The sequence below is a fragment of the Streptomyces sp. NPDC029466 genome (assembly GCF_055574515.1).
The window spans coordinates 130,341-227,745 of record NZ_JBVHZH010000001.1 but is presented as its reverse complement, the minus strand read 5'-3'; the positions used below and the strand labels follow the sequence as shown (position 1 = coordinate 227,745).

The window sequence follows — 97,405 nt, the reverse complement described above, 5'->3', positions numbered from 1 at the left end:
ACCCTACCATACATCCTCCCCCCTTCCCCCCCCCCCCCCCCCCCACCCCCCCACCCCCCCCCCCCCCCCCCCCCCCCCCCCCCCCCCCCCCCCCCCCCCCAGGGCCCGCTGAGCGTGCCTCAGACCGAACGGAAGGCCAGCACCACGTTGTGGCCGCCGAAGCCGAACGAGTCGTTCAGCGCCACGATCCGGCCCTCGGTCGGCAGCTGCCGGGGCTCGCCACGGACGATGTCCGCGTCGGCCTCCGGGTCGAGCTGGTCGATGTTGATCGTCGGCGGGGCGACACGGTTCTTGAGCGCGAGGACGGTGGCCACCGTTTCGATGCCGCCCGCGCCACCCAGGAGGTGACCGGTCATCGACTTCGTGCTGGTGATGGCCATGTGGTCGACGTCGTCACCGAACGCCTTGCGCAGCGCCCGGAGCTCACCGACGTCACCGGCCGGCGTCGAGGTGGCGTGCGCGTTGACGTGCACGATCTCGGCGGGCTGGAGGTCGGTGTTGTCGAGGAGGTTCTGCAGCGCCGCCGCGATGCCGTTGCCGGACGGCTCGGGCTGCGTGATGTGGTGCGCGTCGGCCGAGATGCCCTGGCCGACGGCCTCCGCGTAGATCTTGGCGCCGCGGGCCTTGGCGTGCTCCTCGGACTCCAGGACGATCACGCCCGCGCCCTCGCCGAGCACGAAGCCGTTGCGGTCGACGTCCCAGGGGCGGGAGGCGCCCTGCGGGTCGTCGTTGTTCTTGGACATCGCCATCATGTTGCCGAACGCGACGATCGGCAGCGGGTGGATGGCGGCCTCCGTGCCACCCGCGACGACGACGTCGGCACGGCCGGAGCGGATCATCTCGATCGCGTAGCCGATGGCCTCGGCACCCGACGCGCACGCCGAGACCGGCGTGTGCACCCCGGCCCGGGCGTTGAACTCGATGCCGACGTTCGCGGACGGCGAGTTCGGCATCAGCATCGGCACGGTGTGCGGGGAGACGCGGCGTACGCCCTTCTCCTTGAGCACGTCGTACTGGTCGAGCAGGGTCGTCACACCGCCGATACCGGAGGCGATGACGGCGCCCAGACGGTCGGGGTTGACCGCGGTGTCCTCGCCCGCCTTGGCGGTGAAGCCCGCGTCCTTCCAGGCCTCCTGGGCCGCGACGAGCGCGAACTGCGCCGAGCGGTCCAGCTTGCGGGCCTGCGGACGCGGAATGATCTCGGTGGGCTCCACGGCGATCTGCCCGGCGATACGCACCGGCAGATCGGCGGCCCAGTCCTGTTCGAGGGTGCTGACACCGGAGCGTCCGGCGAGCAGGGCCTCCCAGGTCGAAGCGGTGTCGCCACCCAGCGGTGTGGTTGCGCCGATACCGGTGACGACCACGGTGCGATTGGTCGCATTCACGGGAATTCTTACTCCACGGGTAGAGGGGTTGGAATCGACGGCGCCACCGCGGGGTGGCGACATGCGCAGAGCTGGATCAGCTCTGGTGCTTGAGGATGTACTCGGTCGCGTCGCCGACCGTCTTGAGGTTCTTGACGTCGTCGTCCGGGATCTTCACGTCGAAGCGCTCTTCGGCGGCGACGACGACCTCGACCATGGACAGCGAGTCAACGTCCAGGTCGTCGGTGAAGGACTTGTCCACCTGGACGTCCTCGGTGGGGATCCCGGCGATCTCGTTCACGATCTCGGCGAGACCGGCGACGATCTCTTCCTGAGTGGCGGCCATGATGGCGCTCCTTCGGTCATTTTAAGGGGAAACTGCGTTACTTGCGGTGAAGATCCTTGCGACGGCCGGGACGTCCGGGGACGTACGGTGCTGCGCAGATCTTGCCTAGGGGAGGGTAACCACCGTCGCGGCGTAGACGAGACCCGCCCCGAAGCCGATGACCAGCGCGGTGTCGCCGCTCTTGGCCTGTCCGGTCGCCAACAGCCGCTCCATGGCGAGCGGAATGGAGGCGGCCGAGGTGTTGCCGGTGGTCTCCACGTCGCGGGCGACCGTGACGCTCTCCGGCAGCTTCAGAGTCTTCACCATCGAGTCGATGATCCGCATGTTGGCCTGGTGCGGAATGAAGACGTCCAGGTCGTCCGGGCTGACTCCGGCCGCGTCCAGCGCCTGCTGGGCGACCTTCGCCATCTCGAACACCGCCCACCGGAAGACCGCCTGGCCCTCCTGGGTGATGGCGGGGTAGCGGACCTCCTCCGGAGCGGGGCGGCCCTCGGGCGCGTCTCCTCCGGGGACCGGGGTGGGGCGGTAGACGTCCCAGCCGAGGGTCTGCTTGATGGTCTCGGACTTGTCGCCCTCCGAGCCCCAGACCGTCGGGCCGATCGCGGGCACGTCGGCCGGGCCGACGATCACCGCACCGGCCCCGTCACCGAAGAGGAAGGCCGTCGCGCGGTCCTCCAGGTCGGTCAGGTCCGAGAGCCGCTCCACGCCGAGGACCAGCACATACTCCGCCGAGCCCTCGGTCACCAGGCCCTTGGCCAGAGTGAGTCCGTAGCCGAAGCCCGCACAGCCCGCCGAGATGTCGAACGCGGCCGGCTTGCCGGCACCGATACGGTGCGCGATCTCGGTCGCGATCGCCGGGGTCTGCTTGAAGTGCGACACCGTGGAGACGATCACGGCGCCGATCTGCTCGGGCGTGATCCCGGCGTCGGCGATGGCCTTGCCGGACGCCTCGACCGACATGGTCGCCACGGTCTCCTCGGGGCCCGCCCAGTGGCGGGTCGCGATACCGGACCGCGAGCGGATCCACTCGTCGGACGAGTCGATGTGCTTGAGGATCTCCTCGTTCGGCACGACACGCGTCGGGCGGTAGCCGCCGACGCCCATGATCCGCGCGTACGGTGCGCCCTTCGAGGGCTTGATCTTCGAGGTCATGCGCTGCGGACTCCTATTCGGCCGGGGCGGATTGCTCGGCGAGCAGCGTGCGGGCCGCGTCGAGGTCGTCGGGCGTCTTGAGGGCGAGGGTCCGCACGCCGGGCAGGGCGCGCTTGGCCAGGCCGGTGAGCGTGCCGCCGGGAGCCGCCTCGATGAGCGTGGTGACCCCGAGCTCCTTGAAGGTCTCCATGCACAGGTCCCAGCGCACGGGGTTGGCCACCTGGCCCACCAGCCGCCGCACCAGGTCCTGGCCGGAGGAGACCAGCGCGCCGTCCTTGTTGGAGACGTAGCGGGTGCGCGGATCGGCGACCGACAGCTGGGTGGTCGCGGATTCCAGGGCCGAGACGGCGGGTGCCATGTGGTGAGTATGGAACGCGCCGGCCACCTTCAGCGGTACGACCCGGCGAGTGCCTTCCGGCTTGTTCTCGACCAGTGCGGCGATCTGCTCGGCGGTGCCCGCGGCAACGATCTGGCCGGCGCCGTTCACATTCGCCGGAGTCAGGCCCAGCTGCTCCAGATGCGGGATGACCACTGCCTCGTCGCCGCCCAGCAGCGCGGCCATACCGGTCTCGGTGACGGCGGCGGCCTCGGCCATCGCCTGGCCGCGCCGGCGCACCAGCTGCATCGCGGCCTCGTCGGACAGCGTGCCGGCCAGTGCGGCGGCGGCCAGCTCACCGACGCTGTGGCCGGCCACCGCGCCGGTCTGCGTGGCGACGTCGTCGGTCGTGGCGAACAGCTGACGGGCGGAGAGCAGGGCGGAGGCCACCAGCAGCGGCTGCGCCACCGCGGTGTCACGGATCTCCTCCTCGTCCGCCTTCGTGCCGTAGTGGACCAGGTCCAGATCAATGGCGGCCGACCAGGCGCGGAGCCGGTCCTCGACACCGGGGAGGTCGAGCCAGGGAGTCAGGAAGCCGGGCGTCTGAGCGCCTTGGCCGGGAGCGACGAGTACGAGCACCCTCACACTCTCTCTTGTGGGTGGTTCCGCCCGCCCGTGGGGACAAGGACGAAGAACCATCGGGGGAATTGTTGGTGTCCGACAAAAGTCTAGGGTTGGGCCTCACCGTCAGCCAGACGCCCCAGAATCAACGCGATACGGAGGGTGAACGCCGAGCGCACATCAGAGGGTGACCAGCCGGTGACGTCGGTCACACGTCGCAGCCGATAGCGCACGGTGTTGGGGTGCACGAAGAGCATCCTGGCGGCCCCCTCCAGACTGCTCGCCTGCTCCAGGTAGACGCTCAGCGTTTCGAGCAGCGCCGACCCGGCTTCCTCCAGCGGTCTGTAGATCTCCTCCACCAACTGCTCGCGCGCGACCGGGTCGGAGGCCATCGCGCGCTCCGGCAGCAGATCGTCCGCGAGCACCGGCCGCGGGGCGTCCGGCCAGGCGGCACAGGCCCGCAGTCCGGCGGCGGCGGCCTGCGCCGAGCGGGTCGCGGCCAGCAGATCGGAGACGACCGGGCCGGCCACCACGGGTCCGGCGGCATACGGGCCGATCAGGGCCTTCGCGGCCTTCAGCGGATTGTCCGAGCCGCCCGCGATCACCACCAGACGGGAGCCCAGTACACCGGTCAGGACCTGGAGCTTGGCGTGCCGGGCGGCCCGCCGGATCGCCTCCACGGTCAGCTCGCTGTCCCCGTCCGGCGCGGTGCCCAGCACCACACACACATGCTCGGGGGAGTTCCAGCCCAGCGCCGCCGCACGGGAGACCGCGCCCTCGTCGGCCTCCCCCGACAGCACCGCGTTGACCACGAGGGACTCCAGCCGGGCGTCCCAGGCGCCGCGGGCCTCGGCCGCCTGGGCGTAGACCTGGGCGGTGGCGAAGGCGATCTCCCGGGCGTAGACCAGCAGCGCCTCGCGCAGCACGGACTCATCGCCCGGGGCCGCGACCTCGTCGATCGCGGACTCCATGACCTCGATGGTCGTACGGACCATCTCCACGGTCTGCCGCAGCGTGATCGCCCGGGTCAGCTCGCGCGGCGCCGTCCCGAAGACATCGGTGCTGATCGCCTGGGGGGTCTCCGGATGCCGGAACCATTCGGTGAAAGCGGCGATACCGGCCTGCGCCACCAGGCCGATCCAGGAACGATTCTCCGGGGGCATCGCGCGGTACCACGGCAGTGTGGCGTCCATGCGGGCGATGGCGGCGGCCGCCAGCTTGCCGGACGAATTCTCCAGGCGCCGGAGGGTCGCGGAGTGCGGGTGCGCGTCGCGCGATGCGGGTTCAGACACGGGACAAGCCTGCACTATCGGGGCGGGGAGGTGAGGGGGCGGGGCTACCGTGGGCCCATGATTCAGGTGCTGAGAGGCCATGAACGGTATCCGGGCGGGGACGCGGAGGCCGGGATCGTGTCGCGGCACGCGTTCTCCTTCGGGCCCCATTTCGACCCGGAGAATCTGCGTTTCGGCGCGCTGGTCGCCTGCAACGAGGAGCGGCTGGCGGCGGGCGCCGGATTCGACGAGCACCCGCACCGCGACACGGAGATCGTGACCTGGGTGGTCGAAGGGGAGCTGACCCACCGCGATTCGGCGGGCCACGAGACCACCGTACGTCCCGGCGATCTCCAGCGGCTCAGCTCGGCGGGCGGCGTCCGGCACGTGGAGCGCAACGACGGCGCCGGGCCGCTGTGCTTCGTCCAGATGTGGCTGACCCCGCAGGAGGCCGGCGGGGAGCCGTCGTACGAGGTGGTGCGCGGGATCGCCGACGGCACCCCGTACGCGGTGCCGCGGGCCGGTGCCCTGCTGCATGTGCGCCGCCTCGCCGACGGTGAGCGCACCGCGGTGCCGGATGCCGCACGCGCCTATGTGCATGTGGTCCGCGGCGCCGTACGGCTGGGCGACGCGTGCCTGGAGCCCGGCGACGCGGCGCGGATCACCGACGGGGAGGGCCTGGAGCTGCGGGGGCTGGCGGCGGCGGAGTGCCTGGTCTGGGAGATGGGGCCGGAGCCGGCGTACGGGTGAGCCGGCGCGGTACCGGGCGACCGGTACCGCGGGGCACGTCCGGCCGGGTCAGGCGGTCTCGGCCAGCTCGGCGAGCACCGCGTCCGTCAGCGGCGGCCAGGCCTCGATCGCCCACGGCCCGAAGGCCCGGTCGGCCAGCGCCACACAGGCCGCGCCGGCGTCCGGGTCCACCCACAGGAACGTCCCGGACTGTCCGAAGTGCCCGAACGTACGGGGCGAGGACGACGCACCCGTCCAGTGCGGTGACTTGCCGTCACGGATCTCGAAGCCCAGCCCCCAGTCGTTGGGCTTCTGGTGCCCGTAGCCCGGCAGCACACCCGCCAGACCGGGGAAGGCGACCTGCGTCGCGGCCGCCAGCGTCTGCGGCGCGAGCAGCCGGGGCGCCTGGAGCTCGGCCGCGAACCGGATCAGGTCGGCGACCGTGGAGACGCCGTCCTTGGCGGGCGAGCCGGGCAGCTCCGTCGCGGTCATCCCGAGCGGTGCGAGCACCGCCTCGTGCAGATACTGCGCGAAGGGGATGTCGGTGGCCTTGGCTATGTGATCGCCCAGCGCCTCGAAACCGGCGTTGGAGTAGATCCGGCGGGTGCCGGGAGCGGCCATCGTGCGCTGCTCGTCGAAGGCCAGCCCCGAGGTGTGGGCGAGCAGATGACGGACCGTGGATCCCTCGGGCCCGGCCGGTTCGTCCAGCTCGACGGCGCCCTCCTCGACGGCCAGCAGCGCGGCGTACGCGGCCAGCGGCTTGGTCACGGACGCCAGCGGGAATCGCTGCTCCAGGGGGCCGTACGATCCGGCCACCGACCCATCGGCTCGTACGACGGCGGCCGCAGCGGTGGGCACCGGCCAGTTCTCGATCATCCGCAGGCTCTGCATGCCCACGAGCCTAACGTTCCCAAAATCCGGTCAAGTCTGCCCGTGATCGTCGCTTGCCTGGAGTGCACTCGAAGTCTCTAGCGTTGGAGCCGTCGAGAGGCATCCGGCGAAATCGCCGGGCGACGTCCGACGTAGGGGAGACGGGGCATGACGGTAACGCAGAGCGAACCGGTGACGAGCGGCGCGACCGCGACCAGGGAACTGCCGGCGGCGGTGCGCGACTGCCGCGCCGCGCCGCCGCACCCCCGGCCCGCCGGCCGTGACCAGTACACGATCAGCGAAGTGGCGGAGCACACCGGCCTCAGCGCCCACACCCTGCGCTGGTACGAGCGCATCGGCCTGATGCCGCACGTGGACCGCACCCACACCGGGCAGCGGCGCTTCACCAACCGCGATCTGGACTGGCTGAGCCTGGTGGCCAAGCTGCGGCTGACCGGTATGCCGGTCGCCGACATGGTCCGCTACGCCGAGATGGTGCGGGCCGGCGCGTGCACCTTCGCCGAGCGGCAGCAGCTGCTGACCGCGCACCGCGAGGACGTACGGCAGCGCGTCGCCGAGCTCCAGAGCACGCTGGACGTACTCGACTACAAGATCGAAATCTATGCCGACGCCCAGCGGGCGTCCGAGAGGTTCTGAGGCTCCATGGGGAACGAGAAGATCGAGACGGTCGAGCTGGGCACGGGCGGACCGCGGGTCGGCGTGCAGGGCCTCGGCTGTATGGGCATGAGCTTCGCCTACGGCCCCACGGACGCCGACGAGGCGCGGGCCACGCTGGAGCGCGCACGGGAGCTGGGCGTGACGCTCTTCGACACCGCCGATATGTACGGCATGGGGGAGAACGAGAAGTTCATCGCCCCGTTCATCCGGGCCCACCGCGACGAGGTCGTGCTGGCCACCAAGTTCGCGATATCCCTCGACCCGGACGACCCGGCCAAGCGCGTCATCCGCAATGACCGGGCCTACCTCCGCCAGGCCGTCGAGGGCAGCCTCCGGCGCCTGGGCGTGGACGAGATCGACCTGTACTACATGCACCGGCGCGACGTGAACGTCCCGATCGAGGAGTCGGTCGGTGCCATGGCCGAGCTCGTCGCCGAGGGCAAGGTGAAGTACCTCGGGCTGAGCGAGGTGACCGGCAGCGAACTGCGCGCGGCGCACGCCGTGCACCCGATCACGGCGCTCCAGTCCGAGTGGTCGCTGTTCAGCCGGGACATCGAGGACCGTGTGGTGCAGGCGGCGATCGAGCTCGGGGTGGGTCTCGTGCCGTACTCCCCGCTCGGCCGGGGCTTTCTGACCGGTGCGTTCGTGCACGCCGACAAGGAGCTGACCGCGGATGACTTCCGGCGTCAGCAGCCCCGCTTCACCGGCGACAACGCGGCCGCCAACGCCGCTCTGCTGGAACCGGTCCGCGCCGTCGCCGAGGCCCATGGCGCCACGCCCGGCCAGATCGCGCTGGCCTGGCTCCAGCAGCAGGCCACGGCCCGCGGCCTGGCCGTCGTCCCGATCCCCGGCACCCGTAAGCGCACCCGGGTCGAGGAGAACACCGCGGCGACCCGGATCCGGCTGACCGAGCAGGACCTGGCGCGGCTGGAGCCGATCGCCGGGCAGGTCGCGGGGCCGCGGTACGCGGACATGACGTTCACTTCGGCGGGACGGGAGTAGGGGCAGGAGCAGGCGGGACGGGGCGGGGCCGGGGCGCCCCGCCCTTCGGCGTGCGGCGCGGCCCCGCCGCTGACGGGCCCTACGCCAGGCCCAGCGCGAACGCCCCGAATCCGGCGGCCAGGAGGGCGGCGGCGGCCCGGCGGGCCCGGGTGACACCGGTCCAGGGCGCCTCGAAGCGGCGGGTGGTGCGGCCGATGAGCAGCAGCGCGGCGGCGAACACCGGCAGCCAGGCGAGCCGGGCCAGGAGCCAGCCGAGGCTGTCGGGTGACGCCGTCAGCCCAGGGAGCTGCCCCAGGAAGGACGCCGGTACGGCCAGCGAGAGCATCGCCGTCTGGTGCCAGCACAGGATCGTCAGCGCGGAGAGGTTGACGAGCGCCACCGGGGCCCACAGGGCAGGCCGGCGCAGCAGCCGGGCGAGCCGGTCCCGGAGCAGCACCGCCGCGCCGGACTGGGCCGCGGCCAGCGCCAGGACCAGCAGCGACGGCGGGTGGGAGTTCGTCCGGTGCTGCCCGGGGACGCCAACCATGCTCGCCGGGTAGTGGAAAAACAGCAGCAGCGCGGCGAACACCGCGGCGCCGCCGAGCAGCAGCGACCAGGCGGCGCGGCGGCCCAGGCGGCGCTCGCCCCAGGAGACGCCGAGCTGATAGGCGAACATCCAGCCGGGCAGGAGGTTGAGCAGACTCAGCCACGGCGGCACGGCCTCGGCGTACGGCCCGTAGCGCAGGAAGTCCACGACGGCCACCGAGGCCGCCAGGGGGGCCGCGGCCCAGGCACCCATCCACCGGGCGGCGCGCACACAGCACGGCGTCAGCGCGGTGATCACCGCGTACACGCCGACGAACCACAGCGGCTGGATCACCAGCGTCGCCCCGGTCCGCAGGGTCGCCTCCGGCACGCCCAGGCCGTACAGGAGGGGCAGCAGCATCGCCCATACGGCCGTCACCCCGAGCACCGGCCGGCCCAGCCGCACCAGCCGGCCGCCCAGCCAGCACCGGGTGGACTCACCCCGCCCGGTGGCCCGCCGCAAGGACAGCACCGACGCATGCCCGCCGACCAGGAAGAAGATGCCGAGCATCTGGAGGACCCAACTGGCCGGCGCGAGTTGGCCGACGGCGGTCAGCAGGCTGGCGTTGTGCAGCGCGCCCCCGCCGTCCAGGGTGAAGCCGCCGATCAGCCAGTGGCCGACGGGGACGGCGAGCAGCGCCAGCGCCCGCAGACCGTCGAGCGCCCGGTCGCGGTCCGCGGGCGTGCGGTCCGCCACGGCCACCGCGGACGCGCCCCCGAAGAGCGGGCGTCTGCGGCGCCGGGCAATGGTGCGCAGCCAGGACATGGTGGGTCTCCCTCTCCCGTGGACGGTCCGGAGGGAAACGTAGGAAGAGGGGAGCTGACGCGGCGTCACACCGCGGAGCCGACTCCCGGGGGCTACGGGGGTAGGGGGCGCCGGCTGCGCTCGTCCTCAGGGAGGAGAGACGCGCGGGCGGGGGAGCGCTACCGCTCCCCGGGCGAAACCAGCCCCGACTCATACGCGAAGATCACGGCCTGTGCGCGGTCCCGGAGATCCAACTTGGCGAGCACCCGGCTGACATGGGTCTTCACGGTCTGCTCGGCGACGATCAGCGCATCGGCGATCTCCAGGTTCGACAGCCCGCGGGCGATCAGCTCCAGGACCTCCGTCTCGCGCGGTGTGAGCCCGTTCAGCCGCAGCGCGGGCCGGCCCTTGCGGGCCACCGGCCCCGAGCGGGCGAAATCGGCGATCAGCCGCCGGGTCACGGACGGCGCGAGCAGCGCCTCACCGGCCGCCACCACCCGGACCGCGGAGATCAGATCGGCCGGCGGCGCGTCCTTGAGGAGAAAGCCGGATGCCCCCGCGCGCAGCGCCTCGTAGACATAGTCGTCGACATCGAACGTGGTCAGCATCAGCACCTTCGGACGGTGGGTGACACCGGCGGGCGGCGCGAGCAGCTGACGGGCCGCCTCCAGCCCGTCCATCTCCGGCATCCGCACATCCATCAGCACCACATCGGGGTGCGTCCGGCGGCTCAGGGCCACGCCCTGCACCCCGTCCGGGGCATCGCCCACCACATCGATATCGCTCTGCGCGGCGAGCAGCGCGGCGAAACCCGCGCGCACCATGGCCTGGTCGTCGACGATGATCACGCGCGTGGTCATACCGAGTGGGCATCCTTTGTCGTGGAGAGCGGAGACGCCGCGGCGGGCGGCGGGGCGAGGGGGAGCCGGGCGGCGACCCGGAAGCCGCCGTCGGGCAGCGGCCCGGTGTCGAGCGAACCGTCCACCAGCCGGACCCGCTCACGCATACCGATGAGGCCATGGCCGGTACCGGTGGTCTCCAGGGGCGTGGAGGGGGCGGACGGCGCGGAGTTGACGATCAGCACGGTCAGCCGCGCGCCGTCCGCGGCCACGGTCACCGACACCCGGGTCGGCGCGCCCGGGGCATGCCGCACCACATTGGCCAGCGCCTCCTGAATGATGCGGTACGCCGACAGATCCACCGCCGGTTCGAGCGCCACCGGCTCCTCCGGCAGCGCCAACTCGACCGGCACGCCCGCCCGTACGGTCCCCTCGACCAGCTTCGGCAGCATGCCGATCCCGGGCTGCGGGGTCTTCTCCGGGCCGGCCTGCTGCTCCGTCTCCTCGCTGCGCAGCACACCCAGCAGCCGGCGCATCTCCGCCAGCGACTCCCGGGCGGTCGCCGCGATCGCCCCGAACTCCTCCTCGGCCTCCCCGGGCATCCCGCTGATGCGGTACGGGGCGCTGGCCGCCTGGACGGTGATCACCGACATGTGGTGGGCGACGACATCGTGCAGTTCACGGGCGATCCGGGCGCGCTCCTCCAGCAGCGTCCGACGGGCCCGCTCGGCCTCGCTGATGGTCTCCTGCTCGATCAACTTGCGCTGGGCATCGCCGCGTTCGCGCAGTGTGGCGCCCATCATCAGCACCACACCGGTGAGGACGAACATCAGCACCCAGGTGTTGTTGCTGCCGTCGGGGGTGAACACCTGGGAGAGCAGGCCCGCCACACCGGTCGTCAGCCAGACGGCGGTCAGGGTGCGCCGGCGCTCGCGCAGGGACAGCGCCAGCATCAGGGCGAGATAGCCGACGATCTCCATGGGCGGCCAGGGCCAGGCGCGGCCCGCGACACCGTCGGCGCCGGTGAGCGCCAGGGCCCCGGTGACATCCGCCGCGAAGATCACCCACCAGGCCTGGAGCGGCCGGGTCACCGCGAGCAGCAGCGGCACGGTCTGCGCGGTGGCGAGCGCGCCGACCAGCCCGCCGTCCAGGCCGTAGTCGTGGCTGAGGACGTTGATGCTGGTCGGCAGCAGGGACACCGCGAACCCGAACGCGACTACATAGGGCAGACGGCGCAGCCAGGGGCTCCGGACGCTGCCCAGCAGCGGGGTGCCGGGCTCGGTCGGGGTGCCGAGCTCCACGGCCAGGACACGCAGCGCCTGCCGTGCGGCGCGCAGCGCCCGTTGCCGGGCCGGCTCACGCCCGGGGCGCGGAGCCGGCCCACGGTCGGGGGTGGAAGCTCGTACAGTCATCGCGCCCTCCATCTAAGCGGAGCGCGACGGCCACGGCGTCATACCAGGGGCCGGACTTCCGCCCCGTACCACGGTATGAGCCCCTGCCTGGTCAACGGCCCGCGCTCCCACGCTGATCCGGACGAGGAGCGCCCTAGAGCTCCGCCAGCAGTTCGGCCTTCTTCGTGCTGAACTCGTCGTCGGTCAGCAGACCGGCGCCGTGCAGTTCGCCGAGGTGCCGTATCCGGTCCGCGATGTCCGCGGGGTCGCGGCGCGTCTCCCCGGTCCGGTGGCGTACCGGCACGCCGTCCGGGGTCTCCTGGACCGGCTCGGCGGCGCGGACGGCCTGGAGGACCGAGGCCGCGAACGGCAGCGACTCGTGTACCGGGCCGTACCCCAGCCCGAACACCACAGCGGCCGGATCCTGGTCCGCCTCGCCCGTCCCCGGCTCGCGGGCCCCGCGCTCCAGCAGCCGCAGATAACCGTTGAGGATCTCCGGCGACCGCCATTCGACCCCGGCCAACTCGCCCACGGGGAAGGTCTGGTCGCCGCACTTCCACTTCGCCGAGGACGCGCCCGTCCAGAACCACCGGAAGGCGACCGCGCGCCCGTCGAAGGACGCCTTGCCGTCATACGCCTTGAAGTTCAGCGGGGGCTCCGGCGCGGCCACCAGATGGCGGTCGGCGGGCTCCTTCGCATCGGGGCCGAGCACCGTACGCAGCTCGTCGGCGTAGTAGTCGGCCAGCGTCTCGCGGTCGGCGGGCAGCACCAGCCGATAGGGGTCGGCGTCCTCCTTGAGCTGCCCGTTCGCCGCTTCCATCAGCGGATCGGCGCCGTGCCGGGGCATGGCGTGCAGCACCACCGTGCCACGTCTGCCCTCGGTCACCTCCACGGAACTCAGCGCCTCGTACGGAATACGTCGCTCACCGAGCGCCTGGAACAGCTTCGGCCTGCGGATCCCCCGTTCGAAGCGGATGAGTACGGAGTCCGTGTCGAACTCCCAGACGGCATGAAAACCGGCCAGCACATCACCCATGCGGCTCATCGTATGCGGGCGGTTACCCACTCGTCCCCCTTCCTGACGCGTCGGGGGGCGCCGGCGAAGCGGCACGTATCACTCCGGTCACCCGCGCCGTCATACGCCTCGTGGACGTCGCGGCCGTCCGGCACGGTTCCCGCGGGCACGGCCCGTCCCCGGGCGCCGGGCCGTGCCCGCGGTCGCCGGCCGGTTCCTTGCGGCCCTAGGGCCTGTCTTCAAAGTCCCGTCGTTCGCCCGTAGGGCGGGCCTCGCGGTGTCTGGTGCGTGCGATCGCAAGGCGGAGGGTCGCCCCGGTACTGGGTGTACCGGGGCGATCCCGACAACGCGGCGAGCGTGCGTGCCAGGCGCCGCGAGGCAGGCGGGACTTTGAAGACAGGCCCTAGACCAGCTCGGTGCGGCACTGCGGGTCGTCGGACGCACAGTCGACGGTGTTCGTCGCGCCGACCCCGACCAGCGCGAAGTTGCGCAGGCTGCGGGTGCCCGGTGCGAAGTACCCGGCGTGCCCGACGGCACCGTCGGCCGACAGGATCCGGGAGCCGAAGGACGGGTCGACCGGGTCGGCGCCGTGGCCGAGCCCGCCGACCTCCAGGTTCGGGATGTCCTGGATCCAGTCGTCGGAGTCCCGCATCGCCCAGACCCGGGCCTGGGTGCCCAGCCTGGCGCGGTTGTCGGCCCGCATACCGGGGCTGCCGGCCACCGCGATGTCCCCGACGTTGGACGGCAGGTCCCGGGCCGCGACCCCGCACACCACGGAGCCGTAGCTGTGGCAGAAGAGCGAGACGGCGTCGGAGGAGGGCAGCGAGTTCACCAGGGCGCGCAGCCGGATCGCCGCGTCCGCGGCGAGCTTCCCGGTGGCGGCCTCGACACCGACACCGGACGGCGAGGTGAAGTCGGCCCAGGCGATCACGGCCGTACGGGCGCTCGGCCGGGCCTCCCGCTCGGCACCGTAGAGGGCGCGCCCCATACCGACCGGGGCGGTGGTCGCCCGCGCGGTGCGCTCGAAGGTCGACAGATTGGTGTCCACGCCGGGCACCACGACGGACACCCGGTGGGCCGCCGGGAGATTGCCGAAGACCTCGGCGGCCCGGCCGCCGCCGGCCGGATCGAAGGCCAGGATCTGCCGGCCCGGGCTCATCATCGAGTCGAGGCGGTGCATCAGCCGGCCCGCCTCCTGGCGGCCGACGGGGGTGAGCCGCTGGTCGTTCATCCGGCGCTTCTCGACGCGCCGGGCGTCGTCGATCGCCATCCGGTTGGCGCGGTAGCGCAGCTTCACGGGGGCGCCGCCCATATTGCCCACGACCAGCGGATAACGGTCGGCGAGCTGCTGCTTCTCGGCCCGGCTGAGGGTGGCGAAGAAGGCCCGGAGCGCGGCCGGCGGACCCTGGGGGTCGGGCAGCGGGCGTCCGAGGAAGGTGGCGTGCTGCCAGGAGTTCCTGGCGGTGGCCAGCGGGTTGGCGTCCTCGTTGTTGCCTCTGACCGCCGTCCAGCCCGTTATGGCGAGCATGACGAAGACCACCGCCAGAGCGAGGGCGGCACGCCAGGCCGTGGACTGAAGGAAACCGGAGGAGGGGCCGAGACCCGAGAAGGAATTCACCGCGAGCCACCCTAGGAGACGTGAGAGGGCGCTCGCTGTGACCGTGAGTGATATCACGTTTCGCGGTGGGTATTTCGACCAAAACGGACACGATCCATCGATTTCCGGTGCTCAGGCGTGCAGGGGTGATCTCAGGAGGGGCTCACCATGATCGCTTAGCGAAGGGGGATCGTCACGGAGAGTGATGGAAATCGCCATCGGCGGAGCCGCCGGTTCCGCCCGGCCCGGCGCGTCCGCCGGGCCCGTCGCCGGTGTGCTCAGCGCGCCCGCCAGTCGTCCTCCATGGCCGGCCCGATGTGGTCCAGATACGACGTGGTCAGCTCACGGATCGACGCCACGCTGCACTCCTGGCCCTCGCCCCACACCTGACCCGCCACCCGCATCACCCCGCCGAACGCGGCGACCAGCACCCGCGGCCGGGGATCGGTGTCCACATCCAGCCCCTCGCGCCGGGCGATCAGCCGCGCTATCTGCTCCTCCATTTCGGAGGAGCGCCGCAGGTGCGCGGCAATCAAGGCGGGCGTCGACTCGATCATCCGGAACGAGCGCATGTACAGCTCCACCGGGATCACCGACTCGATGGCGCCGCCGATGTCGTCCCAGGCCACCATCACGGACTTGCGCAGGGCGGTCAGCGGCGCCTCCGTCGCGGGCCGTTCGGCCAGTACTTCGAGGAAGCGCGCCTCGACCATCTCCTGGACGGCGAAGGCGACGTCCTCCTTGTTCGCGAAGTAGCGGAAGTACGTCCGCTGGGAGACATCCACCGCCTCCGCGATCTCGTCGATCGTCGTCGTCTCGTATCCCTGCTCCGTGAACAGTTCGAGCGCCGCGCGGATCAGCGCGTCGCGGGTGCGCTGCTTTTTACGTTCCCGCAGGCCCGCGGGCGCCGTATGCGGCGTCGGGGTCGCCATCCTGAGCCGCCTTTCCGTGGTGTTCTCGCTGCTCAGGTTACCTGTGAGCGAGATGACAGTTACCGACTCATGAAATGCTTTGTCAATTGTCAGTGGCTGACATTAGCCTCGTCCCATGAGTTCTCAGACCCCGGTGGCCGAAGCGGCGCCGGACCTCTCCGTACCGGATCCCCCCAAGGGGCTGCGCGGTCATCCGTGGCTGACCCTCTTCTCCGTGGCCATCGGCGTCATGATGGTCGCCCTGGACGGCACGATCGTCGCGATCGCCAACCCGGCCATCAAGCAGGACCTCGGCGCCTCGCTCGCCGACGTGCAGTGGATCACCAACGGCTACATGCTCGCGCTGGCCATCGCGCTGATCACCGCGGGCAAGCTGGGCGACCGCTTCGGGCACCGCCAGACCTTCCTCATCGGCATCCTCGGCTTCGCCGCCGCCTCCGCCGCCATCGGGTTCTCCGAGGAGGTCGCGCTGGTCATCACCTTCCGGGTGCTCCAGGGCCTGTTCGGCGCGCTGCTGATGCCCGCCGCGCTGGGGCTGCTGCGCGCCACCTTCCCGGCCGAGAAGCTCAACATGGCGATCGGCATCTGGGGCATGGTCATCGGCGCCTCCACCGCCGGCGGCCCGATAGTCGGCGGACTGCTGGTCGAGCACGTCAACTGGCAGTCCGTGTTCTTCATCAACGTCCCGGTCGGTGTGCTGGCACTCGTCCTGGGCCTGGTGATCCTCAAGGACCACCGCGCGGAGAACGCCCCCCGCTCGTTCGACATCCCGGGCATCGTGCTGCTCTCCGGCGCGATGTTCTGCCTCATCTGGCCGCTGATCAAGGCCGGGGAGTGGCACTGGGACAGCATGAAGACCTGGGGCTTCCTGATCGCCTCCGTGGTCCTCTTCGCCCTGTTCGCCCTCCTGGAGACCAAGGTCCGCGAACCGCTCATCCCGCTGCGGATGTTCCGCTCCCTGCCGCTGACCGCCGGCACCGTCCTGATGGTGCTGATGGCCTTCGCCTTCATGGGCGGCCTGTTCTTCGTGACGTTCTACCTCCAGAACGTGCACGGCATGACGCCCGTCGACAGCGGTCTGCACCTGCTGCCGCTCACCGGCATGATGATCGTCGGCTCGCCGCTGGCCGGCGCCCTGATCACCAAGTTCGGCCCGCGCATCCCGCTGGTCGGCGGCATGGTCCTCACCGCAGTCGCCATGTACGGCATGTCCGGCCTCGACACCGGCACGGGCACCGGCCTGATGTCCCTCTGGTTCGCGCTGCTCGGCCTGGGTCTTGCGCCCGTCATGGTCGGCGCCACCGAGGTCATCGTCGGCAACGCCCCGCTGGAGCTCTCCGGCGTCGCCGGCGGTCTCCAGCAGGCCGCCATGCAGGTCGGCGGCAGCCTCGGTACGGCCGTGCTCGGCGCGGTGATGGCTTCCCGCGTCGACAGCGACCTCCCGGGCAACTGGCGGTCGGCCGGCCTCCCGCCGGTTCCGCCCGCGCAGTCGTCCCAGCTCTCCGACGCCGTCTCGGCCGGTATCGCACCGATCCCGAAGGGCACCCCGCCGGAGTTCGCCCAGAAGATCACCTCCGTCGCCCACGACACCTTCGTGTCCGGCATGGGCCAGGCCTTCACGGTCGCCTGCGGTGTGGCGGTGGTCGCGGCGGTCGTCGCCTTCTTCACCAAGCGCGGCGCGAACGCCGAGGCGGGCGCCGGCGTCGGCCACATCTGACCGGCGCCCCCGGTGGTACGGCGCCCCGCCCCGCGGAGCGACGTACCACCGGCCCGTACGCAGCGCCCGAATCCACCGCCCTTCCCGGCCCGCGAGTCTTTCCGGCTCCGCGCGCCTTCCCGGCTCCGCGCCACCGCGTCGATGCCCCCGCCCGTCAACCAGCTGCCCCGGACCTCCGCCGGACCCCATCCGCCGCATCCCAGGCGGCAGTTGGCCTCCAGCGGCACGCCGAATCCCTCATCCGGATGAGCCGGTCCGGGAACCCCGCCGCTCCACTACGGCGCGCGGCGTACCACCCGCGGCCACCACACCCCGGCAGACACCGGGAGGAACGGTTCCGCGGCCCTCCCTCGCCGCCCCGCCGCACGTCAACCTCGCGCCCCGGCCACCGCGCGCAGGCGAGCTGGGCTGTCCACATACCTGATCCGGGTGGTAGCGCCGCCACGGGCTTGGCAGCCGCGCCCCGCCCTCGCGAAGCTCGATGACGAACCCGCCGCGGGCAACCGGCCCGCCGCGGGGCCTCAGCGTCGTACTCCACGGGGGAGATTTCATGCGCCTGCAAACGTTCCGGACCACCGCGCTGCTCACCGGCCTGCTCGCCGCACTGACCGCGGCACTCGCCGCACCGCCGGCCCTCGGCACCGCCCACGCGGCCGGCGGCCGTCGCACCGCCGCCTCCGGCGCCTGCGACGCGGGTCAGCTCTGCCTCTGGCCGAAGGCCGGCTTCCAGGGCGGCCGGCGGACCTACGAGCTGTCCGGCACCGATATCGAGCGCTGCGTCCCCCTGCCCAAGGGGAGCAGCGCCGCCGCCCTCGCCAACCGCACCGGCCGGCCGGTCACCACCTACCAGAGCGGGGAATGCGCCGAGACCGCCGAGTTCGACACCTATCCGGGCGGCGGTAGCTGGGTGCCCCGATCCCCGTACCGGGTAAGGGCGTTCAAGGTATGGGAGCGCTGAACCGGCGGCCCGTGGGCCCGCCGCCGCCCGCCCGTACACCCCGCCGCACAGCACCGCGCCCCCCGACCGGCGAAGGGCGCTGGTCGGGGGGCGCGGCGGAAGCGGTGCGGCGGCAGGCCGCGGAGAGGTCAGGCGTCGCCGCCGGCCTCACCCGCGTCGGCGGCCGCGACGTCCAGGAGCTGGTAGCGGTCGATCGCCTGCTTCAGCAGCGACCGGTCGACCTTGCCCTCCTTGGCGAGCTCGGTGAGCACGCTCAGGACGATGGACTGCGCGTCGATGTGGAAGAAGCGGCGGGCCGCACCACGGGTGTCCGCGAAGCCGAAGCCGTCGGCACCCAGCGACTGGTACGTGCCGGGAACCCAGCGCGCGATCTGGTCCGGAACCGCACGCATCCAGTCCGAGACCGCGATCTTCGGGCCCTCGGCGCCCTTGAGCTTCTGCGTCACGTACGGGACGCGCTGCTCCTCCTCCGGGTGCAGAAGGTTGTGCTCCTCGATCTCCACCGCGTCGCGGCGCAGCTCGTTCCAGGACGTCGCCGACCAGACATCGGCCTTGACGTTCCACTCGTCCGCGAGGATCTGCTGCGCCTCGACCGCCCACGGCACCGCCACACCCGAGGCGAGGATCTGGGCGCTGTGCTCGCCCTTCTCGCCGGGCTTGACGCGGTGCAGACCCTTGAGGATGCCCTCGGCGTCGACATCGGCCGGCTCCGCGGGGTGCAGGATCGGCTCGTTGTAGACGGTCAGGTAGTAGAAGATGTCCTCGGAGTTCTCGCCGTACATCCGGCGCAGACCGTCCTTGACGATGTGCGCGATCTCGTAACCGTAGGCCGGGTCGTAGGCGACACAGGCCGGGTTGGTCGAGGCCAGCAGCTGGGAGTGGCCGTCCGCGTGCTGGAGACCCTCACCGGTCAGCGTCGTACGGCCGGCGGTGGCGCCGAGCACGAAGCCGCGGGCGAGCTGGTCGGCCATCTGCCAGAACTGGTCACCGGTGCGCTGGAACCCGAACATCGAGTAGAAGACATAGACCGGGATCAGCGGCTCGCCGTGCGTCGCATAGGCGGAACCCGCCGCGATCAGCGACGCCGTGCAGCCCGCCTCGGTGATGCCGTCGTGCAGCATCTGGCCGGTCGGCGACTCCTTGTAGGCGAGGAGCAGTTCGCGGTCGACCGACTCGTACTGCTGGCCCAGCGGGTTGTAGATCTTGGCCGACGGGAAGAACGCGTCCATACCGAAGGTCCGGTACTCGTCCGGCGCGATCGGCACGAAGCGCTTGCCGATCTCCTTGTCCCGCATCAGGTCCTTCAGGACCCGGACGAACGCCATGGTCGTGGCGATCTTCTGCTGCCCCGAGCCCTTCTTGGCGCCCGCGTAGGCCTTGTCGTCCGGCAGCTTCAGCGGCTCGGCGCGCACGACACGGGTGGGCACATAGCCGCCCAGGCCCTTGCGGCGGTCGTGCATGTACTGGATCTCTTCGGAGTCGCGGCCCGGGTGGTAGTACGGCGGCAGGCCGTCCTCCAGGTCCTTGTCCGGGATCGGCAGGTGCAGCCGGTCACGGAAGCCCTTGAGGTCCTCGACCGTCAGCTTCTTCATCTGGTGGGTCGCGTTGCGGCCCTCGAAGTTCGGGCCGAGCGTCCAGCCCTTGACGGTCTGCGCGAGGATCACCGTCGGCTGGCCCTTGTGGGCCTTGGCCGCCGCGTACGCCGCGTAGATCTTCTTGTGGTCGTGACCGCCACGGCCCAGGTGCAGGATCTGGTCGTCGGTCATGTTCTCGACCATCGCGCGCAGCCGGTGGTCGTCACCGAAGAAGTGCTCGCGGATGTACGCACCGGTCTCCGTGGCGTACGTCTGGAACTGGCCGTCGGGGGTGGTGTTGAGCTTGTTGACCAGGATGCCGTCGCGGTCCTGCGCGAGCAGCGGGTCCCAGCTGCGGTCCCACACCAGCTTGATGACGTTCCAGCCGGCGCCGCGGAACTGCGACTCCAGCTCCTGCATGATCTTGCCGTTGCCGCGGACCGGGCCGTCGAGGCGCTGGAGGTTGCAGTTGACGACGAAGGTCAGGTTGTCCAGGCCCTCGCGGGCGGCGATGGACAGCTGGCCGAGCGACTCGGGCTCGTCCATCTCGCCGTCGCCGAGGTACGCCCAGACGTGCGACTTGGAGGTGTCGGCGATACCGCGCGCCTCCATGTAGCGGTTCATCCGCGCCTGGTAGATCGCGCCGAGCGGGCCGAGGCCCATGGAGACGGTCGGGAACTCCCAGAAGTCCGGCATCAGCCGCGGGTGCGGGTAGCTGGACAGCCCGTCGGGAGCCTTGGACTTCTCCTGCCGGAAGGCGTCGAGCTGGCCCTCGGACAGCCGGTCCAGGAGATACGCGCGGGCGTAGACACCGGGCGAGGCATGACCCTGGAAGAAGATCTGGTCGCCGCCGTCACCCTGGTCCTTGCCCCGGAAGAAGTGGTTGAAGCCCACGTCGTAGAGGGAGGCGGAGGAGGCGAAGGTGGCGATGTGGCCGCCGACGCCGATGCCCGGACGCTGAGCGCGCGAGACCATCACGGCGGCGTTCCACCGGGTCGCGTTCAGGACCTTGCGCTCGATCTCCTCGTTGCCCGGGAAGAACGGCTCGTCCTTGGTCGCGATGGTGTTGACGTAGTCCGTGCTGCGCATCTCGGGCACGGCCACACGCTTCTCGCGGGCGCGCTCGATCAGGCGGAGCATGAGGTAGCGGGCACGTTCCCGGCCTCGCTCGTCGACGGCCGCGTCGAGCGAGTCGAGCCATTCCTGGGTTTCTTCGGGATCGAAGTCCGGGACCTGGCTGGGAAGGCCGCCAATGATGATCGGGTTTCGATCGGATCCGGAAGCCACGCTGTTCCTTCGTGTTCGGTTCGTGTCGTGCCCGGCAAGATTTTGATGCTGCGCACGGACGAATGCTGTCTCTGCCTTGGTGTCGCGCCGTCTTCCATCGTGTACCGAGCCACACGGATACGTCACCTCTACTGATGGGTAACCCATCCGTAGAGAGATGGCGCTGAAAAGGCCGATTTCTTTGGTCGGCCAAATCGCAACCATACGCCCATGTCGAAAGTGCTTCGCGTACGGACGTGCGGACCCCGAAATCAGGTCCGCGAGCTGCGGCCGCCCCCCGAAGGGACCAGTCCCGCGCCAGTACCCGATAAACCCTGGAGAACGCTGTGGCGTGAATCACTTCGGCCTGTCCTACTGGGGTCGTGGTTGCGGCGAGACGCGTCCAAACGTCACCGTTTCGGCGGTCTGGACCGCCGGGTACTTGCGCGATCCGCCCGGCCCGTGTGGACTACGCCCAATGCTCCGCGCACGCGCGGGGTCCCCGAGCATTTCCGAAACATGACAGGAGGCAATCCGTGAGCGCGACCGCGGACCACGCGGAGGAGCGGACCAACCCTGCCGCCAGGCTGGGGTTCGAGCCCGGACAGGTGGTCCAGGAGATCGGTTACGACGACGACGTCGATCAGGATCTCCGCGAAGGCATTGAGACCGTGATCGGCCAGGATCTCGTCGACGAGGACTACGACGATGTCTGCGACGTCGTCGTGCTGTGGTTCCGCGACGAGGACGGCGACCTCACGGACGCGCTGGTGGACGCCATCGGCCTGATCGACGAGGGCGGGCAGATCTGGCTGCTGACCCCGAAGACCGGCCGTGAGGGCTACGTCGAGCCGAGCGACATCAATGAGGCCGCGCAGACCGCGGGTCTGTCCCAGACCAAGAGCATCAACGCGGCCAAGGACTGGACCGGCAGCCGCCTGGTCACACCCAAGTCCGGCAAGCGCTGAGCCGCACCGACTCGACGTTCGCCACCGAGCCCCCTCCGCCCTGTTCCGGAGGGGGCTCGGCCCTGTTCAGGCGGGGTTCCCCGGGCGTGCACCGCTGCGCGTAGGGTTGGTCGCGTCCTGTAGAGAGTGAGCGGAAGGGAAGCACCCCATGGCGATCGAGGTCGGCACGAAGGCTCCGGATTTCGAGCTGAAGAACCAGCACGGCGAGCTCGTCAAGCTCTCCGACTTCCGAGGCGAGAAGGCCGTCGTCCTCCTCTTCTACCCCTTCGCCTTCACCGGTGTGTGCACCGGCGAGCTCTGCGCGCTGCGTGATGAGCTGCCGGCGTTCGTCAACGACGAGGTCCAGCTGCTGGCCGTCTCCAACGACTCCCCGTTCTCGCTGCGCGTCTTCGCCGAGCAGGAGGGCCTGGAGTACCCGCTGCTGTCCGACTTCTGGCCGCACGGTGAGGCCTCGCGGGCGTACGGCGTCTTCGACGAGGAGAAGGGCTGCGCGGTGCGCGGCACCTTCATCATCGACAAGGAGGGCGTGGTGCGCTGGACGGTCGTCAACGGCCTGCCCGACGCCCGCGACCTGAACGACTACGTCAAGGCGCTCGGCAACCTCTGAGCCGGCGCCCGCCCCGGCCACCGCTGCGCCCGCCGGGCCGACATCCGCATGATCCAGGTGCGATAGCTGCAATCGGTGGGAACCGGTCACTAGGATCAATTCGTTGATCCGATGCCATGCACGATGGGGGCGCAGGTACCCCTCGAATCTATGGGAGGACTCGTGGGAGTCAGCCTCAGCAAGGGCGGCAACGTCTCGCTGACGAAGGAAGCCCCCAATCTGACCGCCGTCGTCGTCGGTCTGGGCTGGGACGCGCGTACCACCACCGGTACGGACTTCGACCTGGACGCCAGCGCCATGCTGACGAACGACCAGGGCAAGGTGGCCAACGACCAGAATTTCGTGTTCTTCAACAACCTGAAGAGCCCGGACGGTTCGGTCGAGCACACCGGTGACAACATCACCGGTGAGGGTGAGGGCGACGACGAGCAGATCAAGGTGAATCTGGCCGCGGTGCCGGCCGATGTCGCCAAGATCGTCTTCCCGGTGTCGATCTACGACGCCGAGACCCGCCAGCAGAGCTTCGGCCAGGTCCGTAACGCCTTCATCCGCGTCGTCAACCAGGCCGACAACAATGAGCTGGCGCGCTATGACCTGAGCGAGGACGCCTCGACCGAGACCGCCATGGTCTTCGGCGAGCTGTACCGCAACGGTGCCGAGTGGAAGTTCCGGGCCATCGGCCAGGGCTACGCCTCGGGCCTGCGCGGCATCGCCCAGGACTTCGGCGTCAACGTCTGACCGGCCGGACCCGAGGTCCGCTCGCCGACGTCCGGCCGGGCAGCGCTGCCATAGCGGCTGCCCGAGCCAGGAACCACCGCGTCCGGCGCCGTACGTCCCTGTCCGGGGAGTGCGGCGCCGGACGCGCTTGAACGAGGGTTGCGGGCCGCGCGCCGAGCGGGCCCGCACCGACACCGGGGAGGAAGCGAACGATGAGCGTCACGCTTGCCAAGGGGGGCAATGTCTCCCTGTCCAAGGCCGCACCGAATCTCACGCAGATCATGGTGGGCCTCGGCTGGGACGCGCGGTCCACGACCGGAGCGCCGTTCGACCTGGACGCCAGCGCGCTGCTGTGCGGGTCGGGCCGGGTGCTGGGGGACGAGTACTTCGTCTTCTACAACAACCTCAAGAGTCCCGAGGGCTCCGTCGAGCACACCGGGGACAACCTCACCGGCGAAGGTGAGGGCGACGACGAGTCGATCCTGGTGGATCTTTCCCAGGTGCCCGAGCAGGTGGACAAGATCGTCTTTCCGGTCTCCATTCATGAGGCCGATCAGCGCGGCCAGAGCTTCGGCCAGGTCAGCAATGCCTTTATCCGTGTCGTCAACCAGGCCGACGGCAGCGAACTCGCCCGTTACGACCTCAGCGAGGACGCCTCCGGCGAAACCGCGATGATCTTCGGCGAGGTGTATCGCTACAACGGCGAATGGAAGTTCCGGGCGGTGGGGCAGGGGTACGCGTCGGGCCTTCGGGGCATCGCTCTAGACTTCGGGGTCAACGTTTCGTAAAGCGCCGCGCGCTGCGCGCGGGGGACCCCACACAGCGAGGGATTGGGTAGGCAGTGCTCCTGAAAACCTTTGGCTGGTCGTTCGCCATCACGGCGCTCGGCCTCGCCTTGGCGGGCGTGCTCTGGGGGTGGCAGGGGCTGGCGATTGTCGGGATCCTGTCCGTCCTGGAGGTTTCCGTCTCGTTCGACAACGCCGTCATCAACGCGGGCATCCTGCGCAAGATGAACGCCTTCTGGCAGAAGATCTTCCTTACGGTCGGCATCCTCATCGCCGTGTTCGCCATGCGGCTGGTGTTCCCGGTCGCCATTGTCGCGATCACCGCGAAGCTGGGACCGATCGAGGCGGTCAACCTCGCCATCAATGACAAGGCGCAATACCAGGAACTGGTCACCAGCGCCCATCCGGCCATCGCGGCCTTCGGCGGTATCTTCCTGCTGATGATCTTCCTCGACTTCATATTCGAGGAGCGCGATTACAAGTGGCTGTCCTGGATCGAAAAGCCGATGGCCAAGATCGGCAAGCTGGACACCCTGTCCGTCATCATCGCGCTGGTCGCCCTGCTGGTGGCCGCGATGACCGTGGCCACCGACGTCGCGCACGGCGGCGGTGACAAGAGCGCCACGGTGCTGCTGTCCGGCGTCGCGGGCCTCATCACGTACCTCATCGTCGGCGGTGTCTCCGGCTACTTCGAAGCCAAGCTGGAGGACGAGGACGAGGACGAGGAGGCCGACGAGGCCGCGGCGGCTCCCGCCACGAAGGGCAACGGCTCGGCCGTCGGCCTGGCCGGCAAGGCCGCGTTCTTCATGTTCCTCTACCTCGAGGTCATCGACGCGTCCTTCTCCTTCGACGGCGTCATCGGGGCCTTCGCGATCACCAACGACATCTTCATGATGGCGCTGGGCCTGGGCATCGGCGCGATGTACATCCGGTCGCTGACGGTCTTCCTGGTCCGTAAGGGAAGCCTGGACGACTACGTCTACCTGGAGCACGGCGCCCACTACGCGATCGGCGCGCTGGCCGTCATCCTGCTCATCACGATCAAGTACGAGATCAGCGAGGTCATCACCGGCCTGGTCGGTGTCGTGCTGATCGGCCTCTCGTTCGCCTCCTCCGTGATCCGGAACCGGCGTGAGGGCAGGCCGGGAGACACCTCCGGAGACAAGCCGGAAGTCGTGTCCGGAGTGTGACGCGGCGCTGATTGAGGAACGCTCTCTGCGGGGCGGCTTGAGGTGCGGACCTCGGGCCGCCCCGCAGTAGTTGGGGCCGAGCAATGGGGTGGGCAGGGTGTCGTTCCTGGGGAAGCTGTGGCGCGGTGGCGCGCAGAAGTTTGACTTCGACAGCGGTGGCGCGTCGTACGTCGTCGAGCTGACGAAACGGAATCCGGTCGTCTCGCTGACCAAGCAGGGGGCCGCCACCGGGCATCTGCGGGTCAATCTGCACTGGCAGATGCGGACCTCGGACCTTCATGAGCGGGGCGGGCAGGGCAAGGGCGGTCTGCTGCGGCATCCGGGCAAGCTGTTCAAGCCCGAGATCGTGCAGGCGCAGGGACCGGCCGTGGTCAATGTCGACCTTGATCTGGCCTGTCTGTACGAGCTCAAGGACGGCACCAGGGGCGTGGTGCAGCCGCTGGGCAACTTTCTGGGTGACCTCAACGGGTCGCCGTTCGTCAAGCTCAGCGGTGACGACCGCTTCGGTTCGGGGTCCGGCGAGACGCTCTACATCAACTTGGACCACCGCGACGAGATCAAGCGGTTGCTGATCTTCGTGTACATCTACGACGGCACACCGGCGTTCGACCGTACGCATGCCGTCGTGACGCTCTACCCGAGCAGCGGGCCGCGGGTGGACGTCAAACTGGACGAGCGGGCGCCGCAGGCCCGCTCCTGCGCCGTCTTCATGCTGGAGAACACCAAGGACGAGCTGACGGTGCGCCGCGAGGTGAAGTACGTCTACGGCTTCCAGGCGGAGCTCGACCGGCTGTACGGCTGGGGGCTCCAGTGGGGGCGGGGTTACAAGACCAAGGTGTGAGCCGCGCCCCGTGCGGCGCGCTGACGGTGCAGCGTGCCGCCGGGGGCGCCGCCGGCCGGCGGGCTTCCGGGGTGTGCGGTGTCCGGCGGGGCGGCCACGCCGGCTTTCCGCTAACGGCGCTGGAACTGCGGTCCCTGAGGCGGCAGGACGAAGGACGGGTCCGGTACGAACGGCTGCTGCATCGGGTAGCCGTAGGTCGAGGCCGGGTGCGGCTGCGGAGCGCCGTACGCGGAGGGCGGCTGCTGCGGCGGCTGGTACTGGGGCGGCGGCCCCGGGTAGCCGTAGGCGGGCTGGGCCGGGGGCTGCGTGGGCGGCGGCGGAACGTGTGGCGGGTAGCCGTAGCCGCCAGTCGTGGGCGGGGGCGCCGCGGGGGGAGCGGCGGCCGGGGGCGGCGGTGCGGAGGAACCCGGCTCCGGCAGCGCGTCCGCGACATGCTGGGTGACGGCATCGGGGTCCGCCGTCGGAGAGGTCTGCGGGTCCGCCGCGGAGGGCGGGCCCGAGGCCTCTTCCGGCCAGGTGCTGGGCGGCGGGGTCGCAGGGGAGTCGGAGGAGCCGGCCCCGGGGCCGGAGGCGGAGGGGGCTGCGGAGGAGGCGGAGGGGGCTGCGGCGGACGGGCCGGGCGCGCCCTCCGTGGATGGCTTGTCGGCCGTGGGCTCCGCGGCGGGCGCCGCCGACACCGGTGCCTCCGAGGCCGGCGGAGCGGAACGTCCGGAGGCCGCTTCGTTCTCGTCCACCGAGATCCCGAACTCGGTCGCCAGGCCGACCAGTCCGGTCTCGTACCCCTGCCCCAGCGCCCGGAACTTCCAGGTGTCGGCGCGGCGGTACAACTCCCCGCAGATCAGGGCCGTCTCATCGCCCGTCTCGGGCACCACGTCGAAGACCGCGAGCGGCTCGCCGTCGCTCGCCGCCGCGTCGTACAGCAGGACCTGGAGATCCGTGACGCCCGCGAACGCGCCGCCGTCCGAGGACGCGGCCAGCACGACCCGGTCCACCGACGGATCCAGCGCCGCCAGATCCGCCTCGATGGTGTCGGTCAGCTTGTCGGTGAGCTGGGTCTTGGGCAGATGCCGCACCAGGCCGCTGGGGTGGCGCGGTTGGTTGTAGAAGACGAAGTCCTCGTCGGAGCGCACGCTTCCCTCGGGGCTCACCAGCAGGGCCGAGGCGTCGACATCGGGGACACCGGCGCCGGGCGTCCAGCGCAGGACGGCCCGAACAGCCGTGGCATCGAGGGGTACGTTCGACCCTTTCAGCATCGCGTGCGTCATGCCGTAATCCTGCCTTCCCTGAGGTCGCAGCGACAACGCGGGGGGCCCGGAGACGTGCGGGGATCGCGCTTGCGGCCACCTGGGCGCCTCGTGGGGGTTACGTGATTTTCACGCACGCGGGAACTAACCAGGCCCCCACACACGTACGATTACCGGCTGGATCCAGACAGCGAGACGCAGCGGGGGTGCCCGGGTCCCGCAGGCAGACGGGGAGTTATATGCAGCATTTTGGGCATCTTGCGCCCGAGACTCGGAAGGCGCTGTTCCACCAGGAGCCGGTGGAGTTCACCGCCGATTCTCCGGCTCGCACGCTCGCGGTCGCTCTGGGGGCCACGCTCTACAGCCCCGCCACCCGCCCGAGTCTCGCCGCCGACGTCCTCAAACAGGCCGGGCGCGGCGTGATGTCCATGGTGCTGTGTCTTGAGGACTCCATAGGGGACGCGGATGTCGAGGCCGGCGAGGAGAACCTCGTACGGCAGCTCGGGCTTCTCGACGAGGCGGCCGCCGCCGGCACCGGCCTTCCGCTGCTGTTCGTCCGCGTCCGCACCCCCGGTCAGGTACCGGACCTGGTCCGCCGCATGGGAACCGCCGTCCACAGACTGTCTGGATTTGTACTTCCGAAATTCACCGAGGAACGTGGCGTCCCGTTCCTCGAAGCGGTGACCACGGCCGAGTCCGACTGCTCCCGCCGGCTCTTCGCGATGCCGGTGCTGGAATCTCCCCAGCTGCTGCATCTGGAGACCCGCGCCGAGACCCTTCAGGGCATCGCCAGGACCGTCGACAAATACCGGGACCGGGTGCTGGCCCTGCGGCTCGGTGTCACGGACTTCTGCTCCGCCTACGGCCTGCGCAGACCGCCCGACATGACGGCCTACGACGTCCAGATCGTCGCCTCCGTGATCGCCGACGTGGTGAATGTGCTCGGACGGGCGGACGGCACGGGCTTCACGGTCACCGGCCCGGTGTGGGAGTACTTCCGGCTGCATGAGCGGATGTTCAAACCGCAGCTGCGGCGCAGCCCCTTCCTCGGACGTGCCGAGGAACTGCGGACGGCCCTGATCGAGCACGATATGGACGGCCTGCTGCGCGAGATCGAACTCGACCGCGCGAACGGCCTTCAGGGCAAGACCTGTATCCACCCCTCGCATGTCGCGCCGGTGCACGCCCTCTCGGTCGTCAGTCACGAGGAGTTCAGCGACGCGGTCGACATCCTGCGGCCCGAACGGGGCGACGGTGGGGTGTTGCGCTCCTCGTACACGAACAAGATGAACGAGGTGAAGCCGCATCGCGCCTGGGCCGAGCGGACCCTGCTGCGCGCCGAGGCGTTCGGGGTCGCCCGGGAGGGGATCGGTTTCGTGGAGCTGCTGACGGCGAGTGTGCCGCAGAACTGAGCTGCGGTGATCGAGATGAACATGACGATGGAGGAGACGGAACGCGTGGTCTGGACAGGAGAATGGGTCGCCGGTCGGCTCGGGGTCTCGCTGAGCGGCGGGGACGAGCTGCCGGAACTGCTCGGGCTCGCGCTGCGGCGTAACCCCAAGCGGGCCCATCTGCTCGTGTCGAACGTGCTCGGCAAGCATGTGCCGCAGCGACCGGGCGTGGTCCATGGCGCCGGCATCGGCCTGGGACGCCGCGTGCGCAAGCTGCTGGGTGACGAGGCCGCCGCCCGATCCGTCGTCCTGGGCTACGCCGAGACCGCCACCGGCCTGGGACATTCGGTCGCCGACGGCCTGGCCCTCGCGCCGTATCTGCACTCCACCCGTCGCCCGGTGGCCGGTGTCGCGCAGGTGGGTGGATTCGAGGAGGAGCACAGCCATGCCACCTCCCATCTGCTGCTCCCCGAGGACCGCGCACTCCTGGCCGGAGACGGACCGTTGGTGCTCGTCGACGACGAGTTCTCCACCGGCCGCACCGTGCTGAACACCATCAAGGCGCTGCATGCGCACTTCCCGCGCGAGCGGTACGTGGTCGTCGCCCTGGTCGACATGCGCTCCGATGCGGACCGCAGCCATTTGGAGAAGTTCGCGGCGGAACTGGGCGCCCGCGTCGACCTCATCGCCATGGCCGCGGGCGGCGTACGGCTGCCCGAGGACGTGCTGACCCGCGGGCAGGAACTCGTCGCGGCACACGAAGCCGGTGCCGCACCTGAGGCGGGTGCCGCACAGGAGTCGGGGGCTGCCCCGGGGAGCACGTCGGCTCCTAGGGGCGGCGAGCAGAATGCGGCAGGTGCTCCGGCGGCATCCGATGGCCGCGACGCTGACGTCGTACGGGTCGACCTCGGCTGGCCCGCCGGGCTGCCGGACGGCGGTCGGCACGGCTTCACACCGGAGCACCGGGCACAACTGGAGGCCCATCTGCCGGGCATGGCAACCCGTATCGCACGGCGACTGGACGGTGCCCGCCGCATTCTCGTCCTCGGCAACGAGGAATTGATGTACGCGCCGTTGCGGATAGCCGAGGCTCTGGATTCCCTCGTCGCGCGGGACAGCGCCGACGCGGCGGCCGGTGATGGCACCGGGGCGGGGGGCGGCGCCCTCGCGCCGGGGGCCGGCCGGCCGTCTGCCTCGACCGCAGGCACGGGTGTCTTCTTCTCCACCACCACCCGGTCGCCGGTGCTCGCCGTCGACGACCCCGGCTACGCGATACGGACCCGGCTGTCCTTCCCCGCGCACGACGATCCCGCCGACGGGCCGGGGGAGCGGTACGCCTACAACGTGGCGGCCGGTACCGACCCGGAGCGTCGCTTCGACGCCATCGTAGCCGTCGTGGATTCGCACGGTGACCTCTCCGAACTGCACGCCCCCGACGGTCTGCTGAGCCGGCTCGCCGCGCACACCGACCGACTGCTGCTCGCCGTCATCCCCTCGTACGCCCCGCCACCACAGGCCGGACCTATGCGCCTTCCCGAGCCGCTGCGCGGCCCCGCCTTCTCCTCCTACACCGCTGACGAGGTCGGGTGGCTGCTTCAGGATCTCTCCGAGGTCACCCTGGAAGCGCCGACCGAGGAACGCGAGGAGGCGATTCAGCGCGGTGGCGCGCACTACGCGGAGTCGCTGCCCGTCGAATACCAGCCGAGCGAGGACTACCAGGCGCTCTTTCACAGCGCGCTGCGGACCTCCGCGAGCCGGATCGCGCGGGCCGTCGGGACGGTCACCGAGACCGTGCTCGCCGAGCGCAGCCCGCGTCCCGTCCTGGTGTCGCTGGCACGGGCGGGTACCCCCGTCGGCGTGCTGATGCGTCGCTGGGCGCAGCACGTGCACGGTCTGGACCTGCCGCACTACGCGGTCTCGATCGTCCGTGGCCGGGGCATCGACACCACCGCGCTCCGGTGGCTGGCCGCCCAGCACGATCCGGCGGATGTCGTCTTCGTGGACGGCTGGACCGGCAAGGGCGCCATCACCCGCGAACTCGCGCAGGCTCTGGAGGACTTCCCGGGCTTTGACCCGCGGATCGCCGTGCTCGCCGACCCCGGCGGCTGCGTCGAGACTTATGGCACCCGCGATGACTTCCTCATCCCGTCCGCCTGCCTCAACTCCACCGTCTCCGGCCTCATATCGCGCACCGTCCTGCGCGACGATCTCGTGGGCCCCGATGACTTCCACGGCGCGAAGTTCTACCGCGAGCTGGCCCCGACCGATGTGTCGCGCACCTTCCTGGACGCGGTCAGCGCGCGCTTCGACGAGGTGGTCCCGGACGTCGCCGAAGAGGTGAAGGAACTGGCCGCCGCCGACCGGGCCCCCACCTGGGAGGGCTGGGCGGCCGTCGAGCGGATCAGTGAGGAATACGGCATCCACGACGTGAACCTCGTGAAGCCCGGTGTCGGGGAGACCACCCGCGTACTGCTGCGCAGGGTCCCCTGGAAGATCCTGGCCCGGCGGGGTGCCGGGACCGATCTCGATCATGTGCGCCTCCTGGCTGAACAACGGGGCGTGCCCGTCGAAGAGGTCGACGAACTGCCCTATACCTGTGTGGGCTTGATCCACCCCCGCTTCACTCGCGGGGCCACGGGTGCTGACGGCAAGGCGGTGGCCTCCTCATGAGCGCGATCGTCGCCAGCGACCTCGACCGCACCCTGATCTATTCGGTCGCCGCGCTGGGCCTCGCCATGCCCGACGCCGAGGCCCCCCGCCTCCTGTGCGTGGAGACATACGAGCGCAAGCCGCTGTCCTATATGACGGAGACGGCCGCCGGGCTGCTCGCCGAACTGGCCGGCAGGACCACCTTTGTGCCGACCACCACCCGCACCCGAGAGCAGTACGGCCGCATTCATCTCCCGGGCCCGGCACCGGAGTTCGCCATCTGCGCCAACGGCGGGCATCTGCTCGTACGGGGCGAGTCGGACCGGGACTGGCAGCACACCGTCGCCGAGCGGCTCGCCGCGCAGTGCGCGCCGCTCGATGAGGTCCGCGCGCATCTCGTGCGCACCGCCGACCCGGCCTGGCTACTCAAGGAGCGTGTCGCGGAGGACCTCTTCGCCTATCTCGTCGTGGAGCGGCCGCTGCTGCCGGACACCTGGGTGAAGGACCTCGCCGGCTGGGCCGGCGAACGCGGCTGGACCGTCTCGCTTCAGGGCCGCAAGATCTATGCCGTGCCGCAGCCGCTGACCAAGAGCGCAGCCGTGGCGGAGGTGGCGCGCCGCACCGGGGCGTCCGAGATCCTCGCGGCCGGCGATTCGCTCCTCGATGCCGATCTGCTGCTGGCCTCCGACCGCGGATGGCGGCCCGGACACGGGGAACTGGCGGACTCCGGCTGGAGTGCCCCGCATGTCACGGCGCTCGAAGAGCGGGGTGTCGCCGCGGGCGAGGAAATCGTGCGGGCTTTCATCCGCGGCGCCGTTCCCCCGAGCCACGCCGGCTGACACGGACCATGACAAAGACCGCCACCGCCAGTGCAGTTGCCGCAAGGACCACCTTCGAGTAGACGTCCACATACCCCGTCACCTCTTCCCAGTTGTCGCCGAGCAGATAGCCGGCGAGGACGAAGATCGTGTTCCAGATGAAGCTGCCGAGGGTGGTCAGGGCGAGAAAGACCGGTATCGGCATGCGCTCGATTCCGGCGGGTATCGAGATGAAGCTGCGGAAGAGGGGAATCATCCGGCCGAAGAACACCGCCTTCGTCCCGTGCCGCCGGAACCAGCGCTCCGTCTTCTCGATGTCGGAGACCTTGACCAGCGGCAGCTTCGAGGCGATCGCGACCGTGCGCTCGCGCCCGAGCAACGCGCCCACGCCGTAGAGCGCCAGGGCACCGGTCACCGAGCCGAGGGTCGTCCACGCGAGGGCGGAGAACAAAGGCATGCTCTCGCGGGCGGCCGCGAAGCCCGCCAGCGGCAGGATCACCTCGCTCGGCAGCGGTGGGAAGAGATTCTCGGCGGCGATGGCCACACCCGCGCCGGGCGCGCCGAGCGTGTCCATGAGGTCGAGGATCCAGCCGGGTGCGGTGCTTCCGATGCTTTCGGTCATGCTTCAACGCTAAGAATTCTTGTCTCGCGGCACATTGCGGTACACCGCACGAAAGACTGCGGTTTTCCGCAGTGTGCGCGGACCCGCGATGCGGCTAGCGTTTTGATCATGTTGGGAATTGCGCGGCGCGGATTGCGCCTGGCGACAGGACTGGTGCTCGGTGCCGTACTCGCGGTGGCCGAGCTCCCCTTCGTCGTGCTCGCCGGCCTCTCCCTGCTGTGCGTGTTCGCCTGGCCGCGCGGCCGCCGTGCGGTCCTCAAGCCCCTGGCGGCCGTCGCGCGAGCCCTGACCGAGACCCACCGGCGCCGCCTCCGCGTCTACGTCGCGGCCGACACCTCGGGCGCGTACGCGGACCACCGCGCCCTGCAATATCTGTCCCTGCGCTGGGGATTGGGCGTGCTGGGCGCTCTTGTCCTGGGCGCGGCGCTGATCGGAATGGCGTACGGCATCTCCTGGATCTTCATCCTGCTGCTCACCGACGTCCGCCACCCCGGCACCCTCGCGCTCTCCAGCGTCGGCGGCCTCTTCCTCCTCTTCCTCAGTCTTCAGGGCACCTTCGGGGTCGCCGGGCTGGAGACCGGGCTCGCGCGGTACTACCTCGGCCCCAGCCACCACGAGACGCTGGAGCGCCGCATCGAGGAACTGGCCGCCACCCGGGCCGGTGTCATCTTCGCGGTCAACGACGAGCGCCGGCGTATCGAACGCGATCTGCACGACGGTGTGCAGCAGCGGCTGGTCGCCCTGGGGATGCTGCTCGGCCGCGCGCTGCGCAGCCAGGACGCGCGGCGCGCGGAGCAACTCCTGCGGCAGGCCCACGAAGAGAGCGGCCAGGCCCTGACCGAGCTGCGCGAAGTGGCCTGGCGGGTCTATCCGACGGTGCTGGACGAAGCAGGGCTGCGCGCAGCACTGGAAACGGTCGCCGAACGCTCGGCCATCCCCGTACGCCTCGACTACGCACTGGTCACCGAACCCGACACCGCCGTGGCCACGGTCGCCTACTTCGTGGTCTCAGAAGCCGTCACCAACGCCGTCAAGCATTCCGGCGCCGGACGGATAACGGTCCGCGTCGCCTCTGGCGAGGACGCCGTGCTCGTGCACATCGAGGACGACGGACCGGGCGGCGCGGATTCCTCCGGCAGCGGTCTGTTCGGGCTGGCCCGCCGGGTCGCCGCCGTCGACGGCCGGTTCCGGGTGGACAGCCCGGCCGGCGGACCGACCACCATCACCGCGGAGTTGCCGTGCGCGTAGTGCTGGCCGACGATTCGATCCTGTTGCGTGAGGGCCTGGTGCGCCTGCTCGCCGAGGAGGGGCATGAGGTGGCAGCCGCGGTCGGCGACGCCGATCAGCTGATCGCCGTGCTGGAGCAGGCGGGGAAGGAGGGGGAGAAGCCGGACGCGGTGGTGGTGGATGTCCGGATGCCGCCGACGCACACCGATGAGGGGCTGCGTGCCGCCGTCCGGATCCGGGAGCGCTGGCCCGATATCGGCGTCCTGGTGCTCTCGCAGTACGTCGAGCGCCGCTATGCGACAGAGCTGCTGACCGATGACAGCGAGGGGGTGGGCTATCTGCTCAAGGACCGGGTGGTCCAGGTCGACGAGTTCCTGGACGCGCTGGAGCGGGTGAGTACCGGAAAGGCCGCCTTCGACCCCGAAGTCGTACGGCAGCTGCTGATGCGCAGTCGTCGCACGGACCCGCTGGGCACGCTGACCGCACGCGAGCAGGAGGTGCTCCGGGAGATGGCACAGGGCCACACCAACGCGGCCATCGCGGTCCGGCTGCACATCTCGCAGAGCGCCGTGGAGAAGCACATCAACGCGATCTTCGACAAGCTCGATCTGACCGGCACCTCCGGTTACTCGCGCCGGGTGCTGGCGATTTTGCGGTACTTGGGGACATGAGACCGGGGATTGCGGCCGGTCGGCGATCAGCTCGACTAGTCTCGCCGAGGCGGTTGGCTGCACCGTCCGGTGACCGGCCGAGACCGCGATCCTTGATCAAGGGGAGAGCCAATGGTGGAGTCCAAGAGCACGCCGATCACACCGGAGATGTACGAGTACGTCCTCGCCCACAATCCGCCGTTGAACGCCGCGCAGCGGGACATCGTGGAGCTCACGCACCAGCAGTTCCCCGAGGCGGCGGGGATGCAGTCGGCGGAGGAACAGGGGCCGCTGCTGGCGTTCCTGGTGCGGCTGACCGGGGCCCGGCATGTCGTCGAGGTAGGGACGTTCACCGGATTCTCGACGCTGTCCATGGCGCAGGCGATGCCCGCGGACGGCACGCTGATCGCGTGCGATGTCTCCGAGGAGTGGACCGCCTACGGCCGGGAGTCCTGGGCGAAGGCCGGGGTCGCGGACCGAATCGATCTGCGGATCGCGCCCGCGCTGGAAACACTGCGGGCGATGCCGGAGGAGCCGCATATCGACCTCGTCTATCTCGACGCGGACAAGGGCGGCTATATCGCCTACTGGGAGGAGCTGGTGCCCCGGCTGCGGCCGGGAGGTCTGATCGTCGCGGACAACGTTCTGTACCACGGGGAGGTCGCCGACCCGGCGGCCACCGGGAACGCCCTGGCGATCAGGGCGTTCAACGATCATGTGCTGGCGGACCCTCGTATGGAAGCGGTGATCCTCACCGTGGCGGACGGTGTGACGCTGGCGCGCAAGCGATAGCGGCCCTTGTCCGCGTCACCATGAGCGCGGCCCAGCGCGGCCAGGACGCGGTGCGGCGGGCCCTAGCCGCAGCAGCCGCCTCCGCAGCAGCCGCCGCCTCCGCCGCCCCCACCGCTCGGGGCGCGGGAGGGGGCGGAGGCGGAGCCGCCGACGGCGACCGTGGAGAGGAGCTTCACCGTGTCCTCGTGGCCCTCGGGGCAGACGGCCGGGGCGGAGGACTCGGCCATCGGCCGGTTCAGCTCGAAGGTGGAGCCACAGGGGCGGCACCGGTATTCGTAACGAGGCATGGGCACAGGTTAGCCGCGGCGCCGCTCAGCGCACGACGGTGCCGGGCGGCGCGCCCAGCATGCCCAGCTCCGAGCGGGTCGGCGCGCCCTCCCAGTCGCCGGGCGACGCGACCGCGAACGCCCCGGTGGTGACGGCACGCTCCAGACGTCCGGCCGGCCCTTCGCCGTCCAGCAGGGCCGACAGATAGCCCGCCACGAAGGCGTCGCCGGCGCCCACGGCGTCCACCGCGCGTACCGGTTTGGCGGGCCGGTGCAGGGAGCCGCTGTGGGTGAAGGCCGTCGCACCCGCGGCGCCGAGTTTGACCACGATCTCCCCGACACCCAGGTCCAGGAGGAGCCGGGCCTGCGTCGCCACGGTGGCCGCGGCGTCGTCGGCCACGACCTCGCACAGCGGCAGCTCGTCATCGGAGGCGATCAGGAGATCCACCGCGGGAAGCCATTCGCGGAGGACCTCGGCCGCCTCTTCGGCGGTCCACAGGCGGGCGCGGAAGTTGACATCGAGACAGACCAATGACCCGTGATCCCGGGCCAGTTGCAGGGCGCGCCGGGCCGCCGAGCGGGCCGTGGGGCTCAGGGACGGAGTGATCCCCGTCAGATGTAGGACGCGAGGCGGAGCGGCGGCGAAGGCGCTCTGGATCACTTCCGCGGTGAGCCGGGAGCCGGCCGATCCCGCGCGGTAGTAGTGCACCCGGGTGACCTCGGGCAGCCGCGGCTCGAAGAGCAGCAGCCCGGTCGGGGCGCCGGGGTCGGTCGTGACGCCGGATATCTCGACGCCCTCGGCCCGCAGCGTACGCAGCACCAGCTGTCCGGCCTCGTCCTCGCCGACCGCACCCGCCCAGCGGACGTGGTGTCCGAGACGGGCCAGGCCGATCGCGACATTGCTCTCCGCCCCGGCGATGGAGACGTTCATCGTGCCGCCGAGCTTCAGCGGGCCGCTGCCCCGTAGGGCGACCATCGTCTCCCCGAAGGTGAAGACGTCCGGGCGGCCGGGCTGCCCGGGAAGCAGCGGACGGCGGGTGGCCGCTCCGGGGCCGGGGGCATCCTGCCGGCCCTCGTCACCCGGTGCGCCCGGCCGTCCCGTCATCCTGCGCACGCCGCCTTGAACTCCGCCGCCCGCTTGCGCAGTCCGTCCAGGTCGCCGCCGTCCGCCGCGTCCCCGACCAGCGGCGAACCAACGCCCACCGCCACCGCTCCGGCGGCGAAGTACGCCGGCGCAGCGGCCGCGTCCACCCCGCCGACCGGCACGAACGCCAGCTCGGGGAAGGGGACGCGGAGCGTCTGGAGATACCCGGGCCCGCCGACCGACGCCGGGAACAGCTTCAGGGCCGAGACGCCCAGAGCATCGGCCGCGATCACCTCGGACGGCGTCAGCACCCCGGCGAGCGTCGGGAGACCCTGCCGTACGGACTCCTCCAGACCGGCCCCCAGACCGGGCGTGACGATGAGGTTGGCCCCGGCCTCGGCGGCGCGCCGGGCATCAGCGGCGGTCAGAACGGTGCCGGCGCCGAGCCAGGCCGCATCGCCGAGCTCGGCGCGCGCCCGTTGGATGACCGTGAGGGCGTCGTGTCCGCTGAGCGAGACCTCGATCAGCGGAAGGTCGGCCTCCGCAAGCGCCATGACCGTACGGAACGACGCCTCCGCATCTCTGCCCCGGATGATGGCGATCAGCCGCTCGGTCCGGAGCGCTGTGCTGAAGTCCATGGCGTTCCTGCTTTCTCCTGCACCCCGCCGCGTGCGTACTGCGCGCGACCGGGCCGTTCGGGCGCACGGGTGACACCTCTGATTATTCCGGGCCCGGGCGGGCGGGATCGAGCCCCGGACGAGCCAAAGCGATCACTGCCCCGCGCTCCCGCCGCTCACCATTCGGCGAACGCCCCGTCCTCATGGCGCCACACGGGATTCCGCCAGGTGTGCCCCCGCCGATCCGCCGCCCGCACGGCGGCCTCGTCCACCTCCACGCCGAGGCCGGGACGCTCGGTCCGCAGCAGTGAGCCGCCGTGAAAACGGAACGGCTCCAGATCCGCGACGTAGTCCAGCAGCTCGGCGCCCTGGTGGTAGTGGATCCCGATGGACTGTTCCTGGATGAGGAAGTTCGGGGTGGTGAAGGCGACTTGGAGGCTGGCGGCCAGCGCGACCGGGCCCAGGGGACAGTGCGGCGCGAGCTGCGCCCCGTAGACCTCCGCGAGCGCGGCGATCCGGCGCAGCTCGGAGATGCCGCCCGCATGCGAGATGTCGGGCTGGAGGATCGCCACACCGGCTTGCAGCGGAGCCAGGAACTCTCGCCGGGTGAAGAGACGTTCACCGAGTGCGAGGGGGATGGCGGAAGCGTTCACGAGATCAGGGAGGGCATGCAGGTAGTCGCAGAGGACGGGCTCCTCGACGAACATCGGGGCGTATTCGGACAGCAGGGGGAGGAGCCTGCGGGCGTTGGCGGGCGAGACCCGGCCGTGGAAGTCGAGGCCGAAGTCCCGTTCGTCGCCGAGGACCTCACGCGCGGTCTCGGCGCGCAGCAGACATGCCCGCACTTCGGCGCGGGTCGCCACCGGCGTCATCTTGCCGCAGCCGTTCATCTTGACGGCGGTGAAGCCCGCCTCGGTCTGCGCGGTGACCGCGTCGCGGATGGCCTGCGGCTCATCGCCGCCCACCCATGCGTAGGCGCGGATCTTCTCGCGGACCGGCCCGCCGAGCAGCTGGTGGACGGGGAGACCGTGCTGCTTCCCTTTGATGTCCCACAGTGCCTGGTCCAGGCCGGCGACGGCGGACGAGAGGACGGGCCCGCCGCGGTAGAAGCCGCCCTTGGTCATGACCTGCCAGTGGTCCTCGATACGTGCCGGATCCTGCCCCAGGAGGTACTCGGCCAGCACCTCCACGGCCGCCCGGACCGGCTCGGCCCGCCCCTCGACCACCGGCTCACCCCAGCCGACGACGCCCTCATCGGTCTCCACCCGTACGAACAGCCAGCGCGGAGGGGCGAGGAACGTCTCGATACGGCTGATCTTCATGGACCGGTCCGTCCTTTCGACGTGTGGCGAGCGGCCGGGGCAGGCGGCAGGCGGCGAGCGGTGGGCGGCACGGGGCTCGCGAGCGCGGCGATACGGCACGCGCAACGGACGAGCCGGAGCGTACGGCCCGCGCGGACGAGTCGGAACCGACGGCCCGCGCCGGCCGTTCGCCCCGGCCACGCATGCGCCGACCCTTGTTCGCGACTTCCTGCCCACCCACGTCACCGCGGTAACCCCACGCCGCTCCCCGGAACACAACCCTCCGCCCCACCACATCCGTTCCCCCCACTACGGCTGCTGCCGCACCTACGGACCTCCCGCAAGTACGGGTGCACCTACGGGTCCTTCCGCACCTACGGATGCTCCCGCGCCGACACATCGAGCAGTTCGAGCATCGCCATATAGGCCCCGTCGACGTCCCGCTTCCGTACGGCCTCGACCACCGCGGCATGTATCGCATGGGGCTGGTCGAAGGCGCCGTACTCGTCCAGCACCGCCCGGTCGCGCTGGACCAGCACCGGCACGATCACCCGGTGCATCTGCGCGTAGAAGCGGTTGTTCGACGCGATCAGCAGCGCCGTGTGGAAGGACGCGTCGGCCCGTACGAGCAGCACCGGGTCGTTGCCGGACGCCGCCATCGCGCTCAACGCGGCGTCCAGAGCCGCCAGATCCTCATCGGTACGGCGCTCCGCGGCGAGCGCGGCCGCCGCGGGCTCGATGGAGCGACGCAGTTCGAGCACATCGGCGAAGAAGTCGGACGAGACGCCGGCCGCCAGTTTCCACCGGAGCACGTCCGTGTCCAGGAGGTTCCAGTCCTCCCGGGGGCGGACATAGGTGCCCCGCTCCTTGTCGGCGCCGAGCAGCCCCTTGGTGGTCAGCACCTTGATCGCCTCACGCAGCACGGTCTGGCTCACGTCCAGCTCCGCCATCACCTCCGGCAGCACGAGGCTCTCGCCCTCCCCGTATATGCCCTTGAAGATCCGCTTGGCGAGCGTGGCGACCGCCCCATGGTGAGCCCCGTGTCCTGAGGAGGCGGCGTGCCCCGAACGGCTCATGGTGCTGCTCCCTGCTCCCCGTGCTCGCTGCCCCCGACCCCTTCCCCTCCCGCCCCGTCAGCCATATCCGCCGCCCCGACTGCCCTGGCCACACCGGTCACGCGGGCCAGGGTTCACGCCGGCCACGGTGGAGATGACGGACACCCACACCACCGACCCCGCTCACCTCACCTCACGTACCTGCCTCACCCCAGTCATCCCACTCGGCCCACTCGCCCCACCCACCCCAGCCATCAGGGCGTACCGAGCACCCCATTCCCACCTCGGTACGCCCTGACGTCTCCGCGCCCCGGCTCAGGGCTTCTTGCGGTCGCCGCCGGACCGGGCGCCGGTATCCAGGGAGGTGGTGTGCCTTCTGCTCCCACTGGTGCCGGCGCCGAACGAACCGCGCCCGGCATGCGGGGCGCCCTGCATCTTGATCCGTGCCGCCTGCCGTGCGGCCGTCATACCGGAGACGGGACGCAGCTGTCCGCGGTCGTACTGCTCCGCCTCCTCCGGGTGCCGGGCGCGCCAGTACGGATTGTCGTGGGGGAGGCCGCCGCTGACCCGTCCGTACATCCCGAAGACCAGCAGCATCAGCCCGACCAGGAAGCTGAACAGGACGTTCTGGATCTGGAAGGCGAGGAAGTTCGCGCCGGTGTCCAGCAGCGCCAGGTTCACGAATCCGCTCAGCAGGAAGAGACCGCCGAGCACGATGTTGAGGGTCGAGGCGAAGTTCCCGCCGATCACCATGCCGATGACGAGGATGGCGCCGACGACGATCGAGAGCACGCTCAGGGTGCCGTTGGTGTTCAGCCCGGCCACGGTGTCGCCGCCGGTGTCGAAGTAGCCGATGTGGTGGGTCAGCCCGAGGATGCCGAATGCGATCAGTACCAGGCCCATCAGCCCGGCGCCGATGCGGTAGACCTTGCTGAGCCGGTGGTCCACGGGCAGATGCTCGTCGAGCCGTGTGTGGTGCCGCTGCTTCCCCCGGTGCAGCGGGTTCACGGGCCCGTGCAGGGTCTGGCCAGTAGCCCCAGTAGCCATGTCCGGCCTCCTTCGCGCAGGTGCCGACTGGGCCGTACTCCACTCCAGGATCCGCCCGGGTGGCAGTTCACGCCATCGCGCCCGGTGGCGGGGCGGCACGGAACCGCCCTCCTGGCCCGCCGGGCTTCCGGCCCGGCACCGGCCCGTACACCGGACCCGGCAAGTCAGACCCCGAGGCTGCCCCCGGCCCGTACACCGGACCCGGTAAGGTCACACCCCGAGGTCGCCCCGGGCTCAGCCGCCGCTTCCGGCCCCGCCCCTGGCCTCCCGGATCTCCTGCACCACCCGGGCCGCCGTCTCCCGTACCGCCTCGGTCTCCAGCAGAAAGTGCCACCAGTCCGGATGGCGCCCCTCCAGGCCCGCGACCGCACGGTCCAGCCGCGCCACCGCATCGTCCAAGGGGCCGGCATGCCGCGGATCGGGGGTGCTGCGCCCGCTCATCGCCAGCCGCTGCGCGTCCCGTACGGCGAAGCGGGTCCGTTCGACCTCCTTCTGGCGGTCGAACGAGACCGCATCGAGCCGCTGTAGCCGGTCACCGGCCGCCGAGACTGCCTCGTCGGTGGTGTCCAGCAGCGCCCGCACGGTCGCCAGCCGGCTCGTGGCGTCCGCCCAGCGCTGCTCGTCCCGCGCCTGCTGCGCCTCCCGCAGCTTGACCTCGGCCTGCTGGACGGACCGGGCGGCCTGCTCCGGTACCTGTTGGAGGTCCTGCCAGCAGGCCGCGCTGTACCGCCGCCGCAGCTCGCTGAGGACCGGGTCGACCTTCCCGGCACGCGTCGTGATCGCCTGCGCCCGGGTCCGCAGCGACACCAGCCGCTTGTCGATCTCCGCGGCCTTCCCCGGCAGCCGCTCGGCCTCGGTCCGAACCCCCTCGGCCTGGCGCAGCACGGCGTCGGCGCGCCGGATCGTCTCCTGTACGCCATGTTGCCCGGCGCCCTGATTGAGCTTGGTCAGCTCCGGCCCGAGCGCCGCCAGCCGGGCCGCGAGATCATCGGCCTGCAGACCCTGCGCACGGACCGCGTCCAGCGCGTTGCTCGCCGCCAGCAATGCCTGCCGCGCCCGCTCCACGGCCGGGGCCAGCCGCGCCAGCTGCGTCTCGGCGGACTGAAGCAGCGGCCCCAGCCCCTGCGCGAACCGGTCCAGCTCGCCCTTGACCCGGTCCAGCTCCTGCTTGGCACGGGTCAGATCGGCCCGCGCCCGCGCCATCGCGGCGCCGTCGAGGTCGTCCCGGTCGAGATCGTGGGAGTCGACCGCGGTGATGTACCCCTGACTCACCTCGTCGATCCGCCGGCCGAAGCCCTCGTACTCCTCTGCCGCCTTCCGCGCGGGCGGCGAGGTGTCGACGGCGGTGATCGTCTCTATGGAGATCCGCAGATCCCGGTGCGCGGTGTCCAGCTCGTAGAACGACGCCGCCGCGGCATCCTTGGCGGCCTGCGCATCGGCCCGCTGGCCTTCCCCCCGCCCGAACCAGCGACGGGTCCCGCCGCCCGCGAACGACCACGGCGCCATCGCCACCACCAGCGGCAACGGCAGCAACATGAGCGCCACCACATCCCGGACCGGGCCTCCACGGGCGCGACGGCGTTCTCGCTGCTCATGCGGCTGAGTGTCTGTCGCCGTCACTTCCCTCTCCCGATCGGATCGCCCCAGGACCGAATGTCATTCTCCCACTCACCGGAAACGAACACGCCGGCCGGTAAGTTCGCCCTTCGAGCACTGGTTTGCAGTTCAGCCCCGGAGGCAAGGTAGTCTGTCGGCTCGGCCAGGGCGCATAGCTCAGCGGTAGAGCGCTGCTCTTACAAAGCAGATGTCACAGGTTCGAATCCTGTTGTGCCCACTCCTTGTGTGAAACCATAAAGGCCCAGGTCATCCGAGATGAATTCGGATTCCTGGGCCTTGATCATTTTCTTGGCGCGGCCCCCTAGGGCCCTTGCCTGAGCGCAACACCAGCTCGGCCGGCCGTCACGTCGCCGCCCCGCCCGCCCGTGCCGAAGCCCGTACGCTGGCGAATGTGACGCGTGTGATCGTGGCGGCAGGAGGAGGCGGCGATGCGGTCGCCGCCGCGATGCTGGATGCGTCTCTCTACGGGGGCGAGACCCCGGCGGTGGTTCTCTCCTACGCGTGGGACCGGCTCTTGGTCGACCCGGTGCCGGGGCCGAGAGGGCCGGCCAACTTCAGGGGGCTTCGTCCGCTCACCCGAAGCGTTCGGACCGTCCCTGCCGATGCCGCGGCGATTGCTCCTGCGGGGTCGACGCTTCCCCGGCTGGCCGCTGAGCTCCCGCAGACCTTCGCGCTGATCGATCCGCACCATGGCGCCGAGGGCATCGTGCGCCAACTCGAAGAGCTCGTGCAGTATTTGGAGCCGGACTCCGTTGACCTCCTGGATGTGGGCGGTGACATCCTCGCCCGGGGCGATGAGCCCACCCTCCGCAGTCCGATCGCCGATGCCCTCACCCTCGCGGCGTGCTGTGAACTCAACTTCCCCGTACGGCTTCTGGTCGCCGGTCCCGGCCTCGATGGCGAGCTTCCCGCCGAGGTGCTGCGCGACCGTCTGGGGCCCGTTGCCCTGACGCTCGGCGCGGAGCACGTTGCGCCCGTCAGCCCGGTCCTGGAGTGGCATCCTTCTGAGGCCACGGCCATGCTGGCCGCCGCCGCGCGGGGCGCACGCGGCCGGTGTGAGGTGAGCGGCGCCGGTGCGCCGGTGCCGCTGACGGACGAGGGGCCCGTCGTGTACGAGGCCGACCTCGATGAAGCGCTTCAGCGGAATCAGCTCGCCGGGGCCATCCTCGCCACGGAGAATCTGCACCAGGTCGAGCAGTACAGCCGGGAGATCTGCGGCTTCTCCGAAATCGATGACGAACGGCACCAGGCCGGGCGGCTCGGCGGGCAGGCGCCGCCGGCGATCGATCCGGAAGTGGTACTCCGGCAGCTCGACGACTTCGAGGCCGATGCGCGGGGGCGCGGCATCACGCATACGACCTTTCGCCGGCTCACCGAAGCCCTTGGGCTCAGTGGTACCCAACGCCTGGAGCTGAGAGCCCTTCTGCTGGGCAGCCGCCCGGAGCGGTATCAGGCTCCCCTCTGGCACATTCCGTCCGGAGATTGAGCGCTGACGAGCAAGAGCAGAGCGCCTGCCGAGCTGACCGGCCAGGGCGGCGGCAACGTCTTCTCCTGTGGAACGGTCTGGCGGGCGGGGCGCTCCAGCCGGTGCCGGACCGGCGCACGCCATCTGAGGAATGAGCCTCCCGGCCGTCGGCGCTATACCTCCGTTTCTCCGAGCCGGCGGATGAGGTGGTCGGCGAATTCCTGAACCACCGTGGGGAGTTGACGGCCGACCATGGCCTGGATCTGGAGGGTGCGGAGGTGCATTTCCGGGTTCCGGATGGCGACAACTTTCAGGCCTTCGATGCGCAGGTGCTCATGGACGCTGATGTGGCCGATCAGCGAGACGGCGTTGGCCTCTTTGACGAAGGCCGACAGGGTGCTGGAGCCGGAGGTGACCAGCAGGGGTTCGAAGGCGATGCCCTCGATCGAGCAGCAGAGGTCGAAGAGGCGCCGGTTCGTCGTGCCTTCTTCGTTGAGTGCGACCGGATAGGGGAGGAGGTCATGCAGAGAGATGTCGCTGCGCTCGGCGAGGGGGTGGTCGGAGCGGACCAGGGCCTGGATCGGGGCGCGCTGGGCGTGTATCACACGGACGTCGGGAGTGGGCGCGAGGCTGAATGTCATGGCGAGATCGACCGTGCCGTCCTGGACCATGTGGGTGGCCTGCGAGGGCGTCACCACGGGAAGCCGGAAGGTGGTTCCCGGATGGTCCCTGCGGAAGGAGGCCATGGCGGCCGGCAGGAATTCCTGTGCGGCGCCCTGTGAACTGGCCACCCGGACAAGGGTGCCCAGCCGGCCGCGGCCGCGGATGTCCGTAAGTACCTGATCGGTTTCCAGTGCGGCGCGGCGCGCATAAGCGGCCAATAGGGTGCCGGCCTCACTCGGCACCATTCCGCGCGGGCGGCGCTCGAAGAGCGGTACCCCGATTTCCTGCTCCAGTTTGCCGATCTGCCGGCTGATGGCCGAGCCGGCGACCAGCAGTCGCCTGGACGCCTCGTTGACCGAGCCGGTGCGGACCACTTCGAGGAAATACTCAAGAGCCGGACTGTTCAGCATGCCCCTCAGCGTATGCCGCCATTGTCCTTTGGGCAACGACTTGTTCTATAAATTGCGATTGCGTGAATGGTCGGGCCGTGCCTACCTTCGTCATATGCCCTGCGGGCTCACCCGTCCGGGCGGACCGGAAGGCGAAAGAGTGCCCCTCATAAGGCGGACTCGTCGAGCAGCGGTCGGTTCAGGGCCCCTTTAGCCGCTCAGGTGTGCATCCTCCCCGCAGGCAGCCGAGGCAGGGGAAAACGATGAATGCGACAGTCCCCAGTAGTGAGTACTCCGGCTCGCATGCGACGCCGCGGCGGGACGCAGAATTCCTCTTTCCGCTGCCGCACATCCCGGAGGCCGTAGGCATGGTGCGCCGACGCGCACACACCGTGCTGACCGGCTGGAATCTGCCTGCCACCACCATTGACGACGCGGTCCTGGTGATTTCGGAACTGGTCACCAACGCGATCACCCATGCCCTCCCGCCGGCTGTGCTCCAGCTGTCGCGGACGGTGGCCGAGGGGCCTCGTGCGCTGCGTATCGAGGTCACCGATGCGGGTCCCGCCGTGTCCGTCCCGCGGCCGGCGGACGGCCGGCACGCGGCGGAACACGGTCGTGGCAGCGTCATCGTCACCGCCCTGGCTGCCCGGCACGGTACCCGTGTCGACGCCTGCGGGATCACGCGGTGGGCGGACCTTCCCGCCCTGTGAGGGCGTTTCCACGATCGTTGCCTTTTGGGTAATCAGGTGTTCTAGAAATTGCGATTGTGTGAACGACTGGGTGCCTCTAGCGTCATCGCTCAACGAGTTCACGGATTCCGTCTCTTCCGCTTCGGACTCGCCCATCGGCGGTACCACCCTGCGCGACAGTTCGCCTGATCGATCCGAGGGAGTAACACTCATGACGACCGCTGGAGAAACAGGTCAGATGAATACCGAGAAGCCTGTCAGTAAGAAACGAGCACGACATGCCGTGCTCGCGGCAACGGCTGGGAACACACTTGAGTGGTACGACCTGACTTCGTACGGATTCTTCGCGGTCTCGATCTCCAAAGCCTTCTTCCCTGCCGGCAACCCGACGGTTTCCCTGATGCTCGCCTTCGGCACGTTCGGCGTCTCGTATCTGGTCCGGCCATTGGGTGCGCTGGTCCTGGGAACGTACGCGGACCGCAGCGGACGGAAATCCGCGCTGCTGCTCACCATTCGACTCATGATGATCGGCACATTGCTGATCGCCGTGATGCCCACCTATGAATCCATCGGCTTTGCCGCACCGGTACTGATTCTGGTGGCCCGTCTGCTGCAAGGGTTCTCGGCAGGTGGCGAGTTCGGCAGCGCGACGGCATTTCTGGCCGAACACTCCGCCGACCGGCGGGGGTTCATGGCGAGCTGGCAGTTCGCCTCGCAGGGCCTGGCGACACTGCTGGCCGCAACATTCGGCACCGTACTGAGTCTGAGCCTCTCCGGAGCGCAGCTGGACTCCTGGGGCTGGCGCATCCCGTTCTTCGTCGGCCTGCTGATCGGCCCGGTGGGGTACCTGATCCGCCGGCATGTCCCGGAGAGCAGCGAATTCGTCGAAACCGCCGAAGCGGGAGACGTGGTCACGACCCCCGTCCGGCAAGTACTGCGGAGCCAGAAGCTGCCGGTGCTCCTCATGATCGGCGCACTGGTGATGTCCACCGCGGTGACCTACGTGATCGTCTATATGCCGACCTACGCACACGAGGTCCTCGGTCTGCCGTCCTCCGCCGGCTTCATCGGGGCGGCGGTGTCCGGCGTGGCACTGACGACCATCACGCCCCTGATCGGTCATCTCTCGGACCGGATCGGCCGCATCAAGATCATGCTCATTGCCGGGACCGCCATGATCCTCAGCATCTACCCGCTGTTCCTGCTGCTGTCGGGCAGACCGTCACTGCTGGTCATGGGCGTGGTGATGTTCCTGCTCGGCTTCCTGAAAGCCTGCTACTTCGGTGCGCTGCCCGCCCTGATGTCCGAGGCATTCCCGATCGCGACCCGCGGCACCGGCCTGTCCCTCAGCTACAACATCGGCGTGATGTCCTTCGGCGGCTTCGCGCCCGTGGTCATCACCTGGATGATCGCCGCCACCGGCAGCCACCTCTCGCCCAGCTTCTACATCATGGTCGCCGGCGTCCTGAGCCTCGCCTCTCTGGTGGCCGCCCGCCGTTTCCTCGCCCTGCGCTGACGCCCGGGTCGCGCTCCGCACCGCCCGACGATCCCCCACCTGACGGGCACCACGCCCGGCAGTGCCCAAGAAAGAAAGAGGTCAACGATGACAGACGCTTGCCCGATCCGCGCCCAACTCCCCGCCACGCCGCGCGAGCTCGTGCAGGGATGCCAGGACGAACTCATCGCCGGACTGATGGAGTACGTCAGCCACCCCAGTGTGAGCGCGACCGGCGAGGGCTTTCCCGCCGCGACCGATGTCGCCGTCGAAGAGGTCAAGCGGGCCGGTCTGACTCCGTCGGTGCTCGCCGGCAAGGGCCGGCCGGCGGTGGTCGGCCACCGCGCGGGGCCGACGGGAGCGCCGCACGTCCTGCTCTACGGCCACTACGACGTCCAGCCGGCCGGGCCACGCGAGAGGTGGGACTCCGATCCCTTCACCCCCGTCCTGCGGGACGGGCGGATCTGGGGCCGCGGCACCGGTGACAACAAGGGGCAGCACTACGCGCACCTACAGGCGCTGCGTCTCTTCGAGGAGCACATAGGTGCGCTCCCCTGCACGGTCACCGTGCTCCTCGATGGCGAGGAGGAGATCGGCAGCCCCACACTGGCGGACACCCTGCGCGCGCACCAGGAGCTGTTCGACTGCGATCTCGTGGTCTGGAGCGACCGTTCGGTGCATGAGTCCGGTGAATGGTGTGTCTCGCACGGGGTCCGCGGCATGATCCGTCTCCGGATCACCGCCACCGGCCCGAGCCACCCGCTGCATTCCGGGAATTTCGGCAATGTCGCGCCCAACCCGGCATGGCGACTGGTCCAGGCGCTGGCGAGTCTCAAGGACCCCAGCGGCCGGGTCCTCGTCGAGGGCTTCGACGACGGCCGGGAACCGCTGTCCGACGCCGATCGCGCCGCGTTCGCCGCCCTCCCGCTCGACCTTCAGGAAGTCCTCGGGGGCATCGGACTCGCCGAGATGGACCCCGCGTTCAACGGGCTGTCCTTCTATGAGCGGCTGGCCGACCGCCCCACGCTCACGATCAACGGGCTCACCGCGGGGGATGTGGACCGGACCATCATCCCCGACACCGCGGAGGCGGGCGTCGATATCCGGCTGACGCCGGGTCAGGACCCGCAGGCGGTCTTCGAGCGGGTGGCCGCCCATCTGCGGGTCCATGCCCCCGAGGTGACGGTCACCATGGTCTGTGGCGTACCGGCGTCCCGGACCTCGATCGACAACCCCCATACGCCCAGGGTGGCGCGGGCCATCTCCCGGGTGACCGGGCGTGATCCGCTGCTGATCCCTGCCTATGGCGGCACGCTGCCCGACTGGATCTTCACCGGGATCCTCGGTGTGCCCAGCATCGGCCTGCCGCTGGCCAACGCCGACCAGGCCAACCACGCGCCCAACGAGAACCTCCGCGTCGACTACTTCCTCGACGCCACCGCGATCTGCATGGAGCTCCTGCTCGAACTGGGTTCCTGAATACCCGGCCGCCCGGCGAAACCCACTGGAACAGAGGCGTGACACCGCACATGCGCACCACATCACAGCCCAAGCCCTGGCTCGTCCACGACGGAACCCTCACCGGACTGAAGGTTCTCGATCTGTCCCGCATCCTGTCCGGGCCGTTCTGCACCATGGTGCTGGCCGACCTGGGCGCTGATGTGATCAAGGTCGAGGACCCCGTCTCCGGCGATGACACCCGCGTCTGGGGGCCGCCCTTCCAGGGCGAGGACGCGGCGTACTTCCACAGCGTCAACCGCAACAAGCGCGGTATCGCCGTCGACCTCAAGGACCCCGACTGCCTGCGCCTGGTACAGGAGTTGGCCACCACCGCCGATGTGATCGTGGAGAACTTCCGGCCCGGTACGGCGGCCCGTCTCGGGCTGGGCTACCAGGACGTCCGCGACCGCAACCCCGCCGTGGTGTACGCCTCGATCAGCGGCTACGGGCAGACCGGACCGTACCGGAGCGAGCCGGGCTACGACGCGATCGCGCAGGCGGTCAGCGGCGTCATGAGCGTGACCGGCGAACCCACCGGGCCGCCCGTGCGCTTCGGGGTGTCGCCGGCCGATCTGGCGGCCGGGATGTGGGCCGCCATCGGCGTCCTCGCCGCCCTCCGCAACCGCGAGCACACCGGCACCGGCGACTGGGTCGATGTGTCGCTGCTGGACGGCCAGGTGGCCTGGCTGAGCTACGTCGCCAGTGGGTACTTCTCCTCCGGCAACGTTCCGCAGCGCTACGGTTCGGCCCATCCCACGATCGTGCCCTACCAGGCATTTCCCACCGCCGACGGCCACCTGATGGTCGCCGTCGGAAACGACGGGCAGTGGCGCCGCTTCGCCACCGCGATCGGGCTCGCCGCGCTCGTCGGCGACCCACGCTTCGCGACCAACTCGGACCGGGTCCGCCATCGTGCGGAGCTGCTCCCACTCATCGAGCGCGCGCTGGGTGCCCGTGGGGCCAAGGAATGGGCCGTGCTCCTGACCGAGGCGGAGATACCGGTCGGGCCGATCAACACCGTCGACGAGGCCCTGCGGCACCCCCAGGTCGTCGCGCGCGGCATGGTCACCGAACTCGACCACCCCGACGCCGGCACCCTGCGCACCCTCACCTCGCCCATCAAGCTCTCCGACCATCCGGCGACCGTGCGCACACCGCCGCCCCGCCACGGGGAGCACACCGCACAGGTGCTGACCGACATGGGGGTCGGCCCGCGGCAGTGGTCCGACCTGTGCGCGCGAAAGGCCGCGAAGTGACCGCCGTACCCGCGCCCGACGTCAGCATCGCGATGGTCCGGTCCGGGGCGGTCGCCGAGATCCGGATCGGTGACGGCAGCCGGCGCAACGCCCTCCCCGGCGAGGCCTGGGCGCGGCTGGCCCGCCAGGTCAGGGAACTCGGGGCCTGCCGGTCGCTGCGGGTGCTGGTGATCCGGGGGCACGGTGACACGTTCTGCGCCGGCTCCGACATGACCGACTGGGTGGATGCGGAGCCCGGATACGTCGAGGAGTCCTTCGCGCGCATGGAAGAGGCGTTCTCCGCGATCGAGGACTGTCCTGTCCCGGTGATCGCCGAGATCCGCGGGGTCGCCGCCGGAGCGGGATGCCAGCTCGCCCTCGCCTGCGACCTGCGGCTGATGGCGGATTCTGCCCGGATCGGGATGCCGATCGCCCGGCTCGGCATCCTCGCCAGCCCTGCCTTCGCCGCCCGCATGGTGGCCGTTGCCGGACCGTCCGTGGCACGGGAGTTGCTCTACACCGGCCGGCTGGCCGACGCCTGCACGGCGGTGGCGCTCGGACTGGCCGATCACCAGGTGCCCGCGGCGCAACTCACCGACCGCACCGGCCGGCTCACCGCTGCCATCGCCGAGCAGCCGCCGGCGGCGATCCACGCCGCCAAGCTGGCGGTCGGCGCCGCGCTGGAGCCGCAGCGGACAGCCACCGCCGTCAACCCGCGGCCCGCAGTGGCGCACTCGCACTTCGGCCCGGCGATCGCTGCCTTCCTCGGACCGTCCGCGACAGCCGCACCGGATCCCCCCTAGCGCCCTGAGCAGGGAGCACGTGCGGCGGACGGGAGGTGAGGGCCTCAGGTCCGCCGCAGGCGCTGTTGTTCGCCGTGCGGGTGCTGTGTATCGTCGGAAGCAGTGGCTTGAAGTTTCAAGTACTTGTACGCGACCTCGCGGGGCCGGACCCGAGCCCCGGAGATGGCTGCCGTGCCCCGTGCGCACTCGGAGTGCGCCATGGACGGGACGTCTGCCGGCCGGATACCGGCCGGCAGGCCCTGGGCAGGGGCGGGGTGTGCGAGGTAGAGCAGAAGCAGGGGAGGGCGGCGGCGCCACGGCGGTGTCGCGGCCGGGAGATCGGAGACCAGGTTCCATGTCCGTACGACGTCTGAACCACGCGGTGCTCAACGTCCGCGATGTGACACGGTCGGTGGCGTTCTACACCGAGGCCCTCGGGCTGACGGTGGATGTCGAGATACCGGGGCGGGCCGCGTTTCTCAGCGCTCCCGGCTCGCTCAATGATCACGATCTGGGGCTGTTCGCGGTGGCGCCGGACGCGCCGGGGCCCGAGGCCGGACGGGTCGGGCTGTACCACCTGGCCTGGGAGGTCGGCACGCTCCGCGAACTCGTCGAGGCCCGCACCCGGCTCGACGAGCGCGGTGCCCTGGTGGGATCGACCGATCACCTCGTCGCCAAGTCGCTGTACGCCAAGGACCCGGACGGCAACGAGTTCGAGGTGATGTGGCGGGTCCCGCGGGAGGACTGGCCTGGCCCGGACCAGCCGGACCGGCTGCTGCCCCTCGATCTGGCCGCAGCCCTGGAGCAGTGGGGGCCGGACCGGGAGACGGGCGCCGCTGCGGGCTCGGCGACCTGAGGGCGGGACCGAGCCGGGCGGGTGAGGGGGCTGGGAGAAGCTCGGGCAGTTGAGCGCTCCGGATCGGCTCGGCCGCCTGCGGGCGCGGGCCCGGCAGGGGCCCCGAGGGGCCGGGAGCGGCTCGGGTGCCAGGGAGGGGGCGGCCGGTGGCGCGCGAGCAGGCGCCGGGCCGCCTTTCCTCAGGTTCCCGGCGCGGTCTGCTCCGCCGTCTCGGCTCGCCCGGCCCGCTCCGCCCAGCGCTTTTCGACGCCGGCCAGTCGCCAGTACGCCAGCGCCGCGGCCCACACGACCACGAACAGGCCGACGATGATGAAGCCGACATTGTCGAGGTCGAGGCCGGAAATCCAGCCGGTCACCGCGTCGTTGAGGCCGAGCTTGTCGTGCAGCACGGTCACCAGCTCGATGGTGCCGATGAAGAAGGCGACGGCGATCGACAGGCCGGTGATGGCGAGGTTGTAGTAGACCTTGCGCACCGGGTTGGCGAACGCCCACTGGTAGGCGAAGTTCATGAAGGTGCCGTCCAGGGTGTCGAACAGGCTCATCCCGGCGGCGAACAGCAGCGGCAGACACAGGACCGCGTACCAGGGCAGGCCCGCCGCCGCGCCGCTGCCCGCCATCACCATCAGGGTCACCTCGGTCGCGGTGTCGAAGCCGAGCCCGAAGAGGAAGCCGAGCGGGAACATCTGACCCGGGCGGGAGATGGAGCGGGTGAACCGCCCCAGGAAACGGTTCATGAAGCCGCGCGCGTCGAGGCGCTGCTCCAGCTCGGCCTCGTCGTACCGGCCGTCGCGCATCCCGCGGAAGACCCGCCAGATCCCGGCCAGCGCGATGAGGTTGAGAGCGGCGATGAGGTAGAGGAACGTGCCCGAGACCGTGGTGCCGACGGTGCCCAGGATCTGGTGCGTACGGGACTCGTCGTTGAGCAGCGTGCCGGCGAGCTGGGCACCACCGGCCACGAGGGCCGCCATCACCACGACCACGCTGGAGTGGCCGAGGGCGAACCAGAAGCCGACCGACACCGGCCGCTTGCCGTCGGCCATCAGCTTGCGGGTGGTGTTGTCGATCGCGGCGATGTGGTCGGCGTCGAAGGCATGCCGCATACCGAGGGTGTACGCGGTGATGCCGAGCCCGACGCCGAAGACCTGGCTTCCGACGGAGTAGTGGTTCGGGACCACGAGCAGGAAGAGCACGCCGAAGGCCACGACATGCAGCCCGGCTATGACGGCCATCAGGCCCGCGGTACGGACGGTGTCCTGCCGGCGCCAGCGGAACGTGGCGGGGGCAGGGGAGTTCGGGGTATCGGTGGACAGGGCCATCCGGGCGGTCACGCTCCAGCACCTCGTGGATCAGTTCGTGAGATGCCGTGGCCGGTCTCCTGGCTTGGGGGTACCACCCTGCTCCTTTAGAGCTTGGGGGAGGGTGCCCGCGTCCGCCCCCGCCTTCCCGGCCGCGGGCTGCGGTCAGTGGCGCCGCGGGCGCGCCAGGCGCCCGCGGAAGGGGTGGAAACTCCCCGATCACAGTGGCGAGGGCCGCTCCGGGCTGGGACCACAAGGTCCGTCACCGGCTTCCCGAACACCACGGCCCGGCCACTCTAGCCGCCGGCCCCGCGGCGCGAGGTGTGTGGGGGTTTTCCGCCGTCCGCGGGGCACGGCCCGCGGTGGACCCGTCACCGGGGGCCGGTTGCGGTGGGCCGGTCGCGGGAGTCAGTTGTCCAGGGACGACGGGAGTCAGTAGTCCAGCGACGAGAGGAAAGCGTGCAGTTCGTGGTCGAAGAGCGGGGTGTTCTCCAGGTTGACCATGTGGGCCGCACCCGGTATCCGGACCCTTCGGGCGCCCGGGACGGCCAGGGCTATCGCATGGGCGTTGGCGGAGATGTCGCGGCTGTCGAGGTCGCCGTCGAACACGACCGTCGGCACCCGGACCTCGCCGAGGCGGTCGGCGGCGCCGACTTCGAGGGGCATTCCGGCGCCCATTCCGTCGGCATGGACCTCCACATTGGCCGCGGCCGAGGCGCGCATCCGTTCACGGAATCCCGGGTGCACCGCGGACGGCTCGCGATGCGGCCCGTCCACCCATATCCGCAGGAAGTGTTCGACATACCGCTCCGCGCCGTCCGGTGCGCCGATCGCGGCCACCTGCTCCTTGATGTGCGCCAGGACGAAGGGGTCGGTGAAGGCCCGGCCGCTGATTCCCGGGGAGGCGAGCGCGAGGGCCGTCACCCGGCCGGGGTGGGCGAGGGCGGTGTCCAGCGCGACCCGCGCGCCGTGGGAAAGGCCGACGAGGACGGCGCTGGGGACGTCGAGTGCGTCCAGCAGGGCACACAGGTCGTCGTGGTGGGCGAAGTCGCCGGTCACGGTGGAGGACAGGCCATGGCCGCGGGCGTCGTAACGGATCGCGCGCAGCCCGGAGTTGACCAGCCAGGTGAACTGCTCGTCCCACATGTGCTGGTCGAGCATGCCGCCGTGCAGCAGCACCACCGCGGGGCCCGAGCCGGCCGTCTCGTAGAACAGCTCGCCCTCGTCGACCGGCACGAGGCCGTTGTCGATCTCGGACCAGGCGGTGATTCTCTGCGTCATTCTCCTGACCGTCCTTTGTGCATGAGAGGGGGCGGGGCGGGTCTGTCGTCGTGGCCTTCAGAGCTGCCGTTACTACGGTTACTGCTGTTCGTGCCGTTACTGCCTGCGCTGCCATGACTGTCCCGACTGCCCTGACTGTCGGTTTCCTCCCGTTGAACGCGCGAGTCGTTCGCCAGGTGCCGGAATTCCTCGCCGAGTCGGTCGAGAACGTGCAGCGTGGTGCGGACGTCCTCGGCGGGCAGGTCAGCCAGCCGCTGCCGCAGCTCCGTCGCCTCGAACTGCTGGACCCCGCGTATCGCCGCCGTGCCTTCGGTCGTGAGCCGGATCAGGGACGAGCGGCGGTGGGCGGGATTCGGGGCCGTGGCGACCAGGCCCAGCTCCGCGGCGTGGTTCACCCAGCGCTGCACCGGCTGGCGGTCGAGTCCCATCGAACGCGCCAACTGCGGGACGGTGCGGGGTCCTTCGGTGCGCAGGGCGTCCAGGAGTGCGTGTTCGCCGGCGGTCATGCCCGTGTCCGCCAGTTCGCGCTCCACCGCGCGCACGACCGTGCGGTGCAGGGGCCACAGCCGGCGGATGACGTCGTACAGCAGATCTTCAGTGGCCGCCGGCTCCCCGGCGCCCTCCCCCTCGGTATCCCTCACCGCAGCCCCTCTCGCCCCTCGGGCATCCCCATGGGCATCTGCATCGATGTCCGCGTCGACGTCCGCATCGACATCTTCATCAACGCCCCCCTCAATGACACTCGTGATGTCATGATGACATCGCTGATGTCGTTTGGGAAGGGGCCTGCCGCGGAATGGAGTTGAGGGGACGGATGGGTGGGATGAGGCTCATGTGGTCGGGGCGAGGAAAGGTGGACGGCGGATGAAGGTCGGTCTGTTGCGCGCGGTCGGGGTCGCCACGGCGGTCTACGGGGTGGCGGTGACCGCGGTGCCCGCCCTGCTGGCACGGCCCTCGGGGCTGGTCGATGAGGAGGGGCGGACCGGGCGGGCGACGCGCACCTCACTGCGTCCGCTGGCCTGGCGGGACGCGGTGAGCGGGCTGGCGCTGGCGGTGGCCCCGGAAGGCCCGGCGCTGCGCACCGCCGCGTATGTGCGGATCGCGGCCGACTTCGGGGACGCCGTTCTGCTCGGTGCGACGCTGCCCGGCCGCGACCGGAAGCTGGCGGCGGTGGCGGTGTCCGTGGGGTGGGGTGCGCTGTCGGTGGCCGGGCTGCTCGCCGGCGGGCGGCGGCGGGAGGTTATGAGCCTGCCGGCGGCGGGGCCTCTTCAGGCGTGAAGGTGATGACGAGGTCGGCGCGGTCGCGAGTGGCCGCCACCACCCGGGCGTTGGCCTCGTCCGAGGAGTGGACGAACCGCTCGGCCTCGGCGCGCGGGCGCCCGAAGTGCTCATGGCGGTCGACCAGCCGCCGGATCCGCTCCGGGGTGTCCAGGTCCACGTACCAGACCTCGTCGAGCAGTGCGCGGACCCGCGACCAGGGGGCGGAGTCGAGGAGGAGGTAATTGCCCTCGGTCACGATGAGCGGGATGTGGGGCGCCACGGGGATGCTGCCGGCGACCGGCTCCTCGATGCGGCGGTCGAACGCCGGGGCGTAGACGGCGCTGTCCGGTTCCGGTGCGCGCAGCCGCGCCAGCAGCGCCGCGTAGCCGGCCGGATCGAAGGTGTCCGGCGCGCCCTTGCGGTCCGTACGGCCCAGGCGCCGCAACTCTGCCTCGGCGAGATGGAAGCCGTCCATGGGGACGAGCGCCGCCTGCCCGGCCAGCTCCGCCACGACATGGGTGGCGAGGGTGGACTTGCCGGCACCGGGTGGCCCGGTGATGCCGAGCAGCAGCCGCCGGGCGGGAGTCGCGGACTCGGCGAGCCGGCGGGCGCGGGAGAAGAGGTGCCGGGGATCCATGGTGTGTCCATCGTGCCCGATCGGCGGCGCGGTGGCCGGAAGCGCCCCTGAGCGGCGGGCGCGACGCCATCGTGGAGTTCGGACGCAGCAGCTGCCTGCCGAGCGCGGCGGCTGCCGGTGCGGGCTGCGGGCCTGACCGTACGGCCGCAGGTCAGGGGGTGGAGGCGGTCACGTCCGTGCGGCCCAGGCGCCACAAGGACGTGATCTCGGCGGCGCGGGCCACGTGGAGCGGGTCGGAGGTGTCCCGGGCACGCGGATGGCGCGGGGTGACGTCGAGCCGGCCCAGGACCGTGAGGCCGGCCTTGGCGAAGGCGTCGAGGAGTTCGGCGTGCGGACGCAGCCCGAGGTGCTCCGCCAGGTCGGAGAGGATCAGCCAGCCCTCGCCGCCCGGTGTCAGATGGTCCGCGAGGCCGTTCAGGAAGCCGTGCAGCATGCGGCTGCCCGGGTCGTACACCGCGTACTCCACGGGCGAGGTCGGTTTCGCGGGCACCCATGGGGGATTGCAGACGACCAGGGGGGCGCGGCCGGCCGGGAAGAGATCGGCCTCGATGACCTCCACCTGCCCGGCGACACCCAGGCGTTCGGTGTTCTCGCGGGCACAGGCCAGCGCCCGCGGGTCCTGGTCGGTGGCCACGATCCTGCGCACTCCGCGCCGGGCGAGCACCGAGGCCAGCACGCCGGTGCCGGTGCCGATGTCGAACGCCAGCTCCTCGGTGGGCAGCGGCGCCTCGGCCACCAGGTCGACGTATTCGCCGCGGGCCGGGGAGAAGACGCCGTAGTGGGGGTGGATGCGGTCGCCGCCGAGCGCCGGGATCTCGACGCCCTTCTTGCGCCATTCGTTGGCGCCGATCAGGGCGAGGAGTTCACGCAGCGAGACGAGGGTGGTGGTCGGGGCCGTGCCCTCCGTGGTGCCGGACGCCTCCGCGTGGGCGGGCTCGCCGGGGCCGTACGCCCGGGTGCACGCCTCGCGGACATCAGGGGCGCGGTGCAGTGGGACGGCGAAGCTCGCGTCGAGCGGGACCAGCAGCATGCCCAGGATGCGGGCACGGTGATTCTGCGCGGCCCGGTGCACATGGAACGCCTGGGTGACATCGGCGGGCGGCGTCTTGCGGGGGCGCCGGTCGATCCGGCGGGCCATCGCCGTCAGCAGCTGACGGGCGTTGTGGAAGTCGCCGCGCCACAACAGCGCGGTGCCCTCACAGGCGAGCCGGTAGGCGTCGTCGGCCTTGGTCCGGTCGTCCGCGAGGACGATACGGCGCGGCGGCGGGGCGCCGTTCTCGGAGCGCCAACGGGCGGAGCGGGGCTGGTCGGCCTCGGTCCATTCGACGACCGGCGGGTGGTTCACCGAAGAGTGCCTCGTGTGTGTGGTGGGAGCCCTCCCAGGGGTGCCGCCCTCGGAGCGGCGCCGGTCCGGCGCCGGGGGAGCGGTGCTGCGCTCGCAGGAGACGGTGGGCGGGGTGGTCGGACCGTTGACTTTACTCCGTATTGGGATCGCGTCCGTATGGGGATCGCGCTCGGTCGCCCACCGGACCTGGGGCGGACGACGCCGGGACCGGCGTCAGTCGATGCCGAAGGGCCGGGCGTAGCGCACCGTGCCGCGCGGAGGTGTGGAGCCGTCCAGGGACAGCGCCATGAAGGCCTCGTCCGGCCAGGGCTGCGGCGGCAGAATGCCGAACCGGGGGGCGGCCGGAACGAACCCGAAGCGCGGGTAATACGGCGGGTGGCCCAGCACGATCGCGGTCCGCTCCCCGGCGGCCCGCGCCGCCTCCAGGAGCGCCCGGATCACCGCGTCGCCCGCACGACGCTTCTGGTACTCGGGCAGCACCGCGCACGGCGCGAGCGCCACGGCGGGTACCTCGTCGACATGACAGCGGGTCAGCAGGGCATGGGCGGCCGGGGTGCCGTCCGGAGCGTCGGCCACATAGGATAGGCCCGGCAGCCAGGCCGACGGGTCGCGGCGCAGCGCGTCGACGAGATCGGCCTCCCCGGCCGACTCGAAGGCGGCGAGGAGGATCCGGCGGACGGCCGGGGTGTCCGCGGCGGTCTCGGGGCGGGGCCGCCAGGTGGCAGCGCCCGCGGCCGGGTCCCCGGCGCCGCGGTCGCCGGCCCCGTGCGAGCCGTTGGATGCGTGGATACCGCTCATGGCGGTCATCGTCGCACCGGGCAGCGGCGAACCGCCAAGGAATTACCCCCGTCGTCGGCCACGGGCTCAACAACGGATCGCTGAGGCCCGCCGCCCCGTCAGTGCGCGGTGGGGCGCTCCGGGCGGCGCATCAGGAAGGCGGCGGCCGATCCGGCGGCGAAGAGGGCGATGACGGAGAGGGCCGTGCTCATCCAGGAGGTGCCGAGCCAGTGCCCGCCGAAGTAGCCCAGGCTCACGCTGTAGGCCGCCCAGGCGAAGCCGGCCAGTGCGGACCAGGGGAGGAACTCGCGGACCGTACGGTGCGCGACTCCGGCGCCCAGGCTGACCACGGAGCGTCCGGCGGGGGCGAAGCGGGCCAGCACGACGATGCCGCCGCCGCCCCGCGTCAGCGCCGTACCGAGTCGTTCCTGTGCCGTGGCCAGCCGGCGGGAGCGGCCGATGGCGCGGTCGAAGCGGTCGCCGCCGCGCCGGGCGAGCCGGTAGGCGACCATGTCGCCGAGCACGGAGGCGGTGGCCGCGCACAGCATCAGGGAGAGCATTTCGGCCAGGTGGGCACCGCTGTGGACGGTGACCTCGGCGCCGCTGACCGCCTCCGCCGCCGTGCCGGTGCCGGCCGCCGTAGTGGCCGCGGCGATCACCAGGACTCCGCTGGGCAGGATCGGGACGAAGACGTCGAGAACGATCGAGACGCTGACGATCACGTACACCCAAGGGCTGCCGCCGAGGGACCCCAGGCTTTCCAGCAACGTCCTTCTCCCGGTCCGAACCCCGCCGCGACGTCGCTCGGTTGCGGCAGGGGCGGCTCTACAGCCATACAGCGTACGCCTGGCCACGGTGGCCGAAAGGGTGGGGGTGGGATGCGCGGGAAGCGGCATTGTATGCGCGGCACCCGGCATGCGTGGCATGCCCCGTATGCGGCGCAATGGTCCGCGCCCGGCGGCACCCGGCGTGTCCTGCCCGTGGGCGGCTCCGGACGCGGCACGGCCCGTACGGCGGAGTTGCCGTACGGGCCGTGCGTGGCGGGCCGGGGCCGCCGAAGTGAGTGGGGCGTCAGGCGGCGGAGGGCTCCCGCTGAGCGGTCGGGGCCGCCTCCGCGTCGCGGTCGCCGAAGAAGACCCGGTCGAGGGCCCATGCGCCGGGGCCGGTGAAGAAGATCAGCAGGAACGCCCAGCAGAACAGCACGGAGGGCTCGCCGCCGTTCTGTATCGGGAACAGCCCCGAACCCTGGTGCATGGAGAAGTACGCGTACGCCATCGAGCCGGAGCTGATGAACGCGGCGGCGCGGGTGCCCAGGCCGAACATCACCAGGAGGCCGCCGGCCAGCTGGATCACGGCGGCGTACCAGCCCGGCCAGCTGCCGGTGGGGACGGTGCCGCCCTGGCCCATGGCGCCGCCGAGGACACCGAAGAGCGAGGACGCGCCGTGGCAGGCGAAGAGCAGGCCGATGACGATGCGGAAGAGCGCGAGCGCGTGCGGAGTGGATCTCTGGGTGAACGAAGTGAGCGGTGTGGACATGTGGGGACTCCTACGGCTTCTGGGGACGACATAACCGTGAAGGGCACAGGTTAGGGACACCTAATCTGTACTTGCAAGTTCAACCTCTGGCCATATGGGATCTTTGGCTGGAAGCGGCCGTACCTGCCCCGAAACCACTCCTGCCGCCGACGCCACGCGGGTAGCCGAGGTCACGCCCGCACTCCTACCGCCACCCCCGGCCGGCTCCGCGCCCCCGGCCGCCGCCCGCAGCGCCGCCCGCGCCACCGCATCCGTATCCGCCAGCGTGACCGACCCCACGCCGGGACGCGCCCCGGCCGCCGTCACCCAGTGCACCCCCTCCGTCGGCACCCCGACCGCGAACCGCCGCGGATGGCGCCGGCCATCGGCGGCGATGAGGTGGTACGGGCTCGGCGACACATCGAGCCCGCCGCTCTCGTAGCCGTCCACGGTGTGCGGCCGGCCGCCGCCCTCGGCCAGCAGCCGGGCCAGCAACGGGTCCGCGGTGCGCCGGACATCCGGCTCCGGCAGCCGCGCCTCGACCAGGGCCGTCGCCGTGACCGCCGAGCCCGGCACGTCCGGCGAGTGCGCCGTGAATCCGGGCTCGCGGCCGTCCGCGGAGCCGAGCCGGACCGTCATCCGGGGCCCGACCACCTCCAGCACCCCGGCCTCGATCAGTGCGGTCATCTCCTCGATCCGGCGCCGCGGCGGCCCGATGGAGAGAAAGGCGTTGAGCGGGGTGTACCAGCGGTCCAGGTGGTCACGGCGGGACGCACCGGCCAGCCCGCCGTGGTCGACGATCTGCCGCAGCTCGTTGCGCAGATCCCGCAGCACGTCCAGGGCCGCCTTGACCGGGCCGGCCACATTGTCCTGGCGGGCGTGGGCGATGTCCGCCCGCAGATGGTCCAGCAGCCACTCCCGGAAGGCGGCGCGGCCGGTGAACGACCGCTCCGCGTGCGGCCGGGAGACCCGGTCCCAGTCCCAGCGCTCGCCCGGCCCGATCCCGAACGCGTCCAGGGCGGCGGCCTCTTCGGGGCCGCGGTGCGCGCTGCCCAGGAAGCACCGCCGGAAACGCTCCCGGAAGAGGGGGTCCGGCATCCCGCCCGCATCGCGTCGCGCCAGCAGCGCCTCGTAGTAGACCGTCTCCACCTCCTTGGCCACCAGGGGCCAGACCTCCGCCAGGAAGTCGGGCAGGTCACCGGAGTCCGCGCGCTTGCGGAAGGCCGCTATCACGTCCTCGGTGAGCAGCAGCGGCAGATGACGGCCGTGCGCGCCCTTCGCGTTGTCACCGCGCGCGTGGTACGGAACGCCGCGCCGGGAGCCCGCGTACAGCCGGGGTTCGCGGCCGGACGGCAGATATGTCAGCGTCCCGTCGGTGCCGCGGACGAACCGGCCGCCCCGGGCCGTCGTCAGCAGCGCCATGTGATCGAAGAAGTTGAGGCCGAGTCCGCGCAGCAGTACCGGACGGCCCGGGGCCAGCGCCTCCAGGGCGGCGGAGAGGTCGGCGGGGTTGGCGGGCGGCAGATAGCGCAGCCCGTGCCCGGCCGCGTAGTCGGCCAGCCGCCGCTGTTCCGCGTCCGCGACGGCCGGCAGATGGCCCTGGGCGAGGACCACCGCCCCCAGGCCGTGCAGTGTCCGGCCGTTGTCGAGGGTGAGGGACTGCGATCCGTCGGGGGCCTCGGCCAGCCGGACCGCGCGGGCCGGGTGCGTCACCACGCTCACCCCCTCGGGTGCGGTGCGCACCGTACGGCGGAAGAACCACTCCAGATAGCGCCCGTACAGCGCGCGCCCCGGATAGTCGTCCGGGCCGACCTCGCACCCCTCCCAGTCGTACAGGCTCGGCCCGGTGTGTATCGGGCCGGCGCACTCCACGCTGTCATCGGTGAACAGGGTGACCTGCGAGGCCACGGTGTTCATCAGGAGCTCGGGCGGCTGGGTGGTGCGCCACACCTGGCCGGCGCCGGGCGGGGCGGGATCGATGACATGGACGGTCAGCCGGGAGCCCGGAACCAGTTCGGCGGCCGAGGCGCAGATCCGCTCCAGCACGCTCGTCCCGCGCGGCCCGGCGCCGACGAGCGCGAGGGCGGGCCGGGGGCGGTGATCGGCGAAGTGGTCGGCGGCCAAGAGGAGCTCTCCCTGGGGCGGTGGACGGCCGGGCCGCGGAGGCGCGGCCGCCCGGGAAGTTCGGGCGACGAGCAGACGTGCGCCCCATCATCACCGCCCGACCCGCCGGCGAAGGAGCAGAGTGGGCAAAATTACGCGGCGGATTCACAGGTCGCACACACCCGAGCTCCGTGGGCGGACGGAGTGTCACGGACGCCGGAACGCCCGCCCACGCCCGCCTCATCCGGACTGCGGCCGATCGGTGCCCGCCGCCGGATCACCCGTGACACCGGTTTCCCCGCCCCCTCGAGTCTCGGTCAACGCGGCGCGCCAGACCGTGACGAGCCGGACGCCGCCCCGCTTCTCCCGGCGGGTCTGGTCCAGGGCCAGCCGCGCCGCACGGCCCGCCAGCGTCAGCGTCATCAGCTGGTTGCCGAACCAGGGGCCGCCGGTGCGCCGCCACTTCACCGCCGGCCGGGGCAGCCGCCCGTGCCGGGCCAGCAGCTTGCCCAGCCACCGGCCGGAGCGGCTCCAGCCGAAGCGGAACCCGGCCTGTAGCGAGCCGGGGATGCTGTTGTGGACGGGGGAGCAGGTCAGCTGAAGCACCCGGCTCGTGGGGTGCGGACCGGCGCCGCGCCAGTGCGGCTCCGCCACGTACGCGTGGTGTACGTCCCCGGACAGCACACAGACCGTCGCCGGGGCGCCGGCACCGGACCCGGCCTCGGCGATCAGCTCGGTGAGCGCGGTGAACGAGCCGGGGAAGGCCGCCCAGTGCTCCAAGTCGGCGCGCTGGCGCAGCCGCTCGCTGCGGCGGGCCCAGCGGGGGCCGCGTTCACCGGCGCACAGCGCGGCGTTCCAGCCCTCTCCGGCATGGATGAGATGCGGCAGCAGCCAGGGCAGCGAACTGCCGAGCAGTAGATGGTCGTAGCTGCCGCGCCCGTCCAGCACCGCCTGCCGCAGCCATTCGCCCTCGGTCTTGTCGAGCATCGCGCGGTTGCTCTCGTCCAGGACCCGGGTGGCCCGGGTGTCGATCATGACCAGGCGCACCCGGCCGAAGTCGCGGCGGTAGCTCCAGCGTGCGTGCGCCGGCTCGTTGTCCGCACCGGCCGCGAACTCCCGCACCAGCTCCGTCGCGTCCGGCACCGCCCGGACCTGCGCGTACAGCTCGTCGGCGGCCAGTTCCGCGGGCGAGAGATTGCCCAGATGCTGGTGGACCCAGTACGACATCAGGCCGCCGAGTATCCGCTCGCGCCACCAGGGCGTCGCCCGCATCCGGGCCAGCCAGGACGCCGAGGTGTTCCAGTCGTCGATCACATCGTGATCGTCGAAGATCATGCAGCTGGGGACCGTGGACAGCAGCCAGCGGACCTCCGGGTCGAGCCAGGACTCGTAGTAGAGGTAGGTGTATTCCTCGTAGTCGGCGACCTGCTTCCACGGCGGCTCGGTGAGGTCGCGGCGGGCGGCCAGCGCCTGCGCGGTCGCCTCGGAGGTCTGGTCGGCGTAGACCTGGTCGCCCAGCAGGAGCAGGACGTCGGGGCGCTGCCGTCCGGAATCGGTGGCCAGGGTGGCGGCGAGGGTGTCCAGGGCGTCCGGGCCGACCGGGTCGTGCGCCGCCTTCGAGGGGGTCGCGGACCAGCGGCAGGAGCCGAAGGCGAAGTGCAGGGGTTCCTGTGCGGAGGCGGGGAGGGTGCGGATCGTGCTCGCGGGGAAGCGGCTGTCGGGCAGCGGCCAGACCTCCTCCCGGCCGGCCCCCGGGTCTTCCAGCAGGACCCGGTAGGGCGTCTCGCTGCCGGGCGCCAGACCGGTCACCGGGACCAGTGCGTAGTGGTGCCCGGCGACCTGCCAGGTGTGCTCGGCGCCGGCCGCCCCGTCGTCGCAGCGGACGTGCACCACGCACGGCCGGTCGGTCTCCACCCACACTGTCGCGCTGTCCGCGTCGACATACCGCAGCAGCGGGCCCAAGCGCAGTCCGGCCATCGGGTGCCCCTCTCGTCGTGGTCAGAGGATAGGAGCACAGCGTGCGCGGCGGGTGGCCGGGAGGGCGGCGCGCCCGCCGGCCGGACATTTTCCGGCCGACGGGCGCAGGATCGGCAGCCCCGGGAAGCGGGCTCAGCAGCCGTCCAGGATCTTCTTCAGCGCGGCCTTCTCGGCGGAGTCCGCGGTCATGTCGTACTCATGCTTCACCGACACCCACATCCGGGCGTACTCGCAGTGGTAAGACGTCTTGGGCGGCAGCCACTTCGCCGGGTCCTGGTCGCCCTTCTCCTGGTTGAGGTTGTCGGTGACCGCGATCAGCTGGGAGTGGGTGAGATCGTTGGCCAGTTCCTTGCGGCGCTCGGTGGTCCACTGCGCGGCGCCCGACTTCCAGGCCTCGGACAGCGGTACGACATGGTCGATGTCGAGGTCGGCCGGGTCGGTCCAGGTCGCGTCGTCATAGGCGGAGACCCACTTGCCGCTGGTCGTCTTGCAGCTGCCGTCCTGCTGTACGTCCGTGCCGTCGCGCTTGAGCACCACTTCGCGGGTGTTGCAGTTCTTGCCCTGGTCGGTCCAGTGCGGGAACTTGTCGCGGCTGTAGCCGTCCTGCGGGCCCTCGGCCTGTTCCTTGATGTCGGCGAGGTACTTCCGAGCGGTCGCCGCGTCCGGCGGACTGGGCGGTGCCGCCTGGGCGGACTGGCAGCTCAGCGCCAGCGTGCAGACCAGGGCCGCGGCCGAACCCGCGGCGAGGGAAACTCGACGCGCGTAGACCTTTTTCATCGAAACTCCCGGAATGTGGGGGGAAGTTGACGTGCGGTGCGCGGCTCATGGTGTCGCTGTGGGGTTTCCGTGAGACGTGCACCAGGTAACAGAGTGACGACATGCCCACGTCAGTTCAAGGGCTGACGGGGCGACATAAATGCACAACGGCACTCCGGTTGTGTCGCTCCGGCGTATGCGCCCCCGGTGACACCCCTACAGTGAGCGCGTGCTGCTGCCGGTCAACGCCACTCTCGGGATCGTCCTCGCCGTCCTGCTGATCGCCGCCGTGGCCGTCGCCGCACTGGCCCGTCTCGGCCACACCAGGGCGATCGCCGTCGCCGGCCTGCGCGCCGCCGCCCAACTCGCCGCCGTCTCCTACCTCATCGGCTGGGTGGTGCACGCCCTGCCCCGGCTGCTGGCCTTCCTCGTGCTGATGTTCGCGGTGGCGGTACGGACCGCCGGGCGCCGGATCACCCGGAACCGCACCTGGTGGTGGGCCGCCGCGCCGATCGCCGTCGGGGTCGTCCCGGTCGTCGGTCTGCTGCTGCTCACCGGCCTGGTGCCGCCGCGCGGTCTCACCCTCATCCCCGTCACCGGCATCCTGATCGGCGGCGCACTGACCGCCACCGTCCTGGCCGGGCGGCGGGCGCTGGACGAGCTGGAGACCCGGCGCGGTGAGTTCGAGGCGGGTCTCGCGCTGGGGCTGCTCGACCGTGACGCACGGATGGAGGTCGCCCGCCCGGCCGCGTCGGACGCGCTGCTGCCGGGGCTCGACCAGACCCGGACCGTGGGGTTGGTCACACTCCCCGGCGCCTTCGTCGGCATGCTGCTGGGCGGGGCCTCGCCCGTGCAGGCCGGTGCGGTGCAGCTGTTCGTGCTGGTGGCGCTGCTGGCGGTGCAGGCGACGGCCTGTGCGGTGGTACTGGAGCTGGTCGCGCGCGGAAGGCTGCACCGCGTACCCTTGACGGCAGCAGAAGGGGAGTAGCTCTCTGCCGGACCGTCGACATACTGCCCGCCCCTTGGGGTGGGCCGGCGCCCGGAGCGCGATACGAAGCCGTACCGCGCCAGCGAGACCTTCGGCCGCAGTGTTTGACGCTGCCGTGCCGAAGCGACCCCTTTCCCGGGCTCTTTGGCGCGGCCCGACCGATCGAGGTATCCCACCCCGTGTTCAGTTTCACCGTCGCCGCCGTCGTCTTCGGCGTCGTCTTCCTCGCCGAACTTCCCGACAAGACCGCCCTCGCCGGCCTGATGCTCGGCACCCGCTACCGCGCCTCCTATGTCTTCGCCGGAGTCGCCGCGGCCTTCCTGGTGCATGTTGCCCTCGCCATCGCCGCGGGCAGCGTGCTGACGCTGCTCCCGCACCGCGTGGTGCAGGGCGTGGTCGGGGTCCTCTTCCTCGCGGGCGCCGCCGTGCTGCTGTTCCGCAAGGGCGACGACGAGGAAGAGGTGAAGAAGCCCGCCGACCAGAGCTTCTGTAAGGTCTCCGGGGCGGGCTTCATGATGATCCTGGTCGCCGAGTTCGGTGATCTGACCCAGATCATGACCGCCAACCTCGCGGCCCGCTACGACGACCCGCTCTCGGTCGGCGTCGGCGCCGTCCTGGCGCTGTGGGCGGTGGCGGGCCTGGGCATCCTGGGCGGCCGCACGCTGATGAAGTATGTGCCGCTCACCCTCATCACCAAGATCGCGGCGGCCGTGATGCTGCTGCTGGCGGGCTTCAGCTTGTATGAGGCGATCGCGGGCTGATTTTCCCCGGCCCACCCCCGGGCTGAGTTTTTTCCCCGCCGCCCACCCCCCTTCGGGGGGTGGGCGGGTGTAGAGGGGAGGCTCGGCCCGCCCGGTGTGTGCGGCCCGCCCGGTGTGTGCGGCGGCGCCCCTGGACGGGGGCCGGCCCCCGGGGCCCCGGGCCGTCCGGCGCTCAGCCGTCGATATGCACCGCGATCACGCCGTCCGCCGACGCCTCGACGCGGACATGCGTGAGGTCGGGTATCTGCACGGTGGGCCCGAACGCGGCGGCCCGGTCGCCGACGCCGACCACCCGCATCCCGGCCGCCCGCCCCGCCTCGATGCCGGCCTCGGAGTCCTCGAACACCAGGCAGTCCTCGGGGGCGAAGCCCAGCTCGGCGGCGCCCTTGAGGAAGCCCTCCGGGTCGGGCTTGCTGGCGCTCACGCTCTCCGCGGTGATCCGCACCTCCGGCATCGGCAGCCCGGCCGCGGCCATCCGGGCGTCGGAGAGCGCGATATCGGCGGAGGTCACCAGCGCGTGCGGCAGCGCGGCGAGGGCGGCCATGAACGCGGGGGCGCCGGGGACCGGCACCACACCGTCCATATCGGCGGTCTCCTGGGCCAGCATCCGGCGGTTGTCCGCCAGGTTGAGCTCCATCGGACGGTCCGGGAGCAGCGCGGCCATCGTGGCCCAGCCCTGCCGGCCGTGGACCACCTGGAGGATCGCGTCCCCGTCCAGCCCCTGCTCGGCTGCCCAGCGGCGCCAGCAGCGCTCCACTACGGCCTCGGAGTTCACGATCGTGCTGTCCATGTCCAGCAGCAGGGCGCGGGCGGTGAGCGTGGTGGTGGCCGTCATCGGCGGGCTCCTGGGCGCTACGGACGGTGCGGATCGCGCACGTACGGAAGACACGTAGGGAAGAAACAGAGCGGTCCCGCCCGCCGGTCAGGGAGTGCGGGCGGAACCACTTTGTTTTTTAACGATACAAAACGCAGCCGCTGCGGACAACTGGGCTGGTCAGCGCCCTGCGGCTGGGTTGGCCGGCGCCCCGCCACCGGCTGCTCGGTGCCCCGCGCGCCAAGGTGCGGACACGCCCTACGGCGCCTGCGTCCGGGACTCCAGGGATGCCCGGGTCGCGGCGCCGTAGACGCCGTCCGGATCGCCCGCCACCCCGTAGGCCCGCTGGTAGCGCGCCACGGCGTCCCGTACGTCCGCGTCGTAGCGGCCGTCCTCCGGGCCGGGATACACGGCCAGCTGCCGCAGCCGCCCCTGAAGCTCCACCACTTCCGGGCCGCCGGCCCCCTCGCGCAGCACGATCGGCCCGGTGGGCGGGGCGCTGGGGCCGTGGGTGGCGGGGGAGTCCGAGACGCTGCCGGAGGCCCGGGTGGGGGCGGGGGGAGGCGGGGCCGGGGTCCGGTAGGGCCGCACGCTCGCCCCGGGGGTGGTCGCTTCCGGTGACGGGGAGCGGGTCGCGGCGGGGGAGGTGGTGCCGCCGGGTGTGGGGGAGGCGGTGCTGCCGCCGGTGGGGAGGGCGGCGTCGGGGGAAGCGGTGTCGGGGGACGTGGTGCCCTGGTCGGGCGCCGCCGCCCGGGTGTGGTCGCCGCCGGAGAGGGCGTCGGTGCCGATCAGTACGGCGGTGGCGGCCATGGCGGCCCCCGCGGTCAGCAGTACGGCCGGCAGGGCGCGTCTCCGGCGCGGGGTGGCGGGGGAGCCGCCGGCGGTCGGTTCCTCCTCCGGCTCCTCCGACGCGCTGCACGTCCGGGAGGCCGGGCCGCCGGGGCGGCGCCGCATACGGGGTAGCAGGGGGTCGGCGGGCCCCGCGCCCGGCGGCTCCGGGGGCAACGGCGGTCCGGCGGCGGACGACGGCCCGGTGGCGGGCGACGACGGCCCGTCGGCGTAGTGCACCGCAGCGTCCACCCCGGGTAAGTCGTCCAGCAGATCTCCCCGGCCGAGTGCCGTGCCGTCCGCCCCGCTGTCGCTGCCGTCGCTGCCGCCCGCCTCCCCGTCCCCCTCCCCGTCGGGCAGTGACACGTACGGCCGAACGCGCAGCGGATCGAAGTCGTCCGCCCCGGCCGCCGCGCACAGGCCGGCCGGCCGGCCGTGGCCGCGTACGGGGGCGAAGCAGTGCGGACAGGTCTGTGCCGTCACGGGTGTTCCCCTCCCTGGAGGCATCGAACCGGCAGCGATTATCCAGACGCCGCACCGGTCCGCGCAGGCGCTCGAAGACATCCGCCCGGCATACCCCGGGTGTCCTCCGGGAGGCCCCCGATGCCGAGCGCCGCTCGGCGGGCCATATCTGGCGGAACCGCCCAGGATGGAAGAAGTCCGAAGGAGAGGCAGCACGGCAAGGGCGGCCGGCGGCGGACCGGGACGGAGGGCCCGGCACCGCACCGGCCGCTCCGGGTCCCGCGCACCGCACGGGACGCTCCGGAACGGAGGAAGACGCTCATGGCGCAGGACACCGGTGCTCCGGCCGCCCCCGGCGAGGACCGGTCCGCGCGGACCGTCCTCGTCGCGATCGGCGCGCTGCTGCTCGGCCTGCTCATCGCGGCGCTCGACCAGACCATCGTCGCCACCGCGCTGCCCACCATCGTCAGCGACCTCGGCGGCCTCAACCACCTCTCCTGGGTCGTCACCGCCTACCTTCTGGCCGCGACGGCCGCGACGCCCCTCTGGGGCAAGCTCGGTGACCAGTACGGCCGCAAGAAGCTCTTCCAAACCGCCATCGTCATCTTCCTGATCGGCTCGGTGCTGTGCGGTATCGCGCAGAACATGGGTGAGCTGATCGCCTTCCGGGCCCTCCAGGGGCTGGGCGGCGGCGGGCTGATCGTGCTGTCGATGGCGATCGTCGGCGATATCGTGCCGCCCCGCGAACGGGGGAAGTACCAGGGCCTGTTCGGTGCCGTCTTCGGCGGTGCGAGCGTCCTCGGCCCGCTGCTGGGCGGGCTGTTCGTGGACCATCTCAGCTGGCGCTGGGTGTTCTACATCAACGTTCCCGTCGGCGTCGTCGCGCTTGCCGTCATCGCCGCCGTGCTGCACATCCCGCGCCCCCGCACCCGGCACCGGATCGACTACCTGGGCACCGTCGTGATCGCCGCGGTCGCCGCCTGTTTCGTGCTGATGACCTCGTTCGGCGGCGTCACCTACCCCTGGGCGTCCTGGCAGGTGGTGGGGTGCGGCGTCCTCGGTCTCGCCCTGCTGGGCGTCTTCCTCGGCATCGAGCGGCGGGCCGCCGAACCCGTGCTGCCGCTGCGCCTGTTCCGGCTGCGCACCTTCTCGCTCACCGCCGTCATCGGCTTTGTCGTCGGCTTCGCGATGTTCGGCTCGATGACCTATTTGCCGACCTTCCTCCAGGTCGTCCAGGGCATCAGTCCGACCCTGTCCGGGGTGCACATGCTGCCGATGGTGATCGGCATGCTGCTGGCCTCCACCGGCTCCGGGCAGATCGTCAGCCGCACCGGCCACTACAAGGTCTTCCCGATCCTCGGCACCGGTGTCGTCGCGCTCGGTCTGCTGCTGTTGCACCAGCTCGACCCGGACAGCGGCGTCGCCGCCATGAGCGCCTGCTTCTTCGTCTTCGGCTTCGGACTCGGTCTGGTCATGCAGGTGCTGGTGTTGATCGTGCAGAACGCGGTGCCCTACCAGGACCTGGGCGTGGCCACCTCCGGCGCCACGTTCTTCCGCTCCATCGGCGGCTCGTTCGGCGTGTCCATCTTCGGCACGATCTTCGCCGGCCACCTCGGCCCGCGGATCGCGGACGCCGTCGCCGGGCAGCGACTGCCGCCCGGCATCGACCCCTCCAGGATCGCCGAGGACCCCCGGACCGTGGCCCAACTGCCGGCCGGGCTGCGGGCCGGTGTCCTGGACGCCTACGCCGTCTCCATCACCGATGTCTTCCTCTACGCCGTCCCGGTCGTCCTGGTGGCCTTCGCGCTGGCCTGGTTCCTCAAGGAGGAGCCGCTGCGCAGCAGTGTCACCGCGCCCGACACCAGCCAGGTGCTGTCCTCCAACCCCGTCGAGCGGTCCTCCCGCGACGAGGTCGCCCGCGCCCTGTCCACCCTCGGCAGCCGGGAAGGCCGTAAGCACATCTACGAGAAGATCGCCGCACGGGCCGGACTGGACCTCAAACCGGCCGCCGCCTGGCTGATCCTGCGCATTCACCGCTACGGGTCGGTGGAACCGGCACTGCTCGCCGAACGCAGCACCGTGCCGCTGGGCGTGATCTCCGAGAGCGTCCGGCAGCTGGAGGTACGCGGACTCGCCACCCGCGACGGGCTGTTGTTGCTGCTCACCGGCCGCGGACGGGACACCGCGGAGCGGCTCGCGGCGGCCCGTCAGGAGTCGCTCGCGGAGATGCTGGGCGACTGGTGGACCAGGGACCGGCCCACCGATCTCACCGAACTCGTCCACGAGTTGACCGCGGAGCTGTGCGGTTCGGACGCGGAGGAGCCGCACAACGGCGACGCCCGGCCGCCGGTGCCGCGCACCCCGCCGTCCGCGCCCCAGCCGCCGGACCTGGCGAAGTGAGCCCGGCCGGCGGGAAGAGGGGGCCGGGGCCTGCGCCGGATCGTCAACGGCCGCCGGCCAGCCGCTTCTCGAAGAAGATCTCCGCGTAGGGATCGTCGTGATAGGGCTCGATCTCCTCGAACCCGTGCCGCCGGTAGAGCGCGACGGCCTCCACCAGATCCCGCCGGGTGTCGAGCCGCATCCGCTCCGCGCCCAGCCGCACCGCGGCCGTCTCGGCGGCCCCCAGCAGCGCACCCGCGCCGCCCAGCCCACGCCAAGCGGCCCGTACGAACATCTGCTTGAGCTCCGCGGTGCGCGCGTCCAGCAGCCGCACCCCGGCACAGCCCGCCACGTCCTCGCCGTGCCGCGCCACCAGCAGCACCCCGCCGGGCGGTGTCAGATCGGCGCTGGGGTACTCCGCCAGCCCCTCGTCGATCTCCGCCGCCGTCGAGCGGCGGTCCTCATGGAGCGCGAAGTAGCGGTCGGCCACTTCGGTGTAGTAGTCGCGCAGCAGCGCCGCGGCGTCCGGCGAGCCGACCGGTTCGGCCGAGACGGCCCAGGGGAGGCGGAGGGTGGCGGCGTCACTCATGGCGCCATTGTCACGGCCGGGCCGGGGCCCCGCGCAACGGATTTCGGGTGACGCCGCCGGTGTCGCTCAGCCCTGCTTCGGCCCGGTCTGCTGCACCACCTCGAAGGACCACAGCGTGGAACCGGACGCGGCCGGCTTGGGCCGCTCCCCGCCCCCGGCCGCACCGCCCTGCTGGTGCGCGGCCTTCATCGGCCCCTCCATCCACGCCTGGAACGACTCCTCGTCCCGCCACCGGGTGTAGACGAGGTACTGGTCGGTGCCCTCGACGGGGCGCAGCAGCTCGAACCATTCGAAGCCGTCCGAGGAGTCCACGGTCCCGGCGCGCGCGGCGAAGCGCTGCTCCAGGACCTCGCGCTGCTCGGCGGGCACGGTCAGAACGTTGATCTTCACGATGCTCATAACGACCATCGTGCCGCACGGTGTCCGAGGGGCGCAGGTCAGGGCAGGGTGCCACGGCCGGGCCGTACGCCGCCCGGCCGTGGGCACGGTCATGTCAGGGGCGGCGGCAGCGGACGCGGTGGCGGCACCGGGCGGCGGCTGCGCAGTACGAGCACCGGCGTGGCCGCCACCAGGAGCAGCAGCGTGCCGCCGACCGTCAGTACCCAGGCCGGGATGCCGGCCACCCTCAGGAGCGCGGACGTGTAGGTGACCCGCTGGAACGGGGTGTCCTGGGCGGCTCGGACGAGTTCGTGGTCGCCGGTGATGCGGCGCGGCTGCGGGAAGGTCTGGTCGAGCGCGGTCAGAAACGTGCGCTTGGTGCCGCCGAGTTCGCGCAGGGCGCCCACGGGGGTGATCCGGCCCGCGAAGAAGACCTCGGGATCGGTGCCGCCGAGGGCGCTGCGGGGTTCCATCCGGTGCGGGGCGAGGACGTAAAGCCCCAGCGACTGGGGTGTTTTGGCGAGGCGGGAGAGCCGCATGGGGTAGACGAGCCGGTCGCTGGCGAAGGACAGCCGCAGCGGTTCGAGGGGGCCGGTCAGCGGACGGTGTGCCGTGGCCGGGGCCAGCCGGATCGCCACGTACTCCCAGCGGTGGGCCACATACGGGCGGAGTTCGGTGGCCAGTGCGTCGGGGAGCCGGAAGCCATGGGATTTCAGCCAGTTGCGCAACGCCGCGGGGTCGGTGGCGGTCAGCCGGGCCACATCGAACGGGCCCAGGCGCTCGCGGCCGACCACCCCGACCCCTGGCCCGTGGGCGCCCGGAGCCGGGGCCTCCGCGGCGGCGCCGTCCCCGGCGAACGGCCAGTCGCCGCCCCGGGGCCAGAAGTGGTGGCGCCGCTCGACGGCCGGTGCGGTCAGCGCGGCGAGCTGGTCGAACAGACCGGGGTCGCCCAGCTCCACCGTGGCCCGGTGCGGCACGGGCATGATCCACGCGGCGTCCGGGGCGGTGCCGTTCACCGTCAGGCTCATCACGATCTGCTCGGACCGCCCGTCCCAGCGCACCACCGAGGTCTCGCGGTCCACTGCCAGGGTGGTCTTCGGATCGTGCACCATCGCCCCGCAACCACAGGCGTACGCCGGTCTGGCCAGCGATACCAGCTGCACGGCCAGCAACATCAGCACCACCAGCAGCGCGCGCCGCCGCCCCGTGCTCCGCGCCGCCCCCACGCCCGTAGCCAGGCTCATCCTCGTCCCCCGTTCACCGCCGCCGGTCAAGGTGATCGGCAGCGACACAGACGGCGACCGGGGCGTGGCCGGTTCCCGCCCCTGCCCGGGGAACGCCGAAGGCCCGGCCGGAAGCATCCGGCCGGGCCCTGCTACGCCTGGGGCAGTCCGCGGATCAGACCGCCGCGTCGGCCTTGGCCGCACCGCGCACCGCGCGCCGGACCTCCTGCGCCTCGGCCTCGGTCTCCACGGCCGGCGGGGAGCCGGGCAGCGGCTTACGGGCGCTCTCCGACATCAGCAGGACGGCGATACCGCCGATCACGGCCGCCGCCATCATGTAGTAGGCGGGCATCATCTTGTTGCCGGTCGCGCCGATCAGGGCGGTGACCACCAGCGGCGTCGTCCCGCCGAAGAGCGACACGGAGACGTTGAAGCCGATCGACAGCGAGCCGTAGCGGACCTTGGTCGGGAACAGCGCGGGCAGCGTGGACGGCATCGCCGCGGTGAAGGTGACCAGCAGTAGGCCCAGTGCGCCCATGCCCAGCGCGATGGCGGCCAGCGACCCCTGCCGGATCAGCAGCAGGGCGGGGATGGACAGCAGCAGGAAGCCCAGGCAGCCCGCGCCGATGACCGGACGGCGGCCGAAGCGGTCGGTGAGCCGGCCGGCGAACGGCTGGACGCCCATCATCAGGACCATCACCGCGAGCACGACCAGCAGTCCGTGCGTCTCGTCGTACTTGAGCTCCGAGGTCAGATAGCTCGGCATGTACGACAGCAGCATGTAGTCGGTGACGTTGAAGACCAGGACCAGTCCGACGCACAGCAGCAGCGCCCGCCACTGACCGAAGATCATCTCGCGGATGCCGATCCGCTTCTCGGCCTCGCGGCGCGCCTTTTCCTTCGTCCGCGCCTCTTTCTCCAACTGGGCGAAGGCCGGGGTCTCTTCGAGCCGCATCCGCAGGTAGAGGCCGATGATGCCCATCGGTCCGGCGATCAGGAACGGGATGCGCCAGCCCCAGGAGTTGAGGTCCTCGGTGGACAGCAGCGCGGTCATCAGCGTGACCAGGCCGGCGCCGCCGACGTAGCCGGCCAGGGTGCCGAACTCCAGCCAGCTGCCGAGGAATCCGCGCTTCTTGTCCGGCGCGTACTCGGCGATGAAGGTGGAGGCGCCACCGTATTCACCACCGGTGGAGAAGCCCTGTACCAGGCGGGCGACGAGCAGCAGGATCGGCGCGCCCACGCCGATGGAGGCATAGGACGGGATCAGACCGATGGCGAAGGTGCCCGCCGCCATCATGATCATGGTGATCGCGAGGATCTTCTGCCGGCCGATCCGGTCACCGAGCGGCCCGAAGACCATGCCGCCGATGGGCCGCACCAGGAACGCCGCTGCGAACGCTCCGAACGTCGACAGCAACTGCGCGGTCGGGTTCCCGGACGGGAAGAAGACATGTCCGAGGGTGACCGCGATGTAGCTGTACACGCCGAAGTCGAACCACTCCATCGCATTGCCGAGCGCCGCGGCCGACACCGCACGCTTGACCATCGCCGGGTCGACGACGGTCACCTCGCCCGATGTGTGCTGCGCGGAATCCGCGGCGTGGTCCTGCGGGGGACCGGATGCCGCGTCTGCTCGACTGCCGACGGGGTGACGGGGCCCGGGGGCGACGGGGGACTGCGTCGGCACGTGCTCGCTCGCCTGCGCTCTCTTGGACGACAACATGACATCGCCCGCCGTGGGGAGGCGGGCAGGGCCCGTCGTGACGCGACGGGCAAAGGTCGACCATAGGGGCAGACCGGATCATCACGGACGGTGCGCGGACGACCGCGCAGTCGGCCGTATACCCGCTCCTTGCAGGGGAAACTCCCTTTCGGGGAGCACTTCGGGACACCGCCTGCTGTGATCCATATCGCGAAGATCCGCTGCAACCATCGGCCCGTTGTGACGTGGGCCACGCGCCACGGAGGCGGTGCGGCCGGACAGGAGAACGGCGCGGCGGGCCAGACCGCACCGCCGCGCCGAGGTGGATCGTCGCGTTCCCTCAAGGATCAGCCATGACCGTCCGCCCCGCCACTCGGGAGCGCCCCGGCCCGGAGCCCCGGCGGCCCGCTCCGGGGCGCCGTGGCCGCCGTCGCCTCACGGCATCCACGCCTCGTACGACATGACGTCCCCCGACTTGATCTTGAACTCCGGCTCGTCCTTGGTGAAGGTGATCTCCAGCCCCAGGAGGTCGCCGGTCCGCGGATCGAGGATCACCATCTGGCGGGTGGAGTTCGTCGCACCGTCCGGGCCGTCGTACACATACGCCTGCCCGCGCCGGCCCAGCCGGTCGGTGACCACCCCCGCCGGCCGCAGACCGTCCGCGTCGGCCAGCATCCGGACGACGGCAGCCGTCTCCCGCGGCCCTGGCGTCCACTCCTGACGGAACGAGGAGAGCGCCGACAGCAGGTGCGGTGTGGTGCTGGTGCCGTCCGCCCCGCCGTACAGCCAGGAGAGCTGTTCGCGAAGCTCCCCGGCGTCCGTCGCGGGCTTCGTCCGGGCGGCCAGCCCGCTGTGCTGGGCCTCCGAGCCCGCCGGGTAGGTCTTGCGGTGCAGCACCTTGCCGTCGCTGACGGTCTGCCACGTGCCGTCGTTGTCATGGATCACCGGACGGCCCGGGTGCCGCGGGTCGGTGGCCACGACCAGCTCCGAGCCGCTGCCGTCGTCGTTCCAGCTGGTGATGCGCTCCTCGGGCACCGTCACGGGGGGCGCGGCGTCCGGGCCCGACTCCATGCTCATGTACCAGCTCTGCAGGTGGCTGCCGCGCCGCGGCCCGTCCTCGCGGCCCGCCGCCCGCGCCTTTGCCTCCGCCCTGCGGGCGAGGGCGTCCAGGGACACGGACGGCGCGTCGGCGTGCAGGGGGAGGGCGACGGGTGCGGCGACGGCGGGGCTGCTGCCGGCGCCGGAGAAGGTGAGCACCAGGGCCGCGACGGCGGCCGTCGACGCGGCGGCCAGGCCCATCAGCAGGGGGCGCCGGCGCAGGGGACGCGGGCGGCCGCGCGGCTCGGCGCCGGCCGTCAGCGCCGCCAGGCGGGCCTCCGCCCGTGCGGTCAGCGGGCGGTCGCGCCAGGGCCCCTCGTCGGCGGAGACGGGGTCGGCCTGGCGCAGCAGCTTTAGTTCCTCAGCCATGGCGGCGGCCTCCCGCTCGGGTCGGTACGGGGTGGGGAGTGAGGTGACGGGGAGCGGCGGGGCGCGGTGCCGGTTGCGGCGAGGGGGGTGCCTCGGGCCGTGGTGGGGGCGCGTCGGACCGGGCGCCGCCGCGCTGGCGCATCCGCTCGATCTGGGTACGGAGCCGGCCGCGCGCCCGGTGCAGCCGCATGGCCGCCGCGCTCTGACCGCAGCCGAGGGTCACCGCCAGCTCCTCGATGGTCAGTTCCTCCCAGGCCGTCAGCCGCAGCACCTCCTGGTCGGCGGGGGAGAGGCGGGCCAGCGCCTCGTGCACCCAGGAGCCGGGCCGCTCGGCGTCCGGACTCTCCACGGTCTGCCGGCGGTGCGCCGCCTCCTGATTGCCGAGCCGGTGCAGCAGCCGCCGGTAACGGCTCAGCCCCCGCACCGTGTTGGCCAGACAGTTCCGCGCCACCCCGTACAGCCAGGGCAGCGGCGCATCGGGGAGCTCGGTGCGGCGTCTCCAGGCTATGGAGAAGACCTCCGCCACCACTTCCTCGACCTCGTGTGCCTGCCCGTCCAGCCGCCGCGCCACAAAGCGGCTGACCGCCCAGTAGTGCGCGCGATAGGCCTCGGCGAAGGCGTCGTCCGTGCTCATGAACCCTTGGTGTCCGGCATGGCCCCGATCTTCACACCCTCCGCGGTGAGACTTGCCACCCCGTCGCGTCCCCCGCGCCGGTGAGGATCGCGACGGCTCCGGACACCTACCGGGCATGAAGTTTCCCGTGAAGTGGCTGACGACCACTGACCACAAGACGATCGGCACGCTCTACCTGGTCACCGCGTTCGCCTTCTTCTGCCTCGGCGGTCTGCTGGCCCTGGTGATGCGTGCCGAACTGGCCCGCCCCGGCCACCAGATCATGTCGAACGAGCAGTTCAACCAGGCGTTCACGATGCACGGCACGATCATGCTGCTGATGTTCGCGACGCCGCTGTTCGCCGGATTCGCGAACTGGATCATGCCGCTCCAGATCGGCGCGCCCGATGTCGCCTTTCCCCGGCTGAACATGTTCGCGTACTGGCTCTATCTCTTCGGTTCGCTGATCGCCGTCGGAGGATTTCTGACGCCTCAAGGGGCCGCCGATTTCGGCTGGTTCGCCTATGCGCCGCTCTCCGACTCGGTGCATTCCCCCGGCATCGGCGGCGATATGTGGATCATGGGTCTGGCCTTTTCCGGCTTCGGCACGATCCTCGGTTCGGTCAACTTCATCACCACGATCATCTGCATGCGGGCACCGGGCATGACGATGTTCCGGATGCCGATCTTCACCTGGAACGTGCTGCTGACCGGTGTGCTGGTCCTGCTGGCCTTCCCGGTGCTGGCGGCGGCGCTGTTCGCGCTGGAGGCGGACCGTAAATTCGGTGCGCATGTCTTCGATGCGGCCAATGGCGGGGCGCTGCTGTGGCAGCACCTCTTCTGGTTCTTCGGCCATCCCGAGGTGTACATCATCGCGCTGCCGTTCTTCGGCATCATTTCCGAGGTCATTCCGGTGTTCTCGCGGAAGCCGATGTTCGGTTACCTCGGTCTGATCGCGGCGACGATTTCGATTGCCGGTCTGTCGGTCACGGTGTGGGCGCACCACATGTATGTGACGGGCGGCGTGCTGTTGCCGTTCTTCTCGTTCATGACGTTCCTGATCGCGGTGCCGACCGGTGTGAAGTTCTTCAACTGGATCGGCACGATGTGGAAGGGCTCGCTGTCCTTCGAGACGCCGATGCTGTGGGCGATCGGCTTCCTGATCACCTTCACCTTCGGTGGTCTGACCGGTGTCATCCTGGCCTCGCCGCCGATGGACTTCCACATCTCCGACTCGTACTTCGTCGTGGCGCACTTCCACTACGTGGTGTTCGGTACGGTCGTCTTCGCGATGTTCTCCGGCTTCCACTTCTGGTGGCCGAAGTTCACCGGCAAGATGCTGGACGAGCGACTTGGCAAGATCACGTTCTGGACGCTGTTCATCGGCTTCCACGGCACCTTCCTCGTCCAGCACTGGCTCGGCGCGGAAGGCATGGTGCGCCGTATCCCCGACTATCTCGCCGCCGATGGATTCACCGCCCTGAACACCGTCTCCACCCTCTTCTCCTTCCTCCTCGGACTCTCCCTGCTGCCGTTCCTCTACAACGTCTGGAAGACCGCGAAGTACGGCAGGAAGGTCGGGGCCGACGACCCCTGGGGATACGGCCGTTCGCTGGAATGGGCGACGTCCTGCCCGCCGCCGCGGCACAACTTCCGCACCCTGCCGCGTATTCGCTCCGAATCCCCGGCGTTCGACCTGCACCACCCGGAGATCGCGCACGAGATCGCCGCCATGGCGGACGCCGGGAACACCGCCGCCGAAATCGGGGCACGCACATGAGCGAGGGAACGCGGATGGGCGAAGACATGCGGAAGGCCGCCGGAACGGGGAGTGGCGGAGGAATGCGGAGGGCCGCGGAAATGCAGCTGGACCAGGCCGTCAACGAGATCGAGGGATTTCTCCTCTGGGAGGCGGAGAAGGACCGGGCACGTACCCGCGCGGCGGACTTCTGCGCCGGCCTGCCCTGGCTCACCGACACCCAGCGGCGGGAAGTGGAGCTGCGCTACTGCCAGGACCAGCGCGAGACGTCCCGGGCCTACCTGGAGCGCATCGCGACCCGCAGCGCCGCTTTGCGGACCGAATACGAAGGTGTCTACCGGGCCCTGCGGCGCCGGCTGATCACCGGGCTCCTGGCCGGCACGGTGGCCGTAGTGGCGCTGGGGGCCACGATGGCCGTCGGGTGGGGCGCACGCTGAGGGGGTGACGCCCGCTCGGGGAACGGCCGTCACCCCTGGCTCAGCGGGGCGCTCAGCCGGTGACGGTGATCTGGGAGGCGGGATCGGTGGTGTCGCTCACCGTGTAGGCGGCGTTGAACGTCGAGCTGGTCGCGCTGGTCGGGCAGCCGAAACCGCCCACCACCTTCACCGGCACCGTCGCATTGGTGAAGGTGAGGGTGGACGGCGCGCCGTTGGTCCAGCTGCCGTTCACCGTTGCCGCCGAGGTGGGTGCCGCCGTCACCGTGCAGGACGCCAGCCCGCTGGTCTGGAGCACGAACCCGCCGGCCGGGATGGTCAGTCCGGCGGTCACCGGCGTCCCGTACTGCATGGCCACGCCCCAGGTGCCGGTCGTGGTGACGGTCGCGCCGACGCCCGGCATGCTCGTCGTGCAGGAGCCGTAGGTCGCCGGGGTGGTGGAACTGCTCACCGGCCCGTCCGGGTTCTGGTTACCGGGCGCCGCCGGGACCTGCCCACTGGAGACCGAGGTCTTACAGGTGACGGTCACCGAACCGGCCTTGAAGGTGGCCCTGCCGCTGAGCGTGGCAGTGAAGCCGTGACCGGCGGGGCTCACGGTCGTGGACGACGCGGCGGCGGACGGCGTTCCGCCCGGCTGGGCGGTCGCGGGGCTCGTCACGGCGAGCGCCAGGCCGAGCGCCGCGACGACTCCGGTGCCGGCGGTGCGTAAGGCGCGCTGACGGGGCGTACGGCGGGTGGGGTGCGACATCGTCATCGTGGTTCTCCTTCTGAGGGGTGTGGTGCCGGAGGAGAGGTGTACGGGCAGCGGTCCGCCCCGTACGCGGACGAAGGCGTGGGGTACGCGTACGGGCGGACGGTGTACGGGGGGCGGGGCGTTCGGACGCCTTAGTGCTCGCAGGGCGCGGGCGCGGTCCCGGGTGCCTCCGGGGTTTCGGGTTCCGTCGGGGCGACCGGCTGCCAGGCGAAGATCATCGAGCCGCCGAGGATGCCGATGACGGTGCCGATCAGAAAGCCGCCGAGGTTGGACATCACCAGCGCGGCCGCCGCGCACAGCACGGTCAGCACGCCCGCGAGGCCCCGGTAATACGGCGCGAACCACGCCGAGAGCCCCATCACGATCATCACCAGCCCCATCAGGACCGACGGGATACCGGCGATCCCCTGTTGCAGCATGATCTTCAGCGGTGCCAGGGGGATGGCGCAGATCTCGGCGCCGGCGACGACGGCCGCCAGACCGCCCCAGAAGGGCCGTCCCCGCCGCCAGCGCCGCCAGGTCAGAAGCATTCCTTCTTGCCCTTGGAGATCTTCATGCTCAGACCGGACAGCTTGAAGGTCCCCGCGTTGGTGGCCCAGGCGGTCTGCCGCAGCTTGCTGATGCTCACGTCATCGGCCTGCTGGGCGAAGAGGTCCTGCATGCCCTGGGCGCCGTCCGGCCCCTTGTCGAGGGTGGAGGCGTCCCGGCCGATCTCGATCCGGTGGAAGGACGCGTTGCCGGAGAGCTGGGTGGCGTCCACGAACAGATCGGTGGCCTCGACGGGCGTGCTGCCCGTACCGGCGCTGAGGTTGAGCGAGATATCGCCGACGACGGGCAGATGAGTGACGACCGACTGGCACAGATGGTCCAGCCGGGCGGTCTTGATGGCGGTGACGGCGACCGGCAGGAGATCTCCCCTGGCGTTGGTGTCCACACTGCCGTACTGGGCGAAGCCGTCGCCCTTGAGGCTGTCCGCGGAGACCTTGAACTGCTGTCCCGAGACGGCGAATGACGCCGCCAGTGCCCCATTGGCCAGGGCGATGCCCAGGGCGGCGGTGCCGGCGAGCGCCGGGACGGACAGCACGGCGAACTTCCGCCAGCTGATGCGTCCCGTGACAGGTCTGCCGTGTGCGTCTTTCATGGTGGTATGTCCCCTTCGAAGAGCGGTGGAGCGCACGTGTCGAAACGTGTGGGGGGATGCGTGGGGCGCAGGGTGGCGCGTGGTGCGGAGGGCGCGCGGAGGAGCCGGGGTAGCGCAGGGGGGAGTGTGCGGCTCGGGCGCGGACGGAGCGGAGCGAGCGCGCGCCGGAGGGCGAACTGCCGAGTTGTTACTGGCGAGTTGAATGTAAGTCTGCCAATGACGGCTGGCAAGGTTGAGGGAGGAACTGGTTTCGGACATACCGCTGGTCCGGCTTTCCCCCGGCACGTCTTCGTGCATACCGGGTGGCGGTCAGCGGCTACTAGGGTCGGCTGGAGCAGCGCCACGGCCGCCCATGGGTCCACGTACCGGCGGGACGCCCACCCGACGCGATCGGGGTGAGCGTCCCGCCCGTATGCCGGTCCGTCTCCGCTGCCGCACCCTGCGCAGCGGCGCCGCCGTCAACCGTAGTGAACCCGGAGTTCCTTGACGCCGTTGAGCCAGGCCGAGCGGAGCCGGCGCGGGTCGCCCGCCAGGGAGATGCCGGGCATGGCGTCCGCGATGGCGCCGAAGATCAGGTTGATCTCCAGGACCGCCAGCGACTTGCCGAGGCAGAAGTGCGGGCCGCCGCCCCCGAATCCCAGGTGGGGGTTGGGGTCCCGGGTGATGTCGAAGACCTCGGGGCGGTCGAACACCTCCGGGTCGTTGTTGGCGGAGGAGTAGAAGATCCCCACCCGCTGGCCCTTCTTGATCTTCACGCCGCCCAGCTCGGTGTCCTGGGTGGCGGTGCGCTGAAAGGAGACCACCGGGGTCGCCCACCGCACGATCTCCTCGGCCGCCGTCTCGGGACGCTCGCGCTTGTAGAGCTCCCACTGGTCGGGATGGGTGAGGAAGGCATGCATCCCGTGCGTGATCGCGTTACGCGTGGTCTCGTTGCCGGCCACCGCCAGCAGCAGCACGAAGAAGCCGAACTCGTCGGAGCCGAGGTTCCCTTCGTGCTCCGCCGCCACCAGTTGGCTGACGATGTCCTTGGCCGGGCATTCCTTGCGCACCGCGGCAAGGTTCATCGCGTACGAGATCAGCTCCGTGGCCGCGTTCAGGCCGACCTCTTCGGTGATGGCCAGTTCGGGATCGTCGTACGCGACCATCTTGTTCGACCAGTCGAAGATGCGCGCCCGGTCGTCCTGGGGGATGCCGATGAGTTCCGCGATGGCCTGGAGGGGGAGTTCGCAGGCGACATCGGTGACGAAGTCGCCGGAGCCGTTCCGGCGCGCCTCGGCGACGATCTGCGCCGCCCGGTGGCGCAGCGCGTCCTCCAGCGCCCGTATGGAGCGCGGGGTGAAGCCGCGCTGGACGATCTGCCGGACCCTGGTGTGCTCGGGCGGGTCCATGTTCAGCATGATGAGTTTCTGTACGTCTATCTGGTCACGGGTCATGGCCGCGTTGAACCGGATGATCGAGGTGTTGAGGTTCGCGGAGAAGATCTCCGGCTTGGTGGACACCTCCTTGACGTCCTGGTGACGGGTGACGACCCAATACCCGTTGTCACCGAAGCCGGCGACGCCGTGCGGCTGGGCGTTCCACCACACGGGCGCGGTCCGCCGCAGCTGGGCGAACTCGGGAAGCGGAACGCGGGACTGGTAGACGTCGGGGTCGGTGAAGTCGAACCCATCGGGCAGCGCGGGGCATGGCATCGGCGACTCCTGGTCCATCCGGCGTCTGACGGCTCATCAGATATGGGTCGCGGTGAAGGTAATAACGAGTTCTATAAGTGGCAAGGGGTCCGGCGACTCCGTTTGTGTACAAGGGACTTGCATGCCCCTTGCGCCCCGGGGGTCGCCTCATAAGACTGTTTGTAGAACTAGAACGGGTACTAGTTCTTCTTCCGTGGGTGCCGGGACATCCGCGGACGTGAGGAGAGGACGACTCAGTCATGGCCGCGGAACCCGTCATCGTCGAAGCAGTACGCACCCCCATCGGCAAGCGCGGGGGCGCGCTGGCCAACCTCCATCCCGCCTACCTCCTGGGGGAGACCTACCGCGAACTCCTCGCCCGTACGGGTATCCAGCCGGACTGCGTCGAACAGATCGTGGGCGGCACCGTCACCCACGCCGGCGAGCAGTCCATGAACCCGGCCCGCAACGCCTGGCTGACGATGGGCCTCCCGTACGAGACCGCCGCCACCACCGTGGACTGTCAGTGCGGATCATCGCAACAGGCCAACCACATGGTCGCCAACATGATCGCGGCTGGGGTCATCGACATCGGCATCGGCTGCGGCGTCGAGGCGATGTCCCGGGTACCGCTCGGCAGCGGCTCCAAGCACGGACCCGGCAAGCCATGGCCCGACGAGTGGAACGTCGACCTGCCCAACCAGTTCGAAGCGGCCGAACGCATCGCCCGCCACCGGGGGCTGACCCGGGAGAATGTCGACTCGCTCGGCCTCATCTCGCAGGAGCGGGCGGCCGCCGCCTGGGCCGAGGAGCGCTTCAAACGGGAGACCTTCGCCGTCCAGGTTCCCACCACGGAAGACGAACAGGCCACGGGCCAGGGCATGTGGCGGCTGGTCGACCACGACGAGGGACTGCGCGACACCAGCATGGAGGCGCTCGGCGGCCTCAAGCCCGTGATGCCGACCGCCGTCCACACGGCGGGCAACTCCTCACAGATCTCCGACGGCGCCGCCGCGCTGATGTGGGCCTCCAAGCGCATGGCACGCGCCCTCAAGCTCAAGCCACGGGCTCGCATCGTGGCCCAGGCGCTGGTCGGCGCCGATCCGCACTTCCATCTGGACGGTCCCATCGACGCCACCCGTGCGGTGCTCGGCAAGGCCGGTATGTCCCTCAAGGACATCGACCTCGTCGAGATCAACGAGGCCTTCGCCTCCGTCGTCCTCTCCTGGGCGCAGGTCTTCGAGCAGGACCTGGAGAAGGTGAATGTGAACGGCGGCGCCATCGCCCTCGGCCACCCGGTCGGCGCCACCGGCGCCCGGCTCCTGACCACCGCACTCCACGAACTCGAACGCAGGGACAAGGAATTCGCCCTGATCACCATGTGCGCGGGCGGGGCGCTGGCGACGGGGACGATCATTCAGCGGTTGTAGCGGTTGTAGCGGTTGTAGCGGTTGTAGCGGTTGTGGCGGCTGTAGCGGCTGTAGCGGCCGTGGCGGCCGTGGCGGCCGTGGCGGCCGTGGCGGGGGTACCGGCGGTCGCCGACGTCCGCCGCGCGAAGGGGACGGGGGTGTTCCGGTGTCCCCTCCCCAACCTGCGGAAAACCACAGCCGAGTTGTGCGGAAAGCCGCATTCTGCGAGGCGGGCGATCTCCGTACCGTCGACGACATGACGAACAGATCACCGCGGCAGCGCTGCTCCTTCTCCTCTTCCTCATCTTCTTCTCCCGCCTCCTCGCCTTTACCTCCGGCAGCGGACGGTGCGGGGGGCGCCTCGCCACCGTCGTCGACCAGGGCGCGGACGCCGACCACTACAGGTCATTCCTGCGCTCGGCGCCGTCCATCACGCCCGACGATCACCACCCCAGGCAGGCAAGGGGATCTGCGCAGGGCAGAGGGGGAGGTAGAAGCCCGGGTCACCTCACCCGGGGCCACTCACCGGGAGGCGGTCTCTCGGGGCGGGTCGGGAGTGAAGGAGGAGGGGACGTCGAAGGCCGCGCGGCGGGTGGCGCGGCGCAGCGCTCTGAGGACGGTGCCCCCGAGCGTGCAGGTGAGGACCACGGTGACCAGGGCTCGGGGGAGGTCCCAACCGAGGGAGGTGGCAAGGCAGTAGGCGAGATAGCGGGCCAGGTTCTGGTCGAGCGGGTCGCCGGGGACGAAGGAGACCCCTGAGGCCAGGCCGGCGATATAGGGCCAGCCCTGAAGGTTCATGACCAGGCCGTAGAGGACGGCGGAGACGGCTCCATAGGCGGCGAGCACGGCGAGTTCACCGCGGCCGCGCAGCCGGTCGGGCCCCGGCAGCAGACCGGCGCCCATCGACACCCACCCCATCGTCAGCATCTGGAACGGCATCCAGGGGCCGACACCACCGGTCAGCAGCGCCGACGCGAACATCGCCACCGAACCCAGTACGAAGCCGAACCCGGGCCCGAGCACCCGACCCGACAACACCATCAGGAAGAACATCGGCTCGATACCGGCGGTCCCCGCGCCCAGCGGGCGCATCGCGGCCCCGGCCGCGGCCAGGACGCCGAGCATGGCGATGGCCTTGGCGTCCAGGCCGGTGTCGGCGATGGTCGCCACGACAACGGCCAGCAGCATCGGCAGCAGCGCGGCGAACAGCCAGGGCGCGTCCTTGGAATGGGCGAGCCCGGAGGCGGAGTCGGCGAGCAGCGGCCAGCCGAAGGCCATCACGCCGATGGCCGAGATCAGGGCCAGCGCGGCGATGGAGCGGGTACCGAGCCGCACGGGGCGGGCCTGGCGGCCGGTGCCGGGGCGTCGGAAGCCGGGGCCGGGGCGGCCGGGGTCGGAGCCGGGTCCGGAAACGGAATCGGAGCCGGGGCGGCCGGAGTTGGAGCCCGGGCCGGAATCGGAGCCGGAGCCGGAGCGGGGGGCGGAGGTGGGGCGGGAAGGGGAGTCGGAGCCGGAGCTGGAGACCGAACCGGAGCGGGGGACGGAGGTGGGGCCGGAAGAGGAGTCGGAGCCGAAGCCGGGACCAGCGCCGGGCCCGGGGCCCTCCGGGCGGGATGGGGGCACGGTCATGCGAGGGCCTCCAGGGCGCGGGCCACCTGGGGAACCGTCAGCCAGGGCAGCGGGGCCAGGACCTTGGCGACCTGCGGCGCGAAGGAAGGAGAGGAGACCACGACCTCGTCGGTGGGACCGTCGGCGACGATCTCGCCATCGGCGAGGATCACGACGCGGTGCGCCAGTTCGGCGGCGAGTTCCACGTCATGGGTGGCCAGGACGATGGCGTGACCCTCGGCGGCCAGGGTGCGCAACACCTCGATCAGACGGGCCTTGGCGGCGTAGTCCAGACCGCGAGTGGGCTCGTCGAGAAGGAGCAGCGGTGGACGGGCGGTCAGCACGACCGCGAGGGCAAGGGCGAGCCGTTGGCCCTCGGACAGATCACGGGGGTGAACGGATTCCGGGACATCCGGCAACAGCCGGGCGACCAGGGCCCGGCAGCTGCCGGCGGGGGCGCCCGCGTCCTGGTCGGCCGCGGTGCACTCGGCGGCGACGGTATCGGCGTAGAGGAGGTCACGAGGTTCCTGCGGGACCAGACCGACATGCCGCAGGAGGTCCCGGGGGCTGGTGCGGTGCGGGACGGCGCCACCGACCCGCACCGTGCCGGACGACGGCTGATGCATTCCGACAAGGGTGGTGAGCAGGGTGGATTTCCCCGCACCGTTGCGGCCCATCAGAGCGACCGTCTCGCCACCCCGCACGGTCAGCTCCACCCCGTGCAGCGCCTCGGTCCGCCCCCGACGCACACCGAGCCCCGAGACCTCCGCGGCAGCATCCGATGCTCCCGGCAGGGGCGCCGGGCTCCTCCCCGGCGCCTGCGCCGGGATCCCCGTCAGCTGCTCGCGCAGGGAGGCGGCCTTACGGCGGGCGTCGCGTACGGAGAGGGGGAGTGGGGACCACTGGGCGAGGCGGCCGAGGGCCACGACCGGGGGATGGACGGGGGAGATAGCCATGATGTCGGCGGGGGCGCCCATGACCGGGGGCGCACCCGGTGAGGGAAGGAGGATGACCTGGTCGGCGTACTGGACCACACGCTCCAGGCGGTGTTCGGCAAGCAGGACCGTGGTGCCGAGGTCATGGACCAGCCGCTGGAGGACGGAGAGCACCTCTTCCGCGGCGGCGGGGTCGAGTGCGGAGGTCGGCTCGTCCAGGACCAGGACCTTGGGGTGGGTGGTGAGGACCGAGCCGATCGCCACCCGTTGCATCTGTCCGCCCGAGAGCGTGGTGATCGCGCGGTCGCGCAGCTCGGCCAGGCCCAGCAGGTCGAGGGTCTCCTCGACACGGCGGCGCATCACCTCAGGGGGGAGGCCGAGCGATTCCATGCCGTAGGCGAGTTCGTCCTCGACGGTGTCCGTGACGAAGTGCGCCAGTGGGTCCTGGCCCACGGTGCCGACGACATCGGCCAGTTCGCGCGGTTTGTGGGTGCGGGTGTCCCGGCCGTCGACGGTGACCCGGCCGTGCAGGGTGCCGCCGGTGAAGTGCGGGACGAGACCGCAGACGGCGTTCAGGACGGTGGACTTGCCGACGCCGGAGGGGCCGACCAGGAGACACAGTTCGCCCTCGGGGACGGTCAGGTCTACGCCCTGGACGGCGGGCGCCGCGGCATCGCCGTAGGTGACCGAGACCTGCTCGAACCGGATCACGGGGTGGGCTCCTTCGTACACGGATCGACATCAGAGGCACGGCCCCGTCCACGGGACGCCGTACGGGCCCCGGCCCGTTCGGTGCTCGACGGGAGTGGGGCGACGAACGCGGGCAGCAGCCCCACGAGAACGGAAACGGCCGGCCAGAGGGGAAGAACGGGGGTGGTGAGCGGGACAGCGGGCGGATGCAGCGCGGCCGGCGCATAGTCGTTCGCCCAGATCATCAGGGCGGCGACGGCGATGCCGGAGCCCGCGACCAGCCAGGCGCGGGCGCCCCACCGCTCGGGCCGGTAGCGGCTGCGCACCGAGCGGCGGCCACCGAGCCACAACCCGGCGAGTGCCGCCGCCAGCCCCGCGAGCAGCAGCGGCAGCCCGTAGCCGCCTCCGGTGTCCCCCAACAGCCCGTAGGTTCCGGCGCAGACACCGAGCAGCCCGCCGAGGGTGAGCACGGACGTGAGGTGGCGTACGGCGGGCGGTACTTGGGCGCTGCGGCCGTAGCCGCGTGCGTCCATGGCCGCGGCCAGCGCCACCGAGCGCTCCAGCGCGCCCTCCAGTACCGGCAGTCCGACCTGGAGGAGCGCCTTGACCCCGCGGTCGGGGCGCCCGCGCAGCCGGCGGGCGGCGCGCAGCCGCTGGACGTCGGCGACCAGGTTCGGGGCGAAGGTCATCGCCACCACGACCGCGACGCCCGCCTCATAGAGCGCACCGGGCAGGGACTTCAGGAGCCGGGCCGGATTGGCGAGCGCATTGGCGGCGCCCACACAGATAAGGAGAGTGGCCAGTTTCAGCCCGTCGTACAGGGCGAAGACCATGCCCTCCGCGGTGACCCGGCCGCCGATCCGGACGCCCTTCGCCCAGTCCGGCAGCGGCACTTCGGGCAACGTGACAAGGGTGTGCGTACCGGGGATCGGCGAGCCGAGAAAGAAGGCGAAGACCAGCCGGATGACGATCACCACCAGCCCGAGTTTGACGAACGCGCCGTACGAACGGGCCCATGGCGCATCCGTACGACGTGCCGCGACGACATACCCGGCCACGCCCACCAGCAGCCCCAGCAGCAGCGGATCGGTGGTGCGGGAGGCCGCGGTGGCCAGGCCCAGCGCCCACAGCCACCAGGCGCCGGCGTGCAGCGCGGTGGTACGGGTCGCCTGCGGTGCGCTCATCCGCGTCGGCGGCGTGCCTGCCACACCGCTGCCGCACCCAGCGCGACAACGGCCGCGGCCCCGCCCAGCAGTCCGGCGGACGGCCCCCCGTCGCCACTTCCACCACCCCCGTCGGCACGGTCCTCCGCCACCCCCGCGGACGACGCAGCCGAGGCCGCGGAACCCTTGGCTCCGCCCTTCGCTCCGTCCTTCGACCCGTTCACCGCCTCCGCGCAACCCGCCTTCGGGTAGCCGGCGATGGCACACAGCAAGGCGTTGGCGTGATAGCGCAGCGGCCGGGTGACCGCCGCCAGCGCCTCGCCCGCCGAGGCGTCCTCCGGCACCTGCGCACACTCCGACCTGGCCGCCGGCGGCCGCTCGCCGGCGGGCGCGTCCGCCGCGGTGCCGAAGTCCAGCACGATGCCGATCCGCTTGCGGCCGTCCTTGGCGGGGGTGTCGCGGCAGATCGCGTCGAAGTCGGCGGCCGGGCGCGGCTTACCGGCCCCGGCGGAGTCGGCGCCGACGGTGAAGCGGAAGCCCTCGACCGCGCCGTCGGCCGGCCGCTGACTGGCCGGCCCTTCGGTGGCATACGCCCAGGAGCTGCCCTTGCCGTCCCAGAACGACCAGTAGCGGTACTCCTGCGCCTGCGCGGGCCCGGCTGCCAGGCCGGTGACCGTACCGGCCAGCAGTAGGGCGCCGGCGATCCTGGTCCGCCGCATCAGAGCTGATTCTTCTTACGGCTGCTCAGCAGGAACCCGATACCGGCGCCGATGGCGAGACCGACACCGATGACCCACCACACCCCGATGCCGCCGCCGTCCGTGGCGTCGTCGGCGTCCCCGGTGTCCTTCTTCGCCGCGGCGGCCGGCTCGGGGCCGGTGGCGTTGAGCGCGGCCACCAGGTCGGTGCCGCCGAAGGAACGCGGGTCGGTGCCGGTGGCGTGCGCGGCCAGCACCAACTGGGCGTAGGCGGCGGGCCCGTTCTGCTTGGCCCAGCCCGTGGCGTTCTTCTCCAGCCACTTCAGCGGCTTTGCGGCAGCGGCACCGTGCCCGCCGGCCGCCAGCGCCACCACGGCGTCGGCGGTGTTGCCGACATCGGGCTGCTTCTCGGCGCCCGGCATCGCGGAGAGCAGATGCTGCCCGTTCTTGTCGAGCTGCGCGACGAGGTAGGCGTCACCGCCCGCCGCGGCCCGCTCCGGATCGTCCTTCTTCTCGTCCCCGCCGTCCTTGCAGTTCAGCGGCTTGACCGGGGCGTCCGCCCGCTGATCCGCGGGCTCGACGACAAAGCCCTTGCCGAGCGCTCCGGTCGCGGCGGCCGCGGTGGCGTCGGCGTTCGGGGCGGCGCCCTTGAGCTGGAAGGTGAACGCGCCGCGCTCGCCCTCCTTCGCGTCACAGCCCAGTTGGAAGGTGAGCAGCCCGTCGTACGGGGTCTTGCCGCCCTTCTTCGACGTCACCGACCGCGGCTTCTCGCCCGCCGCCGCGAGCGCGCCGATGACCACGGACGTGGAGTTGGCGTCGCTGGCCGAACCGGGCATCGAGCTCCAGCCGCCGTCGTCGTTCTGCACCGATTTCAGCCAGCCCACGGCCTTCTGCACGGTGGCGCCGTGCCCGCCGAGCGCGGCCAGCGCCTGCACCGCGGCGGCCGTCTGGTTGGTGTCCCGCATGGTCTTGGCGTCACAGGGCTTGCCGGGCTCGGCGCGGAAGGCGGTGAACGCGCCGTCGGCGCACTGCTGCCCGACCAGCCAGCGCACGCCGGACGCGGCCGGCCGCACCCCCACCGTGTCCTGCGCCAGCAGCGCGAGCGACTGCCGCCACACCCCGTCGTACTGCGGGTCCTTGGTGCCGTACAGGCCGTCCGGCAGCTTCTTGGGGGCCGCGGACGGGGCGGCGTCGTCGGCGTACGCGGCGGGGGCAGCGGCCGCGCCCAGCACCGCCGCGGCCGCCAGCGCCGTGGCGGCGCGGCGCGCCAGGAAGGCGACGGGGTGCGTCAGGGGGGCCTGGTGAGCCATGGAAGCCATGGGGGCCATCGGGTCGGTGCCTCTCGGGTCGGGTCGCGGCGATGTACGCAGCCGTGCTCGGCCGACCGCCCGCGCGGCGATCCCCTTGGATCGCGGACGCGGCGGCACCGGGCTCAGCTCCGTATACCTCGACGGTGCCGCGCACCGGCCGTCCCTGTGGCGGACGGTTCCGGCGGCGGGAGCCTTGGTCGTGCCCCCTCGGGTGCTCCGGCTCGTACGGCCTTCCCGCCGGGCCAGCCGGCGCGGTACGGACGGGCCGTCCTCACGGTTGCGGGTCAGCGCCGGATTTCCACCGGCTTCCCCCGATCGGGTACGGATGAAGTTGTCCCGCACACCTTAACCGGCACCCGGCATGCGCTCGCTCGCGCGTACGAGCCGACGGAATCCGGCACGAGCGGGGCGGAGCGGCGCGCGAGCCGCGCAGGGGGCGGGTCCCTGGGGCCGCGTACGGGGGGACGGGTGGCGGGCACGGCGGGACGGTCGGGCGGCTGGGCACGAGCAGGGCGGGATCCAGGCACGAGCGGGGAGGGGGCCACCGGCCGGTCCCGACCCTGACCCCGGGTACACAGCAGTCAAGAAGCTGCACGAACCAGGACAGAGGCAACGCGGGAGGCCCGCCCCGCCCCCTCACACCGCCTGATATCGCACCGGATCCGACCCTGGCACCCACTCCGCCCGCCCCTGTTTCACCAGCCGGCGCAGATGGGCCTCGGCCTCCGAGACGGCGATGTTGCGGGACCCGTAAGGGATCTGCTCCCACGGGCGGTTCCACTCCATGGCCATGGCGAGCTGCCAGACGGTGCGGGGTTCCTGGAGCAGGGATCTGAGCTGGGTCAGCCGCTCTTCGTGGTGGGCGATGAGTGTGCGCACCCGGCCGCCGGCGTCGGTGAAGGCGTGCTGATGGGCGGGCAGTACCTCGGCGGGGTCGAGCCGGCCGACGCGTTCGAGCGAGTCGAGGTAGTCGCCCAAGGGGTCGGCGTTCTCCCCCGGGCCCTCCATGCCGTGCGGGCCGGGCGGGCTCCCCTCGTCGTCCGGAGCCTCGTACAGGCCGATGTGCGGGGTGATGCCGGGCAGGAGGTGGTCGCCGGAGAACAGCCGGCCGAAGCCGGGCGTGCGTGCCGAGGGGTGCTCCTCCTCCAGATGGAGGCACACATGGCCGGGGGTGTGGCCGGGTGTCCAGATGGCGCGAACCCGGCGCCCCGGCAGATCGAGCAGTTCGCCGGGGTCGATGCCGCGGTCCGGCAGCGCGGCCCGCCGGCCGGGCAGCTTCCGGCCGCCTCCTGTGGCGCGGGCCTTCCGCAGGGGCGCCAGATGGTCGTCCGGTGCGCCCGCCGCCGTGAGCTTGGCGAGCAGGTAGTCGAGCCACTGGCCCGGTTCGGCCGCGCGGGTGCGGCGGACCACCGCGGTGTCGGCGGCGTGCATCGCGATCCAGGCGCCGCTGGCCTCCCGGACCTTGGCGGACAGACCGTGGTGGTCGGGGTGGTGGTGGGTGATCAGGACGCCGTGGAGGTCGGTGAGGGCGAACCCGCAGGCGGTGACGCCGGCGACGAGGGCGTCCCAGGAGTCCGGGTCGTCCCAGCCGGTGTCGATGAGCACGGGCCCGCGGTCGGTCTCCAGGAGGTGGACGAGGGTGTGGCCGAGCGGGTTGTCCGGGATGGGGACGGCGATGCTCCACACTCCGCCCTTGTGGTCGGTCACCTGCGCGGTCATCCCGGACCCCTCTCGGTGTGGCATACACCCGGTACCCGGCCTCACTATAACTAGAACTGGTTTCAAAGCGGCTTGAAGTGCCCCTTCTGGCATGGCCAGTTGGGTTTCGGTCGGCGCCGTGGACTCCTCCAACTAGAACTGGTATCAGTTCCTGGGGGATTGAGTGGCCTGATGCCTCGTCAGCAAGCGTGCCCGAGGCGTCAACTCGGCAACGACAGCGAACCCGTACCGACAGCCGGCAACGACAACGCACCGGCAACGACAACGCACCGGTACCGACAGCGCACCGGCAACAGCACTGAGCCGGCAACGCACAGCGAAACCGCAACGACAGCGAACCGGCAGGGACCGCCGGAACAGGCGGCCGACCCGCAGGAGGCGGCAGCGATGAGCGACCTCGTCGAGCACGGAAAGCTCTACATAGGCGGTGAGTGGGTCGATCCGGCCGGCCGGGACACGATCGAGGTCGTCTCGCCGCACACCGAACAGGTCATCGGCCGGGTGCCGCATGCCTCGCGAGCGGACGTCGACCGAGCGGTGGCCGCGGCCCGTACGTCCTTCGCGTCCGGGGTGTGGGCGAACGCCCCGCTGGCGGACCGGATCGCGGTGGTGACCCGTATCAAGGACGCCTTCGCGGCCCGCAGCGAGGAGATCGCCAAGGTCATCAGCGCGGAGAACGGCACCCCGTTCACCTCCGGCGTCATGGTGCAGTCGCTTGCCGCGATGCTGGTGTGGGACGCGGCGCTCACGGTGGCCCGCGACTTCCCGTTCGAGGAGCGGCGTGGCGGGGTGTTGGGGCCATTGCTGGTGCGGCGGGAACCGGCCGGGGTGGTCGCGGCCGTGGTGCCGTGGAACGTCCCGCAGTTCACCGCCGCCGCCAAGCTCGCGCCGGCGCTGCTGGCCGGCTGCTCGGTGGTGCTGAAGGTGTCACCGGAGACGCCGCTGGACGCGTACCTGCTCGCGGAGATCGTGACGGAGGCGGGGCTGCCGCCGGGCGTGCTGTCGATCCTGCCGGCGGACCGCGAGGTGAGCGAGTACCTCGTCGGGCACCCGGGCGTGGACAAGGTGTCGTTCACCGGCTCGGTGGCGGCCGGCAAGCGGGTGATGGAGGTCGCGGCCCGCAACCTCAGCCGGGTCACGCTGGAGCTCGGCGGCAAGTCCGCGGCGGTGATCCTGCCGGACGCGGATCTGGACGCGGCGGTGGCCGGGATCGTGCCGTTCGCCTGGATGATCAACGGCCAGGCGTGTGTGGCCCAGACGCGGATTCTCGCCCCGCGCAGCCACTATGACGAGATCGCCGAGCGGTTCACCGCGGCTGCCTCGGCGCTCACCGTCGGCGACCCGCTGGATCCGGCCACCGAAGTCGGCCCGCTGGTCGCCCGCCGTCAGCAGCAGCGCTCCCTGGACTACATCGCGCTCGGACAGCAGGAGGGCGCCAAGGTGCTGACCGGCGGCGGCCGTCCCGAGGGGCAGACCACGGGCTGGTACGTCGAGCCGACCCTCTTCGGCGAGGTCGCCAACTCCATGCGGATCGCCCGTGAGGAGATCTTCGGCCCGGTCATCTGTCTGCTGCCGTACGACGACGAGGCGGAGGCGGTACGGATCGCCAACGACTCCGACTACGGGCTCTCCGGCTCGGTGTGGACGGCCGATGTCGAGCACGGCATCGAGATCGCCCGGCAGGTGCGCACCGGCACGTACTCGGTGAACACCTTCAGCATCGACATGCTCGGCCCGTTCGGCGGCTACAAGAACTCCGGCATCGGGCGGGAGTTCGGGCCCGAGGGCTTCGGCGAATACCTGGAGCACAAGATGATCCATCTGCCGGCGGGTGCCTGATGGGGGACCGCTGGCAGGTGGTGGTGGACCGGAGCGTCTGCATCGGGTCGGGGATGTGTGCCGCGGCGGCGCCGGACGGCTTCCGCCTCGACTCGGCGCGGCAGTCGCATCCGGCGGCGCCGGAGACGGATGCCGCCGAGAGCGTGCTGGCCGCGGCAGAAGGGTGCCCCGTGGAAGCGATCACCCTCACCGTGGCCGACAGCGGCGAGGCGGTCTTCCCGCCGGAGGAATGAGCGACGGCCGCACGGCCGGGGAGCGACGGCCCGGGGTGCGGGGCGGGAGCCCCGTGGCCGGGGGCCGCCCGTAGGGGGTGTGGGGCGGAGTCCCGTAGGGGACCGGTGGGCCCCTTGCGGGCCAACTACCCGTGGCGAAGGCGGCGTTAACGCGCGCGGGCCGACGAGGTGAGTGCGCAAGTGGGCGCTGTCAGCGCGGCGAGCCGAGGCGAACATCGCTGGATGGCGCCCACGGCCCGGCGACGTGACGCAGATCAGCGTCGCTGGGTTGACGCCCACGGCCCCGGCGCGCCCCCGGCCCGGCCCCGCCACGGAACTGACGCAACCCCGGCGCGGCGCTGACGCGGCCCCCCGCCCCCGCCTCAGCCCTCCCGTTCACCCGAAGTGAGCTCGATCAGGCGGCACACCGTTTCGATGTCTATCTTCACCTGGGCGATCGAGGCGCGGCCCGAGAGCCAGGTGATCAGGGCCGAGTGCCAGGTGTGTTCGATGACGCGGACCGCGGAGAGCTGCTCGGGGGTGGCGGGGCCGTCCAGGCCCATCGCGTCGAGGATGATCGCGGTGGTCAGCCGGGAGACGGTGTCCACCTCGGGGCTGACGGAGCGGTCCGCGAAGGTCAGTGCGCGCACCATCGCGTCCGCGAGATGCGGCTCACGCTGGAGCGCGCGGAACGCCCGCATCAGGGTCTGGGCCACCCGTGCGCCCGGGTCCTGCTCCGACGGCGGGCGCTTGCGCAGCGTCTCGTGCATGTGCTGGAGCTGGTCCTGCATGGTGGCGACCAGCAGATGCACCTTGGAGGGGAAGTAGCGGTAGAGGGTGCCGAGCGCGACGCCCGAGGACTCGGCGACCTCGCGCATCTGCACGGCGTCGAAGCCACCACGGGACGCCAGCTTGGCGCTGGTGTGCAGGATGCGGCGGCGTCGGGCCTCCTGACGCTCGGTCAGGGGAGGACTCGCGGGAAGGGTCGGTCTGGCCGCCTTGGATTCCGTAGTCATATTTCCCATTCCGTGGCATTCCGTCCGCGATGCGGCGAGTGCCGGTGGTGTGCTCGGCACAGCATGGCAGGGGGGCGGGTGGTGGCGCGAATCACCTGGTGCGGCTCTTTTCGCTTCGTTCTCGGCCGGTAGATTCGAAGCTCGGTGAACTGATCAGTAGCCAATCAGTTCTGAAACTTGTTCTAGATTACCGCCAGCGGTTACGCTCCGGCGAAAGTCCAGTGAGAAGGGGGCCGAGCGTGACCGCAGAGGCCGTCCAGGCAGCCGCGCCTCGCCCCGCAGAGGCCACCCCGGCCTCCGCCCCGACGAACGGCGAGCGTCCCCTGCGGATCGCGATGCTCACGTATAAGGGGAACCCGTTCTGCGGCGGACAGGGCGTCTACGTACGGCACCTCTCACGCGAACTGGCCCGCCTCGGCCACTCCGTCGAGGTCATCGGCGCCCAGCCCTACCCCGTCGTCGACGACGGGGTGATCCTCACCGAGCTGCCCAGCCTGGACCTCTACCGCCAGCCGGACCCGTTCCGTACGCCGAAGCGCGGCGAGTACCGCGACTGGATCGACGCCCTTGAGGTCGGCACGATGTGGACCGGCGGCTTCCCCGAACCGCTGACCTTCTCGCTGCGGGCCCGGCGCCATCTCGCCGCCCGCCGTGGCCAGTTCGATGTCGTCCACGACAACCAGACCCTCGGCTACGGCCTGCTCGGCGGCCCCGGCGCCCTCGGCGCCCCGCTGGTCACCACCATCCACCACCCCATCACCGTCGACCGGCGCCTCGACCTGGCGGCCGCCGGCGGCTGGAAGCGCCGGGCCTCCGTGCGCCGCTGGTACGGCTTCACCCGGATGCAGAAGCGGGTGGCCCGGCGGCTGCCGTCCGTGCTGACCGTCTCCGGGTCCTCCCGTCAGGAGATCGTCGATGACCTCGGGGTGGCCGCCGACCGGATCCATGTGGTGCATATCGGCGCCGACACCGACCTGTTCTCACCGGATGCCTCGGTGGCCGAGGTGCCCGGCCGGATCGTCACCACCTCCAGCGCGGATGTCCCCCTCAAGGGACTGATCCACCTCGTCGAGGCGCTCGCCAAGGTGCGCACCGAACAGCCCGATGCGCATCTGGTCGTCGTCGGCAAGCGCGCCGACGACGGGCCGGTCGCCGCCGCCATCGAGCGGCTCGGCCTGTCCGGCGCCATCGAGTTCGTCAAGGGCATCAGCGACCCCGAACTCGTCGACCTGGTGCGCAGCGCCCAGATCGCCTGTGTTCCCTCCCTCTACGAGGGCTTCTCGCTGCCCGCCGCCGAAGCGATGGCCACCGGCACGCCGTTGCTGGCCACCACCGGCGGTGCCATCCCCGAGGTCGCCGGCCCGGATGGCGAGACCTGTCTCGCGGTGCCCCCGGGCGACGCCGGTGCGCTGGCGGGCGGACTGCTCCGCCTCCTGGGCGACGAGACGCTGCGCCGCCGGCTCGGCGCGGCCGGCCGGGAGCGGGTGCTGGCCCGCTTCACCTGGCGGCAGGCCGCCCTCGGCACCGCGGAGCGCTACCGCGAGGCCATCGCCCTCCAGAGAGGCCGGGCCGGAGCCCGCGCCCTCCCCGGGGCGGCGTCCGGCGGGGCCGCCGGCACCGCGACCGCGCCGAGTGCCGCCGGGCACGCCTAGTGGCCCGACCGGCCCGTACTTCCTTCCGCAGCCACCACCGCCACCAACCGCCGGACGAAAGCAGAACGCCGTGCTGACCGTCGACTTTTCCCGTTTCCCGCTCGCTCCGGGCGACCGTGTGCTCGACCTGGGGTGCGGCGCCGGCCGGCATGCCTTCGAGTGTTACCGGCGCGGCGCGCAGGTCGTCGCCCTCGACCAGAACGGCGAGGAGATCCGCGAGGTCGCCAAGTGGTTCGCCGCGATGGAGGAGGCGGGTGAGGCCCCGGCGGGCGCCTCCGCCACCGCCATGGAGGGCGATGCGCTGAACCTGCCGTTCCCCGACGACAGCTTCGATGTCGTGATCATCTCCGAGGTGATGGAGCACATCCCGGACGACAAGGGCGTGCTCGCCGAGATGGTCCGGGTGCTGCGCCCCGGCGGCCGGATCGCGGTCACCGTCCCCCGTTACGGCCCCGAGAAGGTCTGCTGGGCGCTCAGCGACGCCTACCACGAGGTCGAGGGCGGCCATATCCGCATCTACCGCGGCGACGAGCTGCTGGGCAAGATGCGGGAGGCCGGTCTGGAGCCGTACGGCACGCACCACGCGCACGGGCTGCACAGCCCCTACTGGTGGCTGAAGTGCGCCTTCGGGGTGGACAACGACAAGGCGCTGCCGGTGCAGGCGTACCACAAGCTGCTGGTCTGGGACATCATGAAGAAGCCGCTGGCCACCCGGCTCGCCGAGCGGGCGCTGA

At 71.2% G+C, this 97,405-nt stretch carries 86 protein-coding genes, 1 tRNA gene, 3 pseudogenes and 2 riboswitches (1 of these 92 running past the window's edge); of the genes and pseudogenes, 36 read left to right on the top strand and 54 right to left on the bottom strand.

From position 1 onward, the window contains the following. Positions 1 to 119 precede the first annotated feature (119 nt). The 5 genes from fabF to ACZ4XD_RS00990 form a co-directional block, all read right to left on the bottom strand. Positions 120 to 1,385, bottom strand: coding sequence for a beta-ketoacyl-ACP synthase II (gene fabF / locus ACZ4XD_RS01010; protein WP_468036912.1), 1,266 nt, complete (start codon positions 1,383 to 1,385; stop codon positions 120 to 122). Between the two features lie 76 nt (positions 1,386 to 1,461). Next, entirely contained in the window at positions 1,462 to 1,710 is a 249-nt protein-coding gene (locus ACZ4XD_RS01005; RefSeq protein ID WP_030991425.1) for an acyl carrier protein, read from the bottom strand. Positions 1,711 to 1,815: 105 nt separating this feature from the next. After that, positions 1,816 to 2,862, bottom strand: a complete 1,047-nt coding sequence (locus tag ACZ4XD_RS01000; RefSeq protein ID WP_423606879.1) for a ketoacyl-ACP synthase III — start codon at positions 2,860 to 2,862, stop codon at positions 1,816 to 1,818. A 13-nt stretch (positions 2,863 to 2,875) separates the two neighbouring features. Beyond that, positions 2,876 to 3,817 carry an ACP S-malonyltransferase gene (locus ACZ4XD_RS00995; RefSeq protein ID WP_468036909.1) on the bottom strand — a complete coding sequence of 314 codons (942 nt, stop codon included), beginning with the start codon at positions 3,815 to 3,817 and terminating at the stop codon, positions 2,876 to 2,878. Positions 3,818 to 3,906: 89 nt separating this feature from the next. Next, positions 3,907 to 5,091 carry a PucR family transcriptional regulator gene (locus ACZ4XD_RS00990; RefSeq protein WP_018088053.1) on the bottom strand — a complete coding sequence of 395 codons (1,185 nt, stop codon included), beginning with the start codon at positions 5,089 to 5,091 and terminating at the stop codon, positions 3,907 to 3,909. Positions 5,092 to 5,148: 57 nt separating this feature from the next. Between ACZ4XD_RS00990 and ACZ4XD_RS00985 the strand changes: the two genes are divergently transcribed. Continuing rightward, positions 5,149 to 5,820: a pirin family protein gene (locus tag ACZ4XD_RS00985; RefSeq protein WP_468036907.1), complete on the top strand. Its 672-nt coding sequence runs from the start codon at positions 5,149 to 5,151 to the stop codon at positions 5,818 to 5,820. Positions 5,821 to 5,868: 48 nt separating this feature from the next. On the opposite strand, the gene ACZ4XD_RS00980 is transcribed toward ACZ4XD_RS00985, so the two are convergent. Further along, positions 5,869 to 6,690, bottom strand: coding sequence for a serine hydrolase domain-containing protein (locus ACZ4XD_RS00980; protein ID WP_468036905.1), 822 nt, complete (start codon positions 6,688 to 6,690; stop codon positions 5,869 to 5,871). A 147-nt stretch (positions 6,691 to 6,837) separates the two neighbouring features. Between ACZ4XD_RS00980 and ACZ4XD_RS00975 the strand changes: the two genes are divergently transcribed. Together ACZ4XD_RS00975 and ACZ4XD_RS00970 are read left to right on the top strand one after the other, a co-directional pair. Further along, positions 6,838 to 7,326 carry a MerR family transcriptional regulator gene (locus ACZ4XD_RS00975; protein ID WP_468036903.1) on the top strand — a complete coding sequence of 163 codons (489 nt, stop codon included), beginning with the start codon at positions 6,838 to 6,840 and terminating at the stop codon, positions 7,324 to 7,326. 6 nt (positions 7,327 to 7,332) lie between these two features. Then, entirely contained in the window at positions 7,333 to 8,349 is a 1,017-nt protein-coding gene (locus ACZ4XD_RS00970) for an aldo/keto reductase (RefSeq protein WP_468036901.1), read from the top strand. 79 nt (positions 8,350 to 8,428) lie between these two features. Here the strand turns inward: ACZ4XD_RS00970 and ACZ4XD_RS00965 are convergent, their stop codons facing one another. From ACZ4XD_RS00965 to ACZ4XD_RS00940, 6 genes are all read right to left on the bottom strand, one after another. Continuing rightward, positions 8,429 to 9,679: an acyltransferase family protein gene (locus ACZ4XD_RS00965; RefSeq protein WP_468036899.1), complete on the bottom strand. Its 1,251-nt coding sequence runs from the start codon at positions 9,677 to 9,679 to the stop codon at positions 8,429 to 8,431. 158 nt (positions 9,680 to 9,837) lie between these two features. After that, on the bottom strand, positions 9,838 to 10,518 hold the full coding sequence (locus tag ACZ4XD_RS00960) for a response regulator (RefSeq protein WP_042154348.1): 681 nt from the start codon (positions 10,516 to 10,518) through the stop codon (positions 9,838 to 9,840). Beyond that, positions 10,515 to 11,909 carry a sensor histidine kinase gene (locus ACZ4XD_RS00955; RefSeq protein ID WP_468036897.1) on the bottom strand — a complete coding sequence of 465 codons (1,395 nt, stop codon included), beginning with the start codon at positions 11,907 to 11,909 and terminating at the stop codon, positions 10,515 to 10,517. The genes ACZ4XD_RS00960 and ACZ4XD_RS00955 overlap by 4 nt, the downstream gene beginning before the upstream one ends. 133 nt (positions 11,910 to 12,042) lie before the next feature. After that, on the bottom strand, positions 12,043 to 12,924 hold the full coding sequence (locus tag ACZ4XD_RS00950) for a DUF4429 domain-containing protein (protein WP_468036895.1): 882 nt from the start codon (positions 12,922 to 12,924) through the stop codon (positions 12,043 to 12,045). A gap of 382 nt (positions 12,925 to 13,306) precedes the next feature. Then, positions 13,307 to 14,521, bottom strand: a complete 1,215-nt coding sequence (locus ACZ4XD_RS00945; protein WP_468036893.1) for an alpha/beta hydrolase — start codon at positions 14,519 to 14,521, stop codon at positions 13,307 to 13,309. 257 nt (positions 14,522 to 14,778) lie between these two features. Further along, the gene (locus ACZ4XD_RS00940; RefSeq protein WP_468036891.1) at positions 14,779 to 15,432 is read right to left on the bottom strand and encodes a TetR/AcrR family transcriptional regulator; all 654 of its coding nucleotides are present in this window, start codon (positions 15,430 to 15,432) and stop codon (positions 14,779 to 14,781) included. Positions 15,433 to 15,547: 115 nt separating this feature from the next. Between ACZ4XD_RS00940 and ACZ4XD_RS00935 the strand changes: the two genes are divergently transcribed. After that, on the top strand, positions 15,548 to 17,149 hold the full coding sequence (locus tag ACZ4XD_RS00935; protein ID WP_468036889.1) for an MFS transporter: 1,602 nt from the start codon (positions 15,548 to 15,550) through the stop codon (positions 17,147 to 17,149). Between the two features lie 550 nt (positions 17,150 to 17,699). Beyond that, positions 17,700 to 18,107: a peptidase inhibitor family I36 protein gene (locus ACZ4XD_RS00930; RefSeq protein WP_468036887.1), complete on the top strand. Its 408-nt coding sequence runs from the start codon at positions 17,700 to 17,702 to the stop codon at positions 18,105 to 18,107. 128 nt (positions 18,108 to 18,235) lie between these two features. Here the strand turns inward: ACZ4XD_RS00930 and aceE are convergent, their stop codons facing one another. Next, positions 18,236 to 20,968 (bottom strand): pyruvate dehydrogenase (acetyl-transferring), homodimeric type, encoded by a 2,733-nt coding sequence (gene aceE / locus ACZ4XD_RS00925; RefSeq protein ID WP_468036885.1) that lies wholly within the window; start codon positions 20,966 to 20,968, stop codon positions 18,236 to 18,238. A gap of 515 nt (positions 20,969 to 21,483) precedes the next feature. Here aceE and ACZ4XD_RS00920 point away from each other — a divergent pair. The 6 genes from ACZ4XD_RS00920 (at position 21,484) to ACZ4XD_RS00895 (ending at position 26,055) form a co-directional block, all read left to right on the top strand. Then, a complete protein-coding gene (locus ACZ4XD_RS00920) occupies positions 21,484 to 21,915 on the top strand; it encodes a DUF3052 domain-containing protein (RefSeq protein ID WP_006605843.1) in 432 nt (143 codons plus the stop codon). A gap of 148 nt (positions 21,916 to 22,063) precedes the next feature. Continuing rightward, positions 22,064 to 22,522, top strand: a complete 459-nt coding sequence (locus ACZ4XD_RS00915; protein WP_085926184.1) for a peroxiredoxin — start codon at positions 22,064 to 22,066, stop codon at positions 22,520 to 22,522. A gap of 162 nt (positions 22,523 to 22,684) precedes the next feature. Beyond that, positions 22,685 to 23,260 carry a TerD family protein gene (locus tag ACZ4XD_RS00910; protein ID WP_042154329.1) on the top strand — a complete coding sequence of 192 codons (576 nt, stop codon included), beginning with the start codon at positions 22,685 to 22,687 and terminating at the stop codon, positions 23,258 to 23,260. Positions 23,261 to 23,451: 191 nt separating this feature from the next. After that, positions 23,452 to 24,027: a TerD family protein gene (locus ACZ4XD_RS00905; RefSeq protein ID WP_042154327.1), complete on the top strand. Its 576-nt coding sequence runs from the start codon at positions 23,452 to 23,454 to the stop codon at positions 24,025 to 24,027. Positions 24,028 to 24,080: 53 nt separating this feature from the next. Next, the gene (locus ACZ4XD_RS00900; RefSeq protein ID WP_468036882.1) at positions 24,081 to 25,214 is read left to right on the top strand and encodes a DUF475 domain-containing protein; all 1,134 of its coding nucleotides are present in this window, start codon (positions 24,081 to 24,083) and stop codon (positions 25,212 to 25,214) included. Positions 25,215 to 25,302: 88 nt separating this feature from the next. Beyond that, positions 25,303 to 26,055, top strand: coding sequence for a TerD family protein (locus tag ACZ4XD_RS00895; RefSeq protein ID WP_468036880.1), 753 nt, complete (start codon positions 25,303 to 25,305; stop codon positions 26,053 to 26,055). 110 nt (positions 26,056 to 26,165) lie between these two features. Here ACZ4XD_RS00895 and ACZ4XD_RS00890 read toward each other — a convergent pair whose 3' ends face one another. Then, positions 26,166 to 27,320 carry a TerD family protein gene (locus ACZ4XD_RS00890; RefSeq protein ID WP_468036878.1) on the bottom strand — a complete coding sequence of 385 codons (1,155 nt, stop codon included), beginning with the start codon at positions 27,318 to 27,320 and terminating at the stop codon, positions 26,166 to 26,168. Between the two features lie 218 nt (positions 27,321 to 27,538). Here ACZ4XD_RS00890 and ACZ4XD_RS00885 point away from each other — a divergent pair, with 218 nt between their 5' ends. The 3 genes from ACZ4XD_RS00885 to ACZ4XD_RS00875 are packed head-to-tail and all read left to right on the top strand — an operon-like array spanning position 27,539 to position 32,178. Next, a complete protein-coding gene (locus ACZ4XD_RS00885; RefSeq protein ID WP_468036876.1) occupies positions 27,539 to 28,711 on the top strand; it encodes an HpcH/HpaI aldolase/citrate lyase family protein in 1,173 nt (390 codons plus the stop codon). Between the two features lie 15 nt (positions 28,712 to 28,726). Continuing rightward, positions 28,727 to 31,360 carry a phosphoribosyltransferase gene (locus tag ACZ4XD_RS00880; RefSeq protein WP_468036874.1) on the top strand — a complete coding sequence of 878 codons (2,634 nt, stop codon included), beginning with the start codon at positions 28,727 to 28,729 and terminating at the stop codon, positions 31,358 to 31,360. Next, positions 31,357 to 32,178: an HAD family hydrolase gene (locus tag ACZ4XD_RS00875; RefSeq protein WP_468036872.1), complete on the top strand. Its 822-nt coding sequence runs from the start codon at positions 31,357 to 31,359 to the stop codon at positions 32,176 to 32,178. Before ACZ4XD_RS00880 ends, ACZ4XD_RS00875 begins: the two co-directional genes overlap by 4 nt. Here ACZ4XD_RS00875 and ACZ4XD_RS00870 read toward each other — a convergent pair. Continuing rightward, positions 32,141 to 32,779, bottom strand: coding sequence for a DedA family protein (locus ACZ4XD_RS00870; RefSeq protein WP_468036870.1), 639 nt, complete (start codon positions 32,777 to 32,779; stop codon positions 32,141 to 32,143). The two genes, ACZ4XD_RS00875 and ACZ4XD_RS00870, sit on opposite strands and share 38 nt — an antisense overlap. A 108-nt stretch (positions 32,780 to 32,887) precedes the next feature. Here ACZ4XD_RS00870 and ACZ4XD_RS00865 point away from each other — a divergent pair, with 108 nt between their 5' ends. The 3 genes from ACZ4XD_RS00865 (at position 32,888) to ACZ4XD_RS00855 (ending at position 35,448) form a co-directional block, all read left to right on the top strand. After that, positions 32,888 to 34,027, top strand: coding sequence for a sensor histidine kinase (locus ACZ4XD_RS00865; protein WP_468036868.1), 1,140 nt, complete (start codon positions 32,888 to 32,890; stop codon positions 34,025 to 34,027). Further along, positions 34,018 to 34,677, top strand: coding sequence for a response regulator transcription factor (locus tag ACZ4XD_RS00860; protein WP_468036866.1), 660 nt, complete (start codon positions 34,018 to 34,020; stop codon positions 34,675 to 34,677). Before ACZ4XD_RS00865 ends, ACZ4XD_RS00860 begins: the two co-directional genes overlap by 10 nt. Before the next feature lie 111 nt (positions 34,678 to 34,788). Beyond that, positions 34,789 to 35,448 (top strand): O-methyltransferase, encoded by a 660-nt coding sequence (locus ACZ4XD_RS00855; protein WP_468036864.1) that lies wholly within the window; start codon positions 34,789 to 34,791, stop codon positions 35,446 to 35,448. Between the two features lie 62 nt (positions 35,449 to 35,510). Here the strand turns inward: ACZ4XD_RS00855 and ACZ4XD_RS00850 are convergent, their stop codons facing one another. From ACZ4XD_RS00850 to ACZ4XD_RS00820, 7 genes are all read right to left on the bottom strand, one after another. Further along, a complete protein-coding gene (locus ACZ4XD_RS00850; protein ID WP_468036862.1) occupies positions 35,511 to 35,735 on the bottom strand; it encodes an FmdB family zinc ribbon protein in 225 nt (74 codons plus the stop codon). A 25-nt stretch (positions 35,736 to 35,760) separates the two neighbouring features. After that, complete coding sequence (locus tag ACZ4XD_RS00845) at positions 35,761 to 36,819, bottom strand: sugar kinase (protein WP_468036860.1); 1,059 nt, start codon at positions 36,817 to 36,819, stop codon at positions 35,761 to 35,763. After that, positions 36,816 to 37,436 (bottom strand): bifunctional 4-hydroxy-2-oxoglutarate aldolase/2-dehydro-3-deoxy-phosphogluconate aldolase, encoded by a 621-nt coding sequence (locus ACZ4XD_RS00840; RefSeq protein WP_468036858.1) that lies wholly within the window; start codon positions 37,434 to 37,436, stop codon positions 36,816 to 36,818. Before ACZ4XD_RS00840 ends, ACZ4XD_RS00845 begins: the two co-directional genes overlap by 4 nt. A 155-nt stretch (positions 37,437 to 37,591) precedes the next feature. Further along, positions 37,592 to 38,737: a galactonate dehydratase gene (gene dgoD, locus ACZ4XD_RS00835; protein WP_468036856.1), complete on the bottom strand. Its 1,146-nt coding sequence runs from the start codon at positions 38,735 to 38,737 to the stop codon at positions 37,592 to 37,594. A 353-nt stretch (positions 38,738 to 39,090) separates the two neighbouring features. Then, on the bottom strand, positions 39,091 to 39,792 hold the full coding sequence (locus ACZ4XD_RS00830) for a FadR/GntR family transcriptional regulator (RefSeq protein WP_468036854.1): 702 nt from the start codon (positions 39,790 to 39,792) through the stop codon (positions 39,091 to 39,093). A gap of 294 nt (positions 39,793 to 40,086) precedes the next feature. Then, a complete protein-coding gene (locus ACZ4XD_RS00825) occupies positions 40,087 to 40,818 on the bottom strand; it encodes a DUF4383 domain-containing protein (protein ID WP_468036852.1) in 732 nt (243 codons plus the stop codon). Positions 40,819 to 41,052: 234 nt separating this feature from the next. After that, positions 41,053 to 42,438 carry a hypothetical protein gene (locus tag ACZ4XD_RS00820; protein WP_468036850.1) on the bottom strand — a complete coding sequence of 462 codons (1,386 nt, stop codon included), beginning with the start codon at positions 42,436 to 42,438 and terminating at the stop codon, positions 41,053 to 41,055. 142 nt (positions 42,439 to 42,580) lie between these two features. On the opposite strand from ACZ4XD_RS00820, the gene ACZ4XD_RS00815 reads away from it, so the two are divergent. Next, positions 42,581 to 42,652 (top strand) — tRNA-Val (locus ACZ4XD_RS00815). A 228-nt stretch (positions 42,653 to 42,880) separates the two neighbouring features. Then, complete coding sequence (locus ACZ4XD_RS00810) at positions 42,881 to 43,921, top strand: DUF1152 domain-containing protein (protein WP_468037166.1); 1,041 nt, start codon at positions 42,881 to 42,883, stop codon at positions 43,919 to 43,921. A gap of 152 nt (positions 43,922 to 44,073) precedes the next feature. On the opposite strand, the gene ACZ4XD_RS00805 is transcribed toward ACZ4XD_RS00810, so the two are convergent. Beyond that, positions 44,074 to 44,973: a LysR family transcriptional regulator gene (locus ACZ4XD_RS00805; RefSeq protein WP_468036848.1), complete on the bottom strand. Its 900-nt coding sequence runs from the start codon at positions 44,971 to 44,973 to the stop codon at positions 44,074 to 44,076. Between the two features lie 242 nt (positions 44,974 to 45,215). On the opposite strand from ACZ4XD_RS00805, the gene ACZ4XD_RS00800 reads away from it, so the two are divergent. From ACZ4XD_RS00800 to ACZ4XD_RS00775, 6 genes are all read left to right on the top strand, one after another. Further along, positions 45,216 to 45,665 (top strand): ATP-binding protein, encoded by a 450-nt coding sequence (locus ACZ4XD_RS00800; protein WP_468036846.1) that lies wholly within the window; start codon positions 45,216 to 45,218, stop codon positions 45,663 to 45,665. 58 nt (positions 45,666 to 45,723) lie between these two features. Next, positions 45,724 to 47,160, top strand: a complete 1,437-nt coding sequence (locus ACZ4XD_RS00795; protein WP_468036844.1) for an MFS transporter — start codon at positions 45,724 to 45,726, stop codon at positions 47,158 to 47,160. 87 nt (positions 47,161 to 47,247) lie between these two features. Further along, positions 47,248 to 48,618, top strand: coding sequence for a M20/M25/M40 family metallo-hydrolase (locus tag ACZ4XD_RS00790; RefSeq protein WP_468036842.1), 1,371 nt, complete (start codon positions 47,248 to 47,250; stop codon positions 48,616 to 48,618). A 50-nt stretch (positions 48,619 to 48,668) separates the two neighbouring features. Further along, a complete protein-coding gene (locus tag ACZ4XD_RS00785) occupies positions 48,669 to 49,895 on the top strand; it encodes a CaiB/BaiF CoA transferase family protein (RefSeq protein WP_468036840.1) in 1,227 nt (408 codons plus the stop codon). Beyond that, entirely contained in the window at positions 49,892 to 50,677 is a 786-nt protein-coding gene (locus ACZ4XD_RS00780; RefSeq protein WP_468036838.1) for an enoyl-CoA hydratase/isomerase family protein, read from the top strand. The genes ACZ4XD_RS00785 and ACZ4XD_RS00780 overlap by 4 nt, the downstream gene beginning before the upstream one ends. Before the next feature lie 334 nt (positions 50,678 to 51,011). Then, complete coding sequence (locus tag ACZ4XD_RS00775; protein WP_468036836.1) at positions 51,012 to 51,512, top strand: VOC family protein; 501 nt, start codon at positions 51,012 to 51,014, stop codon at positions 51,510 to 51,512. 179 nt (positions 51,513 to 51,691) lie between these two features. Here ACZ4XD_RS00775 and nicT read toward each other — a convergent pair. The 3 genes and pseudogenes from nicT to ACZ4XD_RS00760 form a co-directional block, all read right to left on the bottom strand. Continuing rightward, a pseudogene (nicT, locus tag ACZ4XD_RS00770) lies at positions 51,692 to 52,850 on the bottom strand (Nickel transporter NicT). 10 nt (positions 52,851 to 52,860) lie between these two features. Continuing rightward, positions 52,861 to 53,107: riboswitch (cobalamin riboswitch) on the bottom strand. Between the two features lie 132 nt (positions 53,108 to 53,239). Beyond that, the gene (locus ACZ4XD_RS00765; protein ID WP_042154274.1) at positions 53,240 to 54,088 is read right to left on the bottom strand and encodes an alpha/beta fold hydrolase; all 849 of its coding nucleotides are present in this window, start codon (positions 54,086 to 54,088) and stop codon (positions 53,240 to 53,242) included. After that, positions 54,085 to 54,729 (bottom strand): MarR family winged helix-turn-helix transcriptional regulator, encoded by a 645-nt coding sequence (locus tag ACZ4XD_RS00760; RefSeq protein WP_468036834.1) that lies wholly within the window; start codon positions 54,727 to 54,729, stop codon positions 54,085 to 54,087. Before ACZ4XD_RS00760 ends, ACZ4XD_RS00765 begins: the two co-directional genes overlap by 4 nt. 223 nt (positions 54,730 to 54,952) lie before the next feature. Here ACZ4XD_RS00760 and ACZ4XD_RS00755 point away from each other — a divergent pair, with 223 nt between their 5' ends. Next, positions 54,953 to 55,366, top strand: a complete 414-nt coding sequence (locus ACZ4XD_RS00755; RefSeq protein WP_468036832.1) for a hypothetical protein — start codon at positions 54,953 to 54,955, stop codon at positions 55,364 to 55,366. Here ACZ4XD_RS00755 and ACZ4XD_RS00750 read toward each other — a convergent pair. The 8 genes from ACZ4XD_RS00750 to ACZ4XD_RS00715 all read right to left on the bottom strand — a co-directional run bounded on the left by ACZ4XD_RS00750 (position 55,329) and on the right by ACZ4XD_RS00715 (position 64,479). Then, positions 55,329 to 55,985 carry a nucleoside/nucleotide kinase family protein gene (locus ACZ4XD_RS00750; RefSeq protein WP_468036830.1) on the bottom strand — a complete coding sequence of 219 codons (657 nt, stop codon included), beginning with the start codon at positions 55,983 to 55,985 and terminating at the stop codon, positions 55,329 to 55,331. The two genes, ACZ4XD_RS00755 and ACZ4XD_RS00750, sit on opposite strands and share 38 nt — an antisense overlap. A 151-nt stretch (positions 55,986 to 56,136) precedes the next feature. After that, positions 56,137 to 57,330, bottom strand: a complete 1,194-nt coding sequence (locus ACZ4XD_RS00745; protein ID WP_468036828.1) for a methyltransferase — start codon at positions 57,328 to 57,330, stop codon at positions 56,137 to 56,139. Between the two features lie 213 nt (positions 57,331 to 57,543). After that, the gene (locus ACZ4XD_RS00740) at positions 57,544 to 58,128 is read right to left on the bottom strand and encodes a GNAT family N-acetyltransferase (protein ID WP_468036826.1); all 585 of its coding nucleotides are present in this window, start codon (positions 58,126 to 58,128) and stop codon (positions 57,544 to 57,546) included. Positions 58,129 to 58,226: 98 nt separating this feature from the next. Continuing rightward, positions 58,227 to 58,874, bottom strand: coding sequence for a DedA family protein (locus ACZ4XD_RS00735; RefSeq protein WP_468036824.1), 648 nt, complete (start codon positions 58,872 to 58,874; stop codon positions 58,227 to 58,229). A 304-nt stretch (positions 58,875 to 59,178) separates the two neighbouring features. Continuing rightward, complete coding sequence (locus ACZ4XD_RS00730) at positions 59,179 to 59,643, bottom strand: DoxX family protein (protein WP_468036822.1); 465 nt, start codon at positions 59,641 to 59,643, stop codon at positions 59,179 to 59,181. Between the two features lie 60 nt (positions 59,644 to 59,703). Beyond that, on the bottom strand, positions 59,704 to 61,746 hold the full coding sequence (locus tag ACZ4XD_RS00725) for an FAD/NAD(P)-binding protein (protein ID WP_468036820.1): 2,043 nt from the start codon (positions 61,744 to 61,746) through the stop codon (positions 59,704 to 59,706). A gap of 219 nt (positions 61,747 to 61,965) precedes the next feature. After that, positions 61,966 to 63,702, bottom strand: a complete 1,737-nt coding sequence (locus tag ACZ4XD_RS00720; protein ID WP_468036818.1) for an alkaline phosphatase D family protein — start codon at positions 63,700 to 63,702, stop codon at positions 61,966 to 61,968. A 132-nt stretch (positions 63,703 to 63,834) separates the two neighbouring features. Continuing rightward, positions 63,835 to 64,479: an HNH endonuclease family protein gene (locus tag ACZ4XD_RS00715; RefSeq protein WP_468036816.1), complete on the bottom strand. Its 645-nt coding sequence runs from the start codon at positions 64,477 to 64,479 to the stop codon at positions 63,835 to 63,837. A gap of 208 nt (positions 64,480 to 64,687) precedes the next feature. Here ACZ4XD_RS00715 and ACZ4XD_RS00710 point away from each other — a divergent pair, with 208 nt between their 5' ends. Beyond that, positions 64,688 to 65,446 (top strand): ABC transporter permease, encoded by a 759-nt coding sequence (locus ACZ4XD_RS00710; protein ID WP_468036814.1) that lies wholly within the window; start codon positions 64,688 to 64,690, stop codon positions 65,444 to 65,446. Between the two features lie 179 nt (positions 65,447 to 65,625). Next, positions 65,626 to 66,207, top strand: coding sequence for a TMEM165/GDT1 family protein (locus tag ACZ4XD_RS00705; protein WP_468036812.1), 582 nt, complete (start codon positions 65,626 to 65,628; stop codon positions 66,205 to 66,207). Positions 66,208 to 66,379: 172 nt separating this feature from the next. Here the strand turns inward: ACZ4XD_RS00705 and ACZ4XD_RS00700 are convergent, their stop codons facing one another. Together ACZ4XD_RS00700 and ACZ4XD_RS00695 are read right to left on the bottom strand one after the other, a co-directional pair. After that, positions 66,380 to 67,042, bottom strand: a complete 663-nt coding sequence (locus tag ACZ4XD_RS00700) for an HAD-IA family hydrolase (protein ID WP_468036810.1) — start codon at positions 67,040 to 67,042, stop codon at positions 66,380 to 66,382. 237 nt (positions 67,043 to 67,279) lie between these two features. After that, positions 67,280 to 68,332, bottom strand: a complete 1,053-nt coding sequence (locus tag ACZ4XD_RS00695; RefSeq protein ID WP_468036808.1) for a peptidoglycan-binding domain-containing protein — start codon at positions 68,330 to 68,332, stop codon at positions 67,280 to 67,282. A 300-nt stretch (positions 68,333 to 68,632) separates the two neighbouring features. On the opposite strand from ACZ4XD_RS00695, the gene ACZ4XD_RS00690 reads away from it, so the two are divergent. Continuing rightward, entirely contained in the window at positions 68,633 to 70,711 is a 2,079-nt protein-coding gene (locus ACZ4XD_RS00690; RefSeq protein WP_468036806.1) for an MDR family MFS transporter, read from the top strand. Positions 70,712 to 70,754: 43 nt separating this feature from the next. On the opposite strand, the gene ACZ4XD_RS00685 is transcribed toward ACZ4XD_RS00690, so the two are convergent. From ACZ4XD_RS00685 to ACZ4XD_RS00660, 6 genes are all read right to left on the bottom strand, one after another. Next, entirely contained in the window at positions 70,755 to 71,279 is a 525-nt protein-coding gene (locus ACZ4XD_RS00685; RefSeq protein WP_468036804.1) for a GNAT family N-acetyltransferase, read from the bottom strand. A 66-nt stretch (positions 71,280 to 71,345) separates the two neighbouring features. After that, a complete protein-coding gene (locus tag ACZ4XD_RS00680) occupies positions 71,346 to 71,678 on the bottom strand; it encodes an antibiotic biosynthesis monooxygenase family protein (protein ID WP_468036802.1) in 333 nt (110 codons plus the stop codon). A gap of 89 nt (positions 71,679 to 71,767) precedes the next feature. Further along, positions 71,768 to 72,901, bottom strand: a complete 1,134-nt coding sequence (locus tag ACZ4XD_RS00675) for a DUF2330 domain-containing protein (protein ID WP_468036800.1) — start codon at positions 72,899 to 72,901, stop codon at positions 71,768 to 71,770. A gap of 154 nt (positions 72,902 to 73,055) precedes the next feature. After that, positions 73,056 to 74,567 carry a glycine betaine/L-proline transporter ProP gene (gene proP, locus ACZ4XD_RS00670; protein WP_468036798.1) on the bottom strand — a complete coding sequence of 504 codons (1,512 nt, stop codon included), beginning with the start codon at positions 74,565 to 74,567 and terminating at the stop codon, positions 73,056 to 73,058. A 450-nt stretch (positions 74,568 to 75,017) separates the two neighbouring features. Then, the gene (locus tag ACZ4XD_RS00665) at positions 75,018 to 76,049 is read right to left on the bottom strand and encodes a CU044_5270 family protein (protein ID WP_468036796.1); all 1,032 of its coding nucleotides are present in this window, start codon (positions 76,047 to 76,049) and stop codon (positions 75,018 to 75,020) included. Beyond that, on the bottom strand, positions 76,042 to 76,683 hold the full coding sequence (locus ACZ4XD_RS00660; RefSeq protein ID WP_468036794.1) for an RNA polymerase sigma factor: 642 nt from the start codon (positions 76,681 to 76,683) through the stop codon (positions 76,042 to 76,044). The genes ACZ4XD_RS00665 and ACZ4XD_RS00660 overlap by 8 nt, the downstream gene beginning before the upstream one ends. Before the next feature lie 127 nt (positions 76,684 to 76,810). On the opposite strand from ACZ4XD_RS00660, the pseudogene ctaD reads away from it, so the two are divergent. Together ctaD and ACZ4XD_RS00650 are read left to right on the top strand one after the other, a co-directional pair. Next, positions 76,811 to 78,442, top strand: a pseudogene (gene ctaD / locus ACZ4XD_RS00655) (aa3-type cytochrome oxidase subunit I); the annotation flags it as partial. Positions 78,443 to 78,522: 80 nt separating this feature from the next. Next, positions 78,523 to 78,858 carry a hypothetical protein gene (locus ACZ4XD_RS00650; RefSeq protein ID WP_468036792.1) on the top strand — a complete coding sequence of 112 codons (336 nt, stop codon included), beginning with the start codon at positions 78,523 to 78,525 and terminating at the stop codon, positions 78,856 to 78,858. Positions 78,859 to 78,910: 52 nt separating this feature from the next. Here ACZ4XD_RS00650 and ACZ4XD_RS00645 read toward each other — a convergent pair whose 3' ends face one another. The 4 genes from ACZ4XD_RS00645 to ACZ4XD_RS00630 form a co-directional block, all read right to left on the bottom strand. Then, the gene (locus ACZ4XD_RS00645; RefSeq protein WP_468036790.1) at positions 78,911 to 79,609 is read right to left on the bottom strand and encodes a hypothetical protein; all 699 of its coding nucleotides are present in this window, start codon (positions 79,607 to 79,609) and stop codon (positions 78,911 to 78,913) included. A gap of 131 nt (positions 79,610 to 79,740) precedes the next feature. Continuing rightward, complete coding sequence (locus tag ACZ4XD_RS00640; protein WP_467118831.1) at positions 79,741 to 80,139, bottom strand: DUF6114 domain-containing protein; 399 nt, start codon at positions 80,137 to 80,139, stop codon at positions 79,741 to 79,743. After that, positions 80,130 to 80,750, bottom strand: a complete 621-nt coding sequence (locus ACZ4XD_RS00635; protein WP_432146734.1) for a DUF6230 family protein — start codon at positions 80,748 to 80,750, stop codon at positions 80,130 to 80,132. Before ACZ4XD_RS00635 ends, ACZ4XD_RS00640 begins: the two co-directional genes overlap by 10 nt. A 458-nt stretch (positions 80,751 to 81,208) precedes the next feature. After that, complete coding sequence (locus tag ACZ4XD_RS00630; protein ID WP_468036787.1) at positions 81,209 to 82,441, bottom strand: cytochrome P450; 1,233 nt, start codon at positions 82,439 to 82,441, stop codon at positions 81,209 to 81,211. A 239-nt stretch (positions 82,442 to 82,680) separates the two neighbouring features. Here ACZ4XD_RS00630 and ACZ4XD_RS00625 point away from each other — a divergent pair, with 239 nt between their 5' ends. Beyond that, positions 82,681 to 83,850, top strand: coding sequence for a steroid 3-ketoacyl-CoA thiolase (locus tag ACZ4XD_RS00625; RefSeq protein ID WP_042154232.1), 1,170 nt, complete (start codon positions 82,681 to 82,683; stop codon positions 83,848 to 83,850). Here ACZ4XD_RS00625 and ACZ4XD_RS00620 read toward each other — a convergent pair. From ACZ4XD_RS00620 to ACZ4XD_RS00590, 7 genes are all read right to left on the bottom strand, one after another. After that, the gene (locus tag ACZ4XD_RS00620) at positions 83,838 to 84,050 is read right to left on the bottom strand and encodes a hypothetical protein (RefSeq protein WP_468036785.1); all 213 of its coding nucleotides are present in this window, start codon (positions 84,048 to 84,050) and stop codon (positions 83,838 to 83,840) included. The genes ACZ4XD_RS00625 and ACZ4XD_RS00620 overlap by 13 nt on opposite strands. A 301-nt stretch (positions 84,051 to 84,351) precedes the next feature. Further along, positions 84,352 to 85,164 carry an ECF transporter S component gene (locus ACZ4XD_RS00615; RefSeq protein WP_468037164.1) on the bottom strand — a complete coding sequence of 271 codons (813 nt, stop codon included), beginning with the start codon at positions 85,162 to 85,164 and terminating at the stop codon, positions 84,352 to 84,354. 290 nt (positions 85,165 to 85,454) lie between these two features. Further along, a complete protein-coding gene (locus ACZ4XD_RS00610; RefSeq protein ID WP_468036783.1) occupies positions 85,455 to 87,083 on the bottom strand; it encodes an ABC transporter ATP-binding protein in 1,629 nt (542 codons plus the stop codon). Beyond that, positions 87,080 to 88,246 carry a CbiQ family ECF transporter T component gene (locus ACZ4XD_RS00605; protein ID WP_468036781.1) on the bottom strand — a complete coding sequence of 389 codons (1,167 nt, stop codon included), beginning with the start codon at positions 88,244 to 88,246 and terminating at the stop codon, positions 87,080 to 87,082. The genes ACZ4XD_RS00610 and ACZ4XD_RS00605 overlap by 4 nt, the downstream gene beginning before the upstream one ends. Further along, complete coding sequence (locus ACZ4XD_RS00600; RefSeq protein WP_468036779.1) at positions 88,243 to 88,944, bottom strand: SCO2322 family protein; 702 nt, start codon at positions 88,942 to 88,944, stop codon at positions 88,243 to 88,245. The genes ACZ4XD_RS00605 and ACZ4XD_RS00600 overlap by 4 nt, the downstream gene beginning before the upstream one ends. Continuing rightward, a complete protein-coding gene (locus tag ACZ4XD_RS00595) occupies positions 88,944 to 90,251 on the bottom strand; it encodes a prenyltransferase/squalene oxidase repeat-containing protein (protein ID WP_468036777.1) in 1,308 nt (435 codons plus the stop codon). The genes ACZ4XD_RS00600 and ACZ4XD_RS00595 overlap by 1 nt, the downstream gene beginning before the upstream one ends. A 223-nt stretch (positions 90,252 to 90,474) precedes the next feature. Then, positions 90,475 to 90,596: riboswitch (cobalamin riboswitch) on the bottom strand. Positions 90,597 to 90,869: 273 nt separating this feature from the next. Next, positions 90,870 to 91,952 carry an MBL fold metallo-hydrolase gene (locus ACZ4XD_RS00590; RefSeq protein WP_468036775.1) on the bottom strand — a complete coding sequence of 361 codons (1,083 nt, stop codon included), beginning with the start codon at positions 91,950 to 91,952 and terminating at the stop codon, positions 90,870 to 90,872. A 387-nt stretch (positions 91,953 to 92,339) separates the two neighbouring features. Here ACZ4XD_RS00590 and ACZ4XD_RS00585 point away from each other — a divergent pair, with 387 nt between their 5' ends. Together ACZ4XD_RS00585 and ACZ4XD_RS00580 are read left to right on the top strand one after the other, a co-directional pair. Then, positions 92,340 to 93,791, top strand: a complete 1,452-nt coding sequence (locus ACZ4XD_RS00585) for an aldehyde dehydrogenase (protein ID WP_468036773.1) — start codon at positions 92,340 to 92,342, stop codon at positions 93,789 to 93,791. After that, positions 93,791 to 94,024: a ferredoxin gene (locus tag ACZ4XD_RS00580; RefSeq protein WP_042154222.1), complete on the top strand. Its 234-nt coding sequence runs from the start codon at positions 93,791 to 93,793 to the stop codon at positions 94,022 to 94,024. Before ACZ4XD_RS00585 ends, ACZ4XD_RS00580 begins: the two co-directional genes overlap by 1 nt. 362 nt (positions 94,025 to 94,386) lie before the next feature. Here the strand turns inward: ACZ4XD_RS00580 and ACZ4XD_RS00575 are convergent, their stop codons facing one another. After that, complete coding sequence (locus tag ACZ4XD_RS00575; protein WP_468036771.1) at positions 94,387 to 95,019, bottom strand: TetR family transcriptional regulator; 633 nt, start codon at positions 95,017 to 95,019, stop codon at positions 94,387 to 94,389. Positions 95,020 to 95,258: 239 nt separating this feature from the next. On the opposite strand from ACZ4XD_RS00575, the gene ACZ4XD_RS00570 reads away from it, so the two are divergent. Both ACZ4XD_RS00570 and ACZ4XD_RS00565 read left to right on the top strand, forming a co-directional pair. Then, positions 95,259 to 96,671 carry a glycosyltransferase family 4 protein gene (locus tag ACZ4XD_RS00570; RefSeq protein ID WP_468036769.1) on the top strand — a complete coding sequence of 471 codons (1,413 nt, stop codon included), beginning with the start codon at positions 95,259 to 95,261 and terminating at the stop codon, positions 96,669 to 96,671. 70 nt (positions 96,672 to 96,741) lie between these two features. Continuing rightward, positions 96,742 to 97,405, top strand: a pseudogene (locus tag ACZ4XD_RS00565) (class I SAM-dependent methyltransferase); its annotated part runs 86 nt beyond the window's last position; the annotation flags it as partial.

Bases quoted from the DNA above. Each gene is read 5' to 3' on its own strand.
- ACZ4XD_RS01005 (WP_030991425.1), bottom strand. From the start codon at position 1,710: ATGGCCGCCACTCAGGAAGAGATCGTCGCCGGTCTCGCCGAGATCGTG.
- ACZ4XD_RS01000 (WP_423606879.1), bottom strand. From the start codon at position 2,862: ATGACCTCGAAGATCAAGCCCTCGAAGGGCGCACCGTACGCGCGGATC.
- ACZ4XD_RS00985 (WP_468036907.1), top strand. From the start codon at position 5,149: ATGATTCAGGTGCTGAGAGGCCATGAACGGTATCCGGGCGGGGACGCG.
- ACZ4XD_RS00980 (WP_468036905.1), bottom strand. From the start codon at position 6,690: ATGCAGAGCCTGCGGATGATCGAGAACTGGCCGGTGCCCACCGCTGCG.
- ACZ4XD_RS00975 (WP_468036903.1), top strand. From the start codon at position 6,838: ATGACGGTAACGCAGAGCGAACCGGTGACGAGCGGCGCGACCGCGACC.
- ACZ4XD_RS00970 (WP_468036901.1), top strand. From the start codon at position 7,333: ATGGGGAACGAGAAGATCGAGACGGTCGAGCTGGGCACGGGCGGACCG.
- ACZ4XD_RS00965 (WP_468036899.1), bottom strand. From the start codon at position 9,679: ATGTCCTGGCTGCGCACCATTGCCCGGCGCCGCAGACGCCCGCTCTTC.
- ACZ4XD_RS00960 (WP_042154348.1), bottom strand. From the start codon at position 10,518: ATGACCACGCGCGTGATCATCGTCGACGACCAGGCCATGGTGCGCGCG.
- ACZ4XD_RS00955 (WP_468036897.1), bottom strand. From the start codon at position 11,909: ATGACTGTACGAGCTTCCACCCCCGACCGTGGGCCGGCTCCGCGCCCC.
- ACZ4XD_RS00950 (WP_468036895.1), bottom strand. From the start codon at position 12,924: ATGGGTGATGTGCTGGCCGGTTTTCATGCCGTCTGGGAGTTCGACACG.
- ACZ4XD_RS00940 (WP_468036891.1), bottom strand. From the start codon at position 15,432: ATGGCGACCCCGACGCCGCATACGGCGCCCGCGGGCCTGCGGGAACGT.
- ACZ4XD_RS00935 (WP_468036889.1), top strand. From the start codon at position 15,548: ATGAGTTCTCAGACCCCGGTGGCCGAAGCGGCGCCGGACCTCTCCGTA.
- ACZ4XD_RS00930 (WP_468036887.1), top strand. From the start codon at position 17,700: ATGCGCCTGCAAACGTTCCGGACCACCGCGCTGCTCACCGGCCTGCTC.
- ACZ4XD_RS00915 (WP_085926184.1), top strand. From the start codon at position 22,064: ATGGCGATCGAGGTCGGCACGAAGGCTCCGGATTTCGAGCTGAAGAAC.
- ACZ4XD_RS00905 (WP_042154327.1), top strand. From the start codon at position 23,452: ATGAGCGTCACGCTTGCCAAGGGGGGCAATGTCTCCCTGTCCAAGGCC.
- ACZ4XD_RS00890 (WP_468036878.1), bottom strand. From the start codon at position 27,320: ATGACGCACGCGATGCTGAAAGGGTCGAACGTACCCCTCGATGCCACG.
- ACZ4XD_RS00885 (WP_468036876.1), top strand. From the start codon at position 27,539: ATGCAGCATTTTGGGCATCTTGCGCCCGAGACTCGGAAGGCGCTGTTC.
- ACZ4XD_RS00880 (WP_468036874.1), top strand. From the start codon at position 28,727: ATGAACATGACGATGGAGGAGACGGAACGCGTGGTCTGGACAGGAGAA.
- ACZ4XD_RS00875 (WP_468036872.1), top strand. From the start codon at position 31,357: ATGAGCGCGATCGTCGCCAGCGACCTCGACCGCACCCTGATCTATTCG.
- ACZ4XD_RS00870 (WP_468036870.1), bottom strand. From the start codon at position 32,779: ATGACCGAAAGCATCGGAAGCACCGCACCCGGCTGGATCCTCGACCTC.
- ACZ4XD_RS00865 (WP_468036868.1), top strand. From the start codon at position 32,888: ATGTTGGGAATTGCGCGGCGCGGATTGCGCCTGGCGACAGGACTGGTG.
- ACZ4XD_RS00855 (WP_468036864.1), top strand. From the start codon at position 34,789: ATGGTGGAGTCCAAGAGCACGCCGATCACACCGGAGATGTACGAGTAC.
- ACZ4XD_RS00850 (WP_468036862.1), bottom strand. From the start codon at position 35,735: ATGCCTCGTTACGAATACCGGTGCCGCCCCTGTGGCTCCACCTTCGAG.
- ACZ4XD_RS00845 (WP_468036860.1), bottom strand. From the start codon at position 36,819: ATGACGGGACGGCCGGGCGCACCGGGTGACGAGGGCCGGCAGGATGCC.
- ACZ4XD_RS00840 (WP_468036858.1), bottom strand. From the start codon at position 37,436: ATGGACTTCAGCACAGCGCTCCGGACCGAGCGGCTGATCGCCATCATC.
- dgoD (WP_468036856.1), bottom strand. From the start codon at position 38,737: ATGAAGATCAGCCGTATCGAGACGTTCCTCGCCCCTCCGCGCTGGCTG.
- ACZ4XD_RS00830 (WP_468036854.1), bottom strand. From the start codon at position 39,792: ATGAGCCGTTCGGGGCACGCCGCCTCCTCAGGACACGGGGCTCACCAT.
- ACZ4XD_RS00825 (WP_468036852.1), bottom strand. From the start codon at position 40,818: ATGGCTACTGGGGCTACTGGCCAGACCCTGCACGGGCCCGTGAACCCG.
- ACZ4XD_RS00810 (WP_468037166.1), top strand. From the start codon at position 42,881: ATGCTGGATGCGTCTCTCTACGGGGGCGAGACCCCGGCGGTGGTTCTC.
- ACZ4XD_RS00805 (WP_468036848.1), bottom strand. From the start codon at position 44,973: ATGCTGAACAGTCCGGCTCTTGAGTATTTCCTCGAAGTGGTCCGCACC.
- ACZ4XD_RS00800 (WP_468036846.1), top strand. From the start codon at position 45,216: ATGAATGCGACAGTCCCCAGTAGTGAGTACTCCGGCTCGCATGCGACG.
- ACZ4XD_RS00790 (WP_468036842.1), top strand. From the start codon at position 47,248: ATGACAGACGCTTGCCCGATCCGCGCCCAACTCCCCGCCACGCCGCGC.
- ACZ4XD_RS00785 (WP_468036840.1), top strand. From the start codon at position 48,669: ATGCGCACCACATCACAGCCCAAGCCCTGGCTCGTCCACGACGGAACC.
- ACZ4XD_RS00775 (WP_468036836.1), top strand. From the start codon at position 51,012: ATGTCCGTACGACGTCTGAACCACGCGGTGCTCAACGTCCGCGATGTG.
- ACZ4XD_RS00765 (WP_042154274.1), bottom strand. From the start codon at position 54,088: ATGACGCAGAGAATCACCGCCTGGTCCGAGATCGACAACGGCCTCGTG.
- ACZ4XD_RS00755 (WP_468036832.1), top strand. From the start codon at position 54,953: ATGAAGGTCGGTCTGTTGCGCGCGGTCGGGGTCGCCACGGCGGTCTAC.
- ACZ4XD_RS00750 (WP_468036830.1), bottom strand. From the start codon at position 55,985: ATGGATCCCCGGCACCTCTTCTCCCGCGCCCGCCGGCTCGCCGAGTCC.
- ACZ4XD_RS00740 (WP_468036826.1), bottom strand. From the start codon at position 58,128: ATGAGCGGTATCCACGCATCCAACGGCTCGCACGGGGCCGGCGACCGC.
- ACZ4XD_RS00730 (WP_468036822.1), bottom strand. From the start codon at position 59,643: ATGTCCACACCGCTCACTTCGTTCACCCAGAGATCCACTCCGCACGCG.
- ACZ4XD_RS00720 (WP_468036818.1), bottom strand. From the start codon at position 63,702: ATGGCCGGACTGCGCTTGGGCCCGCTGCTGCGGTATGTCGACGCGGAC.
- ACZ4XD_RS00715 (WP_468036816.1), bottom strand. From the start codon at position 64,479: ATGAAAAAGGTCTACGCGCGTCGAGTTTCCCTCGCCGCGGGTTCGGCC.
- ACZ4XD_RS00700 (WP_468036810.1), bottom strand. From the start codon at position 67,042: ATGACGGCCACCACCACGCTCACCGCCCGCGCCCTGCTGCTGGACATG.
- ACZ4XD_RS00690 (WP_468036806.1), top strand. From the start codon at position 68,633: ATGGCGCAGGACACCGGTGCTCCGGCCGCCCCCGGCGAGGACCGGTCC.
- ACZ4XD_RS00685 (WP_468036804.1), bottom strand. From the start codon at position 71,279: ATGAGTGACGCCGCCACCCTCCGCCTCCCCTGGGCCGTCTCGGCCGAA.
- ACZ4XD_RS00680 (WP_468036802.1), bottom strand. From the start codon at position 71,678: ATGAGCATCGTGAAGATCAACGTTCTGACCGTGCCCGCCGAGCAGCGC.
- ACZ4XD_RS00675 (WP_468036800.1), bottom strand. From the start codon at position 72,901: ATGAGCCTGGCTACGGGCGTGGGGGCGGCGCGGAGCACGGGGCGGCGG.
- ACZ4XD_RS00665 (WP_468036796.1), bottom strand. From the start codon at position 76,049: ATGGCTGAGGAACTAAAGCTGCTGCGCCAGGCCGACCCCGTCTCCGCC.
- ACZ4XD_RS00660 (WP_468036794.1), bottom strand. From the start codon at position 76,683: ATGAGCACGGACGACGCCTTCGCCGAGGCCTATCGCGCGCACTACTGG.
- ACZ4XD_RS00650 (WP_468036792.1), top strand. From the start codon at position 78,523: ATGCAGCTGGACCAGGCCGTCAACGAGATCGAGGGATTTCTCCTCTGG.
- ACZ4XD_RS00645 (WP_468036790.1), bottom strand. From the start codon at position 79,609: ATGACGATGTCGCACCCCACCCGCCGTACGCCCCGTCAGCGCGCCTTA.
- ACZ4XD_RS00640 (WP_467118831.1), bottom strand. From the start codon at position 80,139: ATGCTTCTGACCTGGCGGCGCTGGCGGCGGGGACGGCCCTTCTGGGGC.
- ACZ4XD_RS00635 (WP_432146734.1), bottom strand. From the start codon at position 80,750: ATGAAAGACGCACACGGCAGACCTGTCACGGGACGCATCAGCTGGCGG.
- ACZ4XD_RS00630 (WP_468036787.1), bottom strand. From the start codon at position 82,441: ATGCCATGCCCCGCGCTGCCCGATGGGTTCGACTTCACCGACCCCGAC.
- ACZ4XD_RS00625 (WP_042154232.1), top strand. From the start codon at position 82,681: ATGGCCGCGGAACCCGTCATCGTCGAAGCAGTACGCACCCCCATCGGC.
- ACZ4XD_RS00620 (WP_468036785.1), bottom strand. From the start codon at position 84,050: ATGCGGCTTTCCGCACAACTCGGCTGTGGTTTTCCGCAGGTTGGGGAG.
- ACZ4XD_RS00605 (WP_468036781.1), bottom strand. From the start codon at position 88,246: ATGAGCGCACCGCAGGCGACCCGTACCACCGCGCTGCACGCCGGCGCC.
- ACZ4XD_RS00600 (WP_468036779.1), bottom strand. From the start codon at position 88,944: ATGCGGCGGACCAGGATCGCCGGCGCCCTACTGCTGGCCGGTACGGTC.
- ACZ4XD_RS00595 (WP_468036777.1), bottom strand. From the start codon at position 90,251: ATGGCCCCCATGGCTTCCATGGCTCACCAGGCCCCCCTGACGCACCCC.
- ACZ4XD_RS00590 (WP_468036775.1), bottom strand. From the start codon at position 91,952: ATGACCGCGCAGGTGACCGACCACAAGGGCGGAGTGTGGAGCATCGCC.
- ACZ4XD_RS00585 (WP_468036773.1), top strand. From the start codon at position 92,340: ATGAGCGACCTCGTCGAGCACGGAAAGCTCTACATAGGCGGTGAGTGG.
- ACZ4XD_RS00580 (WP_042154222.1), top strand. From the start codon at position 93,791: ATGGGGGACCGCTGGCAGGTGGTGGTGGACCGGAGCGTCTGCATCGGG.
- ACZ4XD_RS00575 (WP_468036771.1), bottom strand. From the start codon at position 95,019: ATGACTACGGAATCCAAGGCGGCCAGACCGACCCTTCCCGCGAGTCCT.